Below are 85,160 nucleotides of genomic sequence, written 5' to 3' on the forward strand. Positions count from 1 at the left end.
AAGTATGCCACCACTGGCATCACGACTTATCAGCCCGTTTGGGTAACATGCCATACCTGCAACGTTGACCTGACCCAGTTGCAAAACACCGCCAGCTGAAAGGTTGCCAGTAGCTTTCACTGTGGCACCTGATACCTCGTTTGTTGCCGAAATATTGCGCCCGGCGCTGACGTCGCTGTCAGCACGAACTGTGGCTCCTTTTACCTGCGCTCCCGCTGTAATATTCTGTGAAAAAATACCGTTTAAACCACTTACGTTCCCGCTGAATGTTCCGGTCTGTCCATTAATGGTACCGACACTGTTGAGGTTATTTCCCCCCATGTCGATTGCTGTGTGCATTTTATTAAGGTCAGGGCGGCCATTTACCTGAAAACGATATAACCTGTCGTTGTCCTCCTGGGCGCCAGACAACTCATCTGTTGAGAGAAGCACTGCAATGTGCCCGTTACCGGAGGTGGCTCCGTAGCTGCTTAGCAGAATTTTCCATGTCCGCAATGCACCGGTGGCGGTTTTACTGTCATCAATGTATCCCCCGAAGCCGGTTTTGATATCTCTTGAGATTAGCCTTAATGCTTTGGCCGGGTATACACTTCCGCCGCTGGATACCACCATGCCCTGCAGTAACTCTGTGTTTTGCCCGTTTCTGACCAGATAAGTGTTCATACGCTGGCCCTGGCTGTTTGTTTCGGTGAAACCGGACGGCAGGAAACCGGTATTTTTAAGCATGGCCGTGGTGATCACTGTTGGCGCGGTGGTACTGGTTGCGCTTAACAGCGTGGCGTAGTTACGACCGACGTATCCCCGTGCAGCTGCTGCATAGGTACTGATATGGGCGGCTTCAACCTGCCAGTTTTTTTCCTGTTGCCAATCTTTGTATTTAGTGAGCCCAAAGACGGCCATTGCCATCACAACTATGAGCGACAGAGCGACATCAAGATTCGCCCAGCCACGATCAATCTTTTTCATAGAATTGATATCCATACAGGTTGATACAGATGAGTTAGCTGGAAGACACTTCCGCTAAGACAAAGCCAGGGACCCAGTGGCCCCTCTTTTTTACCGGACAAATGCCAGGTTAACAGCCAAAGAACAAAGGCTGCTGTCCCAGCCAAAGTGACCAATGCTGCATCTTTTCCTCCTATCCATGCTGTCAGGCCTGTTATAAGCCATAAATCTCCTTGGCCAAGACGCTGAGCGCCCCGATTTATCAGGGCACTCAGCAATAACATCAAACAGCCTGTTATCGCGACCTCCAGCAGTTGCGTGAATATACCTTCAGCCGAAACGTCGGATGCTGCACCCCAGAGAAGTCCACCAAGTAACAGACGTACAGTGAAAGTGCGTGGCAAGTATCCACTGACTGCGTCGGTGATACCGGCCTGAAGCAGGAAAGCCATCATCGCTATGGTTGCAGCACGATCAGCAACAGGCGCCGGTGCTAGAGCTGCGAACATACCGAAAGTAGCGAAAAGCCATATCCCTGCCGTCAGAGGAGTTTTCCGATCCTTAACATCAAAAGTATTTCCCTCCAGAAAGTCGAGGACGCGCCACATCATACCTCTGCCCATGAGCGCAAACCCAAGTAGTAACGGCAGACTCCATGCTGTAGCCAGACTGGTGACTATGATGGTTCGCATATTCGCTTTCCTTTCACCTGCCGGCAGACTCGAAGACCTTTCAGCTCCAGATAGAACCCCCAGATACGGTTGGCATACTGTTCACGGGTTTCGTGCCGATCCTTACGGAATCCAGCGTTGTAAGACCCGAGACAATTCCAGGTCACACCACATACCTGAAAGTGTTTAGCCAAGATCCATGCCCCTATCTGAATGTTCAGACAGGGGCGCTTCAGCAGGTCTTCTGCACCCTGGATGACACCCATCCGGACGAGCTTCGGCACATGGGTTGAGTTAATTTGCATCAACCCATAATCCGTGCTGACCGGATTGCCCTTTTTATCCCGGTTGGTGTTTGTGACCCATGGACGGAACGAGGACTCCCCTTTGGCCACTGCCTTAAGCAGCAGTGGCTCGATCTGATATCGTGCACCGGCATTGTTAAAGCAGGCATCAAAGTTAGCAGGCGGGGAGTTCGGACTGGCCATCAGTGGGTCTGAGGAAAAGGACAAAATGAACAGGGTCATTGCCAGGCTGCAGGAGAGAATGCGTTCCCTCCTCATATCGTCTCCTTAGCTGTTGAGCGTGAAGATCAACTTGTTGGTACCGGTGCTCCCGTTGTCAGCCGTGCATTGTGCGCTGGCTTGCTCGGTAGTCACGATACCGTCACTGTGCGCCGTGGAGTTGACGGTGATGGCATCTGCAATTCTGGCGCGACTGAGCTGCGTGGCGAGTGAGACGCAGGCATTCTGAGGAACCATTTCGTAGGTCAGTGAGAACCCGTTGGAAAAACCTGAGACAGTTACAGGTGACAGTGTCACCGCTCCTCCCCATCCGTTGTACAGCGTGGCGCTGCCGGAAGAGGCCGTTCCTCGTACAGTCATAGTTTTTGGATAGGCCCCCATCTGAATTAGCGCGCCTACCATTTTAGCTCCGGAAGAGAAGGTATACCCGTCTCCCCCTTTAAGCATGTTTTGGGTGCTGGAGATAAGTGACTGGATGTTCGACGATTCCTTGCCCACACTGACGCTATTGCGCAAGAGGTAGTAACCACCGAAGACAGCAGCAATAACCACCATGACGATAAGCGCGATAGAACCTTGTTCCATAAACCCCCAGCCGCGGTGTGCAGTTACAGGTTTGGTCTGTTTTGTTACTTGAGAGACAGATTCAGTATTGTATTGCATGGTTTTTCCTCAATTAAAAAGCGCCCGACGAGTTGTTAAGGGCATAGATATCCATAACGACAAGGACCAGAAGCACAAGCATCATGATCATTGCCAAGAACATGAGTGCACGGACACTGACAGCTCGTTTTGCGACACGTACCAGGGTTTGCTCAAGCCAGCGCTGGCCGTAGTTAATGATGATTTCATCATCACCGTCACCCTGCAGAAGGGAGAGAAAGTTCGCCGCTTCCTGCGACGGGAAGTCATATCCGCAGTCTTTCAGGGCTAGTCCGAAATGTTTACCTTCACGGACGTGATCGGTAATCGCTTCGATACGCACAGATAGCCAGGGCGAGGCGGTTTCCTGCAGGATCTCCAGCGCATCTTTGGTTTTGACGCCAGACTGCAAAAGTGCACCGATGTTAAGCAGGAAGGTCGCACCCTGGATATCTTTGTAAACTGACCAAGGCATGACTCCGTCAAAAGACCGGCGAAGCCTATCGGGACGGTACCAGCGAGGGAGTGACCAGATTGTCCAGATAATCAACGCGGTGGCAGCAATGCCGGTTATTACGCCATATTCACTGAAAAACTCCGAGACACCGAAAAGAAAGCCGAGCGCACCGGTCCAGTTCTCTGGGGGGCTGAACTCTCTCAGCGTAGGAAGTAGCTCGGTATTCAGTACAAAGAGGGAACTGGCCATCATAATGGTGAAGCCAATCGGGTAAATAGCCATCTGCCATACCGCGGCGCGGATGCGCTTACCGGCACTGGTCAGGGCACACGCGTATCGCAGCGCGCGTGGAAGTGACTCACTGCGTATACCAGCGCTGATGACGGATGCTTCTGCGGGCGGTAGCCACCGGGAGAGCGTACGCTCCAGTGTTTTCTCCCCGCTGTTTTCCCTTAAGGCGTCAATACAGTCGTCCGTTAGCTCAGCGTAGGGGTGCCACTTCTGGCCGAAGTTCGTCCATGCATTGCGCATTTTCTCCAGTGAAGGCTTCAATTTCTGCCGGTTTTCAATCAGAAACCGAAGTGCATCATAGAACTGAACACGGTATTGACCGCTGAACGTCTTGCGAACCAGGTTATATCGGATTCGTTTCAGGAGGTGCATTTCACGCATCATCCACCTCCAGCCGTTCATCTTCATCAAGTGGAATGATACGGTTTGCCATCAACGGGTCGACTAATCCGTCGTTGATTTTATGCAGGACGTGCCGGACACGGCTGATCCCCTGCATGTTGTTTATCCAGAATTGGCGAGCCGCGACCTTGCCGTCAGTTTTCAGCAGCTTAAAAAGACGGTTATTGGTCTCGATAACCTCTGCAATGACGGTACGTCCCCTGATACCCTGACCGACTTTGCCACGAACCTGACCGTTTATCTCCACCACCTGTGTGCACGCTTCACACCCGGCAGGGTTATGGAAATAGAGCTTGTCGGTCGAACAGACGCCTTCAATATTGCAGTATTTCTCCAGCCAGTCCTTTTCCTCGCCACTCAGGGTTGCGACCTTATCCTCCCAGGATATACGACATTCCGGACATAGCGTGGGTACCAGACGCTGACTGATGAGCCCAATCAAAAGCTGGGCATCACACAACAGATTTTCGTTAACGCCGAGCGTAACCATACGCTCCGGGATGCCGAGTGCTGAGTTGGTGTGCAGGGTGGTCATTACCAGGTGTCCGGTCTGGGCGGCATAAATGGTGGCCAGCATCGATACAAGATCGCGCATTTCGCCCTCCATGATAGCGTCCGGATCCAGTCGCAGCGCTGACGAGATGGCTTTTCCCCAGGCGATACGTACTGCTTCTTCATCTGATTTGTCGCAGATGATCGGCGTCTGAACGGCACCTACGACCTGTCCCTCAAGCGGGTCTTCAATGGTAAGAAGGTGTTGCCCGGGGTTGGTATCGAGGTATACACGGCAGGCAGTACGCAGCGTGGTGGATTTACCAGAACCGGTAGGTCCCGAGAGAATTATCTTCCCTTCGGGGCGGTCAATCATGCGTTTCAGTAGCTTGATTTGATCGGGCAGATATCCCAGCTGCAGGAAGTCAGGTACGTTGTTGCCGTCATCCGGGATAAGGCGCATAACCGCAATCAGCCCATCACCAGTTGGACGATGACTGTAGCGGGCACCAAACAGGCCTATTTTCCGCATCATGGCCGGAGAGAGTCGTGCATCCTGTTCACGATGTGGGTAGAAACTGGTTTCTGATACATCCGACATGGAGAGAATGCAGGTAGCACAGAGGGACATACCTTCGTCTCGCTGACGTTCATCCACCACATGTAAATAGCCGTGGACCCTCATTTTGACCTGGAAGAGTGAATCTGAAATCAGGAAGTGAATATCTGAGGAGCCGAGCTTTCTGGCCACTGAGAAATAGTTCAGTATCCGTTGTTCACTGTGGCTGCTGTCTCCGCCCAGGTCTGCCAGCGTCAAACCTGCTTTATCGCTGGCCTGAGGTTGAGAAGCCTGCTTTTTCCGCGCCTCACGTAAGTCGGAGAGAGTGACAAACCGATGTTTGATCCCTGGATGCTTGTTCATTAAATCCATCAGTGCGGCCTGTACACCGGGATCGCCTCGCTGGTTGGTGTCGATGAGGATTTCTTTCTTATCTCCGTCATCAAACAGCAGGAGAGATTCTGCAGTAATAGCGCTCATGGTTAATCTCCGAAGGCAAGCAGCGTGCCATCGCTGAGTGTTACACCGGCAAGCGTAATACTCCTGACGGTACTCTCCATCCCTGGGATACGGTTCCCCGGTGATACAACCAGTGACTGTCCTGATGGCAGTTGCAGTGTGGCGCGGAGGTTTTTGTCCCGGCCGTTAATTTCCAGCACGACAGGGCGGTTATTCACGGCAACTGAGCGCGCAGGTTGACCGGGCAGTGAAGTATCGCCGACTATGGCACCGGGGAGGGCGGGGGCAGAGGTGGCGCCGCCAGATTGATTTTCCTCCAGCTGGCGCTGCAGTTGTGCCCCCTGAACTTCAGCCTGAAGAATGATGTTCCGGATATGCAGCTGTTCAAGCTGTCCTTTCGTCACCCCGGCTGCCTGGTTCCCGTCTGGCAGTGATACTTGCTGGTTAGTGGACTGAGAAGCCAGAGCGGGTAATGAACTGAATACTGGCAGCAGAAGCCAGATTGTCGCCTGTCGCAGAAAGTTATTTTGCTGACGCATAAATTTTACCTTCAGTGGTATAGCTGAACGCGCTTCCGTTCAGCTCGAATCTTAAACGCGTAAGTCGGATACCTGTTTCATCCAGACCATCGAATAAGATGATGGAGGGGAGGGCCGCGGAGAAACTAAACGCATATTCCTGCCAGTCCTGCACAGGAGGTGGTTCCCCGTTTGATCCCGGTAAGGTTGGAGGCATGACTACATCGGTAATGTTGAGTGTTAACTGCTGACGCTGGAACCAGGAGAGGATTCGTATGAGCTGCGATGAGCTGTCAGGCACGACTTCATCTCTGAGTGGCCTTTCTGGGGGCGGAAGTGTAATTCGGGCCTCCCGTCCCCCTTCCTTAAGATTGAATACCGGCGTGACGCCGAAGACCTCCTGACTGCGTGCCAGAAACCCTTCGACTGTGCCTCCGGGCATAATCTGGTACAAAAGAGTTATCCCATCAGGAGAACAGGTTCCGGACGCCAGTTTCCAGCTTTCCAGAACGTGTAGCGCTGGATCGGTTTTCCTCTGACAATCGTCGATCAATGCCTGAGCTGTGACTTCTCGTGCCCAGGGATGAGGTAAGACCTGAGGTTTTGCCTGACTGACGAACATTGCACGCGCCCTGGCCTGGATTTCTTCGGCGGAAAGCATCGGCTCCTCAGGTGGTGTCGCTGCATGCCACCATGCAATGGCACCGGCTCCCATCAGAGTTGCCGCGAATAACATCAACCATCGCTGTTTCTGCAGTCCATCGACATGCACACGGCATTGCTGTCGCCTGCGTACAGATAGTCCGTCAATCAGGCTGCTGGCATCCAGGGGATTGTCCAATGTAGCAAGACAGTCCCACCCTTCCACGGGCGGTTCGTTCATGCTCTGAAAAAGTGTCAGCAGTGATTCCATTTTGTCGGCGCCACCCGTTTTATCGGCTGTGACGGCAGGCAAACCATTAATGCTGGCCAGGAACACGAAATCGGTGCTGTTCAGTCGGTAAATACCGTAGCCATTTCGTGTTCCGGCACAGAACGCAAGTGCCAGCGAAAAAAGTTGATGACGGCGATGGCGGGCCGGCAATAGACCACTCCCCGCGACCAGTTGCTGCCTGTTCCGTCCATTTATCTGTCCAGTTGAGGTGTGAACGCCAACACCACCTGTTCTGGCATGCCGTGCTTTTTTCAGTTGAAAGGACGGGAGCCTGAATTTCTGTCTTTCCTTTGGGGCCCAGTCCATTCCCGCCAGCCAGTAACGGCTGCGGGATTTTCCATCCCGAATTGTAAACAGGTAAGCCTCATCATTCATTTCAGCCTCCGGAACTCTGCGGGAATGTCGGTGTGATCACGATGACCAGAGTGGTCCGCTCGTTTTTACCTGACTGACTCCCGCCCAGGAGCGGGTTCCCTGGCGTGAAGGTGCCGGATTTATTGACGGAGGTATTGTTCTGATCAAAACCTGTGAGGATCAGCGACTGCCCGGCGCGGAGATTTGCCTTCTGGCTAAGAGAGCGCAGTTTGGTATATGGCATCTCGATGTAAGAGTTACCGTCTTTTGACGTGAAGTTACGTATGGTCGGCGGATCTGACAGATTGAAGTTCACCTGCAGCTGAACATTACCCGTTTCCTGAATCAACGGCAGCAGGGTCATGTTGAAGCCGGTGGTAATCATCCCTGGAGTAAGAGTTGTGGTTGCGCCGACATCCGTGGTGGTAGTTGTAGCCGACTGTGCCACATAGACCGTCTGATCTGCCATCTGGATAGGCACGGGCGTCAGGTTAGTCACGGTACTGGACTGAGAGGTTACGACGCTGACATCGCCCTGTTCTGATAGAGCTTTCAGCAGCAGGCTTGAGCCAGCAAACTTCGCCGCATTACCGGTAGCTGTATCAAGAATGGACGCGCCGGCAGAAATGCCGCCAGTGAGATCCCCAGTAGCGTTGTTAAGGGTAGCGCCCGCGGTATGTAGCGACTTGTAGACCAGATTCCAGTCAATCCGGAAGTCTTCGTTTCGTGAGTTACCGACGCTCAGAACTTCAACATTCAGAGCAACCTGCCGGTTCATGATGAGATTCTGCTCGTTCACATAGCGTGCCACGGCTGCCTGTACAGACGGAGTGTCCGTTACGATCAGTGAGGAGCTGGACGAGGACAGCCAGTAGCGGCCTTTGTTCGGAGTCAGCATGGACTCCACAGCTTTGCGCAGGTCAGCATACAAATCGTATTCCTGGCCGGTGGTTGTGCTCTGTGATGTGGTGGATTCACCGGAGGCGGAGTTATCTGTGCCACTGGTGGCTCCCATACTGCTGGTTGTTCCTGAGCTGACGCTCGATGTGCTGGACGTTTTTGTGTTCAGCATGGCCAACGAATAGGTCCGGGTCTCCATCAGGTAAAACACGATGGTGCCATTATCCATCCGCCAATAGAGACCGCTACGGCTGGCCATCAGATCCAGAAGCCCACCCAAATCTCCCTGCCACATCAATCCGGTAAGGTTCAGGGGCTGGCTGGTTCCGCTTGTTTGCGGAGAGGTTACGCCCCCCAGGCTTGCCAGTGGTGTCCGACCGCTGTCATCGGGTGGTGGTAGTGAGCCACTCATCTGTCGCGTGACGCCGGTGCTGACGTTACTCTGGCTGATATCAATGGCATCAGGAGTAAAGATAACTGGTGTGCCGCACAGCGCGGTGATGCGTTGTGCCAGCTCCTGCAGCGTAATGTTGTTTTTTGCCTGGGTGATATTACAGGACGGAGCCTGACGGTTCCTTTCACGTACGGCTACAGGAATGGGGCTAGGGTTAATCCACTGCCGGTCCGTCCAGGTCAGTGGTTGTTGGTGTTGTGTTCGTGGCAGCTGCGCCTGCGCGCGGGCTACCGTGGCGTCAGATTGTGCCTTGGTCTGCATTTTGTTGATTTCAGAGAAGGTACAACCTGCGAGCATGGCAAAGCAGGACGCCATCAGCAGGCGCCGCAAAAGGGTTTTCTTCATGGGGAAAATCCGGATTAGTTGAGGTAAACCACGGCGCCTTCAGGAACGCCCTGTGGTGCCGTGAGTCCGGTGGCAAGACCGGAAAGCCAGATTAGCTGGCCACTTCTCATGGTGCCGATAAGTGCCGAACCGCGACTCTGTGCCCGTAACGCATCAACGAGTCCAGGTTGTTCCGGCATCCAGATCCACAATCTACTCTGAAGTAACCGGTACTGGATTCGACTGTCGGGGGGGAAGGGAAGACCCAACTGGTCGGCAGGGATGGTGCCGTCCTTTTGACCAGTCTTGTAACGCCAGTCATTAACACGGTTAGCGATGGTAAGAAACTGGGAAGCATAAAGCTGGCCGTTTTGCGTTTGTATTGCGGCCCGACTGCTCTGATTGCGTTGCGAATCTATATCACCGGCGATCAGGAAAAATATCATGCCGATGGCCAGTATGACCCAGCCCATCATCGACCTGCCGGCGTGTCATTGACCGATACCACGCACTGCATCCGGGAAGCTTCAGCATAAAGCGGCTTCTGTGCCGTCCGGTAAAGATCGAACATTTGGCCGAGCATAGTTTCAAATGAGCCGCGGAACGTCAGTGGCGCATCAAGCCGGTAATCCGTCACGGATACTGGCCATATAACCGTCCAGTGTGGCGAGGCACCAGATTCACAGCGGGTATCCTGTGCCCACTTCATCAGCATTTCTCGTAGAGTTGTTCCAGCCGGTGCCGTCCAGCTTTTGCCCTGAACCACAGGTGCGACTGGTTGCCCGATGACTTGCTGTGATTTCACCACCGCTATCGGTGTCTGCGCTGGTTTAGTCGTTACAGGGGCCGGACTGGCTTTAACCGTTGGCGGAGCTACGGGTTGGGCTTTATCCGGGCTGCTGAACGGGTTTCTCGGTGCGCCAGTTGCTTGAGTAGGAGTTGTGTGGTTTTCAGTGGACGGTGCAGGGGATGTTAACTGAACGGATTGCCCCTTTCGCTGCAGTGTGACGGCATGACGATTCCAGTCCACCTGCGCCTGAATTGATTGCTCGGCCAGCAAACGATTGAGCACCCTGGTCCACTGGTCATTGGTGTCGACCGAGACGATGCGGGTATTCAGGACAGGGCGCAGGGCATTTTCATAGTTCAATGCCCAGCCTGTCGGAATGATGCGTCTGACCCACTGTTCAAGGGTGAGACTTCGTGCTGGGGATAATGACAGAACAGCAACGGGACCAGGTGTGCCAATATACGTAAGTGCTGGCAATGATGTGTTCACTATTGGGACTGGTGATCCGGATTGCCTTGCTGAAGATGCCAGTATCGTAGGTTTCGGTAAGGGGGAGGTCTGTGGTGCCAACGCTGCGGTAGTCGGCTGTCGTACGGGAACAGGTGTTGCGGCCGGAGGTGCTACCCGCCGCTGTGTCTGTGTGATTATATCAGCGCTTTCGCTGATCTGACCGTCGACAAACACGAGCGCAGGTGTATCTGGTGCGACGTTTCGATTTTGAAATCCCGTACAGCTGCTTAATAGTGACGGTATTAACAGGGGCAGGGCAATTTTATGCACGCTGACGCCCCGGGAGAATGGGCGAAACTTCATGGTTTGTTCCTTTTGTTTTCGGTCAGTGAAGGTCTGGCCGCCAGAGATTACCGCTGCCGACACCTTCGCGATCTCCCCATGCTCCCCAGGCGGATTCCGGCAGGGTGCTATGTCCGATATAGAGAGTGCGTAAAGTGGCTTTAGACAGCGAGGTGTCACGGCCTCGAACAACAGAGAAACGATCGAGATAGAAAGACTTTTCCACTTCATCGTCCTCATTTTGCTTCAGCAGGAGTTGAAATGTGACAGGTGAAGTCATTGAGCCTGTTGCGGTAAATGCTTCTTCCATACGTGTGAGTTGCAGGATGTGGTTTTTTCGAGTGCGTTGACGCTCCATGATTTCGGTAACAACCTGTTCTGGCCAGGGGCAAAGGCAGTGTTTCCACCCGAGTCCGAGAAGTGAATTCAGGACAGCCCGAAACCGAAAAAGATCACAGTTTCCGGTTGATACAGAATTGGTCCATAGTGCAGTCAGTACGGCATCGATGGGGCGGTTTTTTTCGGTATCAAGTAATTGCCGGATAGTCATAAATTCACTACCCATTCCTTTGAACGTAGGTATTCTTCGTGCCCCGCCTAGCCATTCAGTGATGAATTTTCGTTTGCCACGTTCTGAGGTTATGTGGTGGTTTTCGACTGCCGTGCGTAAGGCAACGAGAATGCACCACAAGAGATGGCTGACCTGTTCCTGGGTGGATTGCATGGTATGTCTCTCTATGGTTCAGTTTCTGGCAATGACGTCTGTACCTTCATTCCGCCAGAATGAAGGAAGCCTGAGTGCAGGCCGGTTATAGGAACAGAGGATGTTCATCGGGCAGGACCAGCCCAGACGTCATTGCCAGAAAAAGGAGGAAAAAAAGCCCCCATAAAAAGGGGGAACTAAAGGAAAGGGATGAAAACTGGTTATGGCCAGCAAAAGAGGCTTCGGTCTAAGTACATCTCAAAATCCCCATGCATTAGCATGGGTAATCATATCGAACAACATTGCTGTCCGGGATATGGGGTGTTCAATTTTTTCCAGCTGAGTTAAACGTTTGTACTGACTTTTCGTTAGCCAGATATCTGATGCAGCTTCGAGTTCAGCTCTGGCCGCTGGATGGTGAGTAGGGTCGGGGTATTTTTTCATTAATGCTTCAACCACTCTTGTATTAACGGGAGTGATTTGACTGCCGAACTTCACAAAATCGCAAAACGCTGAATGCGCCCGAATGGTATCAATTTTTTGGAATTCGAAATTGGCTTTAAGGAAGAAATATCCTGGAAATACAGCAGAGACCCTTTTTCTGAAAACATGCGGTGCATCCGCACGTCGTATTTGAGTTAAGGATAATGGCGTCCAAGGAGTAACTCTCCGGTCGTGAAGCCAGTCAAATAAATTCTCGCGGTTTTTGCCCCCCGTAATATAGAGAGCAAGATACCATTGTTGGTTACATACAGTCTCAATATTCATTTTTTGAACGCTTCGCGCAGAATTGATCCATAGCGGGATAATTCAAAGTTCAACGGGGTCGAACATACTCAAACATGATAACAAAACAGTCTTACGAACAAACACTTAAGTCTGAATGCTGTTATTGGGAAGCTCTCATGCCTCAGGATGCTCTTGTAGATTAGACCCTTAAGTAAAATTGGCGGCAATACTTAAGGATCTGTGCGTATTTTTGTATCACTTCAAAATGATGTAAAGTGTAAATAGTCCAAATCCTAAAATTGCACCCGTTAGGGTGCAATTTTTGATTGATTTGTGATCATCAATGAAATCATGAAAAAGTAAGAGCGTGACAATATAACTGCACGCATTGCATCGTTACTTTTTAAGTTCAGCGCCTTAGTACTTCGCTTTAGATGTGAGCGAACTGTCTCAACAGAGATATTGCAAATGTCAGCGATGGTTTCATATGCATTACCGTGAGCATACAGAGTAACGATTTCTAACTGTTTTCTGGAAAGCTCAGGAAATACGCTATGCAGGGCGTTAATAGTGTTGTCATTAATCATCGTTAAGTCCCCTAGCAAATCTATACGTAGTAAATTTACGCGTAATATGCATCTCCCTTAATGGGGAGAAACCCCATGGAACTTGTCGCGACATCTGGTATGGGCGAAGGAGTTCTGATAAGGGTGAGCTTTTGCAGCGAGGCCTATAAAGCCAGGTTCATTTGCTAAGGGGGATGTAGAGGTTTTTGATAGGTTCTTGCACATCATAGATGATGCTCCCGTGTAGTTGCTATGTCGGCTACCAAGGAGTTCTCACGCTCTGGTGGCAGCCCAGGCAGGGGTGAGAAACCGGCCTACACGGTACCGGCCAACCTTACGGTTGCCCTACCTGAACCGCCATTAAGAAGATGTGCTGGTTCAGTACACAAAAAAACACGCATGTGCGTGTCTGTGTGCACGTGTAGATGCGGGTTCTCACGCCCGATCACAGGATTTACTGTGACATTTGAAGACTACTGTCTGCTTCGTGATGAGTCAACTAGATACGCATCAGGAGCAGCTCTGAATAGTCGAAACCGCGGCTTTAAGAAGCGAGGGGGAACATATGCATCCCAGTTATTCTTTTTGCAAAAGTCTAAAAGCTCGGATCCAGACGAGGTTCCGGTTTTCTGCAGGCATCGGCTGATTCTGTGTTCTACCGCTTTAAGAGAGGTTCCTAATATCCGAGACATCATTTTCCTGCTGTATTTTAGAGAGATTAAGAAGATAGCTTCCCATTCAGCATTAGTGAAAATCTCGGACGGTACCCTGTATACCAACGATTTTGGAACGTCTCCCGATAGCAAGCTGTCTGGTCCAAAAATATCAACAGGCCTAACTTGAAGCATAGTTCCTGAGCAGATCCCATCATCGTCGTAATAGGGGCGGGATTCGAAGCAGAGAGCATGTATAGAGTTGCTCTCACCTATTGGATGCGTAACGATTGAAGAAAACTTATCTTCATGTTCCATAACGAGTTCCTCCTGCTTATGTATCCGCTGCGAGAGGTAAGCTAAGGAGGTAGGGAGTTGGTCTAATGTTTTTCCTACAATTGGATAATCGTTGGGGAGTTTCAATAATCGAAGAAAAGCCTGGTTTACCGCTACATACTGCAGATTGCCGTTCTTGATTGTCATAGGTTCTCTGCTGTTGGATATCAGGTTTAAGACCTGAGGAGCGAGTTGGAACTTTTTTTTGAAGAAACGAGTTTAGACATCATCCACTAATAGCCGTATGTATTTGAAATTTAGAGGTATATTTTGTGTGTTGATGTACTATATCATGTAAGCCATCACTTAACTGGATTTGATCTGCGATCATAATATTAGTTAATGATGCTTTTAAGTGTCTGATTGTATGCTACGATACTATAATTCGTAGGTGCTATCTGTAAATCAGGAGGAGTTATGGCACATCCGATACATTGCACGAAAGTCGCTGGTATCACGGAGTTCAAAAGGGATCCGTTAGGGACTGTCGAGTCAGCAGAGGGTGATGCTATTGCTATTCTGAACCGTAGCGCGCCGGCGTTTTATCTTGTACCACTTGAGCTTTTCGAAAGCTTAAAACGAGACGCAGAGGCGCATCGCTCCAGAGGTGATGTTTGATCCTGCTGCCGGAGAGATCCTAAAAATTGATCCAGCATTGTTGTGGTGATAAAGTCGGAGAACTTATTGTTCTAAATGAATTAATTAGGTTGTCACGCCGAAGAAGGTGGCAGGTTCTGGGTGGTTAGTTAGTAAAGCCCAGAAAAGCAAAAACCCCGATAATCTTAGATACTTGGCGGCATCGCGAGATTAACGGGGTCCTTAACAAATCATGCAGAAGTTGTTGCTTCTGTATGGGAGTATAACCCGTGCGCGAAAAAAGACAAGAGATTCCGTGCTTACTCCTTCTGTGCAACATAAGCGCAGGAAGTGGTGAGTAAGCAGAAATCTGAAGCCACTACACTTTACCGTCAGGTAAAAAACCCGAATCCAGAATTCATTCCTGAAAAGGGAAAGAAAACCCTACCGTTCTGTGAAAAAATTCGCGAGAAAGCAGTTGGCTTCACTGAGCGTGCAGAGTTTCAGGCACTGGTTGCTATGCTGATCGCCCGTGGTGAGCGCAAAAAGCGCCCGCCAGTGTTACGCATTCGGGCTCTGGAAGCTGCTGTTCAGGCAATGTGCCATTATTTTAATCCCCTGGCTAATCGCGTTGGTTCATCGCTCACTACGATGAGTATTCGCTGCGGACTGGCCACGGAAAAAAAACGTCTGTCGATCACCCGTCTGACGGGCGCCCTGAAGTTTCTCGCCCAGCTGAACCTCATTACCTATAACACCGAATACGATAAAGAAATTGGCTGCAACATTCCCACTGATATCACCTTCACCCCGTTGATGTGGCAGGTGCTGGGGGTATCTGAAGAAGCCGTTGCTGCTGCGCGTCGCAGCCGTATCGAGTGGGAGAATAAACAGCGTGAGAAGAAAGGTCTGCCACGCGCCGGTGCTGATGAACTTATCAGTGCGGCCTGGTCATTCGTTCGTGAACGCTTCCGTCAGTACCATAAGTCTCGTTATGAACACGGCATGAAACGGCACAGAGCGCGTAAGGATGCTCCTCGAACACGCAAAGAGATCGAGGAGCTGGTTCGGCTGCAGATCCAGAAAGAAATCAGGAAGGGCCGTTTCTTCGGCAGTCTTGATGCGGTGCGCGCGGAGATAGAACGTCGCGTCACGGATCGAATGAAGCTCTCGCGTGGCCATTATGCTCGACTCGGTGATGCATTACTGGTCACAACCTGACGCCTGCTAATACAGCCTCCATGACCTGGTGCCCTGGCACCGATCTACGCCTGCCCGCTTTTCGGCATTTATTGCCGTTTTCACCTGATCCAGTCCCTGTTTCCGCCCACCGGTTGGCACCGGAATGACAAACACGCCCAGCCGACATCGGTGTGAATTAACTTAACTAAAATCCGAACGTTGTTGACCACACATTTCTGTGACCGCTCGCCCAAAGTTTCACCACTTTTCTTTGCTCTTCTAGTTATCCACACAAACTACAAGAGGGTTTCTCTTCAATCCACTGGAAGGATAGCGTTCAAACCACTAAATGGAATTTTTACAAACCACGATGTTCCTTTTAAACCCCCGATCTACTTTCTTTTAAACTTCAGTTATTACTTACTTTTAAAAATAAAACCTATTCGACACCTGTCCTGTGGACATGTGTATAACGCCCGCCCTTGCAGCGGACGTTGTCCGCGCCGGTTCGGTTCAGGCGCTCTGCGCCTGGAGCTAGCACCCGCCAAAAATGGCGGGCAGGGTGCAATAAGTTACAAAGTGCCAATGGCCGACCATCGATCTCCTGTATCCTCAGCTCCGCACATAAACCCACCACTGAAAAGCGCAGCCACCCGGCCCAAAGGGCCGGAAGACATCGCTTTTAATGATGGATGTTGTAACTAGGATCTGAGTCGCTTAAATACATTCTGCTGCCAAGTTCTGTGTAACACGCCCGTAAGCGGTCCTACAGGCCCGCTAACGCGGAGATACGCCCCGACTGCGGCTACGCCTTGTCGTGACCACTCCGACGGCGCACATCGAATTCTGTGAACGCTGAAAGCGGGTTATGGCTTAGCAGGGGGAAGGGATGGATTGGTGGGACCTATCAATAATGTAACCGGCTTCGCCGGGTTACGGCGCCATTTACGAAAGTGCAATATTTAGTTCATGAGGGCGCCTTCATGCGCCTGCGGCGCATTTTCTGAATGCCTGCGCGCTGCTCGGCCTTCTAACATCAGAATCTGCCAGCTGCGTTACCGGCTTTGCCGGGTGACGGCGCCACTGACCTTCATTTTCATAGTTAACATCTGCTGGCGCCTCCATGTAGCCAGGCGGCATAATTATTCTACGTTTATGATCAATGAGATCCTCATCCTCAATACTGTCTGACTGGAGGTACCAGTAATGCAGCTTTTCCACGGAACAAGACAGCGGTTTGATGAGTTTGATGTGGCATACAAGGGAACTGGTGAGTCCGGTAACATCGATGCCTGCTGGTTTACGGATAATTTTAAAGGAGCCAGCAATCATGCGTTATTCAAAAACAGAAATCCCGGACAGCCACTGGTTTGCCGGTGTGAACTGAACTCCGGGGCGATTATCGCTAATCACCGGCTGCCGCTCGCAGAGCAGCCCGATATCGCGGCACGTCTGAGAGATGGACTTCCTATCAGCATCAGTAGCCAACTCAGTAAAGGCTGGGACTGGCATGCCCTGCGCGAGCCTCATTACAGCACTTACAAAGGGCGTATGTTTTATGTGGGTAACAGGCATGTGGATTCAGATGAAATGATCCGCCTGTACCTGAATTGTGGTATCCAGGGCATTTATGACTGGGAAGGTATATTTACGGACAGCTATCTTCACGGTACAACTACCGTGATATTTGATACCAGTGCAGTGGGGATTATTGACAAAATCGAATACGGATCTGACGACTGGCATAGCTGGCTGAGTGAACACCGGGAGAAGAATTGTGTTCTGGAAAGGGAACAGGAAGTGCAGCAGGCTCACCACGGCTAAGAATAATTTTGAACATCTGCTGTCGGTTGCGTCTTCGCTTCCGGTCCAGGCTTTGCCGGATTTGATTCGCGCTATGGTCCGCCCTTTGCAGAGTGATTTCCTGCTCGCGGTGGCAGAAGAAGGAACCGATGCCCGTCCGGATTTGACACCCGGGGCATTTTTCTTTAATGCCATCACAGAGGTTCAGGACTATAGCCGTATGAAGGCGGGAGAAGTTAATCCAGAAGATTACCCGCTTTCTCTGGCCAGTGATATGGTTCTTCCCTGGCCGTGGAGTCTTTCCCGTTATATCGATAATGTGTCCCGGATTGGTACGGCAAAAGGAAGAGTATGGCAGCAGGATCGTACTAATCATTATGTTGAACTCTGGCTGCCCTGGCGCATTGGTTTTGTTCGGGGAGGTAATCACTCCATCACGGCCGGTATTCTGGCGGGGGAAGGAACGTTAATCCCTGAACACGTGTGGGATATGTCTTTTCTTTTTGAGCGAATAAATACCGACGGGCTCCACTGGTATGTTGACGGTAAGAAAACTGAAGACGTGAAGTCCTGGCGCGCAGCTGCAATATTTGAGACAGGCAGGCTAATGGCTTCTTGTCCTGACGACAGATAAGGAATATGTAATGGATATCGCGCTTTTTCCCGGGCAGAGCCAGCGTCAGTGGGCTGATACAATGATCAATCTGGAAGCCCGAAAGCTTGTGAATACCGCAAATACCGTCGCGGCCATGCACCTCAGTGATTCACTGACTCGTCTGAAATTCGTGGATGAAATAAGACAGGTTGTCATGCAACAGTTTGACGCGGCGAGAAGAGCAAGGAGCGATGAAGAATGCATTGCCTGCCTGAAGAACCTCAGGGCTGAGAATGAGTTCCTGCTTGAACAGTCGCGCATGCTGAAAACCGGTTATGCCCGAATCTACGCTGAAATTCAGTATGTAACAGAGCAGAATAAAATTGTCGGATACTTCATATCCGGGATTAAGGTCGTTCTCGCCGGCGTTCAGGCCGTGTTTGGCGGTGTTATGATCGCAACGATGACGCCTGCTGGTATGCTTGCCGGTGCCGTTCTGGTCGGTGATGCCCTTAATACGGTATCACGGGAGGCAGCCCGTCAGTTCCTGAATGAACCTGCTTCAGAGGGGATCCTTGCGGACGGCGCCATGTCCGTAGCGGAGTTTATGGGCTTCAGCCGCGATGTCGGCCTGGGGATCTTTAATGCAACCACGCTTGCAGCCAGCGTTTATGGTGTGTTTGGTCTGACCGGGAAAGCTGAGGCCTGGCGTCTTTTCCGTTATCTTCCCGGAGACTATTACCGCAAGGTGGAAACCATGTCTCCGGGCAAACTGACGATGAAGGTTCTGGGATGGGGGGTCGGTGCAAAGGTAGTACTTGAACTCCTTACCCGTGATGACCGGAGTCGCTGATATGAGATCTCATCAGCTTCCATGATTTATAGCCAAGTCTGACCGGCATCACCAGAAGCAGCACAATCAGGAGAAAGACGACGGCAACCACGCAGGATATAAGATGGCTGGCGCTGCCAAAGAACGCGGTGAGCAGGGTGATGATGGCCATCCCGCCGGTGATCCAGGCTACCGACAGGAAATAGCCGGCCAGATCTTTCAGAACCTTATCCAGCGAGTCCCCCGTCGCCTGGTGACGTTTGATTCGCTCGATATCCTTACTGGTGAATCCTGCTGCGATAAGTTCCTGGTTTTTCACTGTCATTCACGTCTCCTTTAACCTGATAAAAAGAATACACTATTTAGACGTCCCGTACCTTCCTGCTTTTGTCTCCCCTGTCCGGATCGTTGTCCGTTGCCGTTAAACAATCCATGCTTCTCATTTTTCCTATACTTACCCTTTAACGGCAGGAAACGCTTATGTGTGGACGTTTTTCTCAGTCACAGACCCGCGCTGAATACCTGGCTTATCTGGCCGGTGAGGTTGATGCCAGGTTCTCCGCAGTGCCGGAGCCGATCGGACGCTACAACGTGGCGCCGGGGACCCGGGTGCTGTTGCTCAGTGAAAGCAATGATCAGCTGCAGCTCGATCCCGTTCTGTGGGGACATTCCCCGGAATGGTGGCACAAAGCGCCCCTGATTAATGCCCGTGTTGAAACTGCAGCTGAGGGACGTATGTTTCGTCCGCTGTGGGAACGCGGCCGCGCCATAGTGTTTGCTGACGGGTGGTATGAATGGGTACGCCAGGGGAACCAAAAACAGCCGTATTTCATTTACCGCAGGGACGGTCAGCCCGTGTTCATGGCTGCCATTGGTGCACGGCCATTTGGTCTGAGGGATGACGGGGAAGGGTTTGTTATTGTCACGGCAGCTGCGGACAAGGGACTTATCGATATCCACGATCGTCGTCCTCTGGTGCTGACGCCTGATGCAGCGCGCGACTGGCTTCGCGAGGGCCTCAGTGGTGACGAGGTGGGCAGGACGGCCAAACAGGGGGCTGTGCCAGCTGATGCATTCACCTGGCATCCGGTTTCCCCTGCGGTCGGCAACGTGCGGAATCAGGGGGCGTCGCTAATTGAACCTCTCTCTTGATGCTGGCTTCGCCAGCGCCAGGGTTCTGTCTGTCCAGGGACTGACCAGAGACCTGAAGCCTGACGACGGGCTTCGTCTTCCAGTGTTGCGTAGTCGACCCGGACAGGTTTTCCGTGATATCGGTATGCCCAGGCCAGTCCCTTACGGATCTGTTCGGCATTCACATCCTTCGTGCCAAGCCACACCGTGCCAAGCAGCCGGCCGTAACGATCCTCATCCTCGCCAGTGACGTTAACGATGCGCTGTGCCACCATCGATGACAGTTCCTGTCTGGAACGCTGGCCAAAGGGCTGGTTCTTTTCCGGCGCATCGATACCGGCAAGACGAACACGCGTCAGCTGGTTCCCTTCACCGAGAATCTCAACGGTATCCCCATCGAGCACACGAACAATCCTGCCGTTGATATCCGCACTGGCCTGATACGTCACGATGAGCAAAGTAATTAAGTACAGTTTCCGGAACATGGCTATATCTCTGATGTTTTCGTTATATGAGTGTCTCATTTATAGAAGCCAGAGTATATCGCGATGTTGTGGGTAGTTGATGTATCGTATAGATAAATAAAGGTGTATTAAAAAGGGCACAATGTGCCCTTTAAGTTACCATCAGATTTTATAAGTACACCTGATTCATTTTAATGGATTACCAAATTCATTTAAGTACAGCTGACCGAATTTATAGGAAGCATAATCGGTAAGATGTCCCACATCACGATAAACAGTTACGCCATCAATATTGGTAATGCATTTACCACTAATGCACTGTATTGATTTAGGGTCAATAAAGGTCAGCGTTGGGAACTCAGCCTTCATTTTAATCATCAGTTGCGTGACTTTTTCCCCGTTGGTATTTGCCGGGTTTTGCATATCACATTCATTGATGTCAAATGGGCGTCGATGAATAACGTGCTGATTTATACAGTTTTGATAGTTGCGTGGCATGGTTGCAATGGTGAACATGATAATTGGCTTTGAACCAGCATCTATGATAGTACGTATGGCTGTACGTAACGCCATTTCGTATCGACTGTCTGAGAGTGCTTCACTTCGCTCATCCCCATCGTTAGTGATTAACTGGGCAGCAAAATAGTTTGACCATACATGCCCTATAATGACGTAGTCAAAGTGATTTGATTTTATATAATCATAATATTGCTCTGCGTTATCATGGCATTCCTGATATTTGACACCTTTATATTTCCACCAGTCAAACTGATAAATTCCTGGTAAGGTCAGGCACGAAGAGGTGGTGAGGGAATACATTTTTATGCCAGCATCCTTAGCCAGCACATCATAAAAACCCCAGAACTGGTTAGCGTTTGAATCGCCAATCAGAAAGGCTTTCTTCGAACCTTCATGATCGCCGAACTGACAGTCCGTAAGGTCCTGGCTTCCACTGAGGCAGCCATCCCTCGATGCGGCATTCTCGGAGGCGGAATTCAGCAGCTGTAACGAGCGATTGTATTCATCGCTGAAGCGCTGTGGCAAACCGTTCGTTTTCACGGTTAATGAGTAAAGGCCCGTGCAGACCGTAAGGGGGAGCAATACAAGCAGGATTATACTCTTTGCAAATGACAGCTTAACCCGGCGGAAGCGCTCTTCAATACCGTGATAGGTAAGCACCGCCAGCCCTGCAGTTATCACCAGCGCAATGCACAGTGTCTTGCCGGACAGAGAGAACTCAAGATAGTTGAACGCCGCAAATATGGGCCAGTGCCACAGGTACAGAGAATAGGAGATTTTCCCCGTGTAGTTTATCGGCGTCAGTTGTAAGGTACGATTTACGAATGTATTTGGGTTTAACAGTAATACTGCAGAGGCAAGGCAAACAAGCAGTGTCCAGCTGTTTGGATAAGTTTCGACGCGAATGCTTAAACCTGAAGTGCAGATAAGTACAGCGATAGCTGCTACTGTCAGAGAATTACTCAGCCATTTATGATTTAGCTGAACTCTGTCCTTCAGGAGAGCGGCGCTTCCACCAATCAGAAACTCAAAAGCGCGCATATTTAATGAATAGTAATGCTGACTGGAAGAGTACAGGCTGACAATAATAACAATTATTGTTGCAGTTAAGGTCAGTAATAACCAGCCATAAAGGAACGGCTTATACGCAAACTTTGTTTTAAATTTACGGAGCAGTAGTGTCAAAATGCCCGCGAACAGCGCAAAGAAAAAATACCACTGCCATTCAATTGCCAGCGACCATGTATGCAAGAGGAGGAAGTAATCAGAGTCAGGAGATGCATATGCTGCACTAAGCTTATCAAAATACTGGTTTGATAAGAACAGAGTGGTGTATTTGGCACTTTTCGTGAACGCTGTGTAATCGTCAGGAATGTAGCAGTATGTCGCTACAATGATGGCGCCGAGAATTGTCACCAGCAGTGCAGGTTGCAATCGCCATAATCTGCCTTTTATAAAATTAGTTAGGGAGAAGGTTCCTTTTTCAATTTCACTGATAACTTTTCCGGTAATCAGAAATCCTGATATGGTAAAAAATATATCAACACCAATAAAGCCTGAAGGGAAGTATGACAACCCTGCATGGAATAATATAACAAGCAGGACAGCGACAGCGCGAAGACCGTCTATATCTTTCCTGTAATTCTGTACTGCATAACTTTTCGTTTGATTATCTAAAACTAAATCCATTTTATAATGGCACCTTACATATGCATATTTTATGGCTGTTTTGATTGTTCTCAGCCTTTCGGAAAGCAGAGCACGTAATATTTTCCTGAAATCCTATGATATCGTTTCTGTGTAACGAATATCAAAAAAGAAGTCGCGTGTTTTAGTTTTACGTCCTGTCAGGGTGCTTACTCTTATGTCATTTACTTACGTCGTTAACAAGTAACTGAGATGCATAGCTGATATTGAGCCCCGTCATATTGGTGTTCAGTGCCTTCATCATACCCGCACTGGTGTATCTGACGTTGTCTTTCAGCTTCCCCTGGTAACCTTTTGAGGTGACAACCTGCAGCTGTTCAGATGTACGTAGCGCTCCCCTCCCCGCGAGCAGGTCAGATTCAACGGCGCGCAGGTACACCGGGGAGGCGGCCACCACAAACCGACCGTCAGGCCCTGCCTGCATCAGCGTCTTCAGGGAGGCATACCGCCGTTCCGCCGGCGGTCGCGTTGTCAGCCGTTCCCAGTGAGTGCGATGGCAGAACGGCATCGAGGAGAACGTCGCTTCATACGGGACCACCGGGTCTGATACGTGCAGTAGCCCCAGGCCAGCTGAAATCACCCACATTTCGGCACCGTTCCGCGCCGCAGCTGTAACTGCCCTGCTCCAGTGCTGGCCCGTATACAGCTCGCCGGCGGTCATGGAGGGCGATCCGCGACGGGCCTGCGCCAGCCTTTCCAGCCAGAGCCCGTAAGCTCTCTCCACGTCACGTTCATTCGGAAAGACCGCATCACCTGCAGGCACGGTTTTACGGCTCGTGCAGGTCACAATCAAATGGACGTTGCCTGTGCTCATGACGCCGTCCCCGCGCTGTCGTCGTTCCAGACGATAACCGTGGCCAGATGTTCCGCCACCTCCTGCCCCGTGTAACCGGCCAGGATCGCCAGCGCCCGGGAGCCTGCGTCACGGGAGAGCGGACTCCGGAACCCGAATCCGTCCGTCATCAGGAGCCACTGCAGACGGTCTGTCCAGCGCTCGCCGGGTTTGCGGACCGGTGAAAACACAATCTCCGTCAGCTGCCCGCGGTTGCAGTACAGCTGTCGCTGTTCCAGTTCATCCAGCAGGCTGTTCAGCTCGCGCCTGTCAGCGTCTTCCTGATCCATCAGCGGCCAGCGAATGCGGTGCCACTGCAGCTCCTGCGCCTGGTCGCCCGTAAACCCCGCGCGGGTGAGCAGGCCGGCCAGCGCGGCCTCCGTGTCTTCCTCGTATGTGGCAGCCGTGAGCGGGTCCGCGTCGCGCAGAACGTGCAGCAGGCGCTCCGGTGCCGGCAGCGTCCGCAGGGAGGCTTCCGGACTGACCACGGCCAGGCGAATATCCTCAGTCAGCCCGGTGATCCCCAGCGCCTGCAACGCGGTGTCCAGCCGGCGGTACCAGGTGCCGGTCAGGTCCGCCGGCGGGGTACCGTCCGGTGTACCCTCCTCCGGCGCGGCGCTCTCATTGATCTGCACCCGGACCGCAATCCCCGCATCGTGGCAGGCCTGCAGCCAGGCGGCGACCTGCAGGGGATCGCCCGCCAGGCGCGTCAGCTGCCCGGCCGTGTTCCACAGCTGCAGGCAGGTGGTGCCGTCAAGACGGATAACGTAGTCGCCCCGGTATGCCATGTGCCAGCGATCGTCAAGCTCCACCGGCCGGTCGTCAGCCTCACCGGCCTGGCTGTGCGGGACCAGGGGCAGAACCCGGACCGTCGTCGCGCGCTGCTCCGCCAGGACGCGCGCCTGTTCGTCAGCGAGAAGCGGGGCGGCCAGCGCACGGCCGGCGTCCGTCAGCTCAACGGCCAGCTGCATGTTCGGGGCGCGCAGGGTGCGCAGCCAGCCCGCGGCTTCCATGCGCCGGCAGGAGGCGCGGAGGTTCGGCCCGTACACCGGAGCCTCCCCGCCCTGCTCCAGCACCCGCTCAATATCTCTTGTCGCCACCGGTCCCGGACGTTTCGCACCGAGGGCGGCCAGCACAATCAGCACCCGCCGCTGCAGCGGGGACGGGCGGCGCGTTTTCTCAGCGGTCACCGGCAGGAGTCTCCGGGTCATCGCCGTTCAGAAGGCGGCGGAGCCTGTGGTAAGCCTCCCGGTCTGCGTCCCCCGTTTCGTCCGTGAGTGCGAGCTCTTCACTGGTAGGCTGCTCAGCCCTGTCGGTAGGCGCATCATCCGCCCCGTCCGCTCTTTTCCTGATAGTTTCGGACAGGGTGCGTAACATTTCCCGGCCGATCTGGCGGGCGTCATCGCCGGAAGATTCTTTCTCAGTTTCTGTCATTTCGCACTCCATGAATTATTTACTTTGAATTTCGAAGGTATCTGGCGAACTCTCCTTCACTCATCTGTGGTCATCGGCAGGTGGCTCCAGATCCTCAGGGTCAAGACCCGCCAGCAGGCGAAGCTGCCTGTGATCATCGTAATAATCACGCTCCGTCTCTGGCATTTGCTGACTTAGTGTCAGAAAAAGATCAATGGCCCCAATACTAAGTCCTCTGTCAAATTCATCCGGGGGGGTACTGAACGAAGATTTGAATGTGCCAATCAGTGTTCTGGTTGTTTCGAGCAGCTGGTCGTAGCTGAGATTCAGTGTCGGTTCTGTGCTTGCCATGCTGTGCTCCTGAGTGAACTGTGTCATTTTTAGTAAAATCATACTTCGAATGATTTTATGCTAAGTGTTCAATCATCATATCGAAAATGATTTTATGATTAATGATAAATATCACATTAGGTATGATTTTATGAGAGTGCTTTGGTTATCATATCCTTTGCCGGATTCCCGCCGCGCAGATCAGAAAACTCCCTGTTTCGGATCTGAATGAGGGATATACTCAATTTTTGTTGATGTATAATCAAAGTTTGATTATGCTGTTGTTGTTGAAACAGTCAGACAGGTTAGTTATGAAGCTATCTGAGCATATTGATCTTTTCTTTGACGGGAATAAATCTGCTTTTGCTAAAAGTATGAGTGTTACTCCTCAACAAGTTACAAAATGGGTTAACGATGACTGGATCATTGTTGACGGAACGCTTTACAGTCCCAGAAGGGATTTAACCAGAGGCAATATGATGGAACGTAAGAAATTTCTGGCAAGCATATTTTGCGGTGCTCAATATGCTTTGGCCGAGTTAAGGGAACACAACGCCCAGGGACCCAATGCGAATGCGATAGCACAAAATGCCCGCAACACCATTGAGGTACTGGCAGAATTCTTTAAAAAAGAGAATTATATTATTTATATGGTTGCCTATAACAATAAAGCACAGAGGTATGAGTTTTATTCCTCCCAGCCTGTATTTGAGTTAGGTGTTACCTATTTCCATATATTGAATCCGGGTACCATCCTGTTTTCCTATAACAATGACATGAAGTCTGAGGATACCTTTGATGTTCCCACTGACCCCAGTAGACTGGCAGCCAACAGATTCGATCCTTATGCGTTTACGATACTGCGCCAGGAAATTCAGCAGGCGTTAAGTCAGTAAAGAAGTTCATTTAACGCTTACACAGGTGATTATCAATTGTTAAACCATAAGAGTACGGCCAGAATTCGAAATTCTGGCCGTACTTCACTTCTTCATTGTTGCACTATCTTTTCGCTGTGAACCTCATATTTTTATTAAAATTAAAGCAATTCATCAATATACGTCATAATGGAACGAACCAGGTTTATGGCAAAACGCGCATCGGCTTCATTAAGCAATTTTTCTGTAGGATGAGCCATGCTGGAATTGTTACGCAGGTTATTAATTCCATGAAGTATTGCGGCAGCAGACTTCAACATTTTAAACACATCTTCATTTCTTCCATCATCCGGCAGGGCCTTAAGATGTGCAGTTATCAGGGAAAGCAGGCCTGGAACATTATTATTTGTACTATCGGTCGTAATGCCATGGTTTACACACATTTGTCTTAATGAAGCATGAAGAGCTGTGTGCACACGATCATAGGCCCGCTGCGGTCCATTGTTCTGAAGCAATACTTCCGCATCTTCTAAGGCCTGGTAAATGTTTTCGTTCACATTTTTCACTGGCGCTGCGGAAACGTTTCTTTGACCATTCTGATTAACAATGTCCTTTATTTCTTTGAATAAATCATTATTGGCATTGCTGATATAGCGTTGAACATTATCCAGCGCCCAGATTTTAGAAAGGTTATCAGCGTCCCTGGCCAGGGTATTTTCTATGGCTGCGATGGCCACCCCTTTTAACTCCGTGTTGTTCCAGTAAACATGCCGGTAGAATTGATTCAGCCCTTCCGGAACATCTTCACAATCTGTTACAGCAAACAGCTCCTTCCAGTCGCCTTCGTTAAAGTTATCTGCCAGGATTTTGGCCAAATTTATTTGAGAAACTTTATCTAACATACTTATCCCTAATAGTTTGTACTTCTCAGTTGAGATTACCGGAACGGCGTCTCAGTAAACGAAATCCGTGTACTGGTATACCCCTTGTTCTGCAACAGGAATGATATCCCCTCCATCATCATTGATCTGTTACTGCGGGGACCAATTCTGATGCTTTTCAGTGGCAGCTTGTCTTTGGCTTCAAGGATCAGATATGGCACCAGACCGTTTTCACTGACACGAAAATTAACACCCTCAAAAGGTCTGTCCGGCAGAATGGCCATCCGGAACTCCTGCTCCTCTTTGAAACCGTCATTCTTGAAAAAAGGTGGCAGGCTGTGTGCCAGTTTGGTTGCCTGAATTATCTCATGCATTACATCTGCATTTATTGCTGCCAGAACCTCTGGCTGACGAAAGAAAGCGAGGATCTCGTTCCGGGCTTCAACCGTGGAATTCTCTTTGGTATAGATCACCCGGTTTTTAAACACCTGGTAGTGCGTGAGTTCCAGGGAGGCAGCCAGTTCGTCATCATCAAATTCCAGGCACACGCCCTGAGAGCTGCCATAACCCCGCCACTGGCTTAACAGGTCGGGTTCGAGACAGAACGAAAGATTATAGACGTGAGCAGCCCGGTGCATTCTGAAGTGCGTCAGTGCCTGTTCGATGAACTCAAGGGTTTTCGGGTTAAAGTCGTTCCTCAGGTACTGCAGGGCATTCTCAAGGCAGTTCATTCCGTGAGTCAGCTCATTACTGTCATTGAGAAAGGAAAAGTGCGTCGCCCACAGTGAGCCTGATTCGATGATGCCCCTCAGGCCGTTCAGGTCAGTGTAATGATAAATCTTCATCTGGCAGCCTCCTGACTGTCCGGGCCCTGTTCGCACTCAGTTTTCTGCATGTCAGACAGAAACGGGAACGCCTTAACAGCGGCTTCCCTTGCTTCTTCTATCGACCGTTCCCAGGCCTGCCATTCCGGATCTGCTGCCAGCACTTCGTTGGCGGTATCGCGTAACCAGGCATACAGCTCTTCGCCATCATCGAGATCAACCTGGCGGGTTTTTACCGGGTCTTCATGCTTCATGATATTACGCAACAGCGTACCAATCTGCCCTTCAGATTCGACAGGTTCGTAAGTTATGTAGTCCGGATATTCGTCGAATTGATCCAGCGTCAGATCTATATATTCCCCGTCCAGCAATACGATGACATGCGCGTGAACCGTTGAATTTTCCGCTTCATGAAAGCCTGCGTTCCCTTCCATAAAAATGATACACGGATGGCACCCCTCAGTATCTGTCAGGTACTGCGCCAGTGTGTTACTCGCTAAATCGCAGCTGCCGTGCGGGAAGTTCTTCAGTTCCTCTTTCCATCGAGGAAAATGACGGCACCCGTCAGCCCGCTCACCGGCGCCAAGCTCCAGCGCCCGGCGAAATGCCTTTATACGTAATGCTCTTTCCTGTCTCATTTCTTCACCTTCCCGTCATGGCGGGCCAGGGCCAGCAGTTCGGCCTGAAGCTGACGGCCGTCCTCCCGGGCTTCCTTCAGCTCCGCTTTCGTGTCCTGCAGCTGCGCCGCCAGGTGTTCGCCGGTGGCGGTCAGGCGGGCCACCTGCTCACGCAGCGGCAGCGCCTCCGCGCGCAGCTCGCGCACCTCCTGCAGCAGGCGGTCACGTTCGGCCACCACCTCGCGCAGCACCGCCAGCTCGCTTTCCAGGGCGGCCACCGTCGCCAGGGCCTCGTCCCGCTCCTGGTCGGCCCGGGCAATGTCGTCGTCGGCCTGCTCGCGCGCCGCCAGGGCTCCGGCTTCAGCCTGTTTCACCGCGGCCTGCCACAGCAGCCCCAGCTGGCCGGTCAGCAGCTGCGCCAGCTCCGGCGGCAGGGGCGTGGCCTGCTCAGCGGCCTGCTCGCGCCGGCGGGCGCGGAACGCGCGCATCACCGGGGAAATGTGGGACAGGGAGCCGCCGCCGAGGTGCTGACGGACCTGCTCGTTGGTCGGGTTCGGGGTGCCGGCGGCGATCAGGGCGGCAGCGGCGTCTTCAATGCGACGGACGGTGTCCGGGGAGAGGGTGGTCATGGTCTGGCTCCGGTTTCTCAGGGAATGGCGCCATCGTACTCCGGGGGTAAAAAATACACAATACACAAAATACAGATAATACATACAATACAGCCAATACATACCGTACATACAGTACAGAACTTACATACACTCCTTCTCTTTTCCCGGGCAGATCCGAAAACTCCCGGTTCCGGATCTTCTTTCCTGCCTCCGGCGCGCTGCGGCACCAGAACACAAGATGTGCCACACCGACAGCTGCGTTTTCTTCTATATATAGTGCTTACCCCCCTGCCGCGTGACCCGTCGCGCTGCAGCAGAAAACGCCGCTTTGCTTATTCCCTCACCGTGGTACACTTCCGGAAAGTTGTGATACGCCGGTAAATCGGATCTTCCGGAAACGGTCCTCCGGTAATTTAACGGCGTGGCTATATGCCTGCTTATTATCAGCCTCAAAATGATGACGGCAGGGAAAAATCAGCCGGGTGACAGACGCAGGGTTGTGCGCAGTGGGTTGTGCTGCACGTCATAATTACTCTGAGTGACTATTTCTTTTAAAAGGAAACATATGAAAACTCCAATTCCATTACATGACGTTCTTGTTGAGCTGGAAAATGCAGGTCATAGCGAACTGTGGATGGCATCCCCGCGAGGGAAAACCTGTTTTGAAGTTCATCCCCTTGATCAGAGCCAGTGGTATCTGCCGAACATCATCACCCGTGATGGACGAACAGTTGCTCACAGGGAAAAACGTCCTAATGGCTGGCTGCTTTCAGGTGACTGGAAAAACATCCATTGTCGATCCGGCGCAGCGGCACCTTACGATGCGGAATTTATTGAAGAAGATTGGAAATTTAACCTTATTGGCAGAGCTAAATAAAAGGCGGGATTTATGACTATGCAGCAGAAGAGGACGGTTTATGAATGCATTTCCGCTCATGAGTAAAATTCTGAGCATCGGAATTATCGTCAGCCTGATGGTGGCGGGAGTAAATATCTACCGTTCCTGGCAGGAAAGCGCCGCAGGTCAGAGCATTACCACCTGCTCCCTGCCGACGGGTGACGTTAAGGTGATCTCCCGCGACGGGCTTCTGCGAGCCGTCGATCAGAGCACCGGCGAAGTGGCGGGCCTCCTGGAGCGCTGGCCGAATGGTGATATCCAGCTGACGACGAATGACGGTTTTGCTCCGAATGTGACACCGTGTCTGTCCGGCAAGCTGAATACGGAACAGCTGAACTCCCTGCCGCTGCACGGATGAACACCATAACGGGGCGGGATTTTTCAATAAGGGAACAATTATGGCTGACTGGTTTATTGCGACCGAAGGCGTGAAGGTGGTGAAGGACAGTATTGGCCTGGCACCACAAATTATCACGGCTGTTACGTCGGTTGGAGCTGCTTTTGGAGGTGTAGCGCTGACGCATTACTTCACCCGTAAGCGTGAGGAAAGAGCGGCAGAGGAGAAACTGGTCCGCGAGCGCCTCTTTATCAGCACGGAACTGATCTGTCTGCTGGAGCACTTTGCTGATCAGTGCAGTGATGTGGCCTGCGATGCGGAGCCAGTGAAAAAAAACTGGTCGATTAAGGCGCTGCCTCTCCTGAGTCTGGAAGGAGTCGAGGGAGACTGGCGTTCGCTTCCTTCCGGGCTGCTTTTCCGTCTCCGTAACCTGCCGGCGCTGAACAGGGAGGCCCGGTACGTTATTGAAAGCGTATTCCGGTACGAATCACCACCTGACGTCACGGAATCCGCCCGGTACCAGTATGCCCGTCTGGGGCTGAAAGTGCTGCTGATAGCCTGGCGTCTTCGCCGGATCTGCGATCTTCCTCCCCCGCGCGAAGGGGAACTGTGCAGGCGGATCGGGTCCATCCTGTGGCGCAACCGGCGCGCGCTGTGGCGCCGGCATGTGCAACGCCAGCGAAAGATTCAGAACGGCCTGTCCCCTGATGAGAAAGGATAACCAGTGAAACTCAATTATCTAAACGATCCGCATGCAAACGAAGCCACCGATGACATTATTGGCCTTCTGAAACTGTGTCAGCAGCTGCAGTCAGAAAAGGACGGCAGGGAACGGCCGGAGCCCGGGGCTTATTCCCGCGATGAAGATGCGTTTGCCGATCGAATCCGCACAGCGTGCGGTCATGCCCTGCAGCTTCGCCGGTTGCTGCCGGTGATGACGACCCTGAGCGCCATCGGCGCCGAGATGGAACGCCGGGGAGAAATCAGTGTGCTCCCGGGGGAAGATTACGCGCAGAAAGCAATGGCACGACTTACTGAGCAATACCTGTCCTGCAGGGGCAACAAGCAATGATGCCGGCAATACCAGGCCAGGGCGTTTCCTTTTCTGCCGCACAGCTGCCGGTGGCCATCGACTACCCTGCGGCACTGGCCCTGCGCCAGATGGCTCTCGTTCAGGACGAACTGCCGAAATATCTGCTGGCACCGGAAGTGAGTGCCCTGCTCCACTATGTACCCGATCTCCACCGCAAGATGTTGCTGGCAACCCTCTGGAACACCGGCGCACGCATTAACGAGGCGCTGGCGCTGACCCGGAGTGATTTTTCTCTGGCGCCGCCCTACCCGTTCGTGCAGCTGGCCACACTCAAGCAGCGGGCGGAGAAAGCGGCACGAACGGCCGGCCGCTCGCCTGCCGGCAGTCAGGCGCATCGCCTGGTTCCGCTTTCCGATGCGAACTATGTCGGTCAGCTGGAGATGATGGTGGCCACGCTGAAAATACCTCTTGAACGACGTAACAAGCGAAGCGGCAGAACCGAGAAGGCGCGCATCTGGGAGATCACCGACCGTACCGTCCGCACCTGGCTCAGCGAAGCGGTGGAAGCCGCAGCAGCCGACGGGGTGACGTTCTCAGTACCGGTGACGCCCCATACATTCCGCCATTCCTACGCGATGCACATGCTGTACGCAGGCATACCGCTGAAGGTGCTGCAGAGTTTAATGGGACATAAGAGCATCAGTTCAACGGAGGTGTATACGAAGGTGTTTGCGCTCGATGTGGCGGCACGGCACAGGGTACAGTTTCAGATGCCGGGGGCTGATGCTGTGGCATTACTCAAAGGAACCATTTAGTTTCTCTTCAGGCTTTGAGGATCTGCATGGTATGGAAAAGGCCGCAAATGCGGCCTAATTCATACTTCACATATCATACTTATGATGTGGTATTGTTTTTATTCGCCAGTTTTCTGAAAGTAAAGTTCGAGGGCTTCTCTGACTATAGCACTGACGTTTTTAGGATCCTTTCCGTTACGCTTGTTCCGCAGTGCGATGTCTTCGACCTTCACTAACATAGACTCCCCTAATGAGATTGTTGTGCGGCACTGTTTTTCAGGTTCCGGTTTTTCTGGTGCTCCGTAAGGTTTATCTGCAAGACGCTGCGCAAGGGCTTCAGCTTGTTCTGCCGTGACACCTGTTCTGCCTGTCGCTTGCTGGCTCGGCTTTTTAACCATTATCCGAATACCTCTTTCATTAATTGCATAATTTCTGCTTTTGCCGCTTCATTATTCGTTTCTACGACACCAGTTCCGTTGCTCATGCAATCTCGATAGACTTTGCGGAAACAGATTACTGTTTGCAGCGTTTCAATTGTTGGAAACTCTTCTAGGTACTCCAGAAACTCTTTCCGTTCATTTCCTCTTAGCACTGGGTTTGTGGTAGCCATGCTTTGTAAGCAATAGACTTTCAGCTCAGGGTTGAGATCTCGCATAGCTTCAATCTGCTGAGCAAGTTCTGTCAATGTATCAAGGTCGGGCTGTGAGCATTGTAATGGTGCAATGATCTGATGTGCGACGACGCCACTGGTAATGAATTCTCTTGAGTTTCTGCCAGCCACATCCACGATTACATGATCATATTTTTCGTCTAATGCTCGAAGGGTCTGTGTCAGATTATCGAATTTTTCGATGAGCGTGAATGTTGGCTCTATCCCCGAAGCTTCACGCTCAGCATGATGTTTAGCGGCCGTCCGCTGCAGGTCTCCATTTAATAGGCATACATCTTGTCCTTCATGCGCTAGTGCTATTGCCAGGTTTGACGCCGTTGTTGTTTTACCTGAACCGCCTTTATTTCCACCTACGACAGTAATCATTTCTGCCTCATAAATGTGATGTGTGAAGTATGATTTATTCTGTCACATACGCAGTTATAGTCAATGCTTGCAATAAAATTTATGAAGTATGAAGTATGAAGTATGAAGTATGATTTATGAGTTATTTTTTAATACATCATAAATATTACTTGTGTTTTAATATTTCATACTTATGATTTAATACTCAATCTGAGTGTTTAGACACTTAAGTTCAATCGGATTTCTCAATTTGAGTATCAAGGGGTTCAGGATGAAAGTGTATTGTGATGATGGTTCTACAACTGTAAAACTTGCATGGATCAACAATAAGAAAATTCATAAGTCATTGTCATCTAACTCTTTTCGTGAGGGTTGGAAAGTGGAAGGTATGGGGGTACGTCAGACCTTCAACTATGAGCTTGAAGGTAAAAAGTACACATATGACGAAGTCAGCAATGAATCCATTCTTACTACTCATATTGAGTATCAATATACCGATGTAAACGTTCTGGCGGTTCACCATGCACTTCTGAACAGCGGGCTGAAACCTCAGCCTGTGTCACTGACAGTGACCTTACCTATTAGTGAGTTCTACACCAGGGATTGTCAAAAGAATGAGCTGAATATTCAGCGGAAAACTGACAACCTGATGCGTCCGGTCAAGCTGAACAAAGGCGAGGTGTTTACCATCGAGCACGTCGAAGTCATGCCTGAATCCTTGCCTGCCGTATTTGAACGCTTGGTGAAAGACAATGTAGGGCAGTACGAAAAGTCTCTGGTGATTGATCTCGGAGGTACAACTCTTGACGTTGGCGTTATCGTTGGTCAGTTCGACTCTGTCAGCGCGATACACGGAAACTCGGATATCGGCGTATCCTTGGTTACGAACGCTGCACTCACGGCGTTAAAAATGGCATCCAGCAACACGAGTGCTATGGTCGCTGATGAACTTATCAAACAGCGTACAAACGCTGACTTCGTCCGTCAGGTTATCAACGATGAAAGCAAGACAGCACTGGTGTTGGATACCATCGATAGCGCGATCGCTACACTTGGTGCCCAGGTTGTCGATGACCTGGCAGGGTTCAGGGACGTTAACCGGGTTTATATTGTTGGTGGCGGTGCGCCACTGATCGAGGATGCTGTTAAGGCTGCTTGGCAGCATCTGGGCTCGAAGGTTGTCATGATGGACTCGCCGCAAACATCACTCGTAGAAGCCATCGCAGCATTTAAAGGGGAATAGGACTGTGAGCGAGGAACGGAAGAAGTTTACGGTTTATCTTCATCCGGACCAGGTGGCGGACAATGTGTCTTTAGACATTATTGATTCTGTCCCACGGAGCGATAGAGGGGATTTATATAGGAGAGCGCTTATCTCCGGCTTAGCACTTCACCACCTCGACCCACGGCTTCCAGGCTTACTTGCACTGTTGTTGGATAAGAGTTTCACTGCAGATAGTCTGGTAGGTTTACTCAGTCAGACAACGGGATGGAAGCCGTCCCAGGCCAATATTCGTGATGTGCTTACAGAACTGGGGGCAGGGACATTTGATTCTGCAATCAAACCTGAAGTCGTAGAAGATGATGAGCAGCGGCGACTTGAAGAGGCCCGAGTCAAAATGAAAGGCCTCTTCTGATACTCAAAGTGAGGCTCTGGGGATATCGGACCACCTGGTTGTGTATGCCGGAGAAAGCATCTCTCTTTTCATTTGCCATTCTGGTGCAATTCCACGACCAGCAAACCATACCCTCCCGAGCCCTGAATGGTTTATGCCATCCAGGGCTTTCATTAGCTCCTCACTTCGTTCCTGCGGCTTAGCCTCATCGAAAAGATTTAACTGTGCTACTCCCGTAGGAGTGAAGTCATTCAGCATTACGCCGGCCTTTGCATATCTATGCCCGTCGAGCCAGATTCGGTCCAGGGCCTTTACTGCGGCATTAATAATGTCCCGGGTGTCGCGGGTAGGTACAAGAAGCTTTTCGCTGGCCACGTTGCCGTAATACGCTTCGTTGACTGCGAAAGGGGAGGTTTTGATAAAGACCGATATGTGCCGGCAGAACTGATGCTCTCCCCGCAGCTTTTCAGCCGCGCGTTCGGCATACTGGCAGATAGCCTGCCGCAACGCTTCGTAAGTCGTGATGCGCTCCCCGAATGATCGGCTGCAGACAATCTGCTGCTTCGCGGGCGGTGCCTCTTCAAGAGATATACAGGCCTCACCGTTCAGCTCACGTACGGTTCGCTCCAGTACCACGGTAAAGTTCTTGCGCACAAAGGTAGGGTTCATGCGCGCCAACTGCAGCGCGGTCGTCACGCCGTATGTATTCAGCTTTTTGCCTATGCGGCGCCCAACCCCCCAAATTTCCTCTACCGGTTGCAGAGAAAGCAACTTTTCAGTACGTTTTGGATTATTGGTGGTAAGGGCTAACACGCCGCCGAACTGTGGCCATTCCTTAGAAGCCCATTGTGCTGATTTTGCTAGAGTTTTTGTCGGTCCCATCCCGACGCCAATTGTCAGTCCGGTTCCGCTTAGGACATGCTCGCGCAGCTGGCGCCCGAAATCTTCAAAGTCAGTACAGCCATCGATGCCGCGAATGTCCAGGAACATCTCGTCAATGCTATACTGCTCAACGCGGGGTGCCAGTTCTTCCAGGTGTGCCATGACCCTGTTGCTCAGACTCGCGTACAGCTCATAATTGCTGGAAAACGTAAGGATTTTCTCCGGGAACTGCATTGCCTTCAGCTGGAACCATGGGATCCCCATCTTGATTCCAAGCCGCTTCGCTTCCTTCGATCTCGCTATTACACAACCATCGTTATTACTAAGAACGATCACTGGTTTATCACGTAAGTCAGGACGAAAGACCTTCTCACAACTCGCATAGAAGCTGTTCACATCTGCCAGGGCGAACATCAGTCATGTCCCCGGGTTTTGTGTACAAAGGCAGTTACGACACCGAAAATTTGTAGCTGCTCAGGTTCTGGCCATAAAGTAGGGTAGGCTGGATTCATTGCCTGTAACCCTGGCCTCGGTTTCAGTAGTAATCGCTTAACAGTAAATTCACCTTCAATTTCAGCTATAACGATATCGCCGTGCTGTGCCTTTTCGGCTTTATCAACAATCATCAGATCGCCTGAATGTAGCCCAATATCATTCATGGAATTACCGATAGCTCGCACAAAGTATGTCGAGCTGGGTCTGGATATACAGTAATCATTGAGGTCAAGTTCGGCTTCGACATAGTCCTGCGCCGGGGACGGGAACCCCGCTGGGCACCTCTCACTGTAAAGAGGAATAGGTATAATTTCCGGTTCGCAATCGACACGTAATAATTCAAACATAGGCACCTCTGCACTGTATTTATATACAGTATTATTGCTTTATTGAGTGTACTTTCAAGTTTTTGCTTTGCCCATTTTTTAACTCTCTGTTGCTTAAAGAAGTTTCCCGCCGTGCCTTCACTTTAGCCCGAACGCTCCAGATGCAAGGGTTCACTTCGCCGCCATCCTCACCCGGTCGCAGTTTTTACGCCTGATGCCGTTCTTCCCGTCGTTCTCCCGCTCAATATTCGCGGGAGAACCGTCCAGATCGTCATCACTATTTATCTGCGCTGCGGCCTCCGGTGTCGCCCCTGCATCTTCCGCTCGATGTCGGGCTGTCGTGTCGGCACGGCGCAGACTGGTGCCGGATGATGAGGACTAAAGAATGTTTAGACTGACCTGTATTGATCTTGATAATGGGGAGTTTGCCGTATACATCAACAACCACTACCTGGGAAGTGAAGACGGTAGCGGTGAAAAACTTTATCTGGGTGATGTGCTGGAACGACTTTCCAGGATGCCTGGTGTTCATCTCCAGACCATTCAACAGCCTGTGCCCGATGATGAAGAATGGTGCTGGAACGATGTCGCAGATTCGTTGCTTACCCCATCTCATGCTTTGCGTCGTGAGATGACTGTGGGGGGAATGATTACCCGTCTGCAGGAATACCCCCTGGTGGCTCTCTGTACCGGCACATTCTGGCTGGAAGATGACTTTCTTGAGGTTGACGCTTCGCTCGATTCCGCAAGTATTGCTGCCGCTATGGAACGGGCGTATTACTCCCATGATGCAAATTATGGTTTTAACTGGGATCACCTGCGCTTTGCTATCGATGAGGTAAAGCGCACATGAATACATGGCTTGTTGGATTCCAGACACAAATTGCGAATATAGAGACATTTGTTCACGTCCTGATCGAGGCTGAAAATCTGGAGATGGCAGAAGCCGGTGCCATGCATATGGGGCGCACATGGTGGCCAGTCTTAAAAGGGGAAGACTCTGATCATTGCTGGACGTATCAGGAAGGAATTGTCTGGTTCTGCAGTATTGTTTTATTGGATGATGTCGAGAAATCAGTGCTCATAGGCCTGAGGTTCCTGGATACATGGTCAATTACCGGTACGAAGGAGCGGCTGGATGCTATTGATCATTATGATAATTATTGGGAGGAGTATACCCGTTGATATCATTGCCGGTCAGCTGATGCTGGCCGGTGTCACTTCAACGCATAAGGAAGTCGCTCACTCCGCTCTTTATGCCGCGCCGGCGCGGCGGATATCAACGCCGTGCCTTCACTTTAGCCCGAACGCTGCAAATGCAAGGGTTCGCTTCGCCGCCATCCTCGCCCGGTCGCAGTAATTTATTGCTTCATGCCGTTCTTCCCGTCGTGTTCCGGCTCAATTTTCGCCGGAACACCGTCCAGACCGCCATGATCATTTTCTGCGCTGCGGCCTCCGGTGTCGCCCCTGCATTCTCCGCTCGATGTCGGGCTGTCGTGTCGGCACGGCGAAGACGTCGCCGCATTCAGAAGAGGAGATCACCATGACTATTGCTTACCGCTTTATGCACCGTCATACCCGTAACACGCTGGTTGCGCGCGGCTGGCCAGCCAATATGGATATCGATACAAGCCTGAATTATTCCAGAGGAGAAGGTGTCGCATTCTATGGCCAGCTGGATGCTTTACAGTTGCAGCGACTGTTACCTGAGATTGCACTGCGTGGTTTGATGTCCGATCAGTCTATGAAGGTGCTGCTGCCATTACTGGCAGGAAGTGAACTGGTTGTGCGCCTTTATCGTAATTCGCTGGGGCATCGTAAGGCTCATGCCGGAACCATTTCGCTTGAATATGATAATTGCCCTGAGGGTATGTCCACGAAACATATCCTCTGCCTGCTGAAAGCCCTGCGTGACGAGATTAACCACGTCTGTAGCTGCGTGGCATCCGCCGGATACCGTTTGATGGAAGCGTTGCGTCCCGCCGCTGAACCGCTGGTATTTACCCGCCGAACTCGCAATTTCCTCCTGACAGTAACGGAAGTAGAGCAGGTGCAGGATGATGCGCAATGGGATAACGAGACTCTCGATGCACGTCTTAAAGCGGTACTCGACGGGAAGGAAATCTTTCGTCGTCTGCAAATCCGCCTGGAATGTAATGGGCGCACAGTCGGACAGACCCACGTGCCTTATGCGCTTCGTCACCCTGACAGCCCATCCCGCGATTGGTTTGACAGGCACTGGCTGCGGGATGTTGTTAGCAGCGCCCGCACCGAGATTGACGCGATGATGAAATCCTTCTCCAGCATACGAATTGCCGCCTGATTTTAGGCGGGGCAGCGCGCCCCGCCTGATTGCGAAAAGGATGTCGCACGCTCCGCTTTACCGGCGCACCCTCCACGATGTTCCGGGCACGCAGGTGAAAACGTCCGTGCGGTCTGCGGCTAACGCCGTGCCTTCACTTTAGCCCGATCGCTTCAGATGCAAGGGTTCGCTCCGCCGCCATCCTCGCCCGGTCGCAGATTTTTACGCCTGATGCCGTTCTTCCCGTCGTTCTCCCGCTCAATATTCGCGGGAGAACCGTCCAGATCGTCATCGCTATTTATCTGCGCTGCGGCCTCCGGTGTCGCCCCTGCATCTTCCGCTCGTAGTCGGGCTGTCGTGTCGGCACGGCGTAAGCCGGAACTCAGACGACACTGACACTGGAGGAATATTTAATGAACACTACCACCCCGGCGATTTATGTAGGTACGTACCACAAATACAACTGCGGTAGCCTTTACGGTAAATGGTTTGACCTCACCGATTTTGATGACAAGTCGGAGTTTCTGGAAGCCTGCAACGAGCTGCACGCCAATGAATCCGACCCGGAACTCATGTTTCAGGACTGGGAGGGGATCCCGTCTGCCTTTGCATCCGAATCTTCCGTTGACTGGAATTTCATTGAAGCCTACAAGCGCGCGCTAGAAAACGGCCAGGATGCTGCATTTATTGCCTGGGTGGAACACTCCGGCGAATGTGATTATGACGCATTCGAGGATGCATATTGCGGAGAAGCTGAGAGCGAAGAAGACTACGCCTGGACTATGGCTGAAGAGTGCGGCCTTCTCAATGACATTCCTGAATCGCTGCGGGGATATTTTGATATGGCGGCTTATGCCAAAGATATGTTCTTGAGCGGTCTGGTGTTTCTTGATGGATATGTGTTCAACGGTTGATTGTAAAGGCGGGGCAAAGCCCCGCCAAACAGGAGAAAAAATGAAACTTGATCCACAGACCCGTGACATTCTGCGTCAGTACAAAAATCTGATTAACGCCCGTCGACGTGAAAATGGTCAACGGGAACTTAGAACTGAGCAGGTGATCGACGAAATATGCTATTACATGACCTGCCAGTGCTCGGTTTATATTGGCGGTCACTTCATTTTGCAGGGTGGAAAAGGTCACTGATGACCTGGCAGGCGGTATCATCCGCCTGTTAGCCCGCGCGAAAACCCTGGCAGGCTTTGCCTGCCGGCGATTGTCACCGCGCCTGCGGCGCAGCAACAAACCGCCATGGCAAATAATGCCAGCGACAATAGCTGTGCTGCCGAATTCGAAAGAGGAAAAACATGAGCGAAATTAATATTTCGAAGCGTTCAAAAGAGGATCAGGACCGGATCGCCGTCGACCTTGCTGCGTCAGGTGTGGCTTATAAAGAGCGGCTAAATCAGCCCATAGTGCCTGAAATTGTGGCGCGTGAGCAGCCCGAGGAGCTTCGTGAATATTTCCTGGAAAGGTTGCGCCATTATCGTCAGCTGAGCCAGCAGTTACCGAAAGCCAGCGATCCACAATATTCAGAAATGGCTGAGGCTAATAAAAAGTAATTTTTTCAGAAAGATATGCTGTAAATCAAATTCATTCCACTTGTTGCAGTGGGCGTCCGGGCGGGCTGTCATGCTTCGCACAGAGCCAGCAAAGCTGTCTCTGCCCGGCCCCTGCGGGGCAGCGGGTGTCCATCCCATGACGCAACCCCCATCGCTTGCAGCAGCCGTTCCGGCTGCGCCGCTCAGTCGCGCCGTTTCCTGCGCTCCCTGCATCACGCCGCAAATACCCCGTCGTGATGTAGGGGGCAATGTCGTTTCGCCGCGCGCGGCTTCCCGTCATTGCGGCGTGTCCCTGCCCATTCCATCCGGTCCTTTTACACCCCTTTGAGTCCCTCCTCCGGGTGCTGATACCGCCACAGTCCTCGTGGCTGTCCAGGGTGAATGCTGACGCACGGCCACCAAAACTTTTTGCAGGCAAAAACTTTTAGCGTCCGCCCCGGACATCTGCCTCGGCCGGTGTCGTTTACGCACCTGCGGCGAAGGTTCTCAAACGGGTGATGTTTTATCCCCCGGGAAAGTTCAGCAGGTTCCCGCGAAACGTCAAAACCGCGGCTCCCGTAACTCAACGGGTGATGGGTTTTAAAACAAGCCACTTTTTTAAAGGAAGTATGCAGTGGGAAAAACATTACGGGAATTTCTGAATCAGCCAATGTTGCTGCGTGAACCCACCGCCGAAGAAACCGAACTGGCGGCTTTACTGAATGGCAGTACCGTCACTGCACCCGTGGTGCTGCCTCAGGGGCCGTTTACCCGTGAAGAGGCGACCGCCCTGACGGCGCAGTATACCAACGTCAGTATTGATAACGATCAGGGTACCTATTTTCAACTTGTTGTGCGGGGTGAAGAAGGGTTGTTGACGAAGTGCGCATGGAATTTTGAGAACGACGTGGGGGCATTGCTTAATCGCGCCCTTGCCAGTTACAGAGCCAGAAAACAGCAGTAAGAAGGTGCCCTGTCGGAGCTGTCACTCCGCAGGGCAAGACAATCATTAATACTGAGAGGTACTAAATCATGACAGTTGCAGATGTTAAATCAAAAGCACCAAAAAAAACCAGCAAGAATAAAACCGCCGGAAACGAGGCGCTGAAAGCAGCCCTTGATGCGGCAGTAATAGAGTATGTTCCGCTGTCCGATCTCATTAAATCACCGCTGAACGTGCGCACGATTCCTTACACCACCGAGAGCGTTAAGCGACTGGCTAACTCCATTGAAAGCCTCGGACTGCTTCACAATCTGGTTGTCCATTCCTTGCCCGAGGGAAAATACGGTGTGGCGGCAGGTGGTCGGCGTCTGACTGCGCTGACGCTCATGTCTGAAATGGGCCGTATCAAACCGGATTATCAGGTTCCGGTTAAACGTGTCAGCGACGAGCTTGCTGTTGAGGCTTCTTACGCCGAGAACAACGAACTTGAAACCATGCACCCTGCCGAGCAGATCACTGCGTTTGGTACGCTGGCGGCGCAGGGGAAAACCCCCGCACAGATTGGCGACGTGCTTGGCTACGGTTCCCGCCACGTCCAGCGCATGCTCAAACTTGCCAGTCTTGCCCCGTCACTGCTAACACTGCTGGCTGAAGGTCAGCTTGATGTTGAGCAGTGTCAGGTGTTGTGTCTTGAAAGCGATCCTGAGCGTCAGGTTGCTGTTTACGAAAGCGTAAAGGAGGAATGGGGACGCACTACCGTAAACGCACTCAAAAACCGTATCACGGAAAGTGAAATTTCTGTCTCGCATCCACGTTTCGCATTTATCGGGCGTGATGTTTATGAAGCCGCAGGCGGAATTGTTCGTGAAGATCTGTTCAGTGAGCAGGAAGGGGACGGAACAGTAGACAGTCTGCTTGTTGAGCGTCTGGTACTGGAAAAGCTTGAATTGATCGCTCAGGAAATCCATCAAAAAGAGGGCTGGATGTGGGCTGCCGGACGTCTGGCTGCAATTAACCTTTACGGGCCTGACGGAAAGGACTACCGCATTCTGCCGGAACCAGATGCAATCTACAGCGAAGATGACAGCCACCGTATCGATGAACTGTCCGACAAGTTTAACGCTCTGGATCCTGACAGTGATGAAGCCGAGGCCATTAGCAGCGAAATATCCCTCATTGAACATGCCGCTGAGCTTCGTGGGTGGACAGAAGATCTGAAAGCAAAATCAGGCGTGGTGGTGAGCTTCATGCACGGTGCGCTTCGTATTCAGCGTGGTATATGCCGCACGTCTGATTTACCTGAACATGACAGTAACGGGGAGGATTCAGAGAAGTCTTCTGCCGTGACTCATATGCATCGACCTGATGCAGCAGAAGGGATCAGCATCCCGCTGCTCACCAAAATGTCATCCGAGCGCACTCTGGCGGTACAGGCCGCGCTGATGCAGAAACCTGAAAAGGCCGTGGCGCTTATGGTCTGGCGTATGTGTACCTGCGTCTTTGCTGGATGTGTGACCACACCGCATCCGTTCCGTATCAACCTGACCGTTTCTCACAGCAGCCTTACAGAGAACGCCCCGTCCGGTAAAGAAGGCGCAGCATTTGAAGTCCTGATGACCGAAAAAGAGCGCCTGAAAACCCTGCTGCCAGCAGGATGGGAGAAGGACTTCACGACCTTCTTCGCCCTGAACGGAGAGGTACTGATGTCACTGCTGGCCTTCTGTGCGGCTTGTTCCGTAGATGGTGTACAGACGCGTGATAATGGACACACATCGCGCAGCCCTCTCGATACGGTTGAGGCCGCGATCGATTTTAACCTTCGCGACTGGTGGCAGCCGACAAAAGAGAACTACTTCGGTAGCCTGAAACATTCACAGATTGTGACTTCACTTAAAGATGCTGGTCTGACTGGTGCCGCTGCTGACGCAGAAAAAATGAAGAAAGGTGATGCGGCAGTGCATGCGGAGTTCTTTATGAAGCAGAACCGTTGGGTTCCGGCATGGTTACAGTCACCGCAGCCTGATGCAAAAGACAGCACCGACACTGATAACGCCGCGATTGCCGCCTGATAAGGATAGCCGCCCCACGGGGCGGCAATAAGGAGATACCTGATGAATATGCCAAACTTTAAGCTTTCCGCCATGATCGGTGAAGATTTCGAAACCTGCCGCGCGGCTGGTTACTCCTACCGCCGTGAGATGACACACGCTGTTATGGGGGCACTGAGTGCGCCTGAAAACTGGGATGTTAACGGGGAGTATCGTAGCGAGTTCGGGGGGTTATTTCCCGTGCAGATCCGTTTTTCACCCACTCATGGCCGATTTGAAGTCGTTCTGTGTAGTCCTGGTGAGTTTAGCCAGGAATGGATCATGCTGTTGGTCTGGAAAAAAGGGCAGGAAGTTTCCTGCATCCGCTCATGCCCACAATTCGATGCTGCTGTAATTAGTCATGTGCTGAGCCTCATCAGCAGGCTGGACAGTGACGGATACTCAATATTTGATATTCTCGCAACGCTTCGCATGGAGGTGGTTTGATGATCCCTCGTCACCTTTCTCTCGTCACGCAGCTGCCGGAGCGTGAGGCAGCGTTACGAGCCATTATCGCCGTGGAGGAGGGGAGCGAGCAGAACGGAAGCCGCCACCCGAAGCCGTATCCCTATGCCCGGGCATTTTTCCGAATTCTGACCGGTAGCAGCAAAATTAGCGGGAAGGCGATCAACCAGGTTCGTGGGGCGTACTGGCTGAAGTTCGATAAGATATCCCTGGCCCGATATGAAGAGGCGTTTGACATACTGATCAGTAGCCGCGGTCGGCTTTGTTATCCGCCTCTTGGTACCGATATGGTGCAGAATCTTTTTCCGGAGCAAGCGTTCAGCATCAGTGAACGCCACACGCAGCGGGAAGTTCGGGAAGAGAATCTGTATTCCCGTCAGGAATCACGCCGACACCGTGAAAAGGAAGATAAGTACCAGAACCGTGTAGGGCAGGCTGAAATCGATCTGGCATTTCAGACACCGGAGACACTGCGTGCATGGTATGAGTCATGGTCGCAGCAGGATATCCGGGACTATGACATCCAGCGTATGTTGTGGGCGTGGACGGAACGCAGCCCGTCACTGTCTCATCTGGTAAAGGCTTACTACGACCGTGCGCATGAGATCGTACTTGATGTACATGACGTGGCGGAGTCTTCGACACCGGCGGAAAAAGAGCTTGAACGGTGGATGGTACCAAACAAAATTACGCTGAGGTCGGTATGGCCGTAAGAAACAACCCGTGGAAAACAGAGCTGAAGGTTGCCCGCAGCCAGCGTAATAAGCTGAAAACCATGTCGGAAAAGCTGAAAGACATGTGCTGTGAGTGGGACGGGTTAAGCGGCTGGCTGGAAACAGAAAGTGAGCGACTCGCAGAAAGCATTGATCAGCATCTTGAGGCGCTCGACGAACAGATACACAACTGGTCCACAGGCAGAAGTGATCCTGATTAAACCTGCCAAAGGTGACGATTTATCCAGTAATCAGTCTGTTATTCCTGGGCAGAATCGGCTCGTCGGGATATAATGGCGATGGCGCTTGAGGCTTTTTGCCTCATGACGTGCAGGTGGTTTGTTGCCGTGTTGTGTGGCAGAAAGCAGAAAGCCCCGTAGTTAATTTTCATTAACCCACGAGGCCCCCTGTATGTCTGATCAACAACAGTATGGCCTCTTACCGTGCTTAATGCAAGGAGGAGTAAACCATGAAACTGCCGCGAAGTACCGTTATCTGGTGCGTACTCATAGTGTGTCTCACACTGCTGATATTCACTTACCTGACGCGAAAATCGCTTTGCGAAATTCGCCTGAGGGACGGACAACGGGAGGTCGCTGCAATTCTGGCTTACGAATCCAACGGTAAGTAGCAACCTGGAGGCGGGGGGTAACCCCGCCTTTTCAGGGCTGAGTTGGTTTGACATGCCTAAGCGCCTTTATGAAGGGGTTGCCGGTTCGCCGGTAGCCCCTTTTTCCATCCCGACGCGACCGCACGCCTGAACTTCCGGGACGGACCGTAACCCTGCGGGGTTCGGGGGAAGCGGGGCGCGCCTCCGGCGCTGCCCCTCTGCTCCCTCTGGTTTGTCCTCGCTCAATCATTCAATTCCTGGCTGCTGTTAATTTACTCTGTTGCGATTAGTCTGCTGAAGCTGTGCTTCAGGCAGGACTTTTCCGTGTGCCTCATCCAGTCTGTTTTGATCGATTTCCTGCTGGTTAGTTCTCTTCGCTGCAGTCCCGTGATGGCCAGAGCCAGAAAGACGGGCAGGGCAATGGCCACCTTCGGCTCCTGGCCCGCGTGGCGGTCCAGTCGTCGAGCCCCACTCCGCCAGGCAGCTGCTTACGCACCAGCCAGTCTCCGCCGAACCCGCAAGCGGTTTCGGGCTATCGCTAGGGTCTGATGGCAAAGGTCAATAGCTGCGGCTTCTCCGGCCGTACCGTCCGGAACGCCTTCACCGCGTCGGCAAAGCCGTCGCTTTAATGGCGCCACGCCGTTCCGACGTGTCGGGTGTGTGCATCCTGTTCGCCCGCGTGAGCCCATCCCCCGTGTGTCCTCACGCGGAGGGCTGGTCGTAGCACCGGCAGGTCGTCATCCAAAGGGTTAAATGAACTCCACCAAAAGTTTTTGCGAGAGGCCGCAAAAACTTTTGGCTGCGCCCTTTTCCTGCCGCCCCGCCGTCGCTCCTTTGCCCTTTGCCGCGAGAGAACTCACCAGGGAGATGGATACCATCACCACAGGAGAAAACCAGGATGCACACACGAAACGTCAACGTCAAAACCGCCGCTCAAGAATCTTCCAGGAAGATGGAGGAAGAACAAAACCCTGTATCTGTCGCGCGGGAGTGGGTGGCTCAGGCCACTGCGCTGAAAACGGGTGTCGCTGTCACCGTGTCTGAAGTATCCCGCTACGGCGATGTGCAGGTGGAAATCCGCACCAACGGAACGCTTAACTGGCGCGCCTGGTCTTTTGAACCGGATTTTCTGTTTGAACTGAAACGCAACCTGCAATACGTACAGCAGTAACCCCACGCCGGATATCCGGCATGTACTGATAAAAGGAGATAAACCATGCATTTACACACGACTGATTCTTTCGCTTCTCTTGATTCCAGCGCCAGCGCTGAATCTGAAATGGCCTACTGGCTAAGCCGTGAAAAGTCCGCACTGATCGCCCCCGTGGAAATCGATGTGAACAAATTCCACGATGCGGCGGGAATGCACCCACCGATGATCAACTGGCGTTGTGATACCGCGCAGGACACTGAAACCTTCATGCTGGCAGAGATGATCTGTATGAACGTGACGGACATTTTTGTCCGTATTGGAAAGCGTTATTTCCGCGTACGTGATTACAGCAACCTGAATCACGCCGATATCGTGGCGAAGGTGAAAGCAGCATTCAGCCCTGAGAACCAGAGCCAGAAATGAAAAAAGCAGGCTTACGCCTGCTTCATCCATGCCGGATTTGAGCGATTCCAACGAAAAAATCCGGCCTTCACCAAAAGGAACAAACCCATGCAATTCAGTGAAGTTTCGATTGTTACACCAACCGCCCTCTATGTCCAGATGCAGGAGGCTCAAAACGCGCCCGTGAAAAAGCAGGTGCGTATCAAACGCGGTGAAATTGCCAGTAATGCCCTCAGTCCGGAAATGCGGGCGCTGGGGCGCCATATTGCGCACTGCCGGAAAAAGGGGCGATCCGTACGTATTCCCGCCATGCGCGGGAGCGAGTGGGGTCATGTGCTGCGCACTCTTGAACTGAGCCGCGCCTGTAACTGACAACAACGCCGCCCCTGACGGGGCGGCAGGAGAAAAACCATGACCCAGATTAGTTTTGCCGATTTCTTCAATGAGACAAAAAAGCGCGGAGCCGCCCGCCCTGTCGAGCAGGCGGCTCCGGCTGTCCAGTCCGAGCCAGCCCTCGCGCGTCTTATCAGCATCGACACCGCGCGTAAGCAGTTTATCAGTCTGTTTAACCAGACTGCCCGCCATCTTCACCGCTGGGATGTATTCAGCGATTTTGTCAGACTTGCCGCGAGCGAACTGGATATTGCGCGGGTGAGAACGCCAGAGAACGCGGAAAACTGCCGGAAGATCTGCGCGCGATACGATGCGGACGATATCCGCAATTTTCATGAGTTGTTCCGCCTTATGGTTTGCGCGCTGGAGGCTAAATTCCATGACTTCATCGGCTCAATTTTTATGGAGCTTGAGCTGGGGTCGGGAGGTATGGGGCAATATTTTACCCCCTATTCTGTCCAGTCAATGATGGCCAGAATGCTGTTTTCCGGCATTAAAGAGACGGTCACGCGGGAGGGTATCGCGACGATAAGCGATCCGGCCTGCGGTTCGGCAGGAATGATTATTGCCTATGCTGAATGTCTGCTTGAGGCTGATATCAATCCGTCCGCGCACCTGTTCGCCAGTTGCATCGATATTGATCCGGTTGCTGCCGATATGGCATTTATCCAGTTGTCTCTTTTGGGGATTGCGGCGGAGGTGGTGACAGGGAACACGCTCACTATGCAGTTCAATCGTGTACGGTATACGCCTGTTTACTATCTCAACGACTTTGAAACGAAGCTGAATACTCAGCGCAGAGTTAAAGCCATGATGGACTTTATGCGCGATTTATCGAAAGCCGCCTGATAAGGGCAGGGGAGGTGCTCAGCGCCTCCCGATGAGTCCAGCTGCTCCGGTTAGAGTCTGGATCATGGTAATTATCTTTTCTTTGGTGGTTTTCCGGTGTCCGAAGGAAGGAACAGCAGCAGCGATAGAAAGTGTTACGGTTGCCAGCTCTACTACCCGCGATACCTTTTCCGACTTCTCGTAAACTTTCCATGTTCGCAGGCTGACTCCAAGCTCTTCGGCCGCCCTGTCACTGCTCCAGTTCATACCTTTTCGCCATAAACGAAGTTCGTAACCCGTCATTTTCTGATACCTAAATAAGTGCAGATTCTGCACTTATTTTAGTGTTTTTTTTGTGGGAAAGTACATGTGAATAAAGTGCAGATTCTGCACTTTTTTTTGATTTTTTTTGTGGGTTAATTTGATGCTAAATGACGACGAAAAGCATGTTGTCAGGACTGACATCTGGGTACCTTCGGCTCCCCGTCGCTGCCGGGTCGTCGCCTGCACTTCGCGTGGTGGCCGTACGCCCACCGCGCTACGCGGAGCCGCACGCGTCTCCGTCCTGACGGATAGCAAGCGATACCTGAACCCATCCCGCTTGCAGCTGCCGTTCCGGCAGCGCCGCTCCCACTGACCGCCACGGCGGCCGCAAGGGAACGCCGGATTAACCGGCGCCTTCTGCCGTCCTGTCCGTTTCTGCCGTGAAAGCCTTTCATTACTTATGCACTCTGACAGAGCGCCTCTGTTCAGCAAGGGACGCTGACGCTTTCCGTCCAGATTTTTTCTCGCAGGCTCCAAATAATCTGTCCTTCACCCCTGCTTTCCATCGTCACCCTGTCAGGGCATTAGCGTAATGAAGGCGTTTCCCTCATTGCAAGAAAACGGAAAAGGACGACGGCAGAAAAGGCCGGATGGCCTGCAAGATTTGCGTCGTAAGACGCGCAGGATATTGCCGGAAGACTGGCAATAAAAAAGCAGGGCGGGTGCCCTGCCTGTTTACACGGGCTGCTGTAACAGCTCGTTATCACAATGACTCTGAGGAGGCACTATGAAAGACCAGTTCATCGTCGCATGTCGCGAATACTTTGTAAAGGCGCGGGTTAAAACTCGTCATCCACGGAAAATCCGCGAAACGTTGAAACCAGACGCTATCGCGCCACATCTGAAACAACTGGGGACATCACTTGTCCGTTGCGGACGTATTCATAAACCGATCCATATTCCAGCACTTAACGGGGCTGAATGGGATCACGTTCTGAGTACCATTGAGCTTTCCCGCGCGTACGCCTGATAACCGCAACCCTGCAATGGGGCGGAATTTTTTAACACAGTGCCGGAATATTATCCGGCACCTTTTTGAAAGGATTGGAACATGCCTCACTACATTTCCCGCGCGCCTCATGGTGTCACCTGCATCCGTCTTGATAACGGTGATGAAGCACTCTTCGTTAATGGAGAACTGATTTACTCATGTAAAGCCAGTGAGCTTTATCCGCGCATTGTTGCATCAGGATTGAACCTGTCTACCGCACTTAGTTTGCCATTTAAACAGCTTACTGCTCAGGTTCCTGATAACCCTCACTGGACGTGGGAAGATGTTACTGCATCGCTCGGATGGGGACAGCGTATTGAACTTAATTACAAAGTTTTGCGTTCTGTTCTGGAATGTAGTCTGAGCCATATTACGCGGAGGGATAGCGAGATTCTGAGCGAACTATGTCACGCAGAGTATGAAAGCGAATGGATACATGAATCCGATCTGGGTTACATCATTCGTGTTGATGCCGTCAGCTATCCGCTTCTCGCTCTGAAACGTCATGGTATTTCAAAAGCGGCGAGAATAGTGATTTACACTGCCATGATAAAGGCTGATATCAGCATGGTTCATTTTACTTCATGGGGGGAAATGCTGGCAGACGTTCCGACGTTCGAATGGTAATTTCTACATCATCTCCCTTCTTATCCGGCTGAAAAAAATTTTCAGCCGGATAAGAAAAATATCAGTACATCACATATTCAACGTGCAGTAATTATTTCGTTTCTGATTGCGAGGTTCTTGCTGACAGTTTGCGAGTTTTACGTACTGGTTTGTTTTTTTCAGCTTCACGAAGAATGTCACGTAGTGCTCTCTCCGTAATTACATAACCCGCAGTTTTTAGCGTGTTCTGTATGTCTGAGACCGTATACCCTTTTGTCTTAATCAGAGCTATAAGGTCATCACGGATAGCATTCAAAAAATCTTTTTGAGATTTTCGCTGTGGTGTCAGATCTGGTAATCCTGCCAGAGCAACTTTTGCCAACTCGATATCTTCATCAGAATAGAACGCCTTCTTACTCATCTTCTTTCCTCTTTCAGAATATTGTCATCCAAATCATAACATTGACTACTAAAAAGTGGCAGTGCTCCGCACTGCCTATGCCGTCAAATCGCCACTAGGCGAAACAGCCAGCGAAGCGTATAATGGATGAAAAGACGGGACAGGATGTGCATTTGTAATACCGCGCACGCACGATATTACAAATGCCACCTGGTCAGGGCTCCGCCCCGACACCCGAGTAAGGAGCACACATGAGCGACAAAGCATCCCGAAGGGGAAGTGATAAACGGCAGAAAACCGTAATCAAGACCCTGAGATTCACGCCGGATGAAATCGAAGAGATTGAACAGAAAGCGGAAGCAGTAGGGCAAAGCGTATCGGCTTATATCCGTAACGCTGCGATGAACAGGAAAATGATTTCACTCATCGACGACAGCTTTATGACCGAGCTGTTAAGGCTGGGGAGACTGCAAAAGCATCTCTTTGTTGAAGGGAAACGAGTGGGGGATAAGGAGTACTCCACGGTCCTTGTCGCAATAACAGAACTGTCGACAACGCTCAGAAACAAACTCATGAACAACGATTAGCACGGAGAAAAGTACAACATCATGATCCCGGTTATTCCACCGAAACGACAAGACGGCAAGTCCTCCTTTGGGGACCTGGTGTCGTACGTTTCTGTTCGTGATGAACCGCGCGATGATGATTTAATGGAAGCCGTGAAAGCTTCCGGTACAAAGCCAGAAATGCCACACAGCAGTCGCTTTTCCCGTCTGGTTGACTACGCCACTAAGCTGCGCGATGAGTCGTTTATCTCGCTGGTTGACGTGATGCCTGACGGCGGGGAATGGGTGAATTTTTACGGTGTGACCTGTTTCCACAACTGCACATCAATTGAAAGTGCAGCAGAAGAAATGGAGTTCTCCGCCCGTAAAGCGAAGTTTTCCCATAACAAAAGCGACCCTGTATTCCACTATATTTTGAGCTGGCAATCTCATGAAAGCCCACGCCCGGAACAGATTTACGATTCGGTCAGCCATACACTTTCCCGTCTCGGTTTAGTCGGCCATCAGTTCGTTGCTGCCGTTCACACTGACACGGATAATCTCCACGTTCACATCGCTGTAAACCGCGTACATCCGGAGACTGGTTATCTTAACCGTCTTGCTTACAGCCAGGAAAAACTGAGTAAGGCCTGTCGTGAGCTGGAGCTCAAACATGGCTTTTCGCCAGACAATGGCTGCTATGTGATTGCCCCTGATAATCGTATTGTTCGTCGTACTTCTGTTGAACGCGATCGTCAAAGTGCATGGAAACGTGATCGTAATCAGAGCCTGAGAGAATATATCGCTGACACGGCAATAGCTGGTCTACGGGAGTCACCTGTTACCGACTGGTCTTCTCTCCATCAGCGTTTTGCGAAAGAAGGTCTGTTTCTGACAAAGGATAGCGGCGAGCTAAAAGTGAAGGATGGGTGGGACAGTGAACGTCCTGGTGTTACGCTTTCCGCGTTTGGTCATGCTTTTGATACCGATAAACTTACTCGTAAACTGGGCGAGTTTGTTCCCCCTGCACAGGACATTTTCTCGCAAGTTCCGGCTGTCGGCCGCTATGAACCAGACAAGATTATTATGCCGTCTCGACCTGAACGGATGACAGAGAAAGAATCCTTATCGGACTATGCGACCGCACGTTTACGAGCGTCGCTGATTGCACTTGATCAGGATCCAACGCAGCGAACCATACAGTCAGTGCATACGCTTCTGGCACAGTCTGGACTGTATCTGAAAGAACAGCATGACCGTCTGGTTATCTGTGACGGGTATGACCCAGCGCGCACACCTGTCAGGGCGGAACGTGTGTGGCCTGCACTAACGAAGGCTATTCTGGACTCGTATAAAGGAGGCTGGCAGCCGGTACCGAAAGACATTTTCCAGCAGGTTCCCCCTGCGGAACAGTTCACCGGCGGCGGTCTGGAAGCCACCTCAGTATCCGATCGGGAATGGCGAAAACTGCGAACAGGTTCGGGCCCGCAGGGAGCGCTGAAACGTGAGATTTTCTCTGATAAGGAAAGCCTCTGGGGTTATGCGGTTTCACACTGCCGTCAGGACATTGAGATGCTTATCGGCAGTAAACAATTTTCCTGGGAACGCTGTCATGAGCTACTGGCTCGTCAGGGATTACTTCTGATGCGCGAGCAGCAGGGACTGGTCGTGATGGACGCTTACAATCACGAACAGACCCCTGTAAAGGCCAGCCACGTTCATCCTGATCTGACGCTTGCGCGTGCGGAACCTCATGCTGGTTCGTTTGTTTCGGTGCCGGCAGACATCTTTGAACGTATTAAGCCAGTTAGCCGTTACAATCCGGAACTGGCCGTGAGCGACCGCGATATTCCTGGTATGAAGCGTGATCCTGAATTGCGTCGCCAGCGTCGTGAAGCGCGTGCAGCTGCGCGAGAAGATCTGAAAGCCCGTTATGCAGCATGGCGGGCTAACTGGCAGCGGCCTGATTTGCATGGACGTGAACGTTACCAGGTGATTCATGACGAATGCAGGATGCGTAAAGCGCGCATCCGCATCGAACATCGTGACCCTCTGGTCAGGAAGCTGCATTATCATATTGCAGAGCTTCAGCGCATGCAGGCACTAATTACGCTTAAAGAAGCCATGAAGGCTGAACGAGCTGAACTTATCGGGCAGGGAAAATGGTATCCGCCGTCTTACCGACAGTGGGTGGAAGCTGAAGCGGTGAAAGGTGACAAGGCTGCGATATCGCAGCTGAGAGGATGGGATTACAGGGATCGTCGTGGTAATGCGGTGAAATCCACGACAGACAGCAGATGTGTTGTAATCTGTGAGCCTGGAGGCACGCCGATGTATTCCGGTGTTCCTGGTCTGCAGGCTTCACTGAAGAAAAATGGACGCGTCCAGTTCCGTGACCCGGAGACCGGTCGTCACATTTGTACCGACTATGGCGACAGGGTAATTTTCCGAAACACCGGCGATTATGATGCGCTCAAGATGGATATGGTCAAGGTAGCGCCGGTGCTCTTTAGCCGTTCTTCTACCGTCGCGATGGCACCGGAAGGGAATAATGAGCAGTTCAATACAGCATTTGCCAAAATGGTGGCATGGCACAACATTAACCACCGTGATGACGGTGAATACCAGATCTCGCGGCCGGACATCGACCAGGTACGTGTTGAAAGCGAGATGCGCTTTGCCGAAATGGCGGATCAGGGCCGTAATCCGGAACATGAGCGTAATGAACCAGGGTCAAACTGGAAGCCACCTTCACCGTTATAAACAATCGGGAGTCGGGAGAACCTCTGACCACATGGCAGAAAAAAAAAGGCCGCTTTCGCGGCCTTTTTTAATTAAATGCAATGCGTGGGACTACTTCCCATTCCGCGTGGTCATTCTTTAAAACACATTTGTATTCCGAACCGTCATGTTTTATCTGCAGCCCGACTGTATAAAACTTTTCGCCATCGGAACAGGCGTACACCTTCTGCTGGTTCGTGAGGAGGATGTTGCGGATTTCAGTTAGCTGCGCCACGGCATCGGTGTCTACAACGGGTTGGGGCGCTGCAGCGGCAATGCATGAAAAACCAAAGAGGGCGGCAAACAGTAGCTTCTTCATTTCATTTCCTTCTGTGCTATATCATTTTGTTTATCGGCAGCGGTTCCTGAAACACGACAATTTTTTTATTTATCACTCTGGCCACTCCATATCTGGGTGCTGTGAACCAGGCAGTTTTGGAGAGATAAATGGCTCGTTTCGATACCTGGCTGGAGGAACATAAGCTGGTTGCGGGAGTGTCAGCGTCCTCAATATTGCATCTGGTGCCAACTTAATTTCCTCAGCGTTTACTTCGGTCGATTCCGATTCAGGCTTATTGAGCGTGATGTACCGGATTGTTCGTTCTGCCATAGTGGTGGTTCTGATGATCTCCAGCGCTTCTTCCCAGAGGTTTTCCTCCCGTCCGCTGTGGTCCATGTCATATTCTGTCATCAGGTTGTGCGCTTCCTGTCTATTGGCCAGACGCTGCTGAAAAGTGTCGATTATCTTCCAGGGTTCAGATCTGGACGCCTTACGCCGACGCGACGGCTTTTCTGTCAGAACACCAATGATTTTGCTGACATTCTCCGGTGCAGGAAGACGGCGCTGCGCGGTTCGTGGGACAAGTTTACGTAGTTGCTTAAGGTTCGGTGGATTAATCGTGATGTATCGATTGATAATGACGGGCGCATTGCAGGTTTTGTCCTGAGACTCGATGTAGAAGGAAGCTCCGGGTACCGGATCGCCCTGAAATACCGTGTAGTTCTCCCCAGGCTGCAGCTTAATCAGATCCTGCACATTGATTTTGTTCTCCATCTGGATATTGATGTGGTCGCCATCGATCCAGGAGGTGCCAATGATACCATCCTGCCGCTGCAGGCTGACCATGTTCGCCCGGGCTTCCTGTCCTGCTGCATTACTGATTGTTCTTGCCGTCTTATCATCACTCACGATTTTTCCGGCGACTTTGGTGCCGGCGTTCTGCATTAGGGTTGCGACGTTGGCCGCCGAAGTCTGGTTTTCAATGCGTTCCTGGTCCTGGCTCATCATGATTAGCGCGAACTCCAGGGAACGTACCTGCGTAGCCTGAACGGCAATACGCTCAGTGTAGTAGGCTCCCACCTCATCGAGATAATTCATGTAGGGGAATTGGCCTTTGTATTTAGTGATTTCGAGGGCTTCGGAGTCCAGTCCCTCCAGCTTGTGTCCAAGATCGCGGGCCAGGATCATGCTCTGCTGGGTAACAAACATTCTCCCCAGTGCAGAGGTTGTGTGTTGAGATGTGTTCATGGCCGGGATCAACACCAGGAGGATGCGGTCGCTGTGAATACTATCGCGAATATCGATGTCGCCGGCATCCTCAGCGAAGATATTGCCGAACGTTTCGGTGAAGGTGTTGAAGGTTTCCAGAAACTGACCCGTCAGGTAGCTGTGCTGCTTGCGCGGCTCTTCTGTCCAGGCTGAAGGCTGTCGCACGGTGGCCATATCGAAACCCGGTACGTCAACCAGATAATTATAGAGGGGAGAGACAGCTTCTTCTGGCCATTGATCATCTATGGCACGGCAGTAAAGCCCGGCCAGTTTTTCCAATGGCATAAACTCGCGCAGCAGCTGCAATGACATGGTTTTGTTTTCACGGACACAGTAAAACTTTGTACCAAAGACCAGCGCCTTGTTCATGGCAATCGCTCTGGACTGCCATTCTCCACCCTGTACGTTGGTCGGCAGCATTGATTGCATCGTCTCAGCAACAAAGGCCTCAGTGCTATAGCAGAAGGGGTTCCACTGGTGAGACTGCGGCCGACTTTTATCTCCGTTCTGGATCATCTCGCTACGGGACATGCCGCTGTTCATGAAGTTGATGTACTCCACATCATCCTCACGCCCAAAGCGGCGGGCCAGATAGTAGCAGGTGCGCGCCGTGTCGTTCTGCGCCTTGCCGTCAACAAAGGTGAAGCCCCGTCCCCAGCAAAATGAATTGAGCATCCACGCATAGATGGTTTCGGTTTTCCCGCCACCGGTCGAAGCAAAGAACATCACATGCCGTGTCAGATCATCGATGGTGAGCCACAGTTCGCGTCCGATATCATTCATTCGCTTATAGCCCATGTAGAATATCCCTTTACCTATGCTTTCCTGCGTTGTTTCATACTGAAACAGTGAGGGAAACACTCTGAACAGACTGCGTCGTACCTTCCGGTCTTCAGAGGGGTCTACTTTATTAAGGTGGACAGGCATTCGCATTGGCATACGCCAGCGGTGGGTACCGAAGCTGATGCTGGCCACGATGGCCAGCAAAAGCAAAAGCGGTATGGCGAGTGGCCAGATAAATCCCGCCACCACACTCCCTGCCATAATTCCAGCATATAGCAGGTGGTCTCGCATGAGCTCAAGAACAGGGGAGTTCCAGGCATTGCGCTTCATGAGCGCCTGATTAACGGGCGTATTATTCATGGGTTACTCCTGGATACTGAGGGAACTCACAAAACGGTCAACCTGTTCTGATGACATTGGATCGGTAATTTTCAAGAAGTGAGCAATTTTATCCGGTGCGTCCAGCATGCCTGTTGCCAGGCGAATGCCTGAGTCAGTCAGTACTGTCGGCGTACCTGAAAAACCGAATGTGCGGAAACCTGTATCGTTTACGGCCACAACGGCTTGAGCCGACGTTGAACAGTCTGAGCTAATCAGTGGAGGTGTTGCCTTACCCGGAACCTGCAAACCTGCGTCCGGTCGGAAAAGCTCGCTCCATGCTACAGCACGCGCTGTCTGGTCCTTCTCGCACAATACCGGAACGATCTTCTCTACGGCATCGCCGCCGTCATTGACAACTGAGACAGGGAAAATAACCACGTTGTAATGCTGTGCCAGTTGTTCGATTGCCGGCTCCATACTTCTGCAGACAGCACAGGTTGGATCGAGGAATGCATACAGCGTACGTTCATGGCCGGTTGACAGCTGGATGGTAAACAGACCGCGATCGGTACTGCGCTTCAGGATGTCTACCATCTTCTGTCGTGCTGACTGTTCCGTCGCTTCTGTTTTTACTGGAGTGGGCGGTATTACCTGTGCCGTTGCTGTCTGCAGTGCTTCAGAAGGGGAGTCCGGTAAAGATTTATGACTTTCCTTCATAATATTCTGCATGTTGTTGGATTCAGCCTGCGCAGCCTGGCTGACTGTATTGCCAGTCGCCGGCGGAACAGTCATTTTGGGTTGTCCCTGAAGAGCTGCAGTCTGCCGTGGCTTAACAGAGGGAATCGTGTCAGGCCCTGCGGGGGCCGTCACTTCAGTGCTACCAACAATGAGTGAGGAATGGTTGCCTGTTCCCATTAGCCATAACGAAGAAGCGATCAGCGCACCGCCAACAAACAAGGCAAGGGCTTTAATTCGCCGTTTTATCGCTACCTTGTTCTGAGTTTTGAGTTGCATTGCTATGGTGTTGAAGACTTCGACCGCATTGTGCATCGGGTCATCAAGAAGCGTCACGGCTTCTGTTGAATACGCATAAAAGGCAATGAGCTTTTTATCATGAATGGCCATGCGCTGTGGTTCTCGGAAGATGAGCAGGGCCTGCGGAACGCCGTGCCCGTGTTGATGTAAAACCACAATGGTGTCGTTAAAACGAAAGGTGGTGTAGGTACTTTCCTGCGACATAAGGAGACTCCGATAGACTGTAAGTTAATTAGTGTTAGAAAGGTGCGGATTTTCAGAAGATGGAATCGTCGTCGCCTCCCGGGCGAGAGATGACATCTTCCGTTAGTGACCAGTTGGTCCGGATGCGACGTTTGCGATCGCGGTCTGGCTGAGGTTCGTCCCAGATTAGCCCCAGGGACAGCATATCTATGCGCAGTCCCTCAATGGCTTCATCGACGCAGGCTTGCGGACAAGGCAATCCGAGTCGGATAGCCTCACTTTCGGTGCGGGTGACGGCGACGATACCCGCTCCTTCAATAAATCCTTTGGTGGTGTTTGCCCGGTGCAGGGCATAGAAGAGGGTGCGGTCCACTCCCTTGAGCCATAACCAGTTAGGCGGTGTCAGCCGTAAATCATGTGCGTACAGCCAGACCAGGCCACTTCTGACGTAACGGTGCTCATGCAACCACTGTTTCGCACCTTCACTCTGGATGACGCGCTTAAAGGCGGTTCTGGCCAGTGCATAGACCGGTACTGAGAATTTCCCCTTATCACGTCGACTTTTGAGACGGCAGGACCGGTTCAGTTCATCCATCAAGGCTTTCGCTGCCGGGCGATCGTCCAGGAAGAACTGAAGCCCGAAGATTGCGAACAGCGCTTTTTCGTGTGGAGCGAGGCTTTTCCATCCATTCAGCGGGCGCCCCAGCTGTGCCATGAAAACAGCCCGGCAGCTGGCAACATCGAGCTGCATGTTGCTGATGAGTTTATGCTCTTCTGCGAAACCCTCTGGACTTTGTGCCGGACGTCTTTCCGGACGACGTTTATCCAGCAGGAGGCGAGTGGTGTCTCCCTCACTAAGGATGGGTGCAATTGCAGGGGAAATGGCTTCCATGGCGAACGGCAGCGTACTGATGTTGAGTACCCGTCGTGTTTGCCAGTTGCGGGCCGGATGGCGTAACCAGCTCCATAGGGACGCAGTGGACAGAGGAATGAGGAATATCATCAAGATCCCCGTCGTTTGCTCCATCACGTTGATCCACTGATCGTACGTAACGTATTCGGCATTATTGGCGGTGACTGCCAACAGGTTATAGCGCGGTGCGGCCCAGGTGTGGAAAGGTCCAAAGTCAGCCATACCCCATAGGATATGCAAAATGAAACATGACCAGTACACAAACTCGGGAAGGTACAGCCATGCGACAAGCAGAACCATAATGCCCAGGATGGCGAGGGCACTGAGAAATTCAAGCGGGTCAGTCGTTCCCGCGCGAGCGGATGTCATGAAAAAGCTCCCTAAATAAAAACGATGAAGGCTAATTGAATAAAAGAGGGCATTAGTGGCTGAGCTTACGGAAAGTCAGTAAAGATATTTTCTGGTTACTACGGCAGGCGATATTATATTGATTGATTAAATATTAGATTATTGTGGATCTGATATGGATCTCCTTTATTAGGGCGAAAGTCAATAAGGAGGGGGTAGTGTGCCATTTATCATTATTAGCTGTTTTAGTGTGAATATTTAGTGCAATGATCTGCGTTAATAAAAATAGCCGGTAATTAAACCGGCTATTTATTGGAGGGTAGTAGATGTTTTTCAGGCAAGAACGGGAACTGGCAGTCCTGTCAGGGCTTCTATCTCGGCACGTTTTTTATTCACAACATCATTGAAGTTAAAGTCATAGCTGTATCCTTTATTGTTCATTGCATGCAAATGGTTAGCAATATTGGATGCAGCACCGGTATCGATAGGAATCATCGGCAGCGATGTGAACTTTGTGAACAGACGCAACTTAGAATCTTCAACTTCCGTACGTGTCAGGCTATATGCATCGAAGCCAATGACATCCATGACGTTGCCTGGGTAGATTCGGACGTACAAAAACGTTCCTTTCTGAAAGTCGAAACCCAGGTAGGTACTCTGCCAAAAGAGCCAGCCTTCAGAGTTACTTTCCGGCTTGAAAAGTCCTGTTTCCTTGATTTTCTCAATAACAGCAAAAATCTTTTTTTTGCGATTATTCGCTATTCCGTAATTTATGATGAATGGAGCGAACAGCATAAACCAAAGGCTAAAGAGAAAAACATAGTCACTTCCAGTAACATAGTCCCCACTTGCTACGTATAGAGTAAATAACGGAGCAAGTAAAGCCAATGTAATAACCCCAAACCGCAAAAAAAGAGTTCTGACTACATAATATGGAAGCCACCATTTAGGGAATCTATCTTTCACAGTTAACCCTCCTTAGATTTTCACTCAATATTATAGCACTACTGGATAGATGTCCACATCTCAACTTTTAATTCCGTCGTTATTTGCTTCACCGGGGCCATTCATGGCCTTCGTATTAACTCCAGGCGTATGGCGTATATTTCTCCCCCCTGCTACAAACATATCTTTTACTGAGCCAGCCATGCTGCCAAGGGTATTAGCTGCATCCCTTCCGCCCAAGAATGAAATCACGTAGTCAGGTAGATATGCCTGTAATGCAAACATACTGGATACTAGAGCTGTACACAGACGGGCATAAATCATTAAGAATCCAACAAGACTGAAAACACCGGTCAAAGAGTTTGCCTGGACGTTGACAAGGGCGGCTCCGAACAATGCGTGTAAGATTGTACCTACAGCAATAATCGCGACAGATGCGAAAAAGAATCCAAATACCATCAGGGTTGGTCGTATCATGGTGTCGATCAAATAGATGTAACCGTATGCTGCGCGGCTACCTCGATCCTGTGATGTACCCAGATGCGTAGCTCCCCACAGAGGGCCAGCAGCGCAGCCAACAAGAACGCTGACAATCCAGTTTCCAATCCCTGTCATCCAGAAAATGAACGGGATAAATGGTAAGTAGATTGATAAGGTAAACCCAGCCGTGAACATGAGTAACAGAAGGAAGTATACTGCTGGAGATATAGCATCCAGACCTTTATTAATCCCGCTAACTGTGCCGGTGGATAAATCAAGCGCTTTACCTACCAGGCTTCCTTCCCCCGCAGCTGCAATGATTCGAACAGCGGTGTAAGCAGTTAATGTGCCTTCGGCAGCTCCCAGCGTGTAGTCACCAACATTTTTCATCTTAATAAGCGGGTTCACTTGTCCATTTACAGAACCTGTTCCACTTAATGAAGTTGCTAAGAAATTGGTTAACCTCTGCATAGGCCCGGCGACAGTTTTCATGAAATAACTATTTGGGTCATTACCATCTACTGCCGTTTGCTCATCGTTTGAGATAGTGGTCCCCAACGCTGGACTGTAACTCGAATTCTGCAATTGAGTTCTGTATGCGCTCATTACCGCACTGAACAGATCTCCGCTGCCCATTTCACCAAGAGAGGACATCCCACTGGTCGCCGGCGCGCGACTGGCAACTTCAGTCAGGCGTTGGTTAGCCGTTGCAAAAGTCTGATACCAGGCGCCGAGAGCCGCCCAGCCGTATGTTTCGAGGTAATTACTGACTGCATCCTGAATGCCATTTTGCTCACTCTGTGCTGGCAACGCGCGCTGTACCGTTTGTTCATAGTTGCTGGCAGCTCGTTGAATACGGGTTTCGATATCCGGGAGTGTGCCGTTACCGTTTGTTCGCTTATTCATAAATCCTGTAACAAACTCGCTGGCCGCACTATCCATATCCTGAATCATTGCTTCCATAGCTTTGTTCTGTGCATCCACGACTTCACGGGTGTCGCTGTTACTGAAGGGGTTAAAGAAGCTGCCGGATCCAGACGATGAGTCCGACTTCTGTTGTTCCGGTATCGTTGCCGTACCACATACAGCACTGCCGTTTGTGACCCGATACGTATAATTCCCTCCAGACGAACCTGATTCTTCCGTCATTCTGGTAGTGGTCGAGCTGGCCGTGCTGCTGTAATCGTCCAGCGCTGTATTGATCGCGTATTTACACAACTGCATCTCAAAAATGCCGCGTGCAGAAGTGCGGGTCGAGGCCTGTGTGGGCTGAACCGTCAGGGAGTAGCCGCTGGCAATATCGCTTGCAGCTTTGGATACCATCAGGTTGGCTGAACCCACGCCCATAATCGATGCGCCCCAGAGGATGATGAGCTGTGACATGCTCCAGCCATTGGCGGTTGGGATAATCATCATAAATCCCGAAACGGTGCTTAGCGTGCTGGTGATATCGCGATCCCCACTGAATACCTTTCCCTGATGCCCCGTTTTATTGATGTGTTTTAGTCCAATAATCACAAACCACACGACGGCAAGTACGGCGATAATTCCATTAAACAGAGCAAACAGATTCCCGATCATCGTGGTACTACCGGCGGCAAGAGGATCCAGCACCACGTCGCCGAAAATAGTGACCAGAGCCTGTCGGGAGAGGTCCTGTGCATTGGTCGCGGCAGATACTATGTCATCGTAAGTGACACCTGCGCGTGCCGGGATAACAGGTATAAGCAGCCCTGCACAAAGCGCACGAAAGAAATTTTTCACGGTAACTCCGGATAAAACATGAATGCCGGGATGGCGATGGGAGACAGAGGAGAGCCGTTATTTTCCGAGAATGGCATCTCGTACGGCATGTGTTTCCTTCCTGAAATGCTGGAAGGTGCCACCTTCAGCAAGACTCACGCGTCGGTTGCGTAATTGCCACAATCGGTAGGTAACGATTAGTGCTTTTGACCACGCCACGCCAGCGCCGGAAAACAGTACTACACAGGTGCTGATCTGGTGTGCAGTGATACTCCCACCGATAATGAATGGCGTTAGTGCTGCAAGCGGAACTGGTATAGCCATAAGCCAGAACAACACTCGCCAGCGCCGGCGCTGGCTAACATACCCCTTATCGAGTTGTTCGGGGGTACACCCGGATTCAGCAACGGCTTTTTCCCAGTCAGGAGATGCTGGCGGTTCGTCGTCGATGTTGAGCTCCGGAAAGGCATCACGCATTCGCTCCAGATTACGTGATGTCATGTGTCGGGCTGATCGCAGAAACCACTTCGTTTCCTGCAGGGGCAGAAATATGCTCAGCAATCCGCGGGTGATACGACCGGGGAGTCCTTTTTTCGGGGTGACTGTTTTTTCAGATGTCATTTGGCTGCTCCCTGGTTCATAGCAGATTCGAGTTGTTTCAGGCGCGGGGCATAGGACTGACGGGCAAATGCGGCAAGAAGCTGGCCGTCGATGACGTTCCCTTTTCTCAGCAACTCCTTAATGTCGTTAAGTTGCCAGTTCATCTGGGCCGTGGTGCGGATGAGTTCACGCGTAAGGTTATCCCCGTCCATTTGCTGCAGATCGGACAAATATGCTGTATTGGCATATCGACGCCCGGCCTCAAACGATTCAAATTCTCGCTGGCTCATGTAGCCCTTTGCTTTCGCCTCCGGAGAAGCCACATCATCAAAATACTGAGCTGCGGAAGGTGACTGTAGTGCTTCTTTCAGAGCATCACGGGTTGTTTCGCTGGGCTTACTGTCAGCAATCAGCGAGAGCTGAGGCTCAGAGGCGGCATCGATAATACCGTTGTACTCGTTGAGTAACCCTACATACGTGCGTCCTGTTACGGTACTGACTTCACCTTTTCCTGGCGTACGGCCTGCCGATGGGCGAGACGTGTTTTTCATGTAGGCCATTGCGGCGTCGGTTTGTTCCTGTGACCAGGAAAGTGCCGGTGCCAGCCCCTCTGGTCCTGCACCGCCATAGATAGAGCGTACCTGGCTGTCACCACCAGGCATCTGGCTAACGGCAGGGCAGATACCAGTCCCGCCAAAGCGGTCATATTCTGCTGCCGTACAGTACGCAGCATGTACGTTCGCACCGTCAAAAGCATCGCGTGCCTGTTCCTCTGATGCAGTGGAAATCCTTTTACGCACTGCTGAACTGGAAACACCTTTGCCGGATGACAGTTTTGACGCGGTGCTGCCTGACGCACTTTTACTTTGTGCTGCCACGCCGGAGGCAGAATCACTGCAGATTGAATCCGGGACCGAGAAACTCTGTCGAGCTTCTTCCAGACGTTGGGTTTCATTGTTGAAAATCATTTGCTGACGGGTGGCCTGCCCATCCTGATTGATCAGGGCACCGATCTTGTCAGCATTCTGTGTGATGGCAGTGCCGGTGGCCTGCTGCATCTGCAGTATTTCGACCAGCGTTGCCTGGATGGTGGCCATCTCAGGCAGGACTTGAGTGGTAATCGGAACGCTGGAGTTTACGTTGACCGTTAAAGCACTGGCAACGGTGGGAAGGCTGGACGCGATGGCCAGCGCCAGCGCAGGGAGATGACGTTGTATCATGAAATTCTCCGTTTATTCGAGTGGGGTAAACACGTCAGGAAGGCGGGTTGACTGTGTGCCGGGAGCGAGGGCTACCAGAGGGAAGGTCTGAAAGCGTCTGCTGATTCGTCCTTCCCGGCTGCGGGTGTCTATGATTGTCAGCCCACGACGCGCGATGCGAGCGTGAGCTGAAGGGGTGATATCCAGTACCGGCCAGTCTCCCGGGCTGAGCTGTGGGGTATCTGACCACTCCGGCCATAGCCAGGTATCATCACTTAGCACCGTCCCTGTAGCTTCAGGCAGCAGCCACTGGACCACATGACGCGATTCCCGCACCGGTTCGCCTGGTTCATTTACCTGCCAGATGGCCGTCGTGACCAGCTGGCGTGGTTGAGCGTTAAGCGCAAGAAGCAGGCCACAGGCTTCTTCTCCTGCCCGACGATCGGTCGCGTACACAGCTCGTGAGTTCACTGCGCTATCTGTTCGGAAGTGTCGCGACGGTAGTACAAACTCCACACCATCAACATCAATCATCAGGCGGGAAAGTCTGACCTGACCCTTTACCGGGCGGCGGCAGCGTGGCGTCAGATGAATGGAACACATCAAAGGTCATACCCCAGTTCGTTAATCATTTCGTCTGCCATCAGTTCGATAACGCCCTTATCGCCGCGGACGCCACTGTTACGCTCTCTGTACTCAATAAGTTTTTTTGCAGACCCGCGAGGAAACTTCTCCGCCAGCAACTGGCGGGCGCGTGCAGTGCCGATCGTCACGGAGAGATTTCGGCGTAGCGCGCCGTCTTTTTTGTCTGAGTTAAGCGACCACAGCTCCAGCGGGCCGAGAGTAAACCGGACAATCCTTGCCAGCGTCCCCTGGGTCGTGCGCATCATACACAGCATCGGTACGCCACTGCCGTCTGCAGCCGGACCGGCTGGCATACGCAAGAATGCATGAAGATTGTGTTCGGGGATCTTAAAGCTGTCCCGTAAAAGGGGAATGTCTTCCTGACGGAAGCGCAGCAACCAGAGGGTGTTGGCAGAGTCGAGCAGGCTTTTAGGGTAGTCGGTGAGAAACTGGGTACTCAGCACCGTGCGGATGCCAAATTTACGCTGTTCCCTGTCCTGTGTATCCAGCGCTTCGAAAATGAAATCAATACCCTTGACGTTGTGTAGCTCGTCGTAGATTTTGGTTTTCATTTCGCTGTCGAGCTGGTTGATACGCCGCATAATGCCCGGTAGATAGGCCTCCGGCAGCGTTTTCAATATCTCTTCCTGGTACTGTGGAAGCGTAAAATCACCTGCTGTTATGTGCCCAGCAAAGAGGAACATGATGCCTGTTTTCAGTCTGCCTGCCGGAGTCTTATCGCCGGCGACATTGTTTAAGTCTACGGCAATAATGCGTGTGTTCGGATTCAGCGCGAAGCGAGTCCTGCTGGCCATCATCGGATAGTCCTGCCGGGCCTGAATCATGCAACGCTCAATGTACTCCACCAGGGGCTCCTGTGAGCCGTTACGCTGTATTCTGCCAAAACTCTCCTGAATTACCTCACTTCGTAGTAGAGCCGGCATATCAGCGAGTTCTGGTACAGCCTGATAGTGCGCCCGCTGAGCTGCGGATAACTGTCCACGTTCATGCAGGAGATCACGTACTTCGTACCATGGCGTCGCCGTCCACCAATCCTGATCGTGTTCATCCCTCAATCCGGATAACTCCAGTGCCTCATCCACTTCAGGTTCTACGTTTGACCGGAACATGTTCGGCTCAACACTACTGCGCATGTCATACGCCAGATCAATCAGGCGATTTACTATCTGCCGGGTATCTGTCGGGTTAGGGGGCGTCCCTTTATCGGGTTCAATACAGAATGCCGTCAACATGGACGCGATAAATTGCTTCTCAGGCGTTACTGGCTTACGGGCACCATAAAGGATATCGAATACATTACGAGACTTGGACGGATCATTACTGAGAATGATACCGACGGCTTCATCCTTGCGTTCCTCCGGCAGACTGTCACGTATCAGCTGTATCAATCCCATAGCGCTGAATCCTTTATCGATATGCGCCACATAAGGAAGTGAAACCTGAGCGGAAGATACCTGTATTTCCGTCAGGGTATTAATCAGTACCGACTTACCCAGGCCTGAATCGCCAGGGGCAAGCTCGGTGTGCTTGTTCTGGCGAGAAGACCCCAGTCCAACTTCCCAGGCGCATCCGTCTTCCGTGTGCAGCATCAGATTACCCTCCCCGCGCCAGACGGTACCCGGTCGGTTAAAGGGCAGCATAGAAAGCGCATGGGAGAGTGGCGGATAAAGCGGAACGGGACCTGAGCCTGCTGATGCGGCCAGCATGGTATTGACCCACCCCCTGCGGGGATCGCCAAACGTCGTGGTTGTGTTACATACTCCCCAGCCCTGCAACGCTGATTCAAGCAGCATTTGATTACGGGAGCATGCTTCTCGGGAACGCCCCCAGGTGGAAGCCACAATGGTCATCACGCAAACCGGATCGCGTTCATCCGTTGCAGCCAGCTGTGTGAAAGCGTCATAAAGCGGACGAATAGAGGGAATAAACTGTCCAAATGATGAAACAGTTTTTTTCCAGCCCAGTGCCTTCATCCCGCCTGGCATGATATCGATCCGTATACGCCAAGGAACGGCACGTGGAACCAGCTTAACCAGTTCATTGAAGGGGCTGGGGTGCTGAGGCGGCAGCGTTATGGCTACCATGCCGTGCCACAGCCCCTCTGCATATACCAGATTATTTTCTGTTTTCGGTGTGCAGCCAAATACCTGAAGATTCAGGAAGGGAGCAAGCAGAGCCGTGGCGTCACCCTCCTGAAGCGTACCCGATGGCGCGGCCTTCCCAGGTAGCGCCGGGCGCCATGCTACTGATGTGCTGTTGCGCGCTGTTTCACGTCTGATTTCATTGCAGAACTCAGGCACGTCGAGTAGGCGAACAAGCAAGCCGTCTCCGCCGCGTACGAGCGCCTTTTCAAGTGTGGTGATAAAGCTGTCATGCCGGATCTTAAGACCAGACATTTGCCAGCGCCAGGGCTCCTGGCCAAAACGCGTGACAGGCGCTTTATCCTGAATGGTCCGAACGGTAGCGTTGAAATCGGTTCTTTCCTGATGGCTCACCAGGGTCGGTGAACTCCAGACGGCTAGCCAGCATCGCTCACGGACAAGCCATGGGGATATTACGTTCACCTTTTCATTGAGCAGGTCATCCAACTGGATGCCGATGTGCTGAATGGAACGCTTTTGCGGGGCGATCATGGCGCTGACTTCGTCACGCCCTTTTTCCGGGTCACGTTCAAAAATGAAGGCCAACTTGTGTCCAATATTTTTCCATGTGGTGCTGAGTGTGGAAGCGAGGTGCGCGATCATTCCTTCAAACGCATCCGGATGGTCGGCTGCAGCTGTTTCTGACAGTTCACGCAATGCCCCGGAAATCTCGAATACCGAAAGGTAATAGCCATGATGGGTAACGCCAATATAAGGCGCTTCCAGCCAGGGTCTGAGCTCCAGGTCTTGTTTGTCCAGACCAATCACTGTGCGAATGTCGCAATAGTCGACAAAGTCAGCAGAGACGGCGAAACGGGAAAAGGTGTTCATAACGTCTTCAATGGCGAAGACAAGGCGGTTGATATTCATAGCAGTGAAGACTCCACCAGGATGGCGTGTATTGTTAAGCGCGGCGCTTCTCTGGGCGCATCTGCGTGATGAGGTGCGCGTCAGTGTTGCGTGACAGTGGTACCAGGGGACAGCGACGATAAGTTTTTTGTCTGCGGAGCGTCTGACAGCACGTCACTGTCCGTTACTGAGTCCGGCGTCAGGATCAACGCCACTCCATTCATTTTCTGCCGCATTTCATCGCGTATTACTGGGGGGAATCGTTTTAGCGCATCTGCATAATCAGCAGGGCGCCAACCTCCGAAGCGTTCCTCCAGAGGAAATCGATGCCGGGTCAGTTCCGACAGCACCCGTCGACCTTCCCGAATATTTCCAGGTTTGTTGCTGAAGACGGCCTGCAGGGCTTTTCGGTTCAGGGCAACGACATTACGTGGGTGCAGGTCCGGTAGCCAGACCATTACCCCCTGAGCAGCAGCAAACCCGTTAAGGGCATGCCAGGCATGGCAGATGTAACAGAGGTTAAACGGCAGAGTGAGCCGTTCAAACTCAGCATGTTCAGTGTCAGACAGCAGACAGGAGTCGGTCAGAAGTGCTGTGGGTATGTGGCGCAAAGCGAGGCGGCGGGCGGCAAGTGATGCGTGCTGCATCCCGGTTCGTGCGGCTTTCAGTGCCCGCGTATATTTCTCATATTCGCTCGGTACCTGCGGAGTGGAGCGGGACTCCAGCTGAGCCAGCGTGTCTTTCGCTCTGACGAGTCTGGCTTCTGCATCCTGCGCGTCTTCCGCAAGTCTGGTTAATGGCAGGGATTCAGGTAACACAAACAGATGTTTCATGTCAGCACTGCAGCAAAAACAGCGTCCCCCTGAAACCCTCTCGGGGGGAGGAAGTAATGGGGTTGTAGTATGGACAACATCAGGTACCGGAAGTGGATGGAGCCACGGAAGGTCAGGTGTTTTTTTCTTTGTGCTCATTGTTTACTCCTGAAAGGGTCGGTACACACCGACCCTTTCCCTGTAGTTAGCTGATGTTGACGGAGCTGGTACCAAGCTGTTTCTGAGTACGGCTCATTACTTCAGGGACGACAGCCAGCAGACCGCCGATAGCCAGACCTGCACAGCAGCGGCCGACAGTGATTTGCGGGTTGGAGCCAACTTTTTTGAAAGCCAGCAGGGAACCGATGAAGATGAATACGCCGATTGCCTGAGCGATTTCCAGACCGGAAGTTTTACCGCTTTTAGCACCGGCAGCGGCGCTACTAAGCATGTCTGCGAGATCGCCATCAGCGAAGGCCATACCGGGTAACAGGAACGTGACCAGGGCACACAGCCCCTGAATCATTCGCTCACGGAACTTCATCATGGTCAGCTGGCAGAAAATAACAACGGCATAGATACGCGCGGAAATAGCACGGAAAAGTGACATGGTGTCTCCTTGGTTTATAAAAAAACGTGTGGTGTTAGAAAGCGAGTCCGAGAGTTGCGAGTGCGGCATCGATGAGCTGAGGTGAAAAGACCATAGCTGTGCCAGCCATCAGTTTTACTGTCGCGGCACGAATACTTTCGCTTGAACTGAGCGCGGTATGCCCCTCAAGTTCTGAACGTCGAAACATATCGAGTGCCGCATAGACAAATCCCACCCCTGCTAGCCGAACCAGGGACAGGACGGCGTTAGCAGCCCCAGCAGCAACGCCGTATGTGGCGGGCTGCACATAAGCGATCGCATCAAAAGATGTAGCGCCAAAGCCGAGTTGCGCACCACTGGCATTAATGATGGAGGGGAGAGATACCAGTGCTGCACAGGAAAAAAGGCCAATAGCGAACTTGCCCGGAGCCAGGGGGCCTCGACTGGAACGTTGCCGAACCAGAAGTGCGATGAGGCCAAAAAAACCAATCATCTCGGACCAGCTGAACAGTAAATCCAGTCCAGAGGTGAAGATGCCTGAAGCCAAGTTCTCTATTAGCGTGATGGCATCCAGTGCCATTAGCGCAGGGTCCCTCCTGTTGTCACTACAGATCGAGTTGCGGGATCAATCTGACGAATAGTGACGTTACCCAGCGAGTCCCCCTCCCGGACTGACCAAGTACTTCCCTGCCATTTAATCCACGCCATTCCCGCTTCCAGCGACATGATTTTCATGCCCGAAACAGCACTGGCTGTCTGCCGTTTTTTGGTCTGGGAAGAAGGTCTTGATGGCTCAGTGGAGCTTGCCTTGGTTTCCAGCACAGCCAGCTTTTGTGTCAGGTCATTAAGCTGAGATCGCGTTTCTACCGCGTAGGCCTCATCCCGCTTGATTGCATCAGACAGACGGGTAACGCTGTCTTTGAGCGACGTCAGGGAGTCATTTATCTTTCGATCGCGGTCGTTCAGCTCGTCACGGATATCCGTCATCATGCTCGCCGCGTCGCCCTGGGCCATGGGGGGGGAAGTTTGTGCCGTCGGCTGCGCAGCGGGGATGGGGGCTGACTTGTGCGAAATAGTCTCAACCGCACCAGGCGATGCACCGTCGAGCGTATTTTCAACCTCACTGAAGCTGCTTTCAGACGGCGTATTATTAGTAAATGACAGTGACGGACCGAACAGGTACCAGAGGCTGGCCACTGCCAGAAGCGTTATCCCGAGAAGCCACGGCAGAGAATAGCCAAGCAGCAGTTCTCGCTTCCAGAACGGCGGTTTCTCACGGGGATCTGGCGCGCCAAAATCATCCTCGTTTTCCAGCGCTTCTTCTTCAGGTGTGTCAATTTGCTGATTCATCATTGTTCCTCACGGGTACGGTATCGCCATACTGACGACGGATTTCAGCCTGGCGGCGCGCGATGGCTTCCTGCAGGCGGTTTTCGGTTTGCTGCTCTGCAGCTGCGGGTGCTGATACGGTGTTACTGATAGCGGGGCGTGCCGCTTTTTTGCTGCTGACAATGTCGTCTGCAGTAACCGAGTCAACAAAGAGAATGGAGATCACTTCTTTTTGCTTCACTGTGACCTGCCGGAACGGCTCACGGGCCATCTCCTGCTTAATGACTTCGGCGCCGGTCTGGGCTGTACCTCCGACCATTACGCCAGCCACTGTACTGCCGTCAGGTTTCCCCACACGACCGGTGACGGTACCAACACTGGATTGCATGACCTGCGTGTTAGCATCCTTGTACAGCCCACCCAGATCACCAAGACCACCCAAAACAGCGGGCAGAACGATGTGAGTTCCCCATCGATGGTTAACATCAGAGGCCACTGAAGACATCAGGTTTTTCTCGCTCTGAGCGCTTGCATTGACGTTCAGCTCCATGCCGTTCCAGCTCATACTGGTAAACTTGATATCCAGTCCATTGCCGGCAAGTTTTACGGATGAGCTATGAAGTCTGGCGCCAGCCAGCGGCCCGGCAGGAATGACCGCAACCACCTCCGAGTTTGGGTTATCCGAATCCACTGCTGTCTCCATATAACCGGACGCACGAGTGAGGGAAGGGATAAAGACCTGTGCGTTTTCTGTTCCAGTTGTTACATCTGTCCGGCTGCCCACGTCAGTAGTTGGGGATGTCCGAGTAATGCTTGCCAGTGAAGTGGCAAGTACCGGTGCGTCACCGCCAGCCTGCGCGGCACTGATTCGCGTGAGTAATTTCTGCAGCTGTGCCTGTCGTTTCTCGTTTGCTTGCTCTTCTCCGGCCGTGTTTTCCGGGTGGCGTGAAGATGTTGCCGGCACTGTACGTGGCGGGTCTTCTGATGCTGGTTTTGTTACTGGCACCTTATCCGGAGGAGGTTCAGTGACTTCAAGGCCTACCGGGAGACTGGCGATAAAGGATGAATCGGTCCTGGCGGCTTCTTGCGCGCCTAAATCGTTTGAGGCTTTCAGGAGCTCACGGTACCGCGGACTTTCCGTCGTGGTGGTTACGGCACTTGATGCCGTACCGTTAAGGTTGACGGCAGAATCCTTTCCTGAAGGGTCGTGTGTCAGCCATGACACTAACCAGTAACCTGCGGTCAGTAAAACCAGGGCTCCAAATCCGATTATTGAAAAAAGTTTTTTGCCGTTATTACCGACATCATGTTCTGCGCTCATTACTGAAGCTCCGGCGTGACGTGAACGGATTTCCCGTTTACTGAGAAGGTCAGTAACGGGGTGACGGGTAGTTTCCAGAGATGTGTGCCGTCCGCTGAAGAGAGCGTTTGTTCAAATTCATCGCGCAACATTGCCCGGGAACGAACCATCAGGTCGTCCCCGCTTTGCCAGATGACAGTGTCAGGTACGTTGCCCTGGAACTTTAGGCGACGGGCATCTTCTGGCGGAGTGCCATCCAGAAAGGCCTGCAAAGTGGTGCTGTGGAGTGCGATTTTATCGACCGACGCGCCTGGGGCTGTAGTGCCGGGACCCAGGCGAGGGACGCGTAAATCCAGTCGACTGTCGATCTCCTGGCTGGCCGTGCGGGTGTCTGTTTCACCACTTGTAACATTAATCATGATCGGGACATCGAGTCCCTTCAGATATACGGAAATGTTTCCTGCCGCCCAGGGGCGCAGCGGTGTTATCGCCAGCATGTTGGTACCAGCATTGAACTTCACATCAAAACTCTTTGGACTGGCGTTAATCGGCGGATCCGACTGTGGCCACGGTGCGCCACTGATGTCCGTCAGGGTGACGACACTCTGGTTGTTCATGGCCGTGCGTACCAGTGGGATACTGGCCCCAGGCGAAAGATTAAGCGTTAGTGAGCTGATGCGCGGAACCACGCTTATCATCGGGGCATTGACTGAGCGCTCGTTGTCCGTCAGTCGCAGACGCAGCTCACGTATCTCATCCGCTGACAGAGGCGAGTCCATGCTTGCCGCCTCTTCTACCAGCGGAGAACTTTGTCCAGGGGCTGGGAGTTCCCCGCTAATCCGGGTAGCCGGTACGCCCGTTGTCTGCGGCTCAGTACCTTGCGGGACTGACGCTGCAGTTGTTGCACCAGGTGTTCTGGCGTCCTGCCAGCCAGTATTGTCAGCGGCGGCCACGAGAGCCGGACCACACAGCAGTAGCGTGATCATGAGATAAGGAAGTTTCATGGCGGGAGCCTCAGAGGTTGCGGGGAGCGTTGCGTGAGATCATCTGGCGGATTTCCATCCCGACGGGTTTCTGCCGTGGATCTACTCGCTGGATGGTGATTTCGAAAACAAATGGCTGTTCTGGTTTACTGGTCGTCTGGCCAACCAGACGCAGACGTACCGGATACTGCATAGTCCAGAACCAAGTTCCGTCAGACAGACGTCCACGCCGGATGACGACACCAGCCCCTACGGAGCCGGTAAGATTCATACGCTCACGCTTCAGGGCATCATAGATATTGGAGTTGGTCAGCGCCTGAATGTAACTGGCGTGCCCTTCTTCAGAGAACAGCGATGCTGTGGAGGATACCTGTTCACGATAGTGAACAAAGTCCAGGTTAAAGGCCCGCATCAGAGCTTTGCTGCCAAAGGCGATTGCATCGTCCTGACTCCATGCCGGTTCGGATGTGGGGGCCAGGCGAACCAGGCGCCCGCTGTCGGTGGCAAAGTAATCCCGTGGCTGCTGTATCAGGGCCCAGGTCAAGCCGGCGTTGAGGATTATGCTGATAAGCAGGCAACTCCCCAGCAGGAGATTGCTCTTCATCAGCTCTGGTGCCATTTTCTGGCGTTTTTCTGCCGTCATCATCATTTCCACGGCGTCGTTCAGCGGATCCTCCGCAGGGGAGGAGGCCCGCCCCTTTGCAGGGGGGGCTGGTTGAGTTAGTTTTGGCATAGGTTTCAGGAGTTGAAGTTTTTCCAGGGGTCGATGTTGTCTGGGATCTGTTCGTTGACCTTATCCAGGGCTGCTTCGCAGACCTTATTTTCCAGTTGCGAAATGATTTCATCGAGGCCGGGGAATTGCGGCAGGGTCACCTTGACGTTCTTTATACGGGACAGACAGGACTGCAGGGAGGATGAGACATTGCTTTCGCGCTGTTCCCAGGCTGTGGCGGCCGCCCTGGCCCGCTCATAACCAGCCTGACTACCCGTTTCGGCGGCACTTCCTGCACGGCAGGTCGCCGCCGCAGCGGCGGCAGAAAAAAGCATGAAGCCGGACAAAAGGCCGGCTTTAAGCATGTAATATCGCATTCTCTCTCCTTATCGGCTCAGCGGCCGGGGCTGTGGGAGTGTTCCTGATGAAGTGCTTTTTCCTGTCTGCCCTCCGGCTTTCGGGCGTCATCCCATTGTTTCCAGGTCTGTTCAAAGCCAAGACGCTGGAATAGGGTGTCTGCCTGTTTTTCCGGTGAGTAGATTCGGGCGGGAAGTGGTGTGTCGTCTTCCCGACCTTTCAGGTGGAACGTCATCAGCTGAGGGGCGGCACGGGTGGTGCCGTCGGGTTCAAAATTCACCGCCTGTCCGTAACCCGCAAAGCGGGGGCCGTCGTCGGTGATGGCATTGATAACCAGCTGACTGTTATCGGTGGTTGGTGTGGCCAGTGCTGGATACAGCGTGCCATCCAGTCGCACCATACCCTGCAAGTGTTCCCCCGCTGACTGTACAAGCAGTAGGTCTAGCTGGTTTGACTGTGTGTCCATAGAGGCCATGACGGGTACCAGCCTGTCTGGTGCGTCCGTAGATGGTGGTGAAATGCTGGCCGCCGCTACTGGTGACTTCACTGGATGCCTGTCTTCACCCAGATAAAACTGGCGTTCCTCCAGTCGGGGGGGGAGCTTCAGGTCTGTGGTGTACTCGGGCCAGGCCTGACGGATTTGCTGAGTGAGACGGCCGAACGTATCAACCGGGAAAGCCTGAAGGGGTTGCCCCTGCTCTGGTCGATCGTGTGGCACGGCAATACCTGTCGAGGCAGCCGTCAATGACCAGTTATTTTTTACGCGTTCTTTTTCTTCACCTGGTACATGCCAACTGTCTCGGGAATTGAGCGTCAGCGTTACCACATCGCCTGTTTTGTGGTGTGCGATCATCTCCTGTAAGTCCTGCCCCCAGTAGGTATGACTTCCACCACGGTTCTGTAGCTCGATGAAGAAGCTCTTGCCCTTTTGCTCTTTATTTTCGTACATCGCTTCGCCAAAGTTCTTGAGTACCGCCGTGACGCTCTGGCCTGGTTTCAGTGCGGAGGGGGCGGGCTCCGCGGGCATCTCAGGGACCTTGATGCTGTCGGCTGTCTTAGACGCTATTGTCTCACCAGTGGGTGAAACGGCAGGCTGTATTGCGGCAGCTGCCTGTGCCTGTGATGTCGGATTTGGTGATGTGGGGGCCATTGGTGTGCCTGGAGCGTCAGGGGTAACAGCTTCAGGGACGACTGTTGCCGGTGACACTGGCGGTTCAGCGTCAGGCGATGGTGTCTGTCTGTTCAGGTCTGGTGTAGGAATGTGTGTTTTGATGGAATCACTGGAAGCCCCCATCTGTTGCCGCATTGCCTCAAGCTGCGCGCGCTGCGCAGGCAACTTCATGCGGATATCGAGGTCATTTTCGATAATGAGCCACATGGCCTGCTCTTTAAATTCTGTACTGCCAGTGAGTTCCACCACGCCGCCGTAAAAGCGTGATGCAACGGCCAGCGCGGCGAGTACTCTTCGTTTGTCCTGACTGGCGCCGTTACACATTTCAAGTCTATTACCGAGATCGCGAAAGGCATCTTCTCCGTCGAGGCGATAGAGCACCGTGTTGTCGCGCTGCTCTTCCGTTGACAGGGCTTTGATGATTTTGTCCAGATCTTCTCGCTGAAGCGGTTCCGGTCTTCGCGGCCCGTAGACAAGCCCATCCGCTTCATTCACCTCATTCTCTGCCGTTTTCGCTCTGTCCGGATTCAACTCTGACGTGTCTGCTTCCCCACCGGTAGTCTGTGTCTGTTCCTGTTTTTGCCTGGTTGAGGGGGCCTCGAAGGGGTGTGGAGGGATCGGTAATTCTGACGAGCCCGGTACTGGAGGCTCAGCGTCTGTATTATGTAATGCCGCCTCAGGTTTTACTGCCTGCTTATCCGTTTCCTGCTGTTCATGGGTTGTCAGTTGTTCCGGAGCTGGCATAAGGGGCAATCCGTCAGACTGACTGTCCAGCCATTCAACAACCTGTGGGTCGTCCATCTGTGCCCGTATGTCTGCATAATCATCCAGTTCCAGGACGGGTGCAGACGATCCTGCTTCGACAACTCTCTGGCTACTCTCCCCGGTATCTGCGGAAAAGGTCATGCGCGACTCATCCGTATTGCCCTGTGTTTCAGGAATTAAAACGTCAGCATCTCTTGGGAGCGTGGGTGCTTGCTCATCGTGGGCAGAATTACTCTCATCCGGTGCCACATTGATGCTGGCTTCATAGGGCTGTAACACTTCGGAGGGAGCGATAATTTCTGGTTCTGCCGGAGAGGGAGGTACTGGATTTTCTGGCTCATCCAGCCTGTGACTTTCAGCCGATATAACGGCAGGTTCGTCCGGGGCAAGTGAAGTCTGCCCGGATACCGTTTTTTCCGGATTTTCCATTTTTTTGTCCTGTAGTGAGAGAGATTGTTCAGCGTCGGGTATGTAGCCTGTCCGGATGTCGATGCCAGCAGACCGAAGACTGTCGTTGATAAGCTCGCGAAAGGCTTCTCTGCCCCGACTGGTATCGAGGTCATTGAAGTCTGTCATCGATTGCGCTTTTTCCTCTTCGGTAAAGTCAGGGACGATAACCTTACCGTCCGTGAGCTCTGCGGCTTTCTCAGCGCTGAGGATGCCCTTATTTTCGGGTTGTCCTGTCTGTGAATTCTTCAACTGATGATCGTTGTCTGCACAGAAAATAAAGGTACTGTCAGGCCAGACGGCACGTGCGTTCTGGCCAACGGCAATCATGTTTCCCGCATCGATCGTCATCAGTACCGGCAGACCTGATGCCTCATGCATGGAAGCTGCTGTGGCATACCCTTCAGCAAACAGCAGCGGCTGTCCATTCTGCGGGGTCCCCAAAGCAAACCAGTTACCTGTTTTTTCACTGTCTTTAAGGATGCGGGCGTCTTTACCTCCTGTGAGTGGAATACGCTGGTAAGAACGGATGTCGCCATGGGCGTTGCTGAAGGGGATCACCAGCTCTTGCTTATCGTTGATTCTTATACCCGGAGCAGCCTCTACTCCCTTGCGGGTCAGATAACCGTTTGTAGTGGCCTGCGGGTACCTGTCAACATATCGGGCAGCATACTCCGCCTGGCGGTTGTACTGTTGCTCAAGAGCACGGGCGTTGTCTTCACGCGTTTGCTGGGCGTGTGCACGGAGATGAATACGCGCAAGCGGATCCATCTCGCCACCTCCTGAAAACACCCACTGCGTCGGTTTAGCGTCGGCACTGCGATAATCGCGGTACCATCCGGCAGGGCGCCCGTCCAGATAAGCCTTGTAAGCTCCGCTTTTCGAACCTTTCTTGTCCTGTTTCGTCGGTACACGCTGAAGGCTGCCGTCCATCACGGGCAACCCTTTAACAATCAACCCTGCTTCTTCGAGTTTTTGTGCAAACTCTGTTACCGGATCGTCTGCATTCATTGACAGTTCATGTGGACGGGGCATCCATCGTTCAAACTTGTTCAGGTCGGCACCTGGTCTGGCATACCAGAGCCTGTGCTCATTGTCCCATTCAAGGGCTTTCTTGCCATTGTCGAGACGTGGGTGGGCATTGATGGCGTCGTCCTTCTCTTCGAGAGGCACGGCAAGCCATACTCGGTGACTTTTTTGCATGGTCACATTCCTGGAAGATATTGAGGGAGGCGCGCGGGTGCGCTGTGGAGAACGTGCGGGTTACATCGGGCTCAGAGACCGGTCCAGTCTCGTGGTTTCTCAACGAAATGTCGGTACCACCAGGGCCGACCAGAGGCAACCTTTCCCCTGAAGGTACTAATCACGCGCCGGCAGATGGCACGAACACTCCAGCCAAAGAAATTCAGAGCAACAAAGAATCCCAGAATGGCGGAGCAGATATACAGCGTGTTCATGGATGGCCAGCGAAACCAGACCAGGTAAAGCAACAGGAACGGCAAAGGAATACCAAAAAAGCTGACTGGCGGAGTAGCGTAACGCCAGAATCCCTGTCGTTTCATAGCGTTAGTTCCTTACCTGACAGATAGAGAGCCGCTTCGTTTCTGTCTATATCACCGGTTATGAAACCTTCCCGCACCTGATCGACAATACGCCGCTTTTCCAGTCTCAGAATAGTGTCGATGTGCGCAGGCCACTTTTCTGACGGGATATTCTGAAGCGCGTCGCGTAAGCCATCGTCGAATACGATGTATTCCCGCAGGGCACGACGTTTGCCGTCAGTCGTTTTGACAAGTACTTGGACTGCGATGAAACGCATCATACCAAGCAGCTCCCATGCACGCGCATCCCGAATCTGAGGCGGGAACAAACCAAGTAGTCGGTTCAGAGTTTCACCTGGTGATTTAGAGTGCAGAGTCCCGATAGTCATGTGCCCACTTTCCCCGGCTTGAACAGCGGCTTCTGCAGTTTCAGTATCGCGGATCTCCCCGATTCCGATGACCTCCGGGTTACGACGCATGGCGGAGCGGAGCCCATCTGCAAAACTTGCCACGTCACGTCCCACCTGAGCCTGATGCGGTGGCAAAAGGTCATCGGGGCGGCCAAGAATGTACTCAACCGGATCTTCGTAGGTCACAATCTTGCGGTCAGGTTGCGTGTTCTGACAGTGTCGATATAACGCCGCCTGAAGCGTTGATTTTCCGGAACCTGTTTCGCCGCAGATGAGACCCAGCCCGGTTTTTGGCAGCATGGAAGCCGCGAGGTCGGGTTCGATACCCATCTTCATAAAGTCGGGAATGATGTGGGGGATCACGCGCAGCGTGACGGATAGTGCCTTTTCTTCACGTGCAGATGTCCCCTGAATAATGTGCGCGCGCAGCCGCACGCGCTCACCCCGCTCCAGACCATAACGCCCGTGCATGTCGCCGTCGATCTGAATGGCCCTGTCCGATGGTTTACCGCCCTGTACACGGGGGCGCACTTCTGGTCCCAGCAGGTCATCAAGCATATTACCCAGCATGGTATTAGGCAGTACGGTATCGGAGACTCTTTCTCGTCGACCGTAACGGCTGACAGAAACAGGGGAGCCACCAACCAGGTCCACGTCACTTACAGCCTGCGCTGAGCACCAGGCAAAAAATGTTCTGAACTCGTCAGCGGTATAAGCGCCGCTGAACGGAAAAATCCCGAACTTATCTGGGATAAGAGATGTTTCCACGAGAAAACTCCTTACTGGATGGTAACAGACGGGCGCCAGCGGGACTTCTGTAGTTCAAACGACGCGTGTGATTTGAGTCGACGTACACGATCGCCGGTAACGAGCTTCTGGCCGCTGCCGGTCACAGTCTGCTGTTGTTCGGTTACTTCCGGTCGGGAAATCATGCCCCTACGCCAGAGCAGGGAGTAAAGCATCATGCCCCTGTAATCGCGGGTGAGCTGATTCATGCTGGCCTCAAAGGTCAGATCGGCGTTTTCGCGACCTTCCTGCCAGCCTTTTTTCAGCGCGTCTTCCCAGACCTTTCTCTGGGCGCTGTCTTCCGGCACGACAAGTCCTTCAGTTCCTGGTGTTGCCGTGGTGGCCAACCCGCGAAGTAACCAGCTGCGCCAGCTGGGCGGGTTACTGACAAATCTCTCCGGGCGGATAATGGTCCAAACCTTTGAGGCTGTGCGAATTTGATCGGGAGTGATGTGTGCTACATCCTGTGCTTCATCAATAACCGGTGGCAGCCAGCCCTCAGGGCTGATAAGCGGCCGAAAATCGTAAAGAGCATTGAGGGTGGATTCGCGGGCGTTGAGTGCCTGTGTCAATTCCCATGCCCGCTGAGATTTACCTCCTCGGAATCCCAGCGTTCTCCCGGCATCACTAAGCATTTGCCAACGCGTTTCGGAGATACCGTCTGGTCTCTGACGCTCCGGGTTGAGCCAGGCCTGCATATCCGGAGGAGGGACGTTCCCGTCTGTTGGTGACGCAGGACGTTCGGCTGCGCAACCGGTCAGGAGCAGCGCAGGGAAAAGTAACAAGAGAAAGCATTTCATTTCTTTCTGGTCTCCGGTTGCATGAAGTTGAGCTGGAGCAGGCCCGGATACTGATTCAGGGTGGCGCGCCATGCTGTCTGCGCTTCAATCACACGCAGTACGTTGCTGAACGTCATACCACGAACGTGCAGTGTTACGGGTAAGGGCAGACGCACACCGCTGTAGTTGAACTGCAGGCCGCGTGCACGCGCCAGTTCGGCCAGTAACTCCACAGCATCACCTTCCCAGTCGAAGGAGACGCCAGCGCTGTTGGTACGAATGATCTCCATGGACGATGGTGCGGTTTTCGAACCGGACCAAACACCGTTATTCCACATCTGATATTGCGAGTGACGGGCAACGGCGACGGAGGATGCCGCGCCGTAGCGGTCGGAAGAAGCAGAGGCTGGAGGCGTCGATGGCGGAGTCCAGGACTGGCAGCCGGCAAGCAGGAAAAAGGCCAGCACGCCGGGAAGCATTAAATAATTCATGGTAGTTACCTTGCCGGGAGGGCGACTGAGGTTAAAGCCAGAAGGTTCAGTGAGGTGAGGTTTGACTCTGTGTGAGTCAGGTTAGATTCAGATTTGTGGTTTGCGCTTCAATTTCTGTAACCCAGAAATCAGTTCAGCCAGCCTGTTATTCGTGAATAACCAGCACAGCAAGCCCATCGCGACAAAGATTATATAAAACTGCTGGATTCTGTTATCAACGCTAGCTTTCCAGTCATCTTCATCAGTGAATACCTCCTTGCATGTATTCAGTGCGGAGGGTTTTGAGACCGGGGACACCGGAACGCTTGACCTCGGCTGAATACATTCCCGCACCATACCTGCCGGTACATCGCTGACAAGCGCGCGGGCTTGCTTAATGAAGCTATCAGCCAGTGAATTATTCAATGCCAGACACATGACCAAGATAAAAAATCCGGTGGCGGGTGCGGTAATCAGGCAACTAAATGCCGCACTGCGGATTAGACGCAATGCGCGGACATATTTGAATGAGATCATCTTCAGGACTCTCGACAAAACAAATTTCAGGAATGAAAGGCGCAGGGCAAAGCCGGGGTAATGTAAAACAGGACGGCAGAGGAAGCCCATTGAGGGCTTCCCTGAAATTATCAGAAGGTGAACTGCAGTTGGGCGACAGCGCCGTAAGTACGATCGGTTCCGGCGATACCGGTAAGGTCCAGATGTACTACGTCGAACGGTGAGAAGCCCAGACCTGCAGTGAAGGCGTTACCCTCACTGGCGATCATGTTCTGGCGATAACCCGCACGTACTTGCATCCAGCTCCAGGCATTCAACTCAGCCCCTACACTGGCGAACTGCCGTTTGTCATCCCGCTCAAAACGGCTGGCTTCGGTCAGATCCACATCGAGTGCGGTGGTAAGGACGCTGTTGCTCCAGGCGACGCCAGCGGTAGCCTGCGGTTTCACTTTGAACGTTTCTTTCTCGCCGTTCACTTCTTTAGTGTCCACAGTGCGGGCAATGATGTTCTGCACCGCAAGACCCAACATCCAGTTATCTCCGAGGTTTGTTGCCAGACCGATGTCGGCGTTAAATCCGGTTTTTGTGTTGTGATAGTCATCTGAGTTCAAATCATTTTTGTCGAAGTCGTTTACCGTTGCGCTGTAGTTGAACAGATCGATGCGCTGATATTTGGGCGTAATACCCAGGGACCAGCTGTGTCCTGCCGTTTCGAATTCATGAGCCATAGCCACACCTACGTCTGTGATAACGGCCGCGCGACCATAGGCACGGGACGTCAGGGCATCTTTGTCTACCGTATCTGCCGGTATGGCCCCACTGGCGATTTTGTCGAGATACTGCAGATCGTGGTCGCTGACCTTACCGTTTACGGAAACGGTACCCCAGGACTTCACGACAACGGCAAATGGCAGCACTTTATTCGGGGTGGTGGCAATAACCGATGCTCCGACCTGCCCGTTTGCCTTCACGTCCTTCAAATCTTCCAGCTTATTGCGTAACGCAGCAGCGCTTTCGCTAACACCGCTTTGGCGGTCGACAGCATTGTCGAAATTATTCCACAGATCTTTCACGTCATCGGCAGTATCAATGGCCTTGTCAGGATCTGCTACCTGGACACCCACGGAAGGCAACACCAGGCTGAAGTCATCGTTAGCGCCAAATTTAGTCAGGAGTGCCGGGTTGGATAAGGCAGCTGTGCCATAATGGGCAGATGCCACGCCCGTTCCACCCATGGCATCGCTGCGGGCTTCCATATAGGAGGTTGCTGCACCTGCATGAAATGCCATCATGACGGCGGAAGAAATCAGTGTTTTTGCTATATGAGTCTTTTTCATCATTAAATTTCCTGTAGTCCAGTCTGGATTTTGGGCAAAAGAAGGTCCCGATGCGGCAGCATCAAAAAATTCTTTTTCTTTTTTAATTCAATATTTCTGCGTGGTTCAAAGCTGTCTGTATATAAGTGCAGGTAACGTTATTCCTTGCTCAAGCGCTTTAGACAGCCCCATGCTGACTGTGACGGCGCGTATAGTGCCTGTTGCTGCATGCTCCCTTAGGATGCGTTCTTTCCAGTATTTTTGCTCTTTGTCCAGAACGAACGGAATAATGGATAGCACCGGAAAATACGTCATCTGCGATGATGTAATTTTCTTTTTAATTAATATGCCGGTTCGTTCCTTATATTCATCCTCACCTGTATGTTCGGTCGTACAGAAAATAATGCGGTCATTATTATTTTCGGCCGAAGGAATAATCATCTCCCGTAATGCCTCTTCCGTCGTTGGCCAGTGATGTTGAGCCTGAGTGGTGTCGACCGTTGGAACGTTCCTGCCGAGTAACCAGTCCGGTGAAACGAAAAACCACTGGGCTAGCGCCTGCAAGAGCGGAGTAGAGAGGTAGTCCATCGTTCGTTCCCTGTCCTGCAGTACGCTTACCCGAACGTTCCATGAAGACAGCAATTCTGCAATATCAGTCGGGTCAAGCTCATGTGCCTGCATCAGCACCTCAAAGCGATCGATGATACTGATTGCGGTATTGCTGAATGGCAGAAAGATATCGCGCAGAGAGCCTTCTATAACCAGATTCAGTAGCTCTGACTGAGATATTCCAATCATGCCTGACAACTCATCAATCAGTTGGCGGGTGCCGGGCCGCATCCGGAGAGATGTAGTCTGCATAGGCTTCTTGTCATTGCGCTGAAGCAGTTCTGCAATCCTGTTCCGATCAAGGTCGGGGAGCGCCAGAAGCGAGGTGAAAATTGCGGTAAGACTGTTTGCCACAAGGCCCCCTTAAGAAAAATTACATCTTGCTGTTCAGTGATTTAGAGAATAATTAATCGTGACGCGTATGTATAACGAGTTAATTCGATCGTGTAGATCGACTGCGTTTGCGTGTGCGTTTTGATTGCGTTTGTGTATTGGCGTTTTAACGCGCTTTCCGGCGCGGTCGAATGAGCACAAGCACGCCGGTTTCCGGTACGGTAATCCAGCGCCATTCCTGTACCAGTGTTTGTAGCCGTATCCCGTTCCTGACGGCTGGAGGAATCGATACTGTGGTGCAGCGCCAGTGGTGTGTATCGTCCATTTTTCCCATCAGGATGGTCATGCTTTTCAAGTGTGCCGGGCGCATCAGATGGGATGTGAAGTACACCGGAGTGCTGTTCCTTTGTAGCGCCAGCTGTAATGTGGCAAGAAAACTGCGGTGAAAACGCGCTGCACGACGAAGATTGAGATGACCTACCCGGTCAAAGGTCGAAAGGTGCAGGGTAGTGTAATGGTGCTTACGGTGACGAACCGAGGCCGCGCGAAACCCTTTCCAGGGCGTCACGGCACTAACAATTGCCATTATCGGGCAGTACAGCAGTAATGTTAGCGGTACTGCTGAAAGGAGTATCAGATACACAGTCTCTCCAGGTAAAAGGTTATGCTCGGGCCGACAGTGCCTCGGCGGGGTTCAGCGGACAAATCATGATGTGATCGTTTGTCCTGATGGGGAGCTCCCCCGGTGCAGGGACTCTTTCACCGCGCTGGGCAGCAAGTGCCAGAGTGCGCAGTAGCAGTTCGCTGGCGCGGGTCAGAGCAAGTTCGCGCGTTGGTGCCGATACCATCAGGTTTTCGAAATCGCATAGCATCACCCTGATGCCACCGGTACTTCCACAGTCCTGTTCGACCAGTGCGGGATAGGGCACGAAGTAGGGGGCAATCTTTTGAGTCTGGCGTCGTCGCGCATCCAGCTTGCTGACCAGCTGGTAAGCTCTCAAGTGGGTGTAGCGTTTAAGCATATTCATCGACCGATGACCTGAGATGGCAGCGACCTCCATGACGTTCAGCGTACCGAGCTCGAAGAAGCGGCTAATCGCCTCATGTCGAAGATCGTGGAAATGCAGATCTTCAATAGCGAGGGCATTGAGAGCGTGACGCCAGGCGCTTTTGAATCCAGAAGATGTATAGCTGAATATTTGGCCTTTTAGCTGTGCAGGTAACATCTGAAGTAAATTTCGCGCCTTTCTTGAGAGTGGGACATCACGTGATGAACCGTTCTTGGTATCGGGCAGGTGCGCGACGCCGTGCTGAAGGTCAATAAACTCCCATTGGAGGTTAAGAATTTCACCCTGACGCATGGCTGTTTCCAGAGCGAGATGAAAGATTATATAGAGCATCATGTTTCGCTCGCGGAAATACCGCGACAGTCTGCGCTCTTCAGAGGACGTCAGACGTCGATCTCGTCCTTTAGACACTTTGGGCTTACGTACCAGTTCGACCGGATTGTTACGACAGGTTCCCCATTCCACGCGTGCGATCCCGAAAAGTGATGATAACAACGCCAGCTCCAGTCTCACCGTGTTGCCGGTGATGGGGTTTCCCGTTCTGGGATTGCGTTGCTTCAGCCGTTCATCACGGTAGGTTGCAATATCAACAGTGGTGATCTCATCCATGTTCCGGTCGGCCAGTGGGTGACGCTTAATGACGTTTACCCGGTAAAACTCCTGAAGATGGCCCTTTTTGTGAACTGATACCGATTCGTAGTATTTATCGAGACCCCGGCTAAGTGACATTTTTTTAATACGCGCAACAGAAGACATTATTACTCCCGAAAAGGCGAAGAAAATAAAGCCTTGCGCGAAAAATGCAATAACACTGTCAATCCGGTGCGTGGTCAGGTGCTTCGAAAATTAAAATGCAAACCGTTTTTGGGGAAACTTCTTGCGCTAACAAATCCGTCGCTTATGCATATTGCCCGTCTGGGACAGTAGCTATTGGGGGTTCTTATGCACTAAGAAGTTGGTCTGATGGTTCTAACCATAATTCCCCAGATTCAATGGCTCTCGATCCTGTTAACAATCGGTTCTACATTGGTTTACCCAACAACTCGAAGGGAGAAGCTTGCTTTCAGGCGATAGTAAACTGCACTGCAGAATAAAACTGTCAATCCGGTGCGTGGGTTTCTGGCTCCATCTATAACGGAAGCTACTCGTCACTAGGGGGATTTGTATCAACTTACACATCGGTTAACGATACTGGACGTCCTATGACGGTTTACGCTTCTGGCGGGGTTTCTACTATAGATAAAGGAATTAAAGACGGTGATAACTGCCGTAATACTTGGGATCTTAAAGGTATTGTTGATGGACGTATCATTACATCGGCAGGTACCGCTAACTCAGATTGGAGCAAATCCGGAACTATTAATTTCATTATCCCTGCGGGATCGACGTTTAGTATAACGTCAAACCCTTTACCCTCTTACGGATGCTCACCAGGTAGTTTCAATCTCGTGACTTATCACTGATCGAAGGTTGGTTAACCGTCATTATTCATCGCAAAATCACAATCAAAGTGATGTTTGTGGAGCTCGCCCGCGGGTAAGTCGAGACTACAGAGTACACGTACATGAACTACAAAATGCCACATAACCATCACGTTCCTCTTATCAGAGTGGCAAATTTATTGGAAACGAAAAACAGTGAACGATCCGTAGTCACAGCCGTAAGACATCATTCCATTTGAGACAATAGAGAATGAAGAACCATCTGGGACTTCAAAGGATACTGTCCCTGATTTTTGCCACTGGGAGTTACCATCAAAATCTCTTGCGACGTACAATCCCGCAACCTCAGCGATGAGCGAGTATGTATTAACGCAGTTATCAGCATCCCCATAGTTGATTTTTTTGCTAGGAGGATTGCCACCGGTTACGTACAGGCGATATTGCTTTCCTGAGGTATTCGTACCTGAGTAAGAACCTTTAAAAGTCCCAAGAACAGTGTAATTACCCTCGGTTATGCCTGTTCCC

General features: G+C 52.0%; 92 protein-coding genes and 3 pseudogenes. 34 read left to right on the top strand and 61 right to left on the bottom strand.

Features of this window, described 5'->3' with window-relative positions; all coding sequences use genetic code 11:
• The 15 genes from pilV to ACWKXX_RS20530 form a co-directional block, all read right to left on the bottom strand.
• The coding region (gene pilV, locus ACWKXX_RS20460) for a shufflon system plasmid conjugative transfer pilus tip adhesin PilV (RefSeq protein ID WP_454540849.1) at positions 1-966 on the bottom strand (966 nt) is incomplete at its 3' end.
• Positions 963-1,637 (bottom strand): prepilin peptidase, encoded by a 675-nt coding sequence (locus ACWKXX_RS20465; protein WP_454540850.1) that lies wholly within the window; start codon positions 1,635-1,637, stop codon positions 963-965. The genes pilV and ACWKXX_RS20465, both read right to left, overlap by 4 nt.
• Positions 1,622-2,179: a lytic transglycosylase domain-containing protein gene (locus ACWKXX_RS20470; protein WP_454540851.1), complete on the bottom strand. Its 558-nt coding sequence runs from the start codon at positions 2,177-2,179 to the stop codon at positions 1,622-1,624. The genes ACWKXX_RS20465 and ACWKXX_RS20470 overlap by 16 nt, the downstream gene beginning before the upstream one ends.
• Before the next feature lie 9 nt (positions 2,180-2,188).
• Complete coding sequence (locus tag ACWKXX_RS20475; protein ID WP_172689567.1) at positions 2,189-2,803, bottom strand: type 4 pilus major pilin; 615 nt, start codon at positions 2,801-2,803, stop codon at positions 2,189-2,191.
• Positions 2,804-2,816: 13 nt separating this feature from the next.
• The gene (locus ACWKXX_RS20480; RefSeq protein WP_172689627.1) at positions 2,817-3,911 is read right to left on the bottom strand and encodes a type II secretion system F family protein; all 1,095 of its coding nucleotides are present in this window, start codon (positions 3,909-3,911) and stop codon (positions 2,817-2,819) included.
• Entirely contained in the window at positions 3,904-5,463 is a 1,560-nt protein-coding gene (locus ACWKXX_RS20485) for an ATPase, T2SS/T4P/T4SS family (RefSeq protein ID WP_332942523.1), read from the bottom strand. The genes ACWKXX_RS20480 and ACWKXX_RS20485 overlap by 8 nt, the downstream gene beginning before the upstream one ends.
• Before the next feature lie 2 nt (positions 5,464-5,465).
• Positions 5,466-5,981, bottom strand: coding sequence for a type IV pilus biogenesis protein PilP (gene pilP, locus ACWKXX_RS20490; protein WP_172689565.1), 516 nt, complete (start codon positions 5,979-5,981; stop codon positions 5,466-5,468).
• On the bottom strand, positions 5,965-7,269 hold the full coding sequence (gene pilO2 / locus ACWKXX_RS20495; RefSeq protein WP_454540852.1) for a type 4b pilus protein PilO2: 1,305 nt from the start codon (positions 7,267-7,269) through the stop codon (positions 5,965-5,967). Before pilO2 ends, pilP begins: the two co-directional genes overlap by 17 nt.
• A gap of 1 nt (position 7,270) precedes the next feature.
• On the bottom strand, positions 7,271-8,947 hold the full coding sequence (gene pilN, locus ACWKXX_RS20500; RefSeq protein WP_048210024.1) for a PilN family type IVB pilus formation outer membrane protein: 1,677 nt from the start codon (positions 8,945-8,947) through the stop codon (positions 7,271-7,273).
• Positions 8,948-8,961: 14 nt separating this feature from the next.
• Positions 8,962-9,402, bottom strand: coding sequence for a type IV pilus biogenesis protein PilM (gene pilM, locus ACWKXX_RS20505; protein ID WP_454540853.1), 441 nt, complete (start codon positions 9,400-9,402; stop codon positions 8,962-8,964).
• Positions 9,399-10,076 (bottom strand): TcpQ domain-containing protein, encoded by a 678-nt coding sequence (locus tag ACWKXX_RS20510; protein ID WP_332942522.1) that lies wholly within the window; start codon positions 10,074-10,076, stop codon positions 9,399-9,401. Before ACWKXX_RS20510 ends, pilM begins: the two co-directional genes overlap by 4 nt.
• Before the next feature lie 475 nt (positions 10,077-10,551).
• The gene (locus ACWKXX_RS20515; RefSeq protein WP_236901762.1) at positions 10,552-11,232 is read right to left on the bottom strand and encodes a hypothetical protein; all 681 of its coding nucleotides are present in this window, start codon (positions 11,230-11,232) and stop codon (positions 10,552-10,554) included.
• Between the two features lie 237 nt (positions 11,233-11,469).
• Complete coding sequence (locus tag ACWKXX_RS20520; RefSeq protein ID WP_048210026.1) at positions 11,470-11,979, bottom strand: transcription termination/antitermination NusG family protein; 510 nt, start codon at positions 11,977-11,979, stop codon at positions 11,470-11,472.
• 269 nt (positions 11,980-12,248) lie between these two features.
• Entirely contained in the window at positions 12,249-12,527 is a 279-nt protein-coding gene (locus tag ACWKXX_RS20525; RefSeq protein WP_075262554.1) for a helix-turn-helix transcriptional regulator, read from the bottom strand.
• Between the two features lie 452 nt (positions 12,528-12,979).
• Positions 12,980-13,666, bottom strand: coding sequence for a helix-turn-helix transcriptional regulator (locus ACWKXX_RS20530; RefSeq protein ID WP_369794052.1), 687 nt, complete (start codon positions 13,664-13,666; stop codon positions 12,980-12,982).
• A gap of 759 nt (positions 13,667-14,425) precedes the next feature.
• On the opposite strand from ACWKXX_RS20530, the gene repA reads away from it, so the two are divergent.
• The 4 genes from repA to ACWKXX_RS20550 all read left to right on the top strand — a co-directional run bounded on the left by repA (position 14,426) and on the right by ACWKXX_RS20550 (position 18,504).
• Positions 14,426-15,292: a plasmid replication initiator RepA gene (gene repA / locus ACWKXX_RS20535; protein WP_454540854.1), complete on the top strand. Its 867-nt coding sequence runs from the start codon at positions 14,426-14,428 to the stop codon at positions 15,290-15,292.
• 1,167 nt (positions 15,293-16,459) lie between these two features.
• Positions 16,460-17,077, top strand: coding sequence for a hypothetical protein (locus ACWKXX_RS20540; protein ID WP_454540855.1), 618 nt, complete (start codon positions 16,460-16,462; stop codon positions 17,075-17,077).
• Positions 17,031-17,690, top strand: a complete 660-nt coding sequence (locus tag ACWKXX_RS20545; RefSeq protein ID WP_284950953.1) for a DUF6710 family protein — start codon at positions 17,031-17,033, stop codon at positions 17,688-17,690. Before ACWKXX_RS20540 ends, ACWKXX_RS20545 begins: the two co-directional genes overlap by 47 nt.
• Before the next feature lie 10 nt (positions 17,691-17,700).
• Positions 17,701-18,504, top strand: coding sequence for a DUF4225 domain-containing protein (locus tag ACWKXX_RS20550; protein ID WP_332942520.1), 804 nt, complete (start codon positions 17,701-17,703; stop codon positions 18,502-18,504).
• Here ACWKXX_RS20550 and ACWKXX_RS20555 read toward each other — a convergent pair.
• The gene (locus ACWKXX_RS20555) at positions 18,479-18,808 is read right to left on the bottom strand and encodes a hypothetical protein (protein ID WP_172689622.1); all 330 of its coding nucleotides are present in this window, start codon (positions 18,806-18,808) and stop codon (positions 18,479-18,481) included. The two genes, ACWKXX_RS20550 and ACWKXX_RS20555, sit on opposite strands and share 26 nt — an antisense overlap.
• Positions 18,809-18,963: 155 nt before the next feature.
• On the opposite strand from ACWKXX_RS20555, the gene ACWKXX_RS20560 reads away from it, so the two are divergent.
• Entirely contained in the window at positions 18,964-19,635 is a 672-nt protein-coding gene (locus tag ACWKXX_RS20560) for an SOS response-associated peptidase (RefSeq protein ID WP_454540856.1), read from the top strand.
• Here the strand turns inward: ACWKXX_RS20560 and ACWKXX_RS20565 are convergent.
• From ACWKXX_RS20565 to ACWKXX_RS20590, 6 genes are all read right to left on the bottom strand, one after another.
• Positions 19,602-20,099: a thermonuclease family protein gene (locus ACWKXX_RS20565; RefSeq protein WP_172689620.1), complete on the bottom strand. Its 498-nt coding sequence runs from the start codon at positions 20,097-20,099 to the stop codon at positions 19,602-19,604. The genes ACWKXX_RS20560 and ACWKXX_RS20565 overlap by 34 nt on opposite strands.
• A 165-nt stretch (positions 20,100-20,264) precedes the next feature.
• Entirely contained in the window at positions 20,265-22,286 is a 2,022-nt protein-coding gene (locus tag ACWKXX_RS20570; protein WP_454540857.1) for an acyltransferase family protein, read from the bottom strand.
• Between the two features lie 178 nt (positions 22,287-22,464).
• Positions 22,465-23,118, bottom strand: a complete 654-nt coding sequence (locus ACWKXX_RS20575) for a DUF6884 domain-containing protein (RefSeq protein WP_454540858.1) — start codon at positions 23,116-23,118, stop codon at positions 22,465-22,467.
• On the bottom strand, positions 23,115-24,326 hold the full coding sequence (locus tag ACWKXX_RS20580) for a hypothetical protein (protein ID WP_454540859.1): 1,212 nt from the start codon (positions 24,324-24,326) through the stop codon (positions 23,115-23,117). Before ACWKXX_RS20580 ends, ACWKXX_RS20575 begins: the two co-directional genes overlap by 4 nt.
• Complete coding sequence (locus tag ACWKXX_RS20585) at positions 24,316-24,570, bottom strand: hypothetical protein (RefSeq protein WP_454540860.1); 255 nt, start codon at positions 24,568-24,570, stop codon at positions 24,316-24,318. The genes ACWKXX_RS20580 and ACWKXX_RS20585 overlap by 11 nt, the downstream gene beginning before the upstream one ends.
• 60 nt (positions 24,571-24,630) lie before the next feature.
• Positions 24,631-24,900 carry a hypothetical protein gene (locus ACWKXX_RS20590; protein ID WP_454540861.1) on the bottom strand — a complete coding sequence of 90 codons (270 nt, stop codon included), beginning with the start codon at positions 24,898-24,900 and terminating at the stop codon, positions 24,631-24,633.
• A 290-nt stretch (positions 24,901-25,190) separates the two neighbouring features.
• Here ACWKXX_RS20590 and ACWKXX_RS20595 point away from each other — a divergent pair, with 290 nt between their 5' ends.
• Positions 25,191-25,775: a hypothetical protein gene (locus tag ACWKXX_RS20595; protein ID WP_454540862.1), complete on the top strand. Its 585-nt coding sequence runs from the start codon at positions 25,191-25,193 to the stop codon at positions 25,773-25,775.
• A 140-nt stretch (positions 25,776-25,915) separates the two neighbouring features.
• Here the strand turns inward: ACWKXX_RS20595 and ACWKXX_RS20600 are convergent, their stop codons facing one another.
• The 5 genes and pseudogenes from ACWKXX_RS20600 to ACWKXX_RS20620 all read right to left on the bottom strand — a co-directional run bounded on the left by ACWKXX_RS20600 (position 25,916) and on the right by ACWKXX_RS20620 (position 28,705).
• A complete protein-coding gene (locus ACWKXX_RS20600; protein WP_172689614.1) occupies positions 25,916-26,656 on the bottom strand; it encodes an abortive infection family protein in 741 nt (246 codons plus the stop codon).
• Positions 26,657-26,691: 35 nt separating this feature from the next.
• Positions 26,692-27,273, bottom strand: a complete 582-nt coding sequence (locus ACWKXX_RS20605; RefSeq protein ID WP_454540876.1) for a DUF2971 domain-containing protein — start codon at positions 27,271-27,273, stop codon at positions 26,692-26,694.
• 15 nt (positions 27,274-27,288) lie between these two features.
• Positions 27,289-27,480, bottom strand: a pseudogene (locus tag ACWKXX_RS20610) (hypothetical protein); the annotation flags it as partial.
• Entirely contained in the window at positions 27,477-28,097 is a 621-nt protein-coding gene (locus ACWKXX_RS20615) for a hypothetical protein (protein ID WP_454540863.1), read from the bottom strand. The pseudogene ACWKXX_RS20610 and the gene ACWKXX_RS20615, both read right to left, overlap by 4 nt.
• Positions 28,094-28,705 (bottom strand): DNA-binding protein, encoded by a 612-nt coding sequence (locus ACWKXX_RS20620; protein WP_335930362.1) that lies wholly within the window; start codon positions 28,703-28,705, stop codon positions 28,094-28,096. Before ACWKXX_RS20620 ends, ACWKXX_RS20615 begins: the two co-directional genes overlap by 4 nt.
• A 547-nt stretch (positions 28,706-29,252) precedes the next feature.
• On the opposite strand from ACWKXX_RS20620, the gene ACWKXX_RS20625 reads away from it, so the two are divergent.
• The 5 genes from ACWKXX_RS20625 to ACWKXX_RS20645 are packed head-to-tail and all read left to right on the top strand — an operon-like array spanning position 29,253 to position 31,770.
• Entirely contained in the window at positions 29,253-29,564 is a 312-nt protein-coding gene (locus tag ACWKXX_RS20625; protein ID WP_454540864.1) for a hypothetical protein, read from the top strand.
• Positions 29,565-29,604: 40 nt separating this feature from the next.
• Positions 29,605-29,943 (top strand): hypothetical protein, encoded by a 339-nt coding sequence (locus tag ACWKXX_RS20630; protein WP_454540865.1) that lies wholly within the window; start codon positions 29,605-29,607, stop codon positions 29,941-29,943.
• Between the two features lie 40 nt (positions 29,944-29,983).
• Positions 29,984-30,643 carry a hypothetical protein gene (locus ACWKXX_RS20635; RefSeq protein ID WP_454540866.1) on the top strand — a complete coding sequence of 220 codons (660 nt, stop codon included), beginning with the start codon at positions 29,984-29,986 and terminating at the stop codon, positions 30,641-30,643.
• A gap of 3 nt (positions 30,644-30,646) precedes the next feature.
• Positions 30,647-30,994 (top strand): hypothetical protein, encoded by a 348-nt coding sequence (locus ACWKXX_RS20640; RefSeq protein ID WP_454540867.1) that lies wholly within the window; start codon positions 30,647-30,649, stop codon positions 30,992-30,994.
• Entirely contained in the window at positions 30,991-31,770 is a 780-nt protein-coding gene (locus ACWKXX_RS20645) for a site-specific integrase (protein ID WP_172689607.1), read from the top strand. Before ACWKXX_RS20640 ends, ACWKXX_RS20645 begins: the two co-directional genes overlap by 4 nt.
• Before the next feature lie 98 nt (positions 31,771-31,868).
• On the opposite strand, the gene ACWKXX_RS20650 is transcribed toward ACWKXX_RS20645, so the two are convergent.
• Together ACWKXX_RS20650 and ACWKXX_RS20655 are read right to left on the bottom strand one after the other, a co-directional pair.
• Complete coding sequence (locus tag ACWKXX_RS20650; RefSeq protein WP_047345413.1) at positions 31,869-32,147, bottom strand: ribbon-helix-helix domain-containing protein; 279 nt, start codon at positions 32,145-32,147, stop codon at positions 31,869-31,871.
• A complete protein-coding gene (locus ACWKXX_RS20655) occupies positions 32,147-32,785 on the bottom strand; it encodes an AAA family ATPase (protein WP_047345412.1) in 639 nt (212 codons plus the stop codon). Before ACWKXX_RS20655 ends, ACWKXX_RS20650 begins: the two co-directional genes overlap by 1 nt.
• A gap of 250 nt (positions 32,786-33,035) precedes the next feature.
• Between ACWKXX_RS20655 and parM the strand changes: the two genes are divergently transcribed.
• Both parM and ACWKXX_RS20665 read left to right on the top strand, forming a co-directional pair.
• Positions 33,036-34,007 (top strand): plasmid segregation protein ParM domain-containing protein, encoded by a 972-nt coding sequence (parM, locus tag ACWKXX_RS20660; RefSeq protein WP_172689606.1) that lies wholly within the window; start codon positions 33,036-33,038, stop codon positions 34,005-34,007.
• A 4-nt stretch (positions 34,008-34,011) separates the two neighbouring features.
• On the top strand, positions 34,012-34,401 hold the full coding sequence (locus ACWKXX_RS20665; RefSeq protein ID WP_048210045.1) for a plasmid partitioning/stability family protein: 390 nt from the start codon (positions 34,012-34,014) through the stop codon (positions 34,399-34,401).
• 3 nt (positions 34,402-34,404) lie between these two features.
• Here ACWKXX_RS20665 and ACWKXX_RS20670 read toward each other — a convergent pair whose 3' ends face one another.
• Positions 34,405-35,676, bottom strand: coding sequence for a translesion error-prone DNA polymerase V subunit UmuC (locus ACWKXX_RS20670; RefSeq protein WP_332942508.1), 1,272 nt, complete (start codon positions 35,674-35,676; stop codon positions 34,405-34,407).
• Entirely contained in the window at positions 35,676-36,104 is a 429-nt protein-coding gene (gene umuD / locus ACWKXX_RS20675) for a translesion error-prone DNA polymerase V autoproteolytic subunit (RefSeq protein ID WP_172689604.1), read from the bottom strand. Before umuD ends, ACWKXX_RS20670 begins: the two co-directional genes overlap by 1 nt.
• 364 nt (positions 36,105-36,468) lie before the next feature.
• Between umuD and ACWKXX_RS20680 the strand changes: the two genes are divergently transcribed.
• The 19 genes and pseudogenes from ACWKXX_RS20680 (at position 36,469) to ACWKXX_RS20770 (ending at position 49,462) form a co-directional block, all read left to right on the top strand.
• On the top strand, positions 36,469-36,936 hold the full coding sequence (locus ACWKXX_RS20680; RefSeq protein WP_047345407.1) for a hypothetical protein: 468 nt from the start codon (positions 36,469-36,471) through the stop codon (positions 36,934-36,936).
• On the top strand, positions 36,933-37,268 hold the full coding sequence (locus tag ACWKXX_RS20685; RefSeq protein WP_172689603.1) for a hypothetical protein: 336 nt from the start codon (positions 36,933-36,935) through the stop codon (positions 37,266-37,268). The genes ACWKXX_RS20680 and ACWKXX_RS20685 overlap by 4 nt, the downstream gene beginning before the upstream one ends.
• A 358-nt stretch (positions 37,269-37,626) precedes the next feature.
• Positions 37,627-38,406: a hypothetical protein gene (locus ACWKXX_RS20690; protein WP_200005167.1), complete on the top strand. Its 780-nt coding sequence runs from the start codon at positions 37,627-37,629 to the stop codon at positions 38,404-38,406.
• Between the two features lie 392 nt (positions 38,407-38,798).
• The gene (locus ACWKXX_RS20695; RefSeq protein ID WP_172689600.1) at positions 38,799-39,299 is read left to right on the top strand and encodes an antirestriction protein ArdA; all 501 of its coding nucleotides are present in this window, start codon (positions 38,799-38,801) and stop codon (positions 39,297-39,299) included.
• A gap of 40 nt (positions 39,300-39,339) precedes the next feature.
• Positions 39,340-39,531 (top strand): hypothetical protein, encoded by a 192-nt coding sequence (locus tag ACWKXX_RS20700; RefSeq protein ID WP_045891852.1) that lies wholly within the window; start codon positions 39,340-39,342, stop codon positions 39,529-39,531.
• Between the two features lie 161 nt (positions 39,532-39,692).
• On the top strand, positions 39,693-39,947 hold the full coding sequence (locus ACWKXX_RS20705; RefSeq protein WP_045891851.1) for a DNA polymerase III subunit theta: 255 nt from the start codon (positions 39,693-39,695) through the stop codon (positions 39,945-39,947).
• Between the two features lie 613 nt (positions 39,948-40,560).
• Positions 40,561-40,890: a DUF905 family protein gene (locus tag ACWKXX_RS20710; protein ID WP_420703267.1), complete on the top strand. Its 330-nt coding sequence runs from the start codon at positions 40,561-40,563 to the stop codon at positions 40,888-40,890.
• A 68-nt stretch (positions 40,891-40,958) separates the two neighbouring features.
• Entirely contained in the window at positions 40,959-42,938 is a 1,980-nt protein-coding gene (locus tag ACWKXX_RS20715; RefSeq protein WP_454540868.1) for a ParB/RepB/Spo0J family partition protein, read from the top strand.
• A gap of 42 nt (positions 42,939-42,980) precedes the next feature.
• Positions 42,981-43,403, top strand: a complete 423-nt coding sequence (gene psiB / locus ACWKXX_RS20720) for a conjugation system SOS inhibitor PsiB (RefSeq protein ID WP_172689598.1) — start codon at positions 42,981-42,983, stop codon at positions 43,401-43,403.
• Positions 43,403-44,134 (top strand): plasmid SOS inhibition protein A, encoded by a 732-nt coding sequence (locus ACWKXX_RS20725; RefSeq protein WP_172689597.1) that lies wholly within the window; start codon positions 43,403-43,405, stop codon positions 44,132-44,134. Before psiB ends, ACWKXX_RS20725 begins: the two co-directional genes overlap by 1 nt.
• Positions 44,125-44,355, top strand: a complete 231-nt coding sequence (locus ACWKXX_RS20730; protein ID WP_045891847.1) for a hypothetical protein — start codon at positions 44,125-44,127, stop codon at positions 44,353-44,355. Before ACWKXX_RS20725 ends, ACWKXX_RS20730 begins: the two co-directional genes overlap by 10 nt.
• Before the next feature lie 229 nt (positions 44,356-44,584).
• Positions 44,585-44,695: pseudogene (locus ACWKXX_RS20735) on the top strand (DUF5431 family protein); the annotation flags it as partial.
• Positions 44,643-44,765, top strand: a complete 123-nt coding sequence (locus ACWKXX_RS20740; protein ID WP_176483648.1) for a type I toxin-antitoxin system Hok family toxin — start codon at positions 44,643-44,645, stop codon at positions 44,763-44,765. The pseudogene ACWKXX_RS20735 and the gene ACWKXX_RS20740, both read left to right, overlap by 53 nt.
• An 877-nt stretch (positions 44,766-45,642) precedes the next feature.
• On the top strand, positions 45,643-45,915 hold the full coding sequence (locus tag ACWKXX_RS20745; protein WP_172689630.1) for a hypothetical protein: 273 nt from the start codon (positions 45,643-45,645) through the stop codon (positions 45,913-45,915).
• Positions 45,916-45,960: 45 nt separating this feature from the next.
• Positions 45,961-46,320: a hypothetical protein gene (locus ACWKXX_RS20750; protein WP_172689596.1), complete on the top strand. Its 360-nt coding sequence runs from the start codon at positions 45,961-45,963 to the stop codon at positions 46,318-46,320.
• An 87-nt stretch (positions 46,321-46,407) separates the two neighbouring features.
• A complete protein-coding gene (locus tag ACWKXX_RS20755) occupies positions 46,408-46,671 on the top strand; it encodes a hypothetical protein (RefSeq protein ID WP_045347622.1) in 264 nt (87 codons plus the stop codon).
• A gap of 39 nt (positions 46,672-46,710) precedes the next feature.
• Entirely contained in the window at positions 46,711-47,541 is an 831-nt protein-coding gene (locus ACWKXX_RS20760) for an N-6 DNA methylase (RefSeq protein WP_454540869.1), read from the top strand.
• Between the two features lie 1,030 nt (positions 47,542-48,571).
• Entirely contained in the window at positions 48,572-48,814 is a 243-nt protein-coding gene (locus ACWKXX_RS20765) for a hypothetical protein (protein WP_454540870.1), read from the top strand.
• A gap of 81 nt (positions 48,815-48,895) precedes the next feature.
• A complete protein-coding gene (locus tag ACWKXX_RS20770; protein ID WP_332942501.1) occupies positions 48,896-49,462 on the top strand; it encodes a DUF5983 family protein in 567 nt (188 codons plus the stop codon).
• Positions 49,463-49,553: 91 nt separating this feature from the next.
• On the opposite strand, the gene ACWKXX_RS20775 is transcribed toward ACWKXX_RS20770, so the two are convergent.
• Complete coding sequence (locus ACWKXX_RS20775; protein WP_332942500.1) at positions 49,554-49,862, bottom strand: molybdopterin-guanine dinucleotide biosynthesis protein MobC; 309 nt, start codon at positions 49,860-49,862, stop codon at positions 49,554-49,556.
• A 230-nt stretch (positions 49,863-50,092) separates the two neighbouring features.
• On the opposite strand from ACWKXX_RS20775, the gene mobA reads away from it, so the two are divergent.
• Together mobA and ACWKXX_RS20785 are read left to right on the top strand one after the other, a co-directional pair.
• Complete coding sequence (gene mobA, locus ACWKXX_RS20780; protein WP_311382344.1) at positions 50,093-50,428, top strand: plasmid mobilization protein MobA; 336 nt, start codon at positions 50,093-50,095, stop codon at positions 50,426-50,428.
• Positions 50,429-50,449: 21 nt separating this feature from the next.
• Positions 50,450-53,149, top strand: coding sequence for a relaxase/mobilization nuclease domain-containing protein (locus ACWKXX_RS20785; protein WP_454540871.1), 2,700 nt, complete (start codon positions 50,450-50,452; stop codon positions 53,147-53,149).
• A 67-nt stretch (positions 53,150-53,216) separates the two neighbouring features.
• On the opposite strand, the gene ACWKXX_RS20790 is transcribed toward ACWKXX_RS20785, so the two are convergent.
• From ACWKXX_RS20790 to ACWKXX_RS20930, 29 genes and pseudogenes are all read right to left on the bottom strand, one after another.
• Positions 53,217-53,486 carry a hypothetical protein gene (locus ACWKXX_RS20790; protein WP_172689588.1) on the bottom strand — a complete coding sequence of 90 codons (270 nt, stop codon included), beginning with the start codon at positions 53,484-53,486 and terminating at the stop codon, positions 53,217-53,219.
• A gap of 72 nt (positions 53,487-53,558) precedes the next feature.
• The gene (gene trbC, locus ACWKXX_RS20795; protein WP_332942498.1) at positions 53,559-55,859 is read right to left on the bottom strand and encodes an F-type conjugative transfer protein TrbC; all 2,301 of its coding nucleotides are present in this window, start codon (positions 55,857-55,859) and stop codon (positions 53,559-53,561) included.
• Between the two features lie 3 nt (positions 55,860-55,862).
• Positions 55,863-57,059, bottom strand: a complete 1,197-nt coding sequence (locus tag ACWKXX_RS20800; protein WP_172689586.1) for a thioredoxin domain-containing protein — start codon at positions 57,057-57,059, stop codon at positions 55,863-55,865.
• A 52-nt stretch (positions 57,060-57,111) separates the two neighbouring features.
• Positions 57,112-58,320 (bottom strand): secretion/conjugation apparatus DotM-related subunit, encoded by a 1,209-nt coding sequence (locus ACWKXX_RS20805; protein ID WP_172689585.1) that lies wholly within the window; start codon positions 58,318-58,320, stop codon positions 57,112-57,114.
• A 312-nt stretch (positions 58,321-58,632) separates the two neighbouring features.
• The gene (excA, locus tag ACWKXX_RS20810) at positions 58,633-59,265 is read right to left on the bottom strand and encodes a plasmid IncI1-type surface exclusion protein ExcA (protein WP_172689584.1); all 633 of its coding nucleotides are present in this window, start codon (positions 59,263-59,265) and stop codon (positions 58,633-58,635) included.
• Between the two features lie 60 nt (positions 59,266-59,325).
• Positions 59,326-61,488 carry a DotA/TraY family protein gene (locus tag ACWKXX_RS20815; protein WP_332942497.1) on the bottom strand — a complete coding sequence of 721 codons (2,163 nt, stop codon included), beginning with the start codon at positions 61,486-61,488 and terminating at the stop codon, positions 59,326-59,328.
• A gap of 57 nt (positions 61,489-61,545) precedes the next feature.
• The gene (gene traX, locus ACWKXX_RS20820) at positions 61,546-62,088 is read right to left on the bottom strand and encodes a conjugal transfer protein TraX (protein WP_053070179.1); all 543 of its coding nucleotides are present in this window, start codon (positions 62,086-62,088) and stop codon (positions 61,546-61,548) included.
• Complete coding sequence (gene traW / locus ACWKXX_RS20825) at positions 62,085-63,287, bottom strand: conjugal transfer protein TraW (RefSeq protein ID WP_048210062.1); 1,203 nt, start codon at positions 63,285-63,287, stop codon at positions 62,085-62,087. Before traW ends, traX begins: the two co-directional genes overlap by 4 nt.
• Positions 63,288-63,299: 12 nt before the next feature.
• Entirely contained in the window at positions 63,300-63,737 is a 438-nt protein-coding gene (locus ACWKXX_RS20830; RefSeq protein WP_454540872.1) for a hypothetical protein, read from the bottom strand.
• 131 nt (positions 63,738-63,868) lie between these two features.
• Positions 63,869-66,922 (bottom strand): ATP-binding protein, encoded by a 3,054-nt coding sequence (locus tag ACWKXX_RS20835; RefSeq protein ID WP_172689582.1) that lies wholly within the window; start codon positions 66,920-66,922, stop codon positions 63,869-63,871.
• 80 nt (positions 66,923-67,002) lie between these two features.
• The gene (locus ACWKXX_RS20840; protein WP_454540873.1) at positions 67,003-67,872 is read right to left on the bottom strand and encodes a conjugal transfer protein TraT; all 870 of its coding nucleotides are present in this window, start codon (positions 67,870-67,872) and stop codon (positions 67,003-67,005) included.
• Positions 67,873-67,918: 46 nt separating this feature from the next.
• A complete protein-coding gene (locus ACWKXX_RS20845; RefSeq protein ID WP_172689581.1) occupies positions 67,919-68,323 on the bottom strand; it encodes a DUF6750 family protein in 405 nt (134 codons plus the stop codon).
• A 34-nt stretch (positions 68,324-68,357) separates the two neighbouring features.
• Positions 68,358-68,882 carry a conjugal transfer protein TraQ gene (gene traQ, locus ACWKXX_RS20850; protein ID WP_172689580.1) on the bottom strand — a complete coding sequence of 175 codons (525 nt, stop codon included), beginning with the start codon at positions 68,880-68,882 and terminating at the stop codon, positions 68,358-68,360.
• Positions 68,882-69,652 (bottom strand): conjugal transfer protein TraP, encoded by a 771-nt coding sequence (gene traP / locus ACWKXX_RS20855; protein WP_435977165.1) that lies wholly within the window; start codon positions 69,650-69,652, stop codon positions 68,882-68,884. The genes traQ and traP overlap by 1 nt, the downstream gene beginning before the upstream one ends.
• Positions 69,636-70,952, bottom strand: coding sequence for a conjugal transfer protein TraO (traO, locus tag ACWKXX_RS20860; RefSeq protein WP_172689578.1), 1,317 nt, complete (start codon positions 70,950-70,952; stop codon positions 69,636-69,638). Before traO ends, traP begins: the two co-directional genes overlap by 17 nt.
• Positions 70,952-71,935, bottom strand: a complete 984-nt coding sequence (locus ACWKXX_RS20865; protein ID WP_172689577.1) for a DotH/IcmK family type IV secretion protein — start codon at positions 71,933-71,935, stop codon at positions 70,952-70,954. The genes traO and ACWKXX_RS20865 overlap by 1 nt, the downstream gene beginning before the upstream one ends.
• A gap of 10 nt (positions 71,936-71,945) precedes the next feature.
• Positions 71,946-72,647 carry a DotI/IcmL/TraM family protein gene (locus tag ACWKXX_RS20870; protein ID WP_172689576.1) on the bottom strand — a complete coding sequence of 234 codons (702 nt, stop codon included), beginning with the start codon at positions 72,645-72,647 and terminating at the stop codon, positions 71,946-71,948.
• 5 nt (positions 72,648-72,652) lie between these two features.
• A complete protein-coding gene (locus ACWKXX_RS20875; protein WP_048210070.1) occupies positions 72,653-73,003 on the bottom strand; it encodes a hypothetical protein in 351 nt (116 codons plus the stop codon).
• Positions 73,004-73,020: 17 nt separating this feature from the next.
• On the bottom strand, positions 73,021-76,569 hold the full coding sequence (locus ACWKXX_RS20880; protein WP_454540874.1) for an LPD7 domain-containing protein: 3,549 nt from the start codon (positions 76,567-76,569) through the stop codon (positions 73,021-73,023).
• 71 nt (positions 76,570-76,640) lie between these two features.
• The gene (icmT, locus tag ACWKXX_RS20885) at positions 76,641-76,928 is read right to left on the bottom strand and encodes an IcmT/TraK family protein (RefSeq protein ID WP_048210072.1); all 288 of its coding nucleotides are present in this window, start codon (positions 76,926-76,928) and stop codon (positions 76,641-76,643) included.
• Positions 76,925-78,085 carry a plasmid transfer ATPase TraJ gene (traJ, locus tag ACWKXX_RS20890; protein WP_172689574.1) on the bottom strand — a complete coding sequence of 387 codons (1,161 nt, stop codon included), beginning with the start codon at positions 78,083-78,085 and terminating at the stop codon, positions 76,925-76,927. Before traJ ends, icmT begins: the two co-directional genes overlap by 4 nt.
• Positions 78,086-78,096: 11 nt before the next feature.
• Positions 78,097-78,903 carry a type IV secretory system conjugative DNA transfer family protein gene (locus ACWKXX_RS20895; protein WP_172689573.1) on the bottom strand — a complete coding sequence of 269 codons (807 nt, stop codon included), beginning with the start codon at positions 78,901-78,903 and terminating at the stop codon, positions 78,097-78,099.
• Positions 78,900-79,373, bottom strand: coding sequence for a DotD/TraH family lipoprotein (locus ACWKXX_RS20900; RefSeq protein ID WP_172689572.1), 474 nt, complete (start codon positions 79,371-79,373; stop codon positions 78,900-78,902). Before ACWKXX_RS20900 ends, ACWKXX_RS20895 begins: the two co-directional genes overlap by 4 nt.
• 87 nt (positions 79,374-79,460) lie before the next feature.
• Positions 79,461-79,979, bottom strand: a complete 519-nt coding sequence (locus tag ACWKXX_RS20905; RefSeq protein ID WP_172689571.1) for a hypothetical protein — start codon at positions 79,977-79,979, stop codon at positions 79,461-79,463.
• 20 nt (positions 79,980-79,999) lie between these two features.
• The gene (locus tag ACWKXX_RS20910) at positions 80,000-81,208 is read right to left on the bottom strand and encodes a conjugal transfer protein TraF (RefSeq protein WP_172689570.1); all 1,209 of its coding nucleotides are present in this window, start codon (positions 81,206-81,208) and stop codon (positions 80,000-80,002) included.
• Between the two features lie 102 nt (positions 81,209-81,310).
• Positions 81,311-82,147, bottom strand: a complete 837-nt coding sequence (locus tag ACWKXX_RS20915) for a hypothetical protein (RefSeq protein WP_454540875.1) — start codon at positions 82,145-82,147, stop codon at positions 81,311-81,313.
• 145 nt (positions 82,148-82,292) lie between these two features.
• Positions 82,293-82,712: a hypothetical protein gene (locus tag ACWKXX_RS20920; RefSeq protein ID WP_075262562.1), complete on the bottom strand. Its 420-nt coding sequence runs from the start codon at positions 82,710-82,712 to the stop codon at positions 82,293-82,295.
• Between the two features lie 76 nt (positions 82,713-82,788).
• Entirely contained in the window at positions 82,789-83,949 is a 1,161-nt protein-coding gene (locus ACWKXX_RS20925) for a site-specific integrase (RefSeq protein WP_048210079.1), read from the bottom strand.
• An 862-nt stretch (positions 83,950-84,811) separates the two neighbouring features.
• A pseudogene (locus ACWKXX_RS20930) lies at positions 84,812-85,160 on the bottom strand (shufflon system plasmid conjugative transfer pilus tip adhesin PilV); the annotation flags it as partial.

The sequence above is a fragment of the Enterobacter sp. UPMP2061 genome (assembly GCF_053709615.1).

Coding starts and splice junctions, on each gene's coding strand:
- pilO2 (WP_454540852.1), bottom strand. CDS start 7,269: ATGAATGATGAGGCTTACCTGTTTACAATTCGGGATGGAAAATCCCGC.
- umuD (WP_172689604.1), bottom strand. CDS start 36,104: ATGTTTGAATTATTACGTGTCGATTGCGAACCGGAAATTATACCTATT.
- ACWKXX_RS20905 (WP_172689571.1), bottom strand. CDS start 79,979: ATGGGCTTCCTCTGCCGTCCTGTTTTACATTACCCCGGCTTTGCCCTG.
- trbC (WP_332942498.1), bottom strand. CDS start 55,859: ATGAATAATACGCCCGTTAATCAGGCGCTCATGAAGCGCAATGCCTGG.
- ACWKXX_RS20705 (WP_045891851.1), top strand. CDS start 39,693: ATGAGCGAAATTAATATTTCGAAGCGTTCAAAAGAGGATCAGGACCGG.
- ACWKXX_RS20655 (WP_047345412.1), bottom strand. CDS start 32,785: ATGATTACTGTCGTAGGTGGAAATAAAGGCGGTTCAGGTAAAACAACA.
- ACWKXX_RS20630 (WP_454540865.1), top strand. CDS start 29,605: ATGAATGCATTTCCGCTCATGAGTAAAATTCTGAGCATCGGAATTATC.
- traP (WP_435977165.1), bottom strand. CDS start 69,652: ATGAATCAGCAAATTGACACACCTGAAGAAGAAGCGCTGGAAAACGAG.
- ACWKXX_RS20515 (WP_236901762.1), bottom strand. CDS start 11,232: ATGCAATCCACCCAGGAACAGGTCAGCCATCTCTTGTGGTGCATTCTC.
- ACWKXX_RS20770 (WP_332942501.1), top strand. CDS start 48,896: ATGCCTCACTACATTTCCCGCGCGCCTCATGGTGTCACCTGCATCCGT.
- ACWKXX_RS20620 (WP_335930362.1), bottom strand. CDS start 28,705: ATGACCACCCTCTCCCCGGACACCGTCCGTCGCATTGAAGACGCCGCT.
- ACWKXX_RS20550 (WP_332942520.1), top strand. CDS start 17,701: ATGGATATCGCGCTTTTTCCCGGGCAGAGCCAGCGTCAGTGGGCTGAT.
- ACWKXX_RS20645 (WP_172689607.1), top strand. CDS start 30,991: ATGATGCCGGCAATACCAGGCCAGGGCGTTTCCTTTTCTGCCGCACAG.
- ACWKXX_RS20520 (WP_048210026.1), bottom strand. CDS start 11,979: ATGAATATTGAGACTGTATGTAACCAACAATGGTATCTTGCTCTCTAT.
- ACWKXX_RS20725 (WP_172689597.1), top strand. CDS start 43,403: ATGATCCCTCGTCACCTTTCTCTCGTCACGCAGCTGCCGGAGCGTGAG.
- ACWKXX_RS20920 (WP_075262562.1), bottom strand. CDS start 82,712: ATGGCAATTGTTAGTGCCGTGACGCCCTGGAAAGGGTTTCGCGCGGCC.
- ACWKXX_RS20565 (WP_172689620.1), bottom strand. CDS start 20,099: ATGTTCCGGAAACTGTACTTAATTACTTTGCTCATCGTGACGTATCAG.
- ACWKXX_RS20760 (WP_454540869.1), top strand. CDS start 46,711: ATGACCCAGATTAGTTTTGCCGATTTCTTCAATGAGACAAAAAAGCGC.
- ACWKXX_RS20555 (WP_172689622.1), bottom strand. CDS start 18,808: ATGACAGTGAAAAACCAGGAACTTATCGCAGCAGGATTCACCAGTAAG.
- traQ (WP_172689580.1), bottom strand. CDS start 68,882: ATGGCACTGGATGCCATCACGCTAATAGAGAACTTGGCTTCAGGCATC.
- ACWKXX_RS20750 (WP_172689596.1), top strand. CDS start 45,961: ATGCATTTACACACGACTGATTCTTTCGCTTCTCTTGATTCCAGCGCC.
- ACWKXX_RS20695 (WP_172689600.1), top strand. CDS start 38,799: ATGAACACTACCACCCCGGCGATTTATGTAGGTACGTACCACAAATAC.
- psiB (WP_172689598.1), top strand. CDS start 42,981: ATGAATATGCCAAACTTTAAGCTTTCCGCCATGATCGGTGAAGATTTC.
- ACWKXX_RS20625 (WP_454540864.1), top strand. CDS start 29,253: ATGAAAACTCCAATTCCATTACATGACGTTCTTGTTGAGCTGGAAAAT.
- mobA (WP_311382344.1), top strand. CDS start 50,093: ATGAGCGACAAAGCATCCCGAAGGGGAAGTGATAAACGGCAGAAAACC.
- ACWKXX_RS20840 (WP_454540873.1), bottom strand. CDS start 67,872: ATGAGCACAAAGAAAAAAACACCTGACCTTCCGTGGCTCCATCCACTT.
- ACWKXX_RS20845 (WP_172689581.1), bottom strand. CDS start 68,323: ATGTCACTTTTCCGTGCTATTTCCGCGCGTATCTATGCCGTTGTTATT.
- ACWKXX_RS20475 (WP_172689567.1), bottom strand. CDS start 2,803: ATGCAATACAATACTGAATCTGTCTCTCAAGTAACAAAACAGACCAAA.
- ACWKXX_RS20925 (WP_048210079.1), bottom strand. CDS start 83,949: ATGTCTTCTGTTGCGCGTATTAAAAAAATGTCACTTAGCCGGGGTCTC.
- ACWKXX_RS20590 (WP_454540861.1), bottom strand. CDS start 24,900: ATGGCAAGCACAGAACCGACACTGAATCTCAGCTACGACCAGCTGCTC.
- ACWKXX_RS20595 (WP_454540862.1), top strand. CDS start 25,191: ATGAAGCTATCTGAGCATATTGATCTTTTCTTTGACGGGAATAAATCT.
- ACWKXX_RS20785 (WP_454540871.1), top strand. CDS start 50,450: ATGATCCCGGTTATTCCACCGAAACGACAAGACGGCAAGTCCTCCTTT.
- ACWKXX_RS20895 (WP_172689573.1), bottom strand. CDS start 78,903: ATGAAATGCTTTCTCTTGTTACTTTTCCCTGCGCTGCTCCTGACCGGT.
- ACWKXX_RS20765 (WP_454540870.1), top strand. CDS start 48,572: ATGAAAGACCAGTTCATCGTCGCATGTCGCGAATACTTTGTAAAGGCG.
- ACWKXX_RS20690 (WP_200005167.1), top strand. CDS start 37,627: ATGACTATTGCTTACCGCTTTATGCACCGTCATACCCGTAACACGCTG.
- traX (WP_053070179.1), bottom strand. CDS start 62,088: ATGACATCTGAAAAAACAGTCACCCCGAAAAAAGGACTCCCCGGTCGT.
- ACWKXX_RS20480 (WP_172689627.1), bottom strand. CDS start 3,911: ATGCGTGAAATGCACCTCCTGAAACGAATCCGATATAACCTGGTTCGC.
- ACWKXX_RS20680 (WP_047345407.1), top strand. CDS start 36,469: ATGTTTAGACTGACCTGTATTGATCTTGATAATGGGGAGTTTGCCGTA.
- ACWKXX_RS20835 (WP_172689582.1), bottom strand. CDS start 66,922: ATGAATATCAACCGCCTTGTCTTCGCCATTGAAGACGTTATGAACACC.
- ACWKXX_RS20585 (WP_454540860.1), bottom strand. CDS start 24,570: ATGACAGAAACTGAGAAAGAATCTTCCGGCGATGACGCCCGCCAGATC.
- ACWKXX_RS20715 (WP_454540868.1), top strand. CDS start 40,959: ATGACAGTTGCAGATGTTAAATCAAAAGCACCAAAAAAAACCAGCAAG.
- ACWKXX_RS20865 (WP_172689577.1), bottom strand. CDS start 71,935: ATGAAACTTCCTTATCTCATGATCACGCTACTGCTGTGTGGTCCGGCT.
- parM (WP_172689606.1), top strand. CDS start 33,036: ATGAAAGTGTATTGTGATGATGGTTCTACAACTGTAAAACTTGCATGG.
- ACWKXX_RS20540 (WP_454540855.1), top strand. CDS start 16,460: ATGCAGCTTTTCCACGGAACAAGACAGCGGTTTGATGAGTTTGATGTG.
- ACWKXX_RS20790 (WP_172689588.1), bottom strand. CDS start 53,486: ATGAAGAAGCTACTGTTTGCCGCCCTCTTTGGTTTTTCATGCATTGCC.
- ACWKXX_RS20485 (WP_332942523.1), bottom strand. CDS start 5,463: ATGAGCGCTATTACTGCAGAATCTCTCCTGCTGTTTGATGACGGAGAT.
- ACWKXX_RS20670 (WP_332942508.1), bottom strand. CDS start 35,676: ATGTTCGCCCTGGCAGATGTGAACAGCTTCTATGCGAGTTGTGAGAAG.
- ACWKXX_RS20570 (WP_454540857.1), bottom strand. CDS start 22,286: ATGGATTTAGTTTTAGATAATCAAACGAAAAGTTATGCAGTACAGAAT.
- ACWKXX_RS20560 (WP_454540856.1), top strand. CDS start 18,964: ATGTGTGGACGTTTTTCTCAGTCACAGACCCGCGCTGAATACCTGGCT.
- ACWKXX_RS20465 (WP_454540850.1), bottom strand. CDS start 1,637: ATGCGAACCATCATAGTCACCAGTCTGGCTACAGCATGGAGTCTGCCG.
- ACWKXX_RS20900 (WP_172689572.1), bottom strand. CDS start 79,373: ATGAATTATTTAATGCTTCCCGGCGTGCTGGCCTTTTTCCTGCTTGCC.
- traO (WP_172689578.1), bottom strand. CDS start 70,952: ATGAGCGCAGAACATGATGTCGGTAATAACGGCAAAAAACTTTTTTCA.
- ACWKXX_RS20685 (WP_172689603.1), top strand. CDS start 36,933: ATGAATACATGGCTTGTTGGATTCCAGACACAAATTGCGAATATAGAG.
- ACWKXX_RS20615 (WP_454540863.1), bottom strand. CDS start 28,097: ATGAGACAGGAAAGAGCATTACGTATAAAGGCATTTCGCCGGGCGCTG.
- ACWKXX_RS20880 (WP_454540874.1), bottom strand. CDS start 76,569: ATGCAAAAAAGTCACCGAGTATGGCTTGCCGTGCCTCTCGAAGAGAAG.
- icmT (WP_048210072.1), bottom strand. CDS start 76,928: ATGAAACGACAGGGATTCTGGCGTTACGCTACTCCGCCAGTCAGCTTT.
- ACWKXX_RS20605 (WP_454540876.1), bottom strand. CDS start 27,273: ATGCACCGGGCTGCTCACGTCTATAATCTTTCGTTCTGTCTCGAACCC.
- ACWKXX_RS20525 (WP_075262554.1), bottom strand. CDS start 12,527: ATGATTAATGACAACACTATTAACGCCCTGCATAGCGTATTTCCTGAG.
- traW (WP_048210062.1), bottom strand. CDS start 63,287: ATGATACAACGTCATCTCCCTGCGCTGGCGCTGGCCATCGCGTCCAGC.
- ACWKXX_RS20805 (WP_172689585.1), bottom strand. CDS start 58,320: ATGACATCCGCTCGCGCGGGAACGACTGACCCGCTTGAATTTCTCAGT.
- ACWKXX_RS20470 (WP_454540851.1), bottom strand. CDS start 2,179: ATGAGGAGGGAACGCATTCTCTCCTGCAGCCTGGCAATGACCCTGTTC.
- ACWKXX_RS20650 (WP_047345413.1), bottom strand. CDS start 32,147: ATGGTTAAAAAGCCGAGCCAGCAAGCGACAGGCAGAACAGGTGTCACG.
- ACWKXX_RS20635 (WP_454540866.1), top strand. CDS start 29,984: ATGGCTGACTGGTTTATTGCGACCGAAGGCGTGAAGGTGGTGAAGGAC.
- ACWKXX_RS20600 (WP_172689614.1), bottom strand. CDS start 26,656: ATGTTAGATAAAGTTTCTCAAATAAATTTGGCCAAAATCCTGGCAGAT.
- ACWKXX_RS20775 (WP_332942500.1), bottom strand. CDS start 49,862: ATGAGTAAGAAGGCGTTCTATTCTGATGAAGATATCGAGTTGGCAAAA.
- pilM (WP_454540853.1), bottom strand. CDS start 9,402: ATGATGGGCTGGGTCATACTGGCCATCGGCATGATATTTTTCCTGATC.
- ACWKXX_RS20870 (WP_172689576.1), bottom strand. CDS start 72,647: ATGCCAAAACTAACTCAACCAGCCCCCCCTGCAAAGGGGCGGGCCTCC.
- ACWKXX_RS20755 (WP_045347622.1), top strand. CDS start 46,408: ATGCAATTCAGTGAAGTTTCGATTGTTACACCAACCGCCCTCTATGTC.
- ACWKXX_RS20800 (WP_172689586.1), bottom strand. CDS start 57,059: ATGTCGCAGGAAAGTACCTACACCACCTTTCGTTTTAACGACACCATT.
- ACWKXX_RS20875 (WP_048210070.1), bottom strand. CDS start 73,003: ATGCGATATTACATGCTTAAAGCCGGCCTTTTGTCCGGCTTCATGCTT.
- ACWKXX_RS20700 (WP_045891852.1), top strand. CDS start 39,340: ATGAAACTTGATCCACAGACCCGTGACATTCTGCGTCAGTACAAAAAT.
- ACWKXX_RS20745 (WP_172689630.1), top strand. CDS start 45,643: ATGCACACACGAAACGTCAACGTCAAAACCGCCGCTCAAGAATCTTCC.
- pilP (WP_172689565.1), bottom strand. CDS start 5,981: ATGCGTCAGCAAAATAACTTTCTGCGACAGGCGACAATCTGGCTTCTG.
- ACWKXX_RS20910 (WP_172689570.1), bottom strand. CDS start 81,208: ATGATGAAAAAGACTCATATAGCAAAAACACTGATTTCTTCCGCCGTC.
- pilN (WP_048210024.1), bottom strand. CDS start 8,947: ATGAAGAAAACCCTTTTGCGGCGCCTGCTGATGGCGTCCTGCTTTGCC.
- ACWKXX_RS20575 (WP_454540858.1), bottom strand. CDS start 23,118: ATGAGCACAGGCAACGTCCATTTGATTGTGACCTGCACGAGCCGTAAA.
- ACWKXX_RS20730 (WP_045891847.1), top strand. CDS start 44,125: ATGGCCGTAAGAAACAACCCGTGGAAAACAGAGCTGAAGGTTGCCCGC.